A 98162-nucleotide genomic window follows, 5' to 3' on the forward strand; every position below is an offset into this window, starting at 1 on the left:
CTGGGACGAGAGCCGCCTCGCCGCCGCGACCGGCGAGCTCCTCGCGCTCGGCCTGCTCCAGCCGACGGCCGGCGGTCGGGGCGCGGGCCAGGAGGTCAGGCGGAGGGCCACGTCACGGTGGTCTCCACCGGCCGGCCGTAGTCGACGCCGGGCACGTCCCACCCGTACAGGGCCCGGACCTGCTCCAGGAACCACCGGGTCCCCGAGGTATCGGCCTCCAGTGCCGCCTCGGGGTCGGCCCACAGCGCCCGCACCCGCTGCTGGACGGCCTCGTCCATCTCCCAGCCGTCCAGCCGGATGCGCCCCTGCCCGTCCAGGACGAGCGGTTCGGCGCCGGTCAGTTGCTCCCACAGTTCGACGGCCTGCCGGTCGGTGCTGCGGAAGTCCTCGCCCAGCACGCCGCGCAGGAGCGAGGTGTAGAGGGCGATGGAGGGGATGGCGGTCGACGCCTGTGTGACGGCGGCACCGGCCACCACGGTGAACGCCCGGCCGGTGCCGCCGGCGAGCACCGTGTCGTTGAGCGTGGCCGCGGTCTGCTCCAGATGCTCCTTGGCCGCGCCGATGGTGCCCTGCCGGTACACGGGAGCGGTCAGTTCGGAACCGACGTAGGACAGGGCCACGGTGGTGAAGCCGTCCGCGAGCAGGCCGCGCCCGGCCAGGGCCTCGACCCACAGCGCCCAGTCCTCACCGCCCATCACCTTCGTGGTGGCCTCGCGCTCGTCCTCGGTGGCCGGCGGCAGCCTCACCGAGCCGACTTTCGCGATGTCGTCGGTGAACTCCAGCGACGGGGCCTCGTAGGCCTCGCCGAGCGGCTTGATGACGGAGTGGTGGACGGAACCGGTCCGCGGGTCGGTGCGGCGCGGTGCGGCCAGGCTGTAGACCAGGTGGTCGACGGGGCCGTACTGCGCGGCGACCAGGTCCAGCACCGAGGCCTTCGCGTCGGCGCCGAAGGCGTCGGCGTTGACGAAGGTGAAGTCGTTGCCGTTCTCCGCCGCGAGGGCGGCCGCGGCGGCGGTGCGGTACCAGCCGGCCGACGCGGTACGCCGCTCGGTCTCCGGGGCCTCGTAGGCGACGCCGACACCGCGGATGCCGTGCCGGCGCAGCCCGGCCAGCAGGACGGCGAGCCCGTAGCCGGCGCTGGCTCCCAGCAGCAGCACGGTGGGTGCGCTGCCGTCCTCGCGGGGCGTGATCGCCTGCCACATCCGGTCGACGACCGCCGCGCAGCCCTCGGGGTGGGAGTTGACGATCAGGTATCCGCGCCCCTTGGGGGCGACCTCTCGCATGCTCACAGGGGTGTCCGTTCCGGTTGGGGGTCGAGCCGCGCGAGGAGCGAGCGGATGTCCGTGTCGGTGGTCAGGCGGCCGAGGGCCGGGCTGTCGATCCCGAGGTCCTGCTCCAGGCGCCCGTCTCCGGGGATCGTATCCAGGTCGGTACCGGCGGCTTGTGCCAGCGCGCGACGGAGGATGTGCTCCGCGTTTGTCGGAAGCGGCATTGCTGTCAGGTCCTTCCTTCGGCTATCCGGCGGCGGTGAAGCGGCGCATCAGGTCGGTGACGAGGGCGACCGGCAGCGGCGTCGCGGAAATTCCGGACGGTTGCCCGCGGGCGGAACGAGTGCCGCGTATTCGTCTCCGGTATCTCCCCGGTCGTATTCCGGCGCATTCCCGGAAAATTCCGGTGGGCAGCCGGATCCTGACGGGCAACCGGAAGTACGGCGGCCTCGCCACCGCCACCTGCGACGCGGGTCGCGCTCCATCCGGTCCAGAAGGCACCCGGCACCGCGTAGCCGGGCCCGTCCGGGCGCGCCCGCTGGCACACCCGGACGCCGCGCCGCAGGCTGGGCCGGGTACCCGGGACAGCCGGGCAGCCGGACGGCGGAGGGTGGTCGTGGTGACGGTGGTGCGAGGGCTGCGTGTCGCGCTGGTGGGCCTGTTGACGCTGGCGCTCGGCGGGCCGGCGCCGGCGGCGGCCTCGCCGCCCGGGTGGGCGGTCGTGGTGGTGGACCAGGCGTCCCGGCGGGTCCTGGTGCTGCAGAGCGCCGAGGAGCTGATGGCCTACCAGAGGCCGGACCGCCTCCCGGTGGTGTGGTCGTGGAGCGCCGACCGGGACGCGCGGCTCGCGGACCTGGTCCCCGCCCGCAGCTGGTCGAATCCGTCCGAGGCGAAGAGCCGGGTCCGTCAGGGGCGCCGCTTCCTGCTGACCACGGCCTCCGGCGGCCTGGCGGCCGTCGTCGACACCGCGACCGGCGAGCCGTACTGGGCCACCGATACCGGTGGAGCCGCCAATCCGCACAGCGTGGAGCTGCTGCCGGACGGCAATGTCGCCGTCGCGGCCAGCACCGGCGGGTGGGTCCGCCTCTACCCCGCCTCGCAGGGCCCGCGCAGCGGTACCTGGGCGACGTACCCGCTCGGGGGAGCCCACGGCGTCCACTGGGACGCGGCCACCCGGCTGCTCTGGGCGGTGGGTGACGACGTGCTGACCGCTCTGCGGGTGGGCGGCACGTCGGCGGCACCGGTGCTCACCGCCGTCCGGACCACGCCGCTGCCCGAGCCCGGCGGACACGACCTCGCGCCCGTCCTCGCCGCGCCCGTCCGCGCGACGCCCGCACCCTCCGCGCCCGGCGGCCGCTTCTGGGTGAGCACGGCCGCGCACCTGTGGCGGTACGACCCGGCGACGGACCGGTTCGACCAGGTCCGCCTCGGCGACGAGGAGGCCGGGCGCGACCTCAAGAGCGTCGGCGACGAACCCGGCACCGGCCGACTCCTCACCGCGGCCCCCGACCACGCGGGCCCCTGCGACTGGTGCACCTCGGTGCTCACCCTGCACCGCCCGGACGGCACCCGCACGCTGCGCGGCACGCACCTCTACAAGGCGCGCTGGTGGACCGGCCGGTGACCGGCGGCTGTCGCGTGCGGGGCGCCGTCGGCCGGCGAACAGCCGTTCCACCGGGCTCTCCCCGGCCGGTGAGGACGACGGCCACCGGGTCTATATCGTCGGCCGTTATCACGACCGCTTCGTGCGTGCCGGGGACGGACACTGGCTGTTTGCCGCCCGAGAGGTCCTGACGATCGGTGAGGAGGCGGAAGTCCGGCCCGCAGAGAAGGAGTGAAGTCGCAGGTCAGAGGCGTTGCGCGGGGTGGCGGGACAGGCCGGGCCGGGCCGGTCGGCATTCGGGCGGCGGCGCGGATATTTATACCCCCGCACATACTCCGATAGAGGTCAGTTTCCCGTCGAGTTCCCCAAACGTGCGGAGCGCCGCCCGCGCTGGGATAGCGTCCTTTCCGCCGAGGGGCTTCGAACCACTCCGGCGGATTCGAACACATCCAACAATGCTGTAGTTGTTTTGGGAGAAGACTGTGCGCAATTGCCTTTCCGAGTTCCGGCCGGACACCGTCGACGATCTGCAGCTCGCTGTGGAATCGCTCGCGGCGTTCCCCGCCCGGGGCGGTGCCCGGGGGGCCGATGTCCGCGAACGCCTGGCAGCGGTCGCCGAACTCTGCCGTGCCGTTGACGGAGTGCTCGACAGCCTGGTCGTCGAAGCGGCCGCCGAGGCGGCCGAGGAGGGCTGGACGGTGGCCCGGATGGCGTCCGAACACGCTGTCTACTACGCCCGGTTGCGGCGGGCGCTGCTCCCCGTCGCGGTCGGCGGCCAGGGCGATGCCGGGCTGAGGCAGCGGTGAGCGCGCTGACCCGCACCGCGCATGTCCTGGCCTGCCCCACTCGGTGGAGCGACGTCGACGAGAACGGCCACATCAACAATGCCCGCCTGGTCGGCTATGTCCAGGAGGGGATTTACGACCTGTTCTGCCACCACCCCGTCGCCGCCCGGGAGAACCTTTTCCCGTCCGGATTCCTGATCGCCCGGCACGAGATCGACTACCTCGAACAGCTGTACCACCGGCCGGAGCCGCTGCTGGTCCGGCTGACGGTGGAGCGGCTGGGCCGCAGTTCCGCGCAGGTCGTGGTGGACGTCTGCCGCGATCCGCTGACCTACATGAGGGCGCGCACCGTGGTGGTGGCCCGGGACCGTGAGTCCGGTCGCTCCCGTGCGCTCAGCCCGTCCGAGCGGCGGTTCCTCTCGGCGTTCATGCCGGAAGGGCGGCCGGTCGAGCTGCGGCCCGCGGCTTCGCCGCAGCGGGTCCCGGTGCCCGCGGCGCGGACCGGGCCGCCCACCCAGGTTCCCCGCGCGCGCAGACGCTGCAACGCCCCGGCGCTCTAGGGTCGTTGGCCCCACCTGGGCCGGCCGGTCCGGCGTCGCGCGACCGGGGCGCCGGCGGTGGTCAGCCGACGGCGGGCCCGTCGCCGCTCCGGCCGCCGGTGGTGGCGCGGAACAGCTCCGCGCCCGGCCCGGTCAGGTGGACGGGCCCGGCGCCGGGGCGCGGATAGGCCGACCGGCCCCGCCGCAGCCGGGGGAGCCGGAACTCCTCGGCCGGTGAGGGGAATCGCTCCTCGATCCCCGCACCGGCCGGAGCCGCCGTGAGGACCTTCGGCTCGTCGGTGCGAAGGCCGGCACGGCCACCAGCCCGTCCAGGTCGACGTGCTTGGCGGTGAGGCCGCAGTGCGGCACATTGTCCGGGTTGGCCGTCAACTCGACGCCCACGCCGTGCAGATAGGCGTGCGGCACGCCGGCGTCGAGGAAGAGGGCCTGGCCGGCGCGGAACCGGACGTGATTGAGCAGCAGCGCGGCGACCAGGCCGGGGTCGCCGGGGCAGTCCTGGGCGGCCCGGGCGTACGCGGCGCAGGCCCCGGCGAACGGGCCGCCGCCGTCGGCCACCCGCCGCACCGCCCCGGTGACGGCGGCGAGGTCGGCCGGGCCGGGGCGGACGTCGTCCAGGACGTGCCGCAGCAGGGCGGGCAGCACCTCCCCGGCGGGCCGGTGGCGCAGCGCGGTGGCCCAGGGGGCGAGCAGCGGGACGGCCGGCTCGTCCAGCAGCCGGGCGGTGGACCCGGCCGGGCGGAATCCGCAGAGCGCCTCGAAGTCGCCCAGGTCGCAGATCAGTTCGGGCTTGTGCCCGTGTCCTTGAAGGTGCGGTGCGGGGCGTTCAGCGGAATGCCGCGGGCCTCCTCGGCGGCGAACCCGGTCCGGGCCTGCGCACGGGTGGGGTGGACCTGGAGGGAGAGCGCCCGCTCGGCCGCCAGGGCCTTGAAGAGGAACGGCAGTTCCAGGCCGAAGCGCTCCAGCGTCGCGGGCCCGAGTTCGGCCTCCGGGTCCTCGGCGATCAGCCGGTCCAGTGGGCGCGGGCCGTTGCCCTCGTCCAGGCAGGACGGCGCCGACGGGTGGGCGCCCATCCACGGTTCGGCCTGCGGGGCGCCGGTGGGCGCGGTGCCGGTGAGTTCGGGGATCGCGGTGACGGAGCCCCAGGCGTAGGGCTTGTCTGACACTTCGCGTCGCATCAGCGCGCGGCGGGAACTGTCAGACAAGCTCTAATCGCGGACCGGATTGGCGAGGTAGGCGAACGGGGGTCGGGTGGGTGCGGGAACGCCGTTCCCTCGTGACGATTCGTCAGATCGTGTTCAGGAGTTGTGCGGTGAATCGAGGTCGGGGTCAGGAAAGGCCGGCCGCGATCCCGGCGGCGCCGATCAGGCCGGCGTCCGTGCCGAGTTCGGCGCGGCGGACGTCGAGGCCGCGGATGTACGGCAGCGCCGCGTACCGGTCGAGATGGCGGGCGAGCGGGGCGAACAGCGCCTCTCCGGCCGCCGCGACGCCGCCGCCGACGACCACCCGGTCGAGGTCCACCAGGGCGGCGGTGGCGGTGATCCCGGCGGCCAGTGCCTGCGCCGCCCGGTCGAAGGAGGCCAGGGCGCCCGGGTCGCCGGCCAGGGCGTCCGCCGCGACGGCGCGCGCCGAGCGGTCGTCCCCCGAGGGGCGCCAGCCCCGGTCGAGGGCGTGCCGGGCGATCGCCGTTCCGCTGGCGATGCCCTCCAGGCAGCCGCGCGAGCCGCACGGGCAGGGGTCGCCGTCGAGGTCGACGCTGATGTGGCCGAGGTGGCCGGCGTTGCCGCTGGGGCCGGGCCGGACGGCGCCGTCCAGGACGAGCCCGGCGCCGACGCCGGTGGAGACCACCAGGCAGAGCGCGTTGTCGGCGCCGCGCGCCGCGCCCCGCCAGTGCTCGGCCGCCGCCATGGCGACACCGTCCCCGGCCAGCGCCACCGGCACCCCGAGTGCCGCCACGGCCGGGTGGGCGGCGGCCTCGGCGGTGAGCGGAAAGGCCCGCCAGCCGGGGATGTTGACCGGGCTGACGGTGCCGTGCACGAGGTCCACCGGGCCCGCGCTGCCGATGCCGACCGCGCTCACCCGCGCCCAGTCGCCGTCCCCGGCGAGGTGGTCCAGGACCCGGTGCACCACGGCGAGCACCTGCCCGGCGGACTCCCGGGCCGGGGTGGGCAGTTGGATCCGTCGGCGGAGCTCCCCGCGGTCGTCGACGAGTGCTCCGGCGATCTTCGTGCCGCCGATGTCGAGGGCGGCGAACAGTGCGGGGCGGGGCGGGTTGACGGTCATCGCGGGGTACTCCAGGAGGGGGTGGGACGGGGGCGGCGCCCCTGCCGCGCGGGCAGGGGCGCCGTACGACGGAACCGGGAACGCCGGACGGCGCGACGGCGTCAGGCGGCCGTGCCGCCGAGGGTGAGGCGCAGCGTGACCAGCTCGAAGGGACGCAGGCCCAGCTCGATGCCGCCGTCCGTCATGGTGACCTCGCCGCGGGTGCCGTCCCACGGCCGCTCCAGCAGGTCGCAGGGCACCGCCCCGGCCGGCGGGAACGAGGTGGTCAGCCGGCCCCGGGCGCGGCCGCCGTTCGCCTCGTGGACCCGGACGATCAGGTCGCCGCTGCGGTCGTCGGCCGGCTTGACGGCGCTGACCACCAGCGCGTCGTCCAGACGCCGACCTCCAGCGGGACGGACTCGGGGTGCACCGCCGGGCGGATGCGCCCCTCCAGGACGCGCTTGAGGCGGGACTCGACCAGGGTGCGGTCATCGTGCATGGCAGCGGGCTCCGTTGCGTTACTGAGGGTGGTGGGTCACGGGGGAGTCGGACGTCAGCGTACGTCGTCGGGGCGGACGACCTCGGTGATCCCGCGGGCGGCCAGGTGCCCCTGGCCCGCCGCGCGTTCGGCGAGGACGGTGGCCGGCCGGGCGCCCGCCTCGGTGAGGCGCATGAACGCCTCGAAGACCGGGCCGGCACTCCTCCCGGGTACTCAGCGGGTCCCGGGTGCTCAGCGGGCGAGGCGTCCGAGCAGCGCGGAGGCGGTGGCGATGCCGACGAGTGCCGCGAACGTGAGCACGCCGAAGTCCAGCCCGAGGTGCGAGGGCGTCCCGACCAGCAGGCCGCGCAGCGCGTCCACCTCGTAGCTGAGCGGGTTGACCCGGCTGACGGCCCGCAGCCAGCCGGGCATGACGGCGACGGGGTAGAGGGCGTTGGAGGCGAAGAACAGCGGCATGGTGATGGCCTGCCCGATGCCCATCAGACGGTCCCGGGTGAGCACGATCCCGGCCACCGAGACCGAGAGGCAGGCGAAGAACGCGGACCCGAGCACCACGGCGAGCGCCACCCCGGCCAGCCGCAGCGGGTTCCAGGTCATCGAGACGCCGAGCAGGGCCGCGATCACCACCACGACCACCGCCTGCACCAGCGCCTTCACCCCGGCGGCGAAGGCCTTGCCGGTGACCAGGGCGGCCCGGGGCGTGGGGGTGACCAGCAGTTTGGTGAGCACCCCGGCGTCCCGCTCCCAGATGATCATGATGCCGTAGAAGATCGCGATGAACATCGCGGACTGCGCGATGATCCCGGGCGCGAGGAAGTCGAGATAGGGGATGCCGCCGGTGGGCACGGCCCGGATCCGGGTGAAGGTCTCACCGAAGATCAGCAGCCAGAGGGCGGGCTGGACGGCCCGGGTGTACAGCTCGGTGCGGTCGTGGCGGAGCTTCTGCAGCTCCACCGCGCAGAGCGCCAGCATCCGGGCCGGCACCACCCGCCAGGCCGGCCGGGCCTGCGGCGGGGTGAGCAGCAGATGCAGCCGTCCGGTGGCCGCGTCGGTGGCCTCGGCCGGGTCAGCCGACCCGGGACGCGGTGGTGCGGGTGCGTCGGACATCGCGGAACTCGCCTCCCTCTCCGGCGGCGTCGCCCAGACCGCTGCCGGCGTAGTGACGGAACACGTCCTCCAGGGACGGCAGACGCCCGCCCGCCCGGGCCAGCCCGGCGCGCAGCTCGTCCGGGGTGCCGACGGCCCGGACCCGGCCGCGGTGCATCAGGCCGATCCGGTCGCAGTGCTCGTCGGCCTCCTCCATGTAGTGGGTGGTGACCAGGACGGTCATCCCGGCGGCGGTCCGTACCTGGTGGATGCGGTCCCAGACGCTGTCCCTGGCGATCGGGTCGAGGCCGATCGTGGGCTCGTCCAGGATGAGCAGCCGGGGCGCGCTGACCAGCGCCTGGGCCAGCTCCAGCCGGCGGACCATGCCGCCCGAGTAGGTGCCCGCCAGCCGGTCGGCCGCCTCCGTCAGGTCGACCGCGGCGAGTGCCTCGGCGACCCGGGCGGCCCGCTCGCGGCGCCGGACGTCGTAGACCCGGGCGAACAGTTCGACGTTCTCCCGGCCGGTGATCGCCGCATCGGCGGACAACTGCTGGGGTACGTAGCCGAGCTGGCGGCGGACGGCCATCGGTTCGCGGGCGCAGTCGTGCCCGAGGACACGGATCATGCCCGGCCGGACCGGCAGCAGGGTGGTGATGGCGCGGATCGCGGTGGTCTTCCCGGCGCCGTTCGGGCCGAGGAGGCCGAACACCTCGCCGGGTCCGACCTCCAGATCGAACCGGTCCAGCGCGCGGGTGGCGCCGAAGGCGTACTCCACCCCGATGCAGGAGACAGCGGCCTCGGCGGTACCCGGACCGGTGGTCATGGTGGGTCTCCTTCCGTTCACAGCCCGTTCGTCCGCAGCCCGTTCGTTCGCAGCCCGTCCGTTCGCAGGCCGTCCGTTCGCAGCCCGTCCGCGAGCCTGCGCAGCGCGGGCAGTGCCGCGTGCAGGGCCTCCCGGTCGGCCTCGGGGAGCAGCGCCACCCGCTCCTCCAGCAGCGCCCGGCGGCGGGCGTCCCAGGCGCCCAGCCGGGCGGTGGCCTCGGCGGTGACGGCGAGGTGGACCGCCCGGCCGTCCTCCGGGTCGGCCTCCCGGGTCAGCAGCCCGGCCCGGACCAGCTGGTTGACCAGGGTGGAGACCGAATTGCCCGCGAGGCAGAGCTCCCTGGCCGCCACGGACACCCTGATCCCGGGGCTGCCGGCGACCAGTCGCAGCAGCTCCACCTGTGCGCCGCGCAGCCTCGGCGTGGTCAGTCCGTGCCGCAGTCGCCGTCGCATCAGCCGTTGGACACCGGCCAGCAGATCACCGAGCTCACCGGTGAAGCCCTGCCCGTCGGCGACTCGGGAGAGTCCGGGTGGTCCGGGTGGTCCGGGTGGTCCGCTTGGTCCGGTTGATCCGGGCGGTTCCGGGTACGTCACACCCTCATTTTAGCTCTCAATGAGAGCTACCTCACAGCCCCCAGCGTGGCCGGGGTGGGCCCGTCGGGGCGGACGGTGATGCTGTAGGCCGCGCCCGTGGGCGTGTGCCGGAAGCGCGGGGTGTGCCGGGGCAGCAGGAGTTCGAGCAGCGCGGTGGTCTCGCGGAGGGCGAACTGGGCGCCCAGGCAGGCGCGGGCCCCGAGGCCGAACGGCAGATAGGCGCCCGGCCGGGCGGGGCGCCGGCCGGGGGTGGTGAAACGGCCGGGGTCGAAGTGCTCCGGGTCCGGCCAGAGACCGGGGTCGCGGTGGGTCAGGTACGGACAGACCAGGACGTCGGTGCCGGCCGCGATGCGGTGGCCCGCCAGGGTGTCGTCCTCGACGGCGTGCCGGGGGAGCAGCCAGGCCGACGGGTACAGCCTGAGCGTCTCGCTGACCAGGGCCTGGACGGCCTCCCGGCGCTCGGGCGAGCCCTCGGCGCCCGCCTCCAGCGCCCGGGCGCGGGCCTCGGGGTGCCGGTCGAGGAGGAGGAAGAGCCAGGTCAGCGTGGTGGCGGTGGTCTCGTGCCCGGCGACCAGCAGGGTGACCAGCTCGTCCCGGATCAGCCGGTCGGTGTACTCGGGGTGCTCGGCACCGACGTCGAGCAGGACGCGCAGCACGCCGGGGCCGTCGGGCCCGGCCGGCGCGCGGCGGGCGGTGTCGATGGCCTGCTGGGCGACGGCGTCGATCCTGGCGAGGTCGGCGGCGACGGCGTCCCGGGCGTCGGCGCCGTCGGCGGGCAGGGTCGGCAGCGCGGCCACCACCGTGGCCACGGAGGCGAGTTCACGCTCGGCGTGGTCGTCCAGGGGGTGGCCGGTGAGCGCGCGCCAGATGGTGTCCAGGGCGAAGCGCCGCATCTCCTCGCCCACGTCGAGAGGCCTGCCGGTGCGCGCGTACCCGGACCAGCGGTCGGCGGTGCGGCGGGCGGCGCCGGCGATCCGCTGCTCGTAGCGGCGCATCCCGGGCCCGGTGAACTGCGACTGCAGCAGCCGTCGTTGACGTTTCCAGGCGTCGCCGGTGGCGGAGAGGACGCCGTCGCCGACCAGCATCCGGGCGCGGTGGGAGCGTTTGACGTACCGGTCCGGGTGGCGGCCGAGCACGTGCTGGACCGCGTGCGGGTCGGTGACCAGGACGGTGGGCGCCGGTCCGAGCCGGAACGCCGAGACGCCGCCGAGCCGTTGCCGGGTCCGGGCCAGCAGCTCGACCAGTTCGGCCTCCTCCGCGCGCCACTGCTCGACGGCCTCGGCCGCCAGCTCGGGGACGGGCGGTGCGGCCGGGATGCGCTGCGGTTCCGTGTCCACGGGCTTCTCCTCCTCCGGCCGGCGGCCGGTCCGCCTGGCGGTCCGCCGGACCGGGCCGACCGCCGGAGTTCCGGAGAACCCCGCCTGACGGACCGTCGGTTCGGCGGACCGACTCTATGCCGGCCGGCCCCCGGCCGTGGCCCTGCGGCCCGGGGACCGGCCCGGCGGTGCCCGGCGGGTCCGGCCGCAGCGGTCTCGCGGCTACCTGTCGGCGGCCGCCGACAGCGGTGCGGGTGCGGCTTCCGGGGCGGGGTGGTTACCGGCTCCGGCCTTCGGTTCCTTGAGGAAGAAGGTGAGGACGAGGCCGACCAGGTAGATGCAGGCGAGCACCCAGACGGTGCCGCCGGCGCCGATCGGGCCGACCAGGGCCGCGACGGCCGAGCCGGCGAACTGGCTGAGCCCGGCGCCGAGGTTGAGGATGGCGACCGCGCTCGCGACGTGGCGGGGGGCGAGCATCGGCATGATCGCGGACAGCGGCACGAACGCCCCGAGGGCCAGCCCGTAGACGATCGCGATGCTGATGGTGACACCGAAGTTGGGGCCGGTCGCCTGCGGGACGTAGTAGAGCGCGAGCACTGTCACGAAGCAGCCGAGTCCGCCGCCCCAGGCGATGGTGTTGATGCCGCCGATCCAGTCCGCGACGTAGCCGGAGAGGAGGTTGGCCGCGACGTTGGCCAGCAGCATGGTGCCCCAGATGGTCTGCCACTGGGCCGTGGAGAAGCCGACGTCGCGGGTCATGTGGGTGGTCAGGAACACCACGAAGGCGTAGAAGGACAGGGTGTTGATCAGCCGGACGACACCGCCGATGCCCACCCGGGGGTGCGTCCTGACGATGGTCAGCGCGCTGAGCATCCTGGTCAGCGACTCCTTCGTCGAGGCCGCCGCCGGTGCGGCGGCGCGGGCGCGGACGAGGAAGACGACCATGGCGCCGCCGGCGCCGACGAAGGCCAGCGAGAGCCAGAGGGTGGCCATCTCGCCGATGGCGGGGATGACCGCGCCGGCGAAGTAGGAGCTGATGACGCCGAGGCCGGTGGTGGAGGCGAACCAGTACCAGCTGACGGCGCGGCTGAGCTTGTCCTCCGGCGTTTCCAGGGCGATCCACACCAGGAAGCCGTAGGCGAAGAACGGGTAGCCGAGTCCGCGGATGCCGAAGGTGAGGAGCATGAGCGGGTAGTTTCCGGCGGCCACGCCGACACTCAGGAAGAGCACTTCGAAGACGGCCCAGATGCCGAGGCCCAGCAGCATGACCTTGCGGGGCCCCCATGCCTCGGCGAGGGCGCCGGAGAGCCAGGCGGCGACGGCGACGACGAGGCCGTACACCGTCCACAGCAGGGCGACCTCGCTGCCGGAGAGCCCCCGGGACTCCAGGTAGGGGGAGAGGAAGCCGGACTCGATGCCGTCGCCGACCATGAACAGCATGACGGCGAGGTAGCCGAAGGCGAGCGGGCGGACGATCCCCTGTCTTTCGAGGAGTCCGGGGCGGGCCGCGGCGGTGTCGGCCGCGGTGTGAGAGGTGGGGGTCATGTGTCCTCCGGGGCACGTGACGAGCGCGTGAACATTTGATCAAAACTCGAACCAAAGTGCATGTAATATGAGCTCCACCCCTCCCGCTGTCAAGGCATCGGCGGGCTCTCTTTCGCTGGTCGGCGTGGTGCCCGCCCCCTGTTCGCCGCCCTCTTGACCGTCGGCCGGACTGAGGGCAGGATCTGAACGGAGGATCAATGGAGCGAACAAATGATCACAGGCAGCCACCGCTCGGCAAGATCGCGCGGTTGTACTACGAGCACGGCCTGACCCATCAGGAGATCGCCGATCTCTGCGGACTCTCCCGCATCAAGGTCACCCGGCTCCTGGCGGAGGCCCGCCGGGTGGGCATCGTCGAGATCACGGTGCACAGCGACGACCACCTGTTCGTGGGGCTGGAGTCGGCCCTGGGGCGCGCCTATCCGCTGCGCCAGGCGTGGGTGGGGCCGACCTTCGAGGACGAGGCCCGCGCCGCCCACTCCCTGGGGGCGGTGGCCGCCGAGTGCGTCAGCGCCCTCCTGGAGGACCGGGCGACCGTCGCCGTCGGACTGTCGGCGTCCGTCGCCACCATCCCCAGGCACCTGCGGCCGGGAGCGGCCCGGGACGTGAACTTCGTCCCGCTCACCGGGAGCGGCGGCGGAATCTCCCGCGCGGCCAGCTCCCACGAGCTGGCCCTCGCCTTCGCCGCCGGCGCCGGCGGGCACGCCTACCACCTGCCCGCCCCCCTGCTGGCGCGCACTCCGCAGGCGGCCCAGGTGTGGCGGGAGGACCCGGCCGTCCAGGAGACGCTGGAGCGGGCCGTCTCGGCCGATGTGCTGGTCGCGGGGATCGGCGGGAGGACCGGCCTGCTCGTGGAGAACCTGAGCGCGTCGGACCTGGCCGCCACGCGCGGCCGGGGCGCGGTGGGGGACATCTCGGGCCGGTTCTTCGACGCGAACGGCGCCGCCGTCCCGTGCGAGGTGGACGACCGGCTCATCGGTCTCAGCCTGGCGCAGCTGCGGGCGGTGCCGGTGCGGATCGGTGTGGCGCGCGGCGCCGCCAAGCTGCAGGCCCTCCGGGTCGCGCTGAGCCAGGGGCTGATCAACGTGCTGGTGACGGACAGCAGTACGGCCGAGGGCCTGCTGGCGGCCGCCGGGGCCGACGCCCCGGCCGGTGCGCCCGCCTCCGCCGAAGCGTCTTCGTGAGCACCCTCGCGAGCACCTTTGCGAGCACTTTCGTGCGGCCCCGAGCGGTCGTACGAGCGGTCATAGGAAAGGACATGATGTGAAGCCAGTTCATACCCGTGAGGACCTGTGCGAGCGGCTGGCCGAGGTCGGCCGGCTCGTCGTGGAGCGCGGGCTGGTCCTCGCCAGCGGGGGCAACCTGTCGGCGCGCCTGCCCGGCGGCGACGAGTTCGTGGTCACCGGGGCGGGGACGTGGCTGGACCGGCTGGAGGAGGCCGACTTCTCCGTCATGACCCTGGCCGGGGAGCGGACGGCGGGTGCGGCCCGGCCCTCCAGCGAGTGGAAGCTGCACCAGCGCACCTACCAGGTGCGGCCGGACGTGAACTGCGTGGTGCACCTGCACCCCCAGCACGCGGTCCTGCTGGACGCGCTCGGGGAGCCGATCCGGCTGATCAGCCTCGACCACGCCTACTACGTCCGCTCCGTCGGCACCGTGCCGTACTACCCGAACGGGTCGGACGAGCTGGCCGACGTCGCGGCCGAGCAGGCGCGGCAGCACGACTGCATGGTCCTCTCGCACCACGGCTGCTCGTCGCTCGGCGAGGACATCGGGATGGCCTTCCGGCGTGCGATGAACCTGGAGGAGGCCGCCACCGCGACGTACCGGGCACTGACCCTGGGCAACACCACCGCCGGTTTCCCGGCCGAGGAGCTGGCCGCCCTGCACCACGCGTGACCGGCTGACCTCGACGCCCCGTGGGCGGGCACCCCCTGACGCAGGAGGTGCCCGCCCACGGGGCGTTCCGCCGCCGGACCGACGCGGGCCCACCGCCGGGGCACCGACGGCACGGCGAGCCCGGTGAAGGGCACGGTGAAGGGCACGGCGAAGGCCGCCGACCGGTGGACGGTCGGCGGCCTTCGCCGGAGGGCCGGTCAGGAGGAGGCGAGTTCCCGCGCGTTCGCCACGGCGGCGGGCTGCCCGCCCGTGGCCCAGGCGCGCAGGGCCTGCTCGGCGATCCGGGAGTGCTCGGTGACGACGTCGTCGGACGCGCCGCCGATGTGCGGGGTGAGCGTGACGTTGTCGAGCCGGAAGAGCTCGCAGTCGGCGTCCGGCGGCTCGTTCCAGAACACGTCGAGGCCCGCCCCGGCGATCCGCTTCTCCCGCAGGGCCGTCATCAGCGCGGCCTCGTCCACGACGGCCGCGCGGCCGGCGTTGACGAAATAGGCGTCGGGGCGCATCAGGGCGATCTGCTCGCTGCCGATCAGGCCCACCGTCGAGGCGTTGAGGGGCACGTGCACGGTGACGACGTCGGAGCGGCTCATGAGGTCGTCGAGGGCGACCACCTCCGCGTCGTCCCCGAAGGCGCCCTGCGCCAGGAAGGGGTCGTGGACCAGGACCTTCATGCCGAAGGCCAGCGCCCGGCGCATCACCCGGCGCCCGATCGCGCCGCCGCCGAGGATGCCCAGGGTCCGCCCGCCCAGGCCGATGCCGCGGAAGCGGACGTAGGGCTCGAACAGGTCGTCGGCCTTCCAGTTGCCCTCCCGCATCCAGCGCTCGGCCTCGCCGGTGTGCCGGACGGTGGACAGGATCAGCGTGAAGGCGAGATCGGCGGTGATCTCGGCGTTGCGGGCCGGGGTCGCGGCGACCGGTATGCCGCGCCGGGTGCAGGCGGGCAGGTCGACGTTGACGGGGTTGGCCCGGCAGGAGACGACGAACTTCAACGCGGGTGCCGCCGCCAGGGCGGCCTCGTCGAGCTTGTCCACCTCGCAGACCACGGCGTCCGCCGCCGCGAGCCGCTCGGCGAGCTCCGGCCTGGCGAGGGAGTCACCCGCCATGGACGGCTCCACGGTCTCGACGTCGAACAGGTCGGTCAGCCGTTCGGCGGCCGCCGGATCGAAGGGCGCGGTGATGAGCAGCCGCATACGGGGCGACGCGTTGGTCACGAGGTCTCCATTCCGTCGGCGCGGACCGCCGACGCTGAGGGGGCAGGGGTGGCTGAGGACGTGGGCGTGGGGGAGCGCAGCTCCCGCAGCGCGGGCCAGACCGGGCGCAGGGCGTCCCGGGCGGCGGCGAACGTGCGTGCCTGGCGGTCGTACAGGTCCCGCAGCGTGGGCTCGGGCCGGAACGTGGCGGCCGGGCAGGCCAGGGCGGCGAGTGCCGCGTCGAGGTCGTCGGCGAGGCCGCCGGCCACCATGGCCAGCGCGGCCACTCCGCGTGCTCCCAGCTCGGGCTCGGTGGAACGCTCCACCGGCTGTCCGGTGACGTCGGCGAGCACCTGGCAGAACAGGTCCGACGAGGCCGACCCGCCCGCGATCCGCAGCGCCCGTCCCCGGACGGGCTCCCCGAGGCACTCGCGCAGCGTGAAGGCGATCCCCTCGTAGACGGCGCGCAGCAGCTGCCCCGGCGTGGTCCGTACGCTCATGCCCAGCCAGGAGGCGGACGCCGCCCTGTCGACGAACGGGGCGCGCTCACCGCTGGGCGAACCGTAGGGGAGGTAGAGGACACCGCCCGCGCCGGGGCCGGCCGCCCGTGCGAGACGCTCCACCTCCGCCCAGTCGCTGGTCTCCAGCCCGGTCACCGTACGGACCCAGTCGAGGTTCGGCGCGCCCGTCATGGGGGCGAGGCATTCGATGACCTGGCGGCCGAAGCCGGTCGCCAGCGTGATCCGGCCCTCGGCGCGGCAGCCGCCGCTGTCCTGGTGGATCGTCCCGGCGAAGGCCGTGGTCCCCACGATGAGGTAGGCGTCCCGGGGCCGGACGGCCCCCAGGCCGACGCCCGCGGCGGCGCTGTCGACCAGGCCGGCCGCCACGGGGACGCCGACCGGAAGGCCGGTGGCGTCGGCGGCCTCGGCGCTGACCGTGCCCGCCGCGGCCTGCGGCGGTCGGACGGGCGCGAGCAGCCTCCGGAAGCGCTGGTGGCCGAGCCCGTCGATCAGCTCGTCGGAGTACGCGCCGGTGGCCACGTCCAGATAGGTGCGCGACGCCTCGGAGGCGTCGGTGGCCACCTCACCCGTCAGCCGGAAGCGGATCCAGTCCTTGCAGTTCAGCTGGTGTGCGGCCCGTTCGACCTGCTCGGGGCGCTCCTCCGCCAGCTGTTCGAGCAGGACCGGCAGGGCGCCGGGGAACAGGGCGGAGCCGGTGCTCCGGCGCACCAGCGCGGCGCGGCCGTCCCGTTCCCACCGGGCGACCCGGCCGGCGGCCCTGCCGTCCATCCAGATCACGGCCGGCCCGCACGGGTGGCCGGCCGCGTCCACCAGCCACGCGCCGTCGCCCTGCCCGGTCACCCCCACCGCGACGATCTCCACACCCTCGCCGGCCTGCCGGACGGACTCCCGCACGGTGGTACGGACGGCGGACCACACCTCGTCCATGTCCTGCTCCACCCGGTCGCCGTGGCGCGCGACCCGCAGGGGCACGCGTGACCAGCCGAGTTGTTCGCCGCTTCGCGCCAGGACGACAGCCTTGACCGCGGTGGTGCCGGCGTCGATGCCGACCACTGCCTGCCGAGTCACTGATGGACCTCCCACAGCCGAGCCCACCATCACTGAACAATAGTTCAAGAGATGATCTAAAGTACGGTGAACTTAGGCGTCCGGGCCGCGGTAGTCAACCGGCCCCGCCCGCCCGCCGCTCGCCGGGCCACGTGCGCCGTTCCCGGACGCACCAGGGCCTGTCCGACGGTTCGCGTGCGCGTGGCGGGAATTGTCGGACAAGCCCTAGAGTGGCCGGAGGGCCACGCAGACCGGTGGTCCGGCCGCACCGGCTGGGGTGACGGATGGCCTTCGCGCTCGATGTGACCAGCGGGTCCTCGCTGCTCGCCGCCTACGGCGCGCTGGCGGTCCTGGTGGTGACCTTCGTCGAGGCGGGGGTGCCGGTGGTCGGTTTCCTCGTCCCCGGTGACACGCTGCTCTTCCCGGCCGGGGTGCTCTGCGCCTCGGCGCCCACGGCGGCCGAGCACCACGGCCCCTACCTCACCCTCTGGCAGGTGCTGCTCTGCGCGGCGGTCGGCTCGGTGGCCGGTACCCAGCTGGGGTTCGTGCTCGGGCGGCACGGGGGCCGGGCGCTCACCGCGCGCGGCCGGGGCCCCCGGCTCAGGACCGCGGTGGACCGCTCGGAGGACCTGCTGCACCGCTACGGGCGGCGCCGGGCGATCGTGCTCGGGCGGTTCCTGCCGATGGTGCGCTCCGTGCTCGGGCCGCTGGCCGGCGCGCTGCGGGTGCCGACCCGCACGTTCGTGCTCTGGCAGGTGGTGGGCGGGCTGCTCTGGACCCAGGGCACGGTCCTGGCAGGCTTCGCGCTGGGCGCGTCCTTCCCGCAGGTGGGCGACTATCTGCTGCCGGTGGTCCTGGTTCTGGTGGTGGTCTCGGCGCTGCCGCTGCTGCTGTCCCGGCGCAGGCGGGGCGGCTCCCCGGAGCCGACGGCGGGGCCCGGCCCTGGGCCGGGAACGAGGCCGGGAAAGGAACCGGAGCCGGAGTCACGGCCAGAACCGGAACCGGAGCCGCGGCCGGGTCCGGGTTCCAGGCCCCGGCCGGGGGAGTGACGGGCCCGCCGCCGACGGGCGGCCGGGCCGGTGTGAACGCGGCCGTGCCGCGGTTCGTCCCCCTCGACGAACCGCGGCACGGACCCCCTCTGTGTCAGAGACGCTGCCACAGGGCCGGGACGATGGGCGGCTCCCAGCCGACCTGGGCCTGGTGGCCCTGGAGGCATCGGTAGCTCACCCCGCCGTAGGTCACGACGTCGCCCGCCTGGTAGGTGGTGCCCGCGGCCCAGGTGCCGCCCGGGTTACCGGGATCGGTGCCGACGACCAGCGAGTAGGTGGTGCTGTGGGCGACCGAGCCGGTGCCGGTCACCGTGATGCTGTACGTGCCGGCGGCGGCCGAGGCGCCGACCGAGACCGTCATGGTCGCGGACGAGCCGGACTGCACCGAGGACGGGCTGAACGAGACCGTGACGCCGGCCGGCGCGCCCGAGGCGGTGAGGTTCACCGTCTGGGCCGAACCGGCGGTGGTGGCGGTGGACACGGTCGCGGTGGTGGAGCCGCCCGGGGTGGCGTTGCCGGTCGCCGGGTTCACCGCGACGGAGAAGTCGTTGGTCGGCACGGTGCCGCCGACCGAGGTCTTCCACACGGTGTACGCGACGCCGTCCGCGCTGCGGTTGAGGACGGTGGCGTCGATGTTGCCGGTGGTGTCGCAGGACTGGTGGTAGCAGGAGTCGTAGGCCCGGTTGGCCGTGCCGCCCCACTTCGCCGCCTGGGCCGAGGTCTTGACGGCGCTGGCGCCGGCCGCGTAGCCGGAGGTGGGGATGCCGGCCTGCTGGAACGAGTAGTCGTCCGAGCGGCCCTGGCCCTCGACGTTCTCCTCCGGCTGGAGGTTCAGCGAGTCCCAGTACGCCTTCATCGGCGCGGAGGTGGTGGAGCCGATGTTGTTGATGAAGTAGCCGGCGTTGGGCGAGCCGACCATGTCGAAGTTGTAGTAGCCCTTGATCGCGGCGCGCTGGGCCGAGCTCAGCTGGCCGACGTAGGACTGGGAGCCCTGGAGGCCCTGCTCCTCACCGGTCCACCAGGCGAACCGGACGTGCCGGGTCAGGCTCGGGTTCTGCTGCGCCAGGACCAGCGCGTTCTCCAGCAGCACGGCCGAACCGGAGCCGTTGTCGTTGATGCCGGGCCCGGCCGCCACGCTGTCCAGGTGGGCGCCGAACATGGTCACCTGGTCGGCCGGGCCGCCCGGCCAGTCGGCGATCAGGTTGTTGGAGGTGTAGGTGCAGGAGGTGCAGGTCTGCTCGCTGACGGTGTAGCCGGCCGCCTGGAGCTTGCCCTTGATGTAGGCGAGCGACTGGGAGTGCCCGGCGCTGCCGGCCCGCCGGTTGCCGCCGTTCTGCGAGGCGATGGTGTTCAGCTGGGTCAGGTGCGCCTGCACCTTGGCCACGTCGATGTCGGGCGCGTTGCCGCCGGGGTTGCCGCCGCCGACCGTCAGCGTGTACTGCGCGGTGTGGGTGGCGCTCCCGGTGCCGGTCACCGTGATGGTGTACGTGCCGGCGGGCACCGCGGCGGACGTCGAGACGGTCATCGTGGCGGACGAACCCGCCTGCACCGAGGACGGGTTGAAGGAGACGGTGACGCCGCTGGGCGCGCCCGAGGCGGTCAGGTTGACCGTCTGCGCGGTGCCCTGGGTCACGGCCGTGGTGACCGTCGAGCTGGTCGAGGCGCCGGGCTGGACGGAACCGGAGGCCGGGCCGAGGGCCAGCGAGAAGTCGTTGGTGCCGTTGGTCGTGCAGGTCGGGTCACCGGTCTGCGCGGGCACGCCGACCGCGTCCCAGGCGGCCTTGGCCCGGTTGAAGAAGGTGCAGCTCGGGTCGAGGCTCTTGGCCGCGGTCAGGGTCGCGGTGCGGTACCGCTTGTACGTCATGCCGCTGGTCTTGAGCAGCATGCCGCCGTAGAAGATCCGCCCGGCGTCCCGGATGCCGACGCCGGTCACCGAGGAGTTGTTGCAGGTCGGGCTGGTCGGCTTGCCACCGCCCGGGTTGGAGCCCTCGGCGAGCAGGTAGAACCAGTGGTTCAGCGGGCCGGCCGCGGCGTGCTCCTCGGTGTTCGGGATCGAGGAGGAGTAGCAGTTCGGGTTGTTGCCGACCAGCGAGGGGTTGTACATGTTCCGGATCGGCCCGTTGCCGACCAGGTTGATCATCTCGCCGACGGTGTAGTCCGGAGTGTCGTACGGGGCCGGCTCGTTGGCGTACGCCTCGGTGAGGGCGCCCATGATGTCGCCGGTCGCCTCGCCCAGGCCGGACTCGTTGTTGGCGCCGCCGGGCGTGTACTGGTCGAGGCCGTGGCCGAACTCGTGGCCGACCACGTCGATCGCGGCGATCCACTCGTTGGCGTTGTTGTGGCCGATCGAGACCGAGGAGCCGTCCCAGTAGGCGTTGACGTCGTTCAGGCCGACCTTGACCGGCCAGCTGCCGCCGTTGCCGTTGTGGCCGTTGCGGCCCAGCCAGTCGCGGAGCATGTCCCATTCCTTCTGCGCCGCGAACATGACGTCGGCGCAGCCGGTCTCCTTGCTGGTCGGGTTGCCGGTGCCCCAGGAGTCGCTGGACTTGCTGAACACCTGGCCGGTGCTGTAGTCGGCGCAGCTGAGCCCGGGCCGGCCGGGGTCGCGCAGCGAGTACGAGCCACCGGAGTTGGTGGTGCTGATGGTGACCGGGGCGGGGCCGTTCCACTTGCTGTTGGCGGTGCCGGCCCGGACGTCGTCGTAGCTGTCGACGACCTCGCCGGTGCGGGCGTCCACGAAGACGTGCAGCCGGCTGGGGGCGGTGGCGGTCCGGCCGGTGAGCACGGTCTCCCAGGAGAGCCGTCCGGTGCCGTCCTTGACCCGGACGACCAGACGGCGCGACTCGACGCCGTCCACGGTCGCGAGCCTGGTCCGGGCGGTCTTCTCGGCGTCGGCGGCGCTCACCACGGGAGTGGTGGAGCCGCCGACCGGCCCGGAGGCGGCCGACTGGAGGCCGCGCACCCGGCCCTGGCCGTCGGCTATGACGACGGCGTCGCCGCCGACCACCGGCAGGCCGTGGTAACTGCGCTCGTACGCGACCGAGTACAGACCGCCGAGCCACGGGGTCACCGCGGTGCGCTCGTAGGTCTCGCCCGGGCCCTTGGCCAGGGCGTCCAGGCCCGCCGCGGCGGCCTGGTCGGCGGCGGAGACGGCCGCGGCCAGTGCGCTCGGTGGAGCGGCGGCCGGACCGGGGTCGGCGGCGGCCTGCCCGGCGCTGGTGGCGGCGAGCATTCCGGCCAGAACGGTCAGGGTGGTGGCTGCGGTCAGCAGCCTCCCTGCTGTCAGTCTGTGTTGCATCGAGGCTCCTCGAACGTGGGGGTCCTCGACCGCGGACGACGTGCCAGTGCCGTACCGCAGGCCGCATCGGGGGGCGGCCGTGCGGGCCGTCCGCGCTCGGGTGACCGGAACCCTCACACACCGTCATGTTCGGGTCAACGGAAGTCGCGGCAGTTCAGAGGGGTTGGCAAGTTCTGTCAAGTCTCCGATCCCGCACAGAGGTTGAGACCACCTTAAGGAAGAGGTTGAGACCACCTCATGTACGGATCGGGCGCTCGTCGAGTACCGTCCTCAGAGTCGGAAGACCGCGAAGGGCGGGGAGGACTCGGGGGAGGAAGCCCGTGCACCGGAACCGCGCAGACGCGCCGTCCGCGGCGTCCGCCGCCGACCTCTGGCGGGCCTTCGGCGCCCGGCTGCGCCACTGGCGCCGACGCGCCGGCCTCACCCAGGCCCAGCTCGGTGCCGAGATCGGCTACGACCACACCGCCGTCAGCAAACTCGAACACGGCATCCGCAGGGTCACGCCGAGGATCGCCGACCGGATCGACGAACTGCTCGCCGCCGGAGGCGAGTTGCGCACCGCCTGCGACCGGGCCGAGGATGCCGAACAGCGGGCCGCCCAGCCCCCGCCGCCCGCCGCGGCCATCCCGTCCGGCCTCTTCCGCCCGCCGCTGCCCGGCGGCCCCCCGGCGGCGGCGCCGCTGCCGCCCCTCCCGCCCGGCCGTCCGCCGGGCCGGCTCCCCGACTACGGCCTGCTCTGCCCGCTGCACGGCGCCGCCGGCTGCGCCGTCCCCGACGCCGCCGACATCGCCGAACTGCACGCCGCCTTCTGCGCCGCCGACCCCGCCGCCCCGCCGCCCCTGGACGCCGACACCGCGCACGCCCTCACCGGGCTGCTCGCCGCCCACCTGCGCTCCGGCGAGGACCGCCCGCACCCAGGCCTCGCCGCCGCCGTCGAACGCACCCTGCACGCCGTCCTCGGCCGGCTGCCCGGCACCCCCGCCGACCGCCGCCGACCGCTCGCCCTGCTCGCCGCCGAGTACGCGCACGCGGCCGGGGCGCTGCGCATGCAGCACGGCCGCAACGCCACCGCGATGGCCTGCTTCGACCGCGCGCTCGGCTGGTCCGAACTGGCCGACGACCCCGCCACCCAGGTCGCCGCGCTCAGCGACATGAGCACCCTCGCCCGCCTGGACGGCGACGCCGCCGCCGCCCTCGGCTACGCCCGCGAGATCGGCCGTGCCGCCCCCGGCCGGCACTGGGCCGGCGCCATGTCCCAGGTCGGCCAGGCCCGCGCGCACGGCCTCGCGGGCGACGTCCGGGAGACCGTCCGGCACATCGCCCGCGCCCGGCTGCACCTCGACCACATCGGCGAGCGCGACGAGTCCGACGCGCCATGGCTCTCCATCGCCTCGATGCACCTGCGGGTGGAGTCCGGGGCCGCCGCCGCCCTGCGCGACGTCGCCGCCGCCGTCGGCGACCCGCGGCTCGCCCAGCGCGCCCTGGACGCCGCCCGGACGGCGCTGCGCCTGCTCGGACCGGCCCAACTCCCCGCCACCCGGCTGCTGTTCACCGTCCGGGTCGCCGACTGCCACCTCTGCGCCCACGACCCCCAGGCCGCCGTCTCGCTGCTCGGGCCGGCTCTGGAGGGCGCCACCCCCGGCCTGCCCGCGCTGGTCGGCCACGAACTGCGCGGCCTGCGCGGCCGGCTGGTGGCCCAGCGCCACCGCCGGCCCGAACTCGCCGACACCGCACACCGCCTGGCCGAACTCGCCGGCTGAACGGCCCACCCTGCCCCCGCCCCGGCCGGGCGGGAGGGGCATTCCTCCCGCCAGGTGCCCGACGGGTCGTCACCGATGGTGCCCGGGGGAAAGAGGGGTGCGAGCGCCGGAGCGAGGAGTGTCGGCAGCGGGCCGGAGCGCCCGGAGGCGACCCGGGGGGGGGAAGGAAGGGCCCACCCCGGCCCCGGTGACCCACCGCGACCGGCTTCCCGTACGCGGTGCCCACCTCGTCCGGGCCGGGTGTCGGCGGCCCGGGCCCGCCCTTCGGCCGGTGGTCTTCCGGTGGGCCCGGAGTACCGTGGAAGACATCGGGGACAGTGTCGCCGTCGGCTGCCGCCGCCGGTGTTCCCGAGAGTCGGAGAAGCCGGAGGTGTGGGCCTCCGGGAGGCGGTGTCGCCGCGTGACAGTGCACGGTCCGGCGCGACGGCGGCCGGAGACATTCCCGGTGCGAGGGCGTATGGACGAGATCGACGACTCCTCGCGGAGCCCGGTCGGGGCGGTCGGCAGGGTGACGGTGCCGATCCCGTCCGACGGACCGGGCGAGGTGCTGGTCGCGCTGCGGGGTGGATCGGAGGCGTTCGCGGCGTGGGCCGCACAACCGGTCGGCCGGGACGCCCGGGTGGTCGTGGTCGACATGATCTCGGCCCGTTCGGTGCTCGTCGAACTCCTGCCGTCCTGAACCGGGACGAGCCTGAACCGGGACGAGCCGGAACCCGTGCGGCCGGAACCCGCGCGGTAGGAAGCAGTACGAACCCGTGTAGTACACCAGGTGGTCAGTCATGTTGTTCTGGCACGTTCCCGCCCCCAACGAGGCGATGCTCATCTCCGGGTCCAAGCGGCAGTCGCAGGACACCCAGTTCCGGATCGTCACCGGGCACGGGAGCTTCGTGCTCCCCGTGAAGCAGAAGGCCCGGATGCTCTCCCTCGCCCTGCAGGAGGCGGAGATCGCGGAGGACTGCGTGACGCAGCAGGGGATCCGGCTCACCGTCCGCGCGGTCTGCGTGTTCAAGGTCGGCGACGACGCGGTGTCGATCGCCAACGCCGCCCGCCGCTTCCTGTCCGAGCAGAACCAGATGGAGGAGCTGGTCGGCCGGATCTTCGCCGGGCACCTGCGCTCGATCATCGGCGGGCTGACCGTGGAGCAGATCATCCGTGAGCGCAGCCGGGTCGCCCAGGAGGTCATGGCCGGCAGCCACGGCGAGATGGAGAAGCTCGGCATCGTGGTGGACGCCCTGCAGATCCAGGAGATCGAGGACGCCACCGGCTACATCGACAACCTCGCCGCGCCGCACGCCGCGGCGGTCGCCGGCCAGGCCCGGATCGCCCGGGCCAAGGCGGACCAAGAGGCCACCGAGCGCGAGCAGCAGGCCGCCGCGCTGAAGGCCGAGTACGAGCGTGACACCGCGATCAAGCGGGCGGGCTTCCTGGCGCAGACCGAGGAGTCCAACGCCCGCGCCGCCCAGGCCGGCCCGCTCGCCCAGGCCCGGGCGTCCCAGGAGGTCATCGAGCAGCAGACGGCCCTCGCCGAGCGCCAGGCCGCGCTGGCGGCCCAGCGTCTGGAGGCGGAGGTCCGCCGCCCGGCCGACGCCGAGGCGTACCGGCAGCGGACGCTCGCCGAGGCGAGCCGTGACCGGGCGAAGTTCGAGGCCGACGGCAACGCCTACACCGAGCGGACGATCGCCCAGGCCCAGGCCGATGCCAACAAGGCCCGGGCCGCCTCGCTCCGGGACGGCAACCAGGAGCTCATCGCGGCCAACCGGGTGGTGGAGAACCTGCCGGCGCTCGCCGAGGCGGCCGCCCGCGGCATGGCCGGAGCCAGCCTCACCGTGCTGAACGGCACCGACGGCGTCAACCAGCTGGCGGCCGGCATCGTCGGCGAGGGCCTGGCCATCCTGCACTCCCTCCAGCCCGGGGTGGCGGCCCCGGCCGTCAACGGAAGGCCCACTCCCCGCACGCCCGAGAAGACCTGACCGCCGGGTGCGGCCCGGCAGTCCGAATATTCCGGGCAGTTGATATTCCCGGATCTCGCGGATCTCGCGGACCTCGTGCGGGATTTTCTCGCGCGAGGTCGATCAACAGTCCTCAATTAGGAATTATTGTCATACCCGCACGGAATTAATGCGCCGTGCGAAGTATTTCCTCCGTGTAACAGCCCCGGTGGTCACATTGCCGTGATCCGGTCTGCCAGAATCCACCGTGCTCGACTGCACCGAGCAGGGACTCCTGATTCCGTGGGCCGATTCGGCACGCCCGGGCGGATGACGGGCGAATCGACGGCGGGGTTGAAGATGACGCTCTCTGAGCATGGTTCCGCTGTTCTCCCCCCATCGGGTCCGGAGGGCCGCGATCGCCGGGCGGAGCGCCGCCCGTGGACGCTCATGTACCACTCGGTGGACACCGAACCCGAGGACCCCTACCTCGTCACGGTGCATCCCGACCGGCTCCGCGGCCAGCTGCGCTGGCTCTCGCACAGCGGCCTGCGAGGGGTCTCCGTCGGCGAGCTGGAGCGCGCCCACGCCGCCGGCACCGCGGCCGGGCTCGTCGGCCTCAGCTTCGACGACGGCTACCGGGACTTCCTCGACCAGGCCGTGCCACTCCTGGCGGACCACGGCTTCACGGCGACCGTCTACGTCGTGGCGCGGAAGATGGGCGCCGACAACGACTGGGACCGCGAAGGGCCGCGCAAGCCCCTGATGACCGCCCGGCAGGTCCGCGCCGTGGTCGACGCCGGGATGGAGGTCGGCTCGCACAGCCTCACGCATGTCGCCCTGGCCGGTCTCGCCCCCGAGCGGCTGACCGCCGAGGTCGCGGAGAGCCGCAGCATCCTCCAGGACGTCACCGGCTGCGCCGTCGAGGGCTTCTGCTACCCGTACGGGTCCTTCGACCCGGCCGCCGTCGGGGCCGTCGAAGCGGCCGGCTACACCCACGCCTGCGCCGTCAGCCCCGGGGCCGCGGCCGGCCCGCACACCCTCCCGCGCAGCTATGTGGGGGACCGCGACGGCCCGCTGCGCCTGACGGCCAAGTACCTGCGCCACCGCTGGACCCGCTGACGCGACCGGGCTGCCGCGGCCGGGCTGACGCGACCGGGCGCCGGGCCGCAGCCGGCCCGGTGCCCGGCCGTGGGTCTCACTCGCCGGTCGCCGGCTCCAGGCGGAGCCAGGAGGCGTGCCACAGCAGGCCGCACTGGCGGTCGCAGCCCGTCTCCGGCAGCGGCTCGCCGCCGCACCGCAGGCTGTCCAGGACGTACCAGTCGCCGCCGACCGGCCGCTGCCACCAGGCCAGCGCCCGGTGGCCCACGTGGGTCGCGCCGTGGCGGGTGCCCGCGAACCTGGCCATGCCGGGGTGGAACGGCACCCCGTGCAGCCGGCCCGAGCCGTCCAGCGTGGCCTGGATCTCCGGGAGGCTGCGGACGGTGGCCCGGTAGTCGGACGGGATGACGTGGGCCGCCTCCGCCGTGGACGGCTCCAGCCACTCGTCCCGGAAGAGCAGGGCGCAGGCCAGCCCGCAGCCCTGCGTCCGGTCCGCGCCCAGACAGGTGGCGCCCGCCAGCGTCGTGGTGGAGGAGAGGCGGCGCATCCGGTAGTGGTCGTCGACCATCCGCCGGACGATGTGCTCGACCCGGTAGGTGCGGCCGCAGTACGACCACTGGCTGTCGGTGAACCAGAGACCGCGGTGGCGGTCCTGCTCGTCGAGGGTCGCCCGGACGGCGTCGGCGTCCTTGACCCGCACCCAGTCGCCGACCGCGAACGCCGAGGGGCGGCCGGGCGCGGGCGCCCCGGCGTGGCGCTCGCGGGCCTCCTCGCGCGCCATCCGGGCCTGGCGGACGAGGCCGAGCGGGGGGAGGTCCCGCAGCGGCAGGCTCTTGTACTGGCAGCGGGCGGCCGGCCCGGTGAATACGGGGCTGACAGAAATGGCCGGCTGGGAATCCTTGACCGTCACGTGTGAATCCCATCTTCTCGGATCGGGGGCACTGCACGCAGCAGGTTACCGCCGGGACGAGTGGCGCGCGGAAACGCCGGGCGGAGCGTGTGTCCGGAAAGGCCCGGGGAGGCGGCGCGGCGTTTTCCCGTGTGTCGGGGTGCGGGATTTCCGGAGCATTGCCCTAATGTTGCACACGTCGCCCGGTGGAGTGGCCGAGAGGCGAGGCAGCGGCTTGCAGGGCCGCGTACATGGGTTCGATTCCTATCTCCACCTCCAGCGCCCCGACCGGGGCCCGCTCACGCGGCGCCCGCCGGATCTCCTGCCGGCGGGCGCCGCCCGCCCGCGCTCCGGACGCGCCCCGCCCGGAGTGCGGGCGCGCTCAGGCCGGCGCGGCTCCGCGCAGCAGAAGCAGCGCCACGGCGGTCGCCGCCAGCCCCAGGGTCGCCAGGAACGGCAGCCGGCTGCGCGGATCCCGGCCGGCCGGCAGCACGGTGGCCGCGGCCAGCGCACCGGTGACGGCGAACGCGGCCCACCCGGCCCATCCGGCGCGTCCGGCCGGTCCGGCGGGCCCGAACGCCAGGACGGCCGACGCGGCCAGCAGCACGACGGGCGCGAGCGCCCGGACCCGGCGGCGGCCCAGCCGCTGGGGGAGTCCGCGCACGCCCGCGGCCAGGTCGGCCTCGATGTCCGGGAGCACGTTGGTGAGGTGCGCCCCGACACCCAGGAGCGCCCCCGCCGTGGCCGACCAGACGGGCGGCCACGGATGGCCGGGCAGCCCCAGCGTGACGAAGGCGGGCAGCGCGCCGAAGCCCACGGCGTAGGGCAGCCAGGAGGCGGCGGTGCGTTTGAGGCCGAGGTTGTAACCCCACGCCGCCGCGACACCGGACAGATGGGCGGCGGCGGCCCAGGGCCCGCTCGCCAGCGACAGCGGAACGCAGAGGCCCAGCGCGCCGCCCGCCGCGACGGACACCGTCGTCGGGCCGAGCGCGCCCGCGGCCAGGGGCTTGTCCCGCCGGCCCGCCGCGAGGTCACGCGCCAGGTCGACCCGGTCGTTGCACCAGCCCACCGACAGCTGACCGGTGAGCACGGCGGACGCCACCAGCAGGCAGCCGGCCGCGCTCCGCCCGGACACCGCGGCGAGCGCCGTCATCAGCACGGTGACCGCCGCCGTCGGCTCGGGGTGGCACGCCCGCAGCAGCGCGAGCGCCGACCGGCCTGCTCGACGGTGCGTCAACTCCACGGCTCCGCCGACCCGGTGGACATCGCTACGACCGCTTTCGGTGGTGGGCACACCGTGATGCTAGATCCGGCCGGGGCCGCAGGGCCGGATCGGCGCGGCCCTCGCGGCTGAGGGCGATTTGATGCTGTTCGTCCCTATGCTGGGGCAATGACGCGAATCGCAGCCGTCCACGGGGTGTTGCCGGAGCACCGGTACGAACAGCACGAGATCACGGACGCGCTGGCGGCCATGGGGGCGGTGGGGGAGGGGCGGCGCGAACTGCTCGACCGGCTGCACGCCGCGTCCACGGTGCGCGGCCGCCGACTGGCCATGCCGCTGGAGCGCTACGCGGCCCTGAGCGGGTTCGGCGAAGCCAACGACAGCTTCATCACGGTGGCCCTCGAACTGGGCGAACGGGCCCTGGCCGAGGCGCTCGACCAGGCCGGACTGCGCCCGCGCGACGTGGACCTGCTGATCTCCACCTCGGTGACCGGCATCGCCGTCCCGTCCGTCGAAGCCAGGCTCGCCACCCGCCTCGGGCTGCGCGCGGACGTGAAACGGGTACCGGTCTTCGGGCTCGGCTGCGTGGCCGGCGCCGCCGGAATCGCCCGGCTCCACGACTACCTGGAAGGCCGGCCCGCCGACGTCGCGGTCCTGCTCTCCGTCGAACTCTGCTCCCTGACGCTGCAACGGACCGACGCCTCGGCGGCGAACCTGGTGGCCGGCGCGCTGTTCGGCGACGGCGCGGCCGCCGTGGTCGCGGTCGGCCGCGACCACCCGAGCCGCCGCCCGGACGACGGGCCCGTCGTGGTGGCGACCCGCAGCCGGCTCTACCCGGACACCGAGCGCCTGCTCGGCTGGGACATCGGGGACGGCGGCTTCCGGATCCTGCTCGGCGGCGAACTGCCCGGGCTGGTCCGCCGTCACCTGGGGCCCGAGGTCCGCGCGTTCCTGGCCGACCACGACCTGAAGCTCCAGGACGTGACCGCCTGGGTCTGCCACCCCGGCGGCCCCAAGGTCCTGGACGCCCTTCGCGAGACCCTCGATCTACCCGCCCAGGCACTGGAGTTGACCTGGCGTTCGCTCGCCGAGGTGGGCAACCTCTCCTCGGCCTCCGTGCTGCACATCCTGCGCGACACCCTCGCGCTGCGCCCCCCGCTGGCCGGCACCCCGGGCCTGCTGCTCGCCATGGGGCCCGGTTTCTGCTCCGAACTCGTCCTGATCCGCTGGTAGGCCGACGATGACCCCCTACACCGCCCTCGTCCTGCTGGTGGCCGCCGAACGCCTGGCTGAGCTCCGCACCGCACGCCGCAACACCGCCTGGAGCCGGCGGCACGGCGCCACCGAGCACGGGCGCGGCCACTACCCCGTCATGGTCCTGCTCCACGCCGCCCTGCTGGCCGGCTGCCTGGCCGAGACGGCCTGGGCGGACCGGCCGTTCCTGCCCGCGCTCGGGTGGCCGGCGCTGCTGCTCGCGCTCGCGGCGCAGGCCCTGCGCTGGTGGTGCGTCGGCACCCTCGGACCACGCTGGAACACCAGGGTGCTCGTGGTCCCCGGCCTGCCCCTGGTGGCCACCGGCCCGTACCGGGTGCTGAACCACCCCAACTACCTCGCGGTCGTGGCCGAGGGCGTCGCACTGCCCCTGGTCCACACCGCCTGGCTCACCGCGGCCGGCTTCACGCTCCTCAACCTCCCCCTCCTCGCGGTCCGGCTGCGCTGCGAGAACGCCGCCCTGCGCGCGGCCCCGGCCGCCGCACCGGACCGCGCCCCGGCCCCGTCCGGTACGGCCCCGTGATCGACCTCCTGGTGGCCGGCGGCGGCCCGGCCGGACTCGCCACCGCGATCCACGCCGCCCGGGCCGGCCTGGAGGTGGTGGTCGCCGAGCCCCGCCGGACGCCGGTCGACAAGGCCTGCGGCGAGGGGCTGATGCCCGCCGGCCGGCGGGCGCTGGCCGAGCTCGGCGTCACCGTCGACGGACACGCCCTCCGGGGGATCCGCTACCTGGACGACCGCCACCAGGCCGAGGGGCTCTTCCGGGGGGACCCGGGCCTGGGCGTCCGGCGGACCGACCTGCACGCCGCGCTGGACCGCCGGGCCCGCGAACTCGGCGTGGCCGTCCTGCCGTTGCGGGTGACCGCCGTCCACCAGGGCCGCGACAGCGTCACGGCGGCCGGGATCACCGCCCGCTACCTCGCGGCCGCCGACGGCCTGCACTCACCGATCCGGCGCGGCCTGCGCCTGGAGGCCCGGTCCGGCCGGGCACCGGCCCGGTACGGGCTGCGCCGGCACTTCGCCGTACCGCCGTGGACGGACTGCGTCGAGGTGTACTGGTCGGCCCGGTCCGAGGCCTATGTCACCCCGGTCGGCCCCGGCCTGGTCGGGGTCGCCGTCCTGACCGGCGACCGCGGCCCGTTCGACGAGCAACTGGCCCGGTTCCCCCGGCTGGCCGCCCGCCTGCCGCGGGCCGCGGCGACGCCCGTCCTCGGCGCCGGACCGCTGCGCCAGCGGGCCCGCGCCCGGGTGGCCGGGCGCGTCCTGCTGGTCGGCGACGCCGCCGGCTACGTCGACGCGCTCACCGGCGAGGGCCTGTCGATCGCCCTCGGCGCGGCCGACCAACTGGTGCGCTGCGTCCGGGCCGACCGGCCGCAGGAGTACGAGTCGGCGTGGCGCCGGGTGTCCCGGCAGTACCGGCTGCTGACCGGCTCCCTGCTCTGGCTGCGTGGGCAGCCCCGGCTGGCACACCGGATCGTGCCCACCGCCGCCCGTTTCCCCGCCGCCTTCGCGGCCGCCGTCAACCGGCTCGGCTGACCGCCCCGGGAGGACCTTCCGGCCCGGGCCCTCAGCCCCAGAAGTCCCGGTGGACCTCGCGGGCACCGTCGGTGTCCACCGGGCCGACCACGGGCAGGTCCCGCTGTCCGGCGGCGAACACCCGGCGGCAGGGCAGTGCCAGGGTCGGGTTCTTCTCGTCGGCCCCGGTCATCGCGCGCAGCTCGTCCTCGCCGAGGGCGTAGACGACCCGGCCGATGCCGGACCAGTAGACGGCACCCGCGCACATCGCGCACGGCTCGGTACTCGTGTAGAGGCTGCACCGGCTCAGGAAGCCGGCGTCGTACCTCGCGGTCGACAGCCGGACCAGGTTGGTCTCGGCGTGGCCGGTGGCGTCGCGCCCGGTGACGACGGTGTTCTCCGCCTCCAGCAGCACGGCGCCGTCGGGTCCGACGAGCAGTGCGCCGAACGGGTGGTTGCCGGCCTCCCTGGCTCGGCGGGCGGCGGCCACGGCGGCCAGCAGCAGGGTCCGGTCGGCCTCGGTCGCGGCGGGGTCGGAGGGGGTTCCGGTGGCGGTCATACGGTGATCTCCTCGGTCTCGCGGGCTCAGCGGCGTCCGATGCCGGTGGACCCCACGGTAGGGCGGCACGGCCGGACACAGGGGTGGCCGGGCGCTCTCATGACGGCGCTCCGACGGGGCGGCGCCACACGGTCGGTGCGGCCGGGCGTGGGACCCTCCCGCTCCACTCGCACCCGGTTGCGCCGGGGCGCACGATGGGAGAGCACCCGCCCGCAGCCACCGGGCGCCGACACGGGAGGTCCGTCATGGACATCGGACCGGTCGAGTACGCGGTCATCGCCTTCCCGGGCAACAGGTTCCGCGGTGACATCGTCCCCGAGCTCAAGCGTCTGACCTCGGAGGGCATCGTCCGCATCATCGATCTGACCTTCATCAAGCGGGACGCGGACGGAACCGCCCGGGTGCTGGAGCTGGACGCGCTGGAGGAGGACGAGGCCGCCGCCTTCTCCGAGGTGGACGGCGAGATCCAGGGGCTGCTCAGCGAGGAGGACCTCGCCTCGGTCTGCGAGGAGATCCCGCCGGACAGCTCCGCCGCGATCATCGTCTGGGAGAACAGCTGGGCCACCCCGCTCGTCCGGGTGCTGAAGGAGGCCGGCGGGCTGCTGGTGGCCCGGGAGCAGGTCCCGCTGAGCATCGTCGAGGCCGATCTCGTCGCGATCGGCCACAAGCCCTGACCGCCCCACCCGAGGAGGAGAAGCTCATGATCGGCCGTCGTCTCTCCCGAGGCGGGCGCCCGGGGCTGATCGGCACCGCCGCCCGCACCGCCGTCGTGGCGGGCACCGCGACCGCGGTCTCCGGCCGCGTCGCCGCCCGGCACCAGCAGGCCGCCGCGCCGCCGCCACCCGCTGCCGCACCGCCGCCCGCCGCTGCCGCACCTCCGCCGCCTCCACCGCCTCCACCGCCTCCACCGCCTCCTCCGCCGGACGACCAGGTGCTGGCCGGTCTGGAACGCCTCGCCGCGCTCCGGGCGCAGGGGATGCTCAGCGAGGAGGAGTTCGCCGCTGCCAAGCAGCGCGTCCTGGCCCCGTGATGCGCCGGGCCCGTGACACGCCGGCCCCGTGATGCGCCGGGCCCTCCGTGCCGGCGGTGGCACGGAGGGCCCGGCGCATGCCCGAGGGGGCGTCCGAGGGGGGTGTCAGGCCTGCTGGATGCCGGGGTGGCCGGCCTCCGAGACGAAGGAACCGGAGGTGCTGATCGTGCCGCCCGGCGTGGTGATGTGGGAGACGGTCCGGTAGTCGGCGCGCGCGTGCCGGCGGTCGAGGGTGAGCGTGGTGTAGCCGCGCCGCCCGTCGTAGAACTTCATGTGCGGGTTGGCCGCCAGGAGGGTGCTCCAGTTGGAGGGCCGCTCCTCGCCGTCCCCGTCGCTGCTGATCGAGGTGCCGACGAACTCGACGCCCACCGTCCGGGACGCCGGGTCGTTGAAGTCCCGCTTGACGTCCAGGGCGTAGGCCACGTGGACGTCGCCGGTGAGGATCACCAGGTTCTTCACGCCCGCCCGCTCGACCCCGGTCAGGAGCCGCTCGCGCGCGGCCGGGTAGCCGTCCCAGGCGTCCATCGAGAGCTTGGACGTCGGGTTGGTGGTGTTCTTCCGCTGGCTGAACACCACCTGCTGCGGCAGCACGTTCCAGACCGCGCTGGAGCGGCGGAAGCCGTCCAGCAGCCACCGCTCCTGGGTGGCGCCGGTGAGCGTGCGCGCCGGGTCGGCGGACTCCGGGGTCGGGTACTGCCAGCCGTCGCCGTTGGCCTGGTCGGAGCGGTACTGGCGGGTGTCCAGGATGTCGAACTGCGCCAACTGGCCGTAGTGGACGCGGCGGTAGAGCTTCAGGTCGGTGCCGTCGGGCTTCGGCATGCGCAGCGGCATGTTCTCCCAGTAGGCCCGGTAGGCGGCGGCGCGGCGGGCCACGAACGCCTCGGGCGACTGGCCCTTCTCGGGGATGCCGGCCGCGTAGTTGTTCTCCACCTCGTGGTCGTCCCAGGTGACGTACCAGGGGAAGGCGGCGTGCGCGGCCTGGAGGTCCGGGTCGGTCTTGTAGAGGGAGTACCGGAGCCGGTAGTCCTCCAGCGTCGTGGTCTCGTGGTTGTAGAGCGCGGGCAGGGTGCGGTCGGTGTACTTCCGGTCGCCGCCGACCGCGTCGATCCCGTACTCGTAGATGTAGTCGCCGACGTGGAAGACGGCGTCCAGGTTCTCGTTCGCGAGGTGGCGGTACGCGGTGAAGTAGCCGTCCTCGTAGGCCTGGCAGGAGACCAGGCCGAGGCGGACCTCGTCGAGCTTCCGGCCCCGGGCGGGCGCGGTGCGGGTGCGCCCGGTCGGGCTGCTCCAGCTGCCGACGGTGAACCGGTACCAGTAGACCCGGTCGGCGTCGAGGTCGTCCACGTCGACGTGCACGCTGTAGTTGAACTCCGCGTGCGCCCTGGCCGTGCCGCGCCGGACGACCTTCCGGAAGCGCTCGTCCCGGGCGATCTCCCAGCCGACGCGCACCGTGCCGGTGGGCGGCAGCCCGTTGCCCGGCTCGTACGGGCGGGGGGCGAGCCTGGTCCACAGCACCACCGCGTCGGGGAGCGGGTCGCCGGAGGCCACGCCGAGGGTGAACGGGTTCTCGGTCAGCGAGCGGGGGGCCAGTTCGGCGTCGGCCGCCTGCGCGTCGGGCAGGTTGGTGGTGAACGCCAGCGCGGCGGCGGCCGAGGTGACGGTGAGGAACCGTCGGCGGCCGAGGCGGGTCGCCGCCTCCCTGAGCTGCTGGTCGGGCGACAGGTGATCGGCGGTACGGGCCATGGGTCCAGTGCCTTTCGAATCTCGACGGTGTGCGAAGGAATTCGAGTGGACGGCGCCGTACGCCAGGAGTCCGATTGCTGGCAAATGAGTGATCATCAGATGAGAGCAGTGTCCGAAACGGTCAATTGCCGCAGAGCCGGGCCGGGGCCGGGGCCGGGGCCCGGCGGCGCGCACGCGCCGCCGGGCGGAGCGGGGGTCAGCCGGCCCGGTGGACGACCTCGCCGCCGACCACGGTGAGGTCGACCCGGGCGTCCAGCAGGGCCTTCGGGTCCAGGGCGAAGAGGTCCTCCGAGAGCAGCACCAGGTCGCCCAGCTTGCCGGGGGTGAGCGAACCCAGGCGGTCGTCCAGGAAGTTGGCGTAGGCGCTGCCCAGGGTGTAGCCGCGCAGCGCGTCCGCCAGCGAGACGGTCTCGCCGGGCACCCAGGCCTCGCCGCCGGCCAGGCCCTGGCGGGTGACGGCGGTGTAGAGGCCGACCAGCGGATCCATCTCGGCGACGTTCCAGTCGCTGGAGAACGCCAGCACCGCACCGGCCTCCTGGAGGCTGCGCATCGGCCAGGCCTTGGACCAGCGCTGCTCGCCGACGGCCTCGGCCCAGTCCCGGCCGGGGCCGGCGATGTCGGGGGAGCAGTGCCGGGGCTGCATGCAGGCGACCACGCCGAGTTCGGCGAAGCGGGGCACGTCGGCCGGGTCGAGGCACTCGACGTGGACCACCTGGTGGCGGGCGTCCCGGGCCCCGTTGACCCGGCGGGCGTGCTCGACCGCGTCGAGCACGGTCCGGATGCCCCGGTCTCCGGTGGCGTGGACAAAGGTCTGGAAGCCGGCCGCGTCGAGGCCGGCCAGCACCTCGGCGAACTCCTCGGCGGGGTAGAAGGTCTCGCCGCGGTGGCTGTGGTGGCCCGCGTAGGGCTCCAGCAGGGCGGCGGTGTGCGGCTCCACCACGTCGTCGATGTAGAGCTTGAGCGGCCCGACCCGGAAGCGGTCGCCGCTGTGCCGGCGGGCCGCCGCCGCGAACCCGGCGAGCTCCGCCGGGGTGGTGCCGCGCGGGTGGAAGAGCGCGGCGACCAGGCGCGAGCGGAGCCGGCCCTCGGCGATGGCCCGCTCGAACAGGGCCAGGTCGTCGAGGGAGTTCTGCGGTTCGACGACGGTGGTCAGGCCGTACCGGGCCGCCAGGTCGAGGCTCGCGCAGAGCCGGCCGTACTGCCGGTCGGGGGCGGCCCACGGGACGCCGGCGGCGCGCAGCGCCCGGTGCCCGTCCCGGGAGAGGCCGCGGACCGCGAAGTCGGTGAGGAATCCGGTGGGTTCGCCGGTGGCCGGGTCGGTCCGCACGGTGCCGAAGGGGAGTTCACGGGTGGCCGCGGTGATGCCCAGGCGGCGCAGGGCGGCGGTGTTCAGCCAGACGGTGTGCACGTCGTAGCTGAGCACGAAGGCGGGCCGGTCACCGGTGTACGGGTCGAGGTCGGCGGCGGTGGGCATCCGCCCGCCGGGGACGGCCGAGTAGTCGAAGGCCTCGGCCTCGACCCAGTCGGCGGACGGGTTGCGGCGCAGCCAGTCGGCGATCCGGCGGCCGATCTCGGGCAGGTCGGCCGCGCCGGCCAGCTGGACGCAGGCCGCGTCGGAGCCGAGCCGGACGTGGTTGTGGCTGTCCACGAAGCCGGGCACCAGTAGCCGTCCGCGGGCGTCGACCACCTCGGTGCCGGGGCCGGCCAGCTCGCGCCAGCCGTCTCCGTCGCCGACCCAGGCGATCCGGCCGTCGCGGACGGCGACCGCCTCGGCCCGGGGGCGCCGCTCGTCGACGGTGTGGACATGGGCGTTGTGGACGATCAGTTCGGCGGGGCGGTTCACGAGTTCTCCGAAGCGGTGGCGGTGGCGGTGGCGGCGGTGGCGGCAGCGGTGACAGGGACGGCGGTGGCGGGCCGGGGTGCCGGGCCGGTCCCGGCGGTCTGGTCGGCGGGCAGGCTGAGCACCCAGTGCGTCGCGCTGCGCGGGCGCAGGTAGAGGAACCAGTAGAGGACCCCGACGAGCAGCACCGCGAGGGTGATCAGCAGATCGCGTCCGGCCTGCCGGGTGAGCGTGTAGCCGAGGACGACGGTGGTGAGGACGGGGGCGGCCGGCCAGAGCGGCATCCGCCAGGCGCCGGTGGCGCGGTGGCGGCCGCGCCGGGCGGCCAGGGCGGCGATGCCGAGCAGCAGGTAGATCACCGCGACGACCACGCCGGTGAAGCCGAGCAGCGCCTCGATCGGGACGGTGAGCGCCAGCACCGCGCCCGGCAGGCCGATCGCGAGGGTGGCGACCCAGGGGGAGCCCCAGCGCGGGTGCAGGGTGCCGAGGGCGCGGTTGACCCGGTCGGGCCAGGTGCGGTCGCGGGCGGAGGCGTAGAGCACCCGGCCGTTCTGGATCACCATCACGATGACGGCGTTGAGGATGGCGGCGGCGATGCAGAGGCTGACGAAGGTGCCGACCGCGCTGCCGGCCCAGGAGTCGACGATGGCGACCAGGTCGCCCGCCGCCAGCTGGTCCGGGGAGCTCACCCCCAGGCAGATCGCGATCACCGGGAGGGTGATGACGACGACCCCGGCCAGCAGCGACCAGAGGACGGTCCGGGCGACCGAGCGGCGCGGGTCGCGGAGGTCCTCGGAGAGGTAGATGCCGGTGCCGAAGCCGTTGTAGGTGAAGATCGCCACGGTCAGCCCGGAGATCAGCAGCCCGAGGGTGAAGGGGCTGGTGCCGCCCTGCCCGTCCGGCACGACCGCGTGCACCAGGGTCGAGGCCGGCTGCTGGATGTGCGTCAGGCCGAGCACGGTGACGACGGCGGCGGCGAGGACTTCGAGGCCCAGGAAGATCCCGGTGATCAGGGCGTTGGACTTGATGTCCAGGACGCCCACCGCGACGGAGAGCGCCATCACCGCGCCGCCCGCGACCGCCGGGTCCAGCGACAGCACCGAGCCGAGGTAGTCCGCGGTGCCGAGCGCGATGATCGGCGGGATCACCAGCAGCGAGACGATCGAGATCACGAACACCAGCCAGCCGGCCAGCCGGCCGAGCACCTGCCCCACGATCGAGTACTCGCCGCCGGCGCTGGGCACCAGGGTGCCGAGCTCGGCGTAGCACAGGCCCACCCCGAGCGAGAGCACGGCGGCCACCAGCAGGCTGATGACCGCGCCGCTGCCCTGGGACTGCAGCAGCGGCGGCACGACGATGAAGAGCGACGACGCGGGCGTCACGCACGACAGGGTCAGCAGGACTCCGCCGAAGACGCCCAGCGAGCGCGGCAGCGCCGCGACCGCGGGCGGAGGGGGAGGAGAAGACGTCATCGGTGACCGGACTCTCTCGCGGGGGAAGGTGTCCGGCCATTGAAGGCGAGGCGAAAAGAACGCGTCAAGAGTTCATTTATATCGTTTCGCCTATCAGAATCTGCTGGGTGGGCGGATCATACGCCTGGTGCTTTCCAGGAGAAGAAATCGCTTATCGGATGGGTAGATCGTAGGTGTAGGACTCCTTGACGATGTCCAGGTGCACCCAGGACTCCGAGCGGGCCACGCCCGGCAGGGCGCGCACCGCCTCCAGCCCGGCGAGCAGTGCCGAGCGGTCCGGGGCGTCCAGGCCGCACACCACGTCGAAGCGCCCGTAGCCGGTGGCCACGTAGTTCACCCCCGGCAGTCCGGCGGCCGCCTCGGCGACCGCCCGGACCGGCCCCCGCACGCCCAGGCCGACCCCGGCGGCCTCGCGCACGCCCAGCGCACGCGACTCCACCAGCCCGGTCACATGCACCGCGCCCAGCTCCAGCAGCCGCAGCACCCGCGCCCGGGTGGCCGGCTGGGAGAGCCCGATCCGCTCGGCCAGCGCGGCGAAGCTGGCCCGGCCGTCCAGCTGGAGCAGCCCGAGCAGCCGGCGGTCGGCCCCGTCCAGCGCGGGCGGCGGACCGGGCCGCCCGCCCGCGACCTCCGGCGCGTAGGCGTCCCGGACCAGCTCGGCGCAGCGGAACACCTCCAGCCGCCGCACCCCGGGTGTCGCCCGCAGCGCCGCGAACTCGCGCTCCAGGGCGGCCCCGTCGGCGACCCGGATCTCGGCGAGCACGCTCTGCGGCCCGGCCGTGCAGGAGACGAAGCTGGTCGCCCGCCGCGCGGCCGCCGCCGCCGCGACCGGTCCGCCCGGGCCCGACACGTCCAGCGACACATGGGCGACCGCCTCGATCCCGGCCACCGACGGGGGCACGATGCCGACGATCCGCACCTCGCCGCGCTGGAGCAGCCGCTGCACCCGCGCCCGCGCGGCCTCCCGCGAGATGCCGAGGAGTTCGGACAGCCGCTGGTAGCTGACCCGGCCGTCGCGCTGCAGTTCGCGCACCAGGGCGGCGTCGGTGGTGTCGAGCACGGGAAGCTCCTGAGGACGATGCGGGGAGTCCCGGCAATCTACCGCCCCGGCCGGCGGCCGCCGGGGGCGGAGCGCACCCGCCCGGTCAGGCCTCCGTATGGCGCGCGACGGCCGCCGCGTACCGGTGGGCGCTGCTCTTGGACGTCCGGACCACGGTGGCGTAGTCGGCAGGCTGTCCCCATCCCGCTACAGGCGGCCCTCGCCCACCGCGGAGGCCTCCCCCGCGCGGTGAAGGAAACCGTCCTGGACCAGCTGCAGCACCGCTCCCCGACCGGACTCCGGGAGCGGATCGAGCGCCGCTCAGACCACCGCCCCGTTGTGGTCGCGCGCCCGCGCCGCGCCCGCCGCGTGCGACGTCCGTGCCTCCCGGGCCTCCCGCGGCCGGTCCGGGAACCGCCCCTGGAGCAGCACGACCACCGGCATCGCGGTGAACACCGTCGACGCCGTGCCCACCACGACCCCGGCCAGCAGCGCCACCGAGAAGTCGGCGAGCGAGTCGCCGCCGAGGACCGCCAGGGCCACCAGGACGAACAGCGCCCCCATGCCGGTGTTCACCGTCCGGGGGAGGGTCTGCGCCACGGCGCGGTCCGCGAGGTCCGCCCAGCTCGCCTTCGTCCCGGTCCGGCGCAGCTCGCGCAGCCGGTCCAGGACCACCACCGTGTCGTTGACCGAGTACCCGACGATGGTGAGCAGCGCGGCGAGGAAGACGCTGTCCACCGGCTTGCCCAGCCAGGCGAAGAGGCCGAGGACGAGCAGCAGGTCCTGCGCCATCGCGATCACCGCGGCGGCCGCGAAGGTCCACCGGAAGCGGATCGTGAGGTAGAGCAGCTGGGCGGCGACCGCGAGCCCCAGCGCGGCCAGCGCGTAGCCGCGCAGCTCGCTGCCGAGGCTCGGCCCGATCAGCTCGTCGCGCTCCACGGACAGCTCGCCGGTGACGCCGGTGAGCGCCTCCCGGATGCGCTGCTGCTGGTCGTCGCCGGTCTCCTTGGTGCGGACGGACACGCCGGTGTCGCCGGTGGTCTGCACCACGGCCTGCGGGAACCCGGCGTCGACCACCGCCGTGCGGGCGGCGTCCGCGTCGACCCGCTGTGCGGCGGTGTACTGCGCGACCCGGCCGCCGGTGAACTCGACGCCGAAGTCCAGGCCGCGCCCGCCGATCCCGGCCAGGGCGAGCAGCAGCAGGCCGGCGCTGGCAACCAGCCAGCGCCGCCGGTGGCGCATCAGCCGGGGCGGCCGCCGGGTCAGCCGGGTCCGGAGCCGGCCGACGGTGGCCATGCCGGTCAGGGCGGGCCGCCGGGCGACGGCCGGCCGGCGCACCGCCCACTCGGCGAGCAGCCGGGTGATCAGCATGGCCGAGAACATCGAGGCCAGCACGCCGATCGAGAGCGTCACCCCGAAGCCCTTGACCGGGCCGGTGGCGAACACGAAGAGCAGCCCGGCGGCGAGCAGCGTTGTCACGTTGGAGTCGGCCACCGCGCTCCACGCCTTCGCGAACCCGACGCGGAGCGGGCGCCGCAGGTCGCGCTCCTTGCCGGGGCCGGCCGCCCGGGGCGCGGTGTACTCCTCCCTGGCCCGTTCGAAGACCAGCACGTTGGCGTCCACCGCCATGCCGATGGCGAGCACGAAGCCGGCCAGCCCGGGCAGGGTGAGCGTCGTGCCGAGCGCGACCACGGCGGCGTACGAGATCAGTCCGTAGAGGGCCAGCGCGACGGTGGCCAGCACCCCGAGCAGGCGGTACACCGCGATGATGAAAGCCCCGGTGCAGAGCAGGCCGATGACCGCGGCCAGGGCGCTGGCCCGGATCGCCTCGGCGCCGAGGGTGGGGCCGACGGTGCTCTGCTCGATCACCGTCACCGGGACGGGCAGCGCGCCGCCCTTCACCAGGGCCGCGAGGTCGCGGGCCTCGTCGGCCGAGAAGCCGCCGGTGATCTGCGTCGAACCGCCGGTGATCCCCTGCCCGCAGGGCACGCTCTCCTGGACGCCGGGGGCGGACAGGACGCGGTCGTCGAGCACGATGGCGACCCGGCGGGCGGGGTCGGCCGGCGCGGCGCACGCCGCCTCCCCGGTGAGCCGGGCCCAGGCGTCGCCGGCCGAGCCGCGGAAGGAGAGGTCGATGCTCCAGCCGAGGCCCGTCCGGGTGTCGAGGACGGCCGAGGCGTCCTTGACGCCGTCGCCGGTCAGCACCGGCGGGCCCAGTCGCAGGTGGCCGCCGGGGAGGCCGGGGTCGGCGAGGACCCGGGAGCCGTCCGCCGCGGGGGGCCCGGCCGGGCCGTCGGCGGTCGCGGTGACGGGATGGAAGGTGAGCTGGGCGGTGCGGCCGATGACCCCGGCGGCCTCGCGGGGGTCCTGGACGCCGGGGAGTTCGACGACGATGCGCCGCTCCCCGGCGCGGACGAGCGAGGGTTCGGCGACGCCGAGGCCGTCGACCCGGCGGCGCAGCACCTCCAGCGCCCGGTCGGTGGCGTCCGCGTCGGCGCGGACGGTGGGCGAGTTCTGGGTCTCCAGGACGATCCGGGTGCCGCCGCGCAGGTCGAGGCCGAGGCGGGGCGGGGTGGTCAGGGCGACGTAGAGCGAGACACCGACGACGGCGAGCGCGACGAGCGCGCGCCAGAACGTGGCACGGCGAGTAGGCATGGGTACTCCACGGGCGGTCCGCGGGAGCCGGGCGTCCGCGGGGGACGCCGCACCCGGGACGGGCGGACGCGAGGGGATGGCGCGTCGCCGGGAACGCTCCGGGCACGGTGGCCGGAGTCCTCCCGTCCGGGCCGCGGGCAGGCCGCGGCACCCGGGTCGGCGGGCGCGGTGGGACGTCAGCTGGACCGGGTGGAGGGGGGACCGCGGGTGTGGCGGGGGTCGTAGTGGTCGGACGGCGGCGCCCGCTCCTGGCGCGGCCCCGGGGCGTACATCCAGGCCCGGGGCCGGGGGGCGTCTGTCCGGGCGGCCGGGAGCGCGGCCGGCGGGAGCGCGGGCAGCCGGACGCCGGGCTCGGCGGCGGCCGTCCGCCGCTGGGCGACGTCGGAGTCGGGGCGGTCCGCGGTGCGCCGGACCTCCGCGCCCGCCGGGCCGAGCCGTACGGCGGCGGGGGCGGCCGGGGCGGCGACGGCGGGCGGCGCGTCGGGGGCCGGCTGCGCCGCGCCCGTCGCCGTGCCGAGGAGGACCTGGCAGACGGCCCAGGCCGCGAGGAACGCGCAGGACAGCGCGGCCGCCGCGGTCCGACGTACGCGTCGCTCCACTCCGGCCCCCTCCCCGCCCGTGCCGTCACCCGGTCCCGTCCGCAAGAAGCTCTCACTGTAGGCGACGGCGCCGCCGCGCGGGGAGGTTCGGGCGGCGGAGCGGACCGGCCGGGGCCGGAGTCACGGTCCGGCGGGGGCCGGCGCAGGTCGCGCGGCGGGCCGGACGGTGCTCAGCGGGCCGTCTCCCCGAACGCCCGCTGGAGCCGCTGGACCCCCTTGTCCACCCGGGCCGGGCTGTCCACCGCCGCGTAGCGTCTACTCCCGACCGGCGCGCACGGTGCGGCGGAGCGCGGGTCCTGGGTGCCCCGCACCCGGTGAAGGCCCTCCCTGGCCCTGTGCGGACGGCGGGCCTGCCCCAGGCGGAGGCGACCTCCACGGGCGCCGAGGCCGCCCTGCACTGGTTCCCGGCCGGGTTCAACGCCGACACCCGCACCCTGCGCATCACCTGCGACTCCCCGGCCTGGGCCACCAAGCTCCGCCTGGAACAGCGCCAGCTCCTGACCAAGCTCAACGCGGCGCGGCCCGACACCGTCCGCGCCATCGACATCCGCGTCGGCCAGGCCACCCCCGCCCCGACACCGAGCCGGTCGCCCCCGTCCGGCCGACGACGGACCCGGCCCCCGCGCCGACCGCGCCGCCGCCTGCCGACAGCGTGGCCTACCAGCAGCTCCGCCAACAGATGTGTGAGCAGACCCAGGCCCGCCGGGCCACGCTCGACGAAGAAGCCGCAGCCCGGGAGGAGATCCTGCGCCGGCACTGCAACCGCCTGCGCGAGCCCGAACGGGATCACCGCCCGCCCATCCAGGACGAGCAGGCCCTGGCCGAAGCCGCCCGCGCCCGCGAGCTCCTCGCCCGCCACCACGCCGCCGTCGCCGTCGTCCGCGGCCACACTGTCCCGCTGCGCACCGCCCGCCAGTCGCAGCCGGCCCTCACCCGCGGTGCCGCGTGACGAGGACCGCGGCTCGGCAGCCTGGATTGATTGAATGATAGGAGCTGGGTATCATTGATTCATGCTGTATCAGATGCCCCGCCTCGAGTCCGTCGACCATCAGGTCCTGGAGCAGATCAACTCCATGCGCGACCAGCTGCGGTACGCGGTTCAGCAGGCCCCCATGAAATGGACCCTCGACCTGCGCAAGGCCCTCACGGCCAGTGCCATCGCGGCCTCGAACACCATCGAGGGCTATCAGGTCGACGCGAGGGATGTCGCCGACCTGATGGATGGCGAGCACGAGGTCGAGGCCAGCGACGAGAACAAGACGGAGACCCTGGCCTACCAGCAGGCCATGACCTACATCCAGTCCCTCAACGATGCCGCTGACTTCCGCTACAGCAAGGAACTGCTCAACGCCCTGCACTGGATGCTCCAGGGCCACCACCACCCGCTCAAGACCGCCGGGCAGTGGCGCAGGACGGCCATTCGGATCACGGCCCCCGGCGACGACCTGGCCACGGACTACGAGGGACCGGACCACGAGCTGCTGCCCGGTCTGATGAGTGAGCTTGTCGACTGGCTCAACGATGACGACCTCGAAAGCCACGTCCTCGTGCGGGCCGCGATGGCGCACCTCAACCTGGTGAAGATCCACCCCTGGTCGGACGGCAACGGCCGGATGTCCCGCTCTCTGCAAACCCTCCTGATCGCCCGGGGCGGAGTCCTCGCCCCCGAGTTCTCCTCGATCGAGGAGTGGCTGGGGATGCCCGGCAACACCTGGGACTACTACAAGGTGCTGCGCGAGGTCGGCGGTCCGGTCTGGTCACCCCAGCGGGACGCACTGCCGTGGATCAAGTTCAATCTCCTCGCCTACCACCAGCAGACGCAGCGGGTCCAGCGCCGCGTCGACCGGTCCAATGACTGCTGGACACAGCTCATCGAGGTAGCCGGCAGCTACGGGATCACCGAGCGCCAGACGACCGCTCTGCACGAAGTGGCGATGGTGGGGCGGGTGCGCCGCTCGCGCTACGAGAAAGCCGAAGCGATCAACACCCAACAGGCGACGAGGGACCTGCAGGCCCTGACCAAGGCGGAACTTCTGACAGCGGTCGGGCAGACGAAGGGCCGTCACTACGTTGCCGGGCCCCGCTTTCCGCGGAAGGTCCTGGAAACCGCGCAACGGCACCACACCATCGTCAACCCGTATACCGCCGTATAGCAGGCGGTTCGCGATTGGTACGGAGGCCGGCCACCGGCTTGCTGGAGATCAACCCGAGCGTTCGTCTGCCGGTCCACGCCCCCGCCGGCACTCTGTTCCGTCGGCTTCACCAGTGCCTTGGTGGGACTTGCGCCGTTTCCCCGGTGCCCGGCACGGCGTGGTGGCACGATGAAACAGCCATGGTCAGGCCCGAGTTTGGGGGTTGTCGTTTCCGGGTGACAAGCGGCGGATTCAGACGGCGGTGTTGGGCAGCGCGGCATCGGAGGTGCCGCTGATCCTGCCGTTGGAGGCGATCGAGCTGGATGCCTTCCGCCAGGAGCACAGCGAGGACACCTTCTGGTGCGGGTTGCTGCTCGGCGGCCGCGGCGACCAGCTGACGACGAAGCTCTACACCGACCGGGTCTGCCACTTCGCGCACTTCCCCGACCCGACCGGCCAGCACGTGTGCGAGCGCCGTGCCCGGGACGTGGCCAGCGCCGACCACCTCTACGTCAAGTCCGCAGCCATCGCCTGGCTCCTCGACCAGGACCACCAGGGCGCCGTCAACCTGCGCGAGCCGCTCGGCTCCGTCGTCGACATCGCCTGGGAACACGGAACCCGCGGGCTGCGCCTGATCAGGTAGATCATGTCGCGTGACGCGAGTGCAACTGACGGATGAGGAATGGGAGTTCATCGAGCCGTACCTGCCGATCGGCGAGTACGGCCCGTACCCGGAGCGACTGCGGCAGCAGTTCGGGGGCGTGATCTGGCGGTTCAGGACCGGAGGGCAGTGGCGGGAGATGCCGGCGGAGTTCGGCGCGTGGTCAACCGTCTCCGATCGCTTCCGGCAATGGCGTGACGCGGGCGTCTTCGAAGCCCTGCTGGAGGGCGCGATCGCGGAGGCCGCGAGGCGGGGCGAGCGCCCGATCAACAAGTTGAAGGCCTGGCGGGGCATCGCCACCCGCTACGACAGGACGTCCGCCGGCTACCTCGCCGGCCTCCACCTTCGCGGCGCGATGATCTGGATCCAAAGACCTCAACAGCATCACCCCTTGATCGCGACCAAATACGCTCCTTGGGGCGGGCGGTAACTCAGGGTTAAGGCCTCGCTATGATGACAGCCTGTTCGACGGGCCTGGGCCCACTCGAAGTTGTCCAGCAGGGACCACAGGTAGTAGCCGCGGACATCGGCGCCCGCGGCGAGGGCCCGGGAGACCGCGCCCAGGTGCTGGGTCGAGGTAGCGGATGCGCCGGGGGTCGTCGACCGAGCCGTCGGGGGCGACGGTGTCCTCGAAGGCCGCCCCGTTCTCGGTGACCAGCAGGGGCAGGCCGTGGCGTCGGTGCAGGGAGACCGGCGAGTCGGACAGTCCGGTGGCGTCGATGGGCCAGCCCATCGCGGTGACGTCGTCGTTGGCGCGGTGGAAGCCGACGCCCTCGCAGCCGGGCCAGGGGCTGTGCGGGCCGTCGCCGTGGCCGTCCCCGCGGGGGCGCCGCACGCCCGGGACGGCGGCGGACACCACCGTCGGCGTGTAGTAGTTGAGGCCGAGCAGGTCGACCGGCTGGGCGATGTCGGCGAGGTCCCCGGCGCGGACGAGGGCGGCCCAGTCGATCAGGTGGCCGGTGTCGGCCAGCAGGTCGTCGGGGTACCCGCCGTCGAGCATCGGCCCGGTGAAGACCCGGTTGCCGACGGCGTCGACCCGGCGGGCCGCCTCCGTGTCGTCGGAGCCGGCGGTGAGCGGGCGGACGGCGTGCAGGTTGAGCGAGACGGCGACCTCCGCGGTGGCCGGCAGCGCCGCGCGCAGGGCCCGCACCGCTCGGCCGTGGCCCAGGTTGAGGTGGTGCGCGGCGCGGAGGGCGTCGGCGGGGCCGGTGCGTCCGGGGGCGTGGGCCCCCGATCCGTAGCCGAGGAAGGCGCTGCACCAGGGTTCGTTGAGGGTGATCCAGGTGGGGACCCGGTCGCCGAGCGCCCCGGCGGCCAGGGCGGCGTAGTCGGCGAAGTGGTTCGCCGTGTCCCGGTCGGGCCGGCCGCCGGCGTCCTCCAGCTCCTGGGGGAAGTCCCAGTGGTACAGCGTGGCGGCCGGAGTGATGCCGTGCTCCAGGAGCTCGTCGGTCAGCGCCCGGTAGGAGTCGAGGCCCCGGGGGTTCGCCGGGCCGCGGCCGGTGGGCTGGACACGGGGCCAGGAGAGGGAGAACCGGTAGGAGGTGAGGCCGAGGCGGGCCATCAGCCGGACGTCCTCGCGGAAGCGGTGGAAGTGGTCGACGGCGGTGTCGCCGGTGTCGCCGTTCGCGGTCCGTCCGGGGGTGCTGAAGGCGTCCCAGATGGAGGGGTACGGCCGGCCTCGGCGACCGCGCCCTCGATCTGGTAGGCGGCGGTGGCGGCGCCCCAGCGGAAACCCCGGGGGAACGCGGCAGCGGGGTGGCCGGGGGAGGCGGTGGCGGGGACGGCCCGGGGTGCGGTGTCGGTCACGGTCGGGTGCTCCTCGGTGGGCTCGGTCACCTGAAGAGGTGAGGTGATGCCGGCTTCGACGGCGCCGGTGGTGATGCCGCCGACACCATGCATGCCCAGGACGGCGCGGGCCAGCAGCGGAAGAGCACCGATGCGGGGGCCGAGAACGCGTCCGCACCGGGCCGCCGCCACCCGAATGCCCCCCTCCCGGGCCCCGCGCTTTACCACGTCCGGGCCCGCGAGCCGGGCGCGGCACGCGGGATCTGTCACCTGGACGGCAGATCCCCGCGGTCCTACCGGGTGCACCCCAGTGGCGGTCACCGCGTTATCGACTGACGGTGAATAAGCATTCACTGCGAGCTAGCGAACTGGCGCCCGGTCGGTTCCGCGCGGTGGCACTGAAAGGAACACACGCTCATGCGTTCTGTACGCACCGTTGTTATCGGCGCGGCGCTCGCCGCGTCCTTCATCCTGGCCGCGCCCGGCGCCGCGTTCGCCGATGACGGCCACCGGTCCGACGGCAGGGGCAATTTTTCCTCCGAGAAGGGCGGCGGCCGTGGCGAGGAGGGCCGCGGCGAGGGCCGTGGTGACGAGGGTCGCGGCGGTGAGGGCCGCGGTGACGAGGGTCGCGGCGGTGAGGGCCGTGGCGACGAGGGCCGCGGCGAGGGCCGCGGTGACGAGGGTCGCGGCGGTGAGGGCCGTGGCGACGAGGGCCGCGGCGAGGGCCGTGGTGACGAGGGTCGCGGCGGTGAGGGCCGTGGTGACGAGGGCCGTGGCGGTGAGGGCCGTGGTGACGAGGGTCGCGGCGGTGAGGGCCGTGGTGACGAGGGTCGCGGCGGTGAGGGCCGTGGTGACGAGGGTCGCGGCGGTGAGGGCCGTGGTGAGGGCGGTCGTCACGAGGGCGGTCGGGGCGGTGAGGGCCGTGGTGAGGGTGGCCGTCACGAGGGCCGGGGCGAGGGCGGTCGTCACGAGGGTGGCCGTGGGGGCGAGCGCGGTGAGCGTCCCCGTGGCGGGGTTCACGCGGGTGGCGGGTTCATGGCTTCCTTCGTGACCGCGGACCAGGGCCGGGAGGAGGGCCGTGGTGACGAGAAGGGCCGGGGCGAGGAAGGTCGCGGCGAGGGTGGCCGTGGTGAGAGTGGCCGTGGTGAGGGCGGCCGTGGCGAGGAGGGCCGGGGCGGCGAGCGCGGTGAGCGTCCGCACGGCGGTGTCCACGCGGGTGGCGGCTTCCTCGCCTCGCCCGGTTCCGACCTGCTGGGCGGCACCGCCCTGCTGCTGGGCGGAGCCGGCTTCAGCGCGTTCGCCCTGCGTCGTCGCGCGGCGAACCGCAGCGCGATCTGACCTGACCCCGCTCGGCGCTGCCGGTGCGGTCACCGTCCGCAGCGGCGACCGCACCGGCAGGCGCCGGGCCTCCGTACGATGACCGGCTTCCATGGAAGGGCATACACCCCATGAGGTCCCGTTCCGCACCACCGGACGCCAACCCCTGCCGGCGGGCACCCCGGAGCTTCGGCAGACGCTGGCTCCTCGGTCCTGGCATCGGAATGTTCGCTCTCGGCCTCTCCATGATCTATGGGGCCAACGACATCTCCCCCCGCGCCGCGTCCCTACCACCGGCCCCGGCCCCGGCCGTCGTCTCGTCGCTGGCGGTCACCACCGCTCCGGCTCCGGAACCCAGCCCCCCGGCGGCCTCTTCTCCGGCCTCTTCCCCGGCGGTCTCTTCCCCGGAGGTCTCTCCTGGGGAGACCGTGACGGCGCTGCCGTACTCGCCGCCGACCCGCCTCAGCATCCCCGCCATCGGCGTGGACGCACCGTTCGGTGAACTCACCCTGGACGCCTCGGGTGCGCTCACCGCCCCGCCGCCGGAGGAGGAGAACCTTGTCGGCTGGTACCGCGACGGTGCCGCGCCGGGCGAGAACGGCACCGCCGTGGTCGTCGGCCACGTCGACACCACGACCGGACCGGCGGTGTTCCTGCTGCTCCGCAAGCTCGCACCGGGAAGCAACGTCGACGTCACCCGCGCGGACGGCGTGGTCGCGACGTTCTCCGTAGACGCCGTCCGTCGCTACTCCAAGGACCAGTTTCCCGACCAGGACGTGTACGGGGACAGCCCTGACGCCCAGCTGCGGCTGATCACCTGCGGGGGGACCTACGACAAGGCCCGCAACGACTACACGGACAACGTGGTCGCCTTCGCGCACCTCGTCTCCTCCAAGTAGCGGCCCTGCTACCGGGCCCCGTCGGCGATGGAGTCACGGACGGACCGTGACGTCGCCGTCGGGGCCGTCGGGGTGTCCTGGACCGGTTGCCGGCCGTCCGCCCAGGTCAGAGTGGAGACCAGGGACCGGAACGCGGTGCGGTAGGTGCGGGGGCTGGTGCCCGTGTGGTGCTGGAAGTGGTGGCGCAGGTTGGCGGGGGTGCCCAGCCCGGTGCGGGCGGCGATGCGCTCCACCGGCTCGTCTCCGCGTTCCAGCAGACGCTGCGCCAGCTGGATGCGGGCGCGCAGGAGGTACTGGAGCGGGGTGAGCCCGGTCTCGGCCCGGAACCGCCGGGTCAGGCCGCGGACGGTGAGTCCCGCGTGGTCGGCGATGTCGTTCAGGGTCAGCGGGCGGTCGAGGTGGGCCTCCATCCACCGGGTGGTGGGCCCGAGGCCGCTTCCGGGCCGGGTGACCGCGTGGTACGCCGCGTCCGCCCGGGCGGCAGGGGCCGCGGCTTCCCCGGCGTCGGCGGGGCCGGCGGGCAGGTGGAGCTGCAGGAAGATCTGCCGCTCGGTCTCGACGGCGACCGGGTTGCCGTGATCCAGGGTGATCAGCCGCAGGCAGAGATCGAGACCGCCGAGCACCCCCGCCGCGCTGTAGTACGGATCCGCGTCCACGACCGAACCCTCCGGGTCGACCTCGACCAGGGGGTGGCGCCGCGCCAGCTCGGCGGCGTGCCGGCGGCTGGTGGTGGCCCGTCGGCCGTCCAGGAGACCGGTGGCGGCGAGGGTGAACGTCCCGGTGCCGATCGCGCCGATCCGGCTGCCCCGGTCCGCGGCGGCCCGCAGCGCGTCGACGACCTCGGCGGGCGGTTCGTCGCGGAACCCGTCGTGCCCGGGCAGCAGGACGGTGTCGGCGCCCTCCAGCCCCTCCAGGCCCCAGGGTGTGTCGATCCGGAACGGGGCCGGGGAGCCGGTCGCCCGAAGGCCGGGGGCGGTGCAGTACCGCAGCTCGTAGGCGACGTGGGGGTGGTGGCGCACGGCGGTGCCGAAGGAGAGCCCCGGACCGGTGAGCTGATGGCCCGGCACGCCGTCGAGCGCGAGGACAGCGATCACTGACATGTCCAGAATTTAGCCGAGGGTGACATCGGGACCGCTTTTTCCGGCCGGGCCGGCTGCGGAGGATGGGTCGTACGCGGAGCCGGAGCGAGGGGACGCCCGGCAGCCGGCTTCGTCCTTTCCGTTTCAGGTATTTCCGTTTCATCCGAACGAAGGGTTTTCCGTGTTCAAGCCCAGCTCTCTGCCGCGCCGTGCCGCGCGCGTCGCCGCCGTCGCCCTGGCCGCCGGGACGGTGTGCGCCACCGCCATGACCGGCAGCGCCGGAGCCATCGTCAAGGGGCAGGACTCCACCGAGCGTTACCCGTTCATGGTGTCGATCCCGCTGAGCGCCCCGGACATCCACGTGTACGACGCCCCGTGCGGCGGAACGCTGATCGACCCGCAGTGGGTGCTGACGGCGGCCCACTGCGTCGACCCCGATCTGGTGAAGCTGGACGGGACCGTCCGCGTCGGCTCCGCGCAGCGCAAGTCCGGGGGCACCGTCCGCGCCATCGACCGGACGGTGATCCACCCCGGCTACCGGCTGGGCAGCCCCAACCAGAACGACCTCGCGCTCGTTCGGCTGGCCCGCCCGGTCGCGGAGAAGCCGATCAGGATCGCCGGGGAGCCGGGGCGGCCCGGCACCCCGACCCGGCTGCTCGGGTTCGGCACCGTCCTCGACACGACCGATCTCACGAAGGCGGAGTTCCCGGACCGGCTCCAGGAGCTGGACACCCGCAGGGGGGCCGACGACGAGTGCTCTCCCGGGCGTGCGGGAGCGACCAGGCTCTGCACGGTCAGCCGGACGCCGGGCAGCATGGCCTGCTTCGGGGACTCCGGCGGCCCGCAGATCCAGCAGGGCAGGGGTGGCCGCTGGGAGCTGATCGGGACCACCTCGGGTGACGGGGACACCGACCCGGCCTGCTCCACCGGCCCCGGCCTCTACACCAACGTTCCCGCCTACGCGAGCTGGATCTGGAAGACGGTCCACCAGCACGGCTGACGCGGGCCGGAATGTGGTCCGGGCCCGGCTCTCGGTTAGGTTCCAGGCATGTCGGTGATCGCCGTTCTCGTACTCGACGGGGTGCCCGGACACCACCTCACCACCCCGGGGCTGGTGTTCGGTGCGGCGGCCCGCGACCGCCCGGGCGTCGCCTACGAGGTGCGGCTCTGCGCCGGTCCCGGGCTCACCGGGGTGGGGTTGCCGGCCCCGCTGCGGATCACCGTCCCCTGGGGGCTGGAGGGTCTCGCCGACGCGGACATCGTGCTGGTGCCCGGTCACGACGGCTACCACGGCGAGCCCGCGGCGGCGGTGCTCACCGCACTGCGGGCCGCCGCCGCGCGGGGGAGCCGGATCGGGGCGGTGGGGACGGGTGTGTTCACCCTGGCGGCCACCGGCCTGCTCGACGCCCGGCGCGCCACCACCGGCTGGCGCCACACCGGGGAACTGGCCCGGCGCCACCCCCGGATCGAGGTCGACCCGGTCGGTTCGGCCGTGGCCGACGGCCCCTTCCTGACCTCGGCCGGGATCTTCGGCGGCATGGACGTCTGCCTGCGCCTGCTGGCCCAGGACCACGGGGAGCGGACCGCCGGTGAGACGTCCCGGGAACTCCTCACCCCACTGCTGTCGTACGCGGACCGTGTCCAGGAGGACATCGACCGGGAGATCGCGGACAGCGTCGGCATCGAGCCGACCCTGCGGTGGCTGGAGACCCGTCTGCACCTCCCGCTGACCCCCGCGGACATCGCCGCGCACGCCGGGATCAGCGTCAGCAGCCTCGTCCGCCGCTTCCGCGCGCACGCCGGCGTCAGCCCGCCGCAGTACCTGCTGCGACGGCGGCTGGAGCGGGCGTGTGAGCTGCTGGAGGGCACCGACGAACCGGTGGAGCGGGTGGCGGCCCTCGCCGGGTTCACGTCCCCGGCGAGCCTGCGGCAGCACTTCTCCCGGCTGACGGGCACCACGCCCCGGTCCTACCGCTCCCGGCGCAGGGCGGCCCGCGCGGCGGCGGACGGTCCGGTCGGGGCCGGGCCGGGGCCGGATGTGAGGATCGGGGGATGAACCACATCATCAGGGCCGTGCGGCACGAGGACTGGAGCAGGGTCAAGGCGATCAGGCTGGAAGCACTGCGGGACCCGCTCGCGCATCTCGCCTTCCTCGAAACCCACGAGCAGGCCGCGGCGAAGCCCGACGCCTTCTGGCAGGAGCGCGCCGCCGGAGCCGCCGAGGGGAGGACGGCCCGGCAGTTCGTCGCCGAGTCGGCGGACGGGCGCTGGCTCGGCACGGTCTCGGTGCTCGTCGAGCGGGCGGGCGTCGAGACGTTCTTCGACGATGTCCCGGAGCAGGCGCAGACCCACTTCGTGGGGGTGTTCGTCCAGCCGGAGGCGCGCGGTACCGGCCTCGCGGAGGAGCTTTTCCGGGCCGCGCTCGCGTGGTCGTGGTCACTCCCCGAGCCACGGATCGAACGCGTCCGGCTCTTCGTGCACGAGGACAACCCCCGCGCGGAGGCGCTGTACGCCAAGGTCGGTTTCCGGCGCACGGGCTTCTCGGTGCCCGCCGCCGCGGACCCGGCGCGCCGGGACAACGAGCTCGTCCTGCTTCGCGGTTGAGAAAAGCGGCTTGCCTGGTCCCGGGCGGGGCGGGCGCGGTCGTCCTTCGGTGACCGCGCCCGCTCGCGCCTGGCGGCGGCGCACCGGTGGGAGACGGAGGGGGCGCCGTCGCGCTCAGCCGGTGCCGGGAATTCTCCCAGGGTTCACCCAGCGGGGTGTGGCACGCTCTTACGGTTCGCGCTCTTACGGTCCGATTTCTTTTACCCGTGCCCGGGCCGTTGCGGTGGTTTGCCCCCCCCGGGAGTCTTCGTTCCGTGTCCATTCGTCACGCCGTTCCCCATTCCGTGCGACGCCCGCTCGCCGCGCTGGCCCGCCGATGGGCTGTAGCGCGTCCCGAGACGGGCACCGCGGCCGAGCCCGAGCAGCCCGAGCAGCCCGAGCCGGGGACCGGTCCGGACGGACCGGCGGTGGACGGACGGCGGATACGGGAGGACGAGCTGCTCGCCGGTCTTCCCGGGACGGTTCGGCACGGCGACCACCTGGCGGTGGTGCGGGAGGGGCTCATGCCGGCCGCGTGCCGGGACGGGAACCTCGCCGACGTCGCCGATGTGCTGGAGGCGGCGGGCATCGCCTACGGGGTGGTGCCCGACCCGCTGCCGCGCCACCGCCTGGCGATCGCCCCCGGCGACCGGGCGGCCGTGCTGGAGGCGGTGTCCGCCGCCTTCGGCGGACAGGCCGTCTATGCCGATCTCCTCGAACACGGCCGGACCCTCGCCACCGCCCTGGCCGAGCAGCTCGTCGAGACGGTCGCGGCCGTCGAAGGCCCCGAAGCCGTTGAGGTCGCTGAAGCCGTCGAGGCCGTCGAGGCCCCCGGGTCCGAGCCCCCGGCCGAGCCGGACCCGGCCGGCCCGCCGCCGGACCGGGTCAAGGGCATCCGCGTCTACCGGCCCGCCGTGGTCGGCGACCTCCTGTACGGGGCGCAGGAGGGCTGCGACGTCGAGTTCTGGGACTCGGCCGCGCCGTCCCCGGGTGCGATCGCCTCGATCGACCAGACCTCCTTCGGATGGTGGCTGCCGTCGCTGGCCGCCACCGCCACCACCAGCGTCTCCGGCCGCGACTACCCGCTGGTCGACGCGTTCGCCACCGTGTTCCCCGACGATGTCGACTTTCCCGTCGACGCCGTCATCACCTGGGTCGACGGCGACGACCCGGACTGGCGCCGGCGCCGGGACGCGACCCGCGGGGACCACCCCGGCCGGTCGCGGGGCCTGGCCGACGACACCGAGCAGCGCTACCGGAGCCGCGACGAACTGCGCTACTGCCTGCGCTCGATAGCGGCGTACGCCCCGTGGATCCGCCAGGTCTTCCTCGTCACCGACGACCAGGTCCCCGCCTGGCTGGACGCCACCGGGCCGGGCCTGACCGTCGTCTCGCACCGTGAGCTGTTCGCCGGAACGGGCGCCGGGCCGGTGTTCAACTCCCGCGCCATCGAGAGCCGCCTGCACCTCGTCCCCGGCCTCGCCGAGCACTTCCTCTACCTCAACGACGACATGTTCCTCGCCCGCCCGCTCGCCCCGCAGCAGTTCTTCCTCGGCAACGGCCTGCCGCTCTGCTTCCCCGACAGCCGGGTGATACCGCCCGGACGGAGTCTGCCCGACGGCGGCGATCTCAGCGACACCGTCTACGCCAGCGCGCAGCACAACACCCGTGCCGTGCTGACCGAGGCCACCGGCCGTACCTACCCCCGCACGCTCAAGCACGTCCCGTACCCGCTGCGGCGCAGCGTCCTGGCGGAGGCCGGCGAACGCTTCGCCGCCGAGCTCGCGGCGACCGTCACCTCGCCCTTCCGCTCGGCCGCCGACCTCGCGCCGGTCACCCTGGGCACCTACTACGCCCACGCCACCGGCCGCGCGGTGGAGGGGCAGCTGGTCGACGGCTACTTCGTCACCGACAGCACCGAGGACCTCGCCCGCCTGCCCGAGCTGCACGGCCACCGGTGGGCCGATGTGCTGTGCCTGGCCGACGGCGTGCGCGACAACGTGCCCGCCGACGAGCAGGACCGGGCCGTCACCGCCTTCCTCCGGGCGTACTTCCCCGCCCCCTCGCCGTTCGAGCACCCCGGGGCCGGACCGGCGTAGCGGCCCCGCGGCACCCGAGGCCCGGCCCGCCGCTTCATGGGCTGCCGCGCTTCGAGCACCTCTTCGACGGAGGGAAAGGTGTAGCCGTCAGATATCCGGGCCTGGCGAAGACCGGCGGACCCTCCGGCGAGGAGGTGCGCCGGAAGGTCCGCCGCCGACCGGACCGAGGTCGTGCTCAGCCGGGCTGTGCGGAGTCGGGGGTGCGGGAGCCGGCGGACGCCAGATCCGCGACCAGGAGGGCCAGCAGTTCCCCCGGCGCCTCGATGAAGCGGTAGTGGCCTCCGTCCAGGAGCTCGAAGGCCGTTTGGCCGCAGGCCGACCAGCCGGCCATGAGCGACGGGGGAATGCCCGTGTCCCCGGTCCACCCGATGGCGGTGACGGGGCACGGCAGCCGAACCGGCTCGGCCACGTGATACCGCTTGTTCATGTCGACGTCGTTGCGCAGCACGCCGAGGTAGAGCTCCAGCAGGCTCGGCTCCAGGGTGCCGCCCAACTCCGCGACGAGCTGGCGCAGTTCGGCGGCCAGCTCGTCGTCGGTCAGGTCGAGGAAGCGGCCGTAGGGGCCGTCCTGCGGCGCCACCTCGGCGGAGACGAACACCCGGGCCGGGGCGGGGCAGCCCCGCTGGACAAGCCGTACGGCCGTCTCGTACGCGGCCAGCGCGGAGCCGCAGTGCCCGAACAGCGCGTAGGGGCGGTCCAGGTAGGGCCGCAGCGCTTCGCCGAGGTCGTCGGCCATCGCCTCGTAGGTGGAGTAGGCGGGCTCGCGCATCCGGTTCTCCCGGCCGGGCAGTTGCACGGGGCAGATCTCGACGCCGTCGACCGTCGACGGCCAGTGGCGGTACATGCTCGCTCCGCACCCGGAGTAGGGCAGGCAGAACAGTCTCGCCGGTGCCACCGGTGAGGGCTCGCGCAGGAACCACTTGTTGCGGGTACGGGCCGTTGGGGCGTCCACTGATGACCTTCCGTGAGGGGGGCTTCTTCCCGGTGCTCGCTGTGCCGGTGTCGACAGCGGTGAGCCGATAGCGGTGAGCCGATAGCGGTGAGCCGGCAGCGGTGGAGCCGGCCGGGGTTGGGGCGGCCGGGGTTGGGGCGGCGGCGCCTACCGGGCTCGCGCGGTGATCGGCAGGTGGGTGAAGCCGGCGATGATGTTCGACCGCATGCGCCGGGGCGTCCCGGCGAGTTCGAAACCGGTGAACCGGCCGAGCAGTTCGGTGAACAGGATCCGCAAGGTCACCCGTGCCACGGTGTGGCCGATGCAGTAGTGCGCGCCCACACCGAACGCGATGTGCTTGTTGGGCCGGCGCCGGATGTCGAAGGTGTCCGGGTCGGCGAACACGGTCTCGTCGCGGTTGGCCGACGCCAGCCACACGACGACCGCGTCCCCCGCCGGGATCGGCACCCCCCGGACCTCGACGTCGCGGGTGGTGTGGCGCATGAAGTGCTGGGTGGGCGAGGCCCATCGCAGTGCTTCCTCCACGCCGCCGTTGAGCAGCTCCGGGTGGGCCGCCCAGTCGTCGAGGACCGCCGTCCCGGCCAGCTCCGCCATCGCCGCGTTCGGTGGCTGGGCCGTGGTGACGGCCGCGCCGAGCAGCAGGCTGTAGCAGTTGGACACGATCTCGCCCGGCGACAGCCGCCGTCCGTCCAGCTCCATGGTCAGCAGCACGCTGATCAGATCGTCACCCGGCGAGCGCCGGCGCCGGGTGACGACGTCCTGGAAGTAGGCGAACAGCTCACGGTGGGCGGTCACAAGGGTGGCCTGTGGTCCGGCGGCGAGCTGGAACTCGGGGTCGTCCGCGGCGATGCACGCGTGGGTGAGCCGGACCAGGCGCGGCCAGTCCTGCTCCGGCAGCGCCATCATCGTGCCGATCACCGCCATCGGCATGGCGGCCATCGCGGCGGCGAAGTCGAACGGCCCGCCGTCGGCCAACGGCCGGAGCAGCTCGACGACGACGGCGCGGACGGCCTCCCGGTCGTTCTCCACCGTCCTGATCGACAGCGCCTGTTGCAGCGGGCCGCGCAGACGCGAGTGCTGCGGCGGGTCGGTCACCGCCATCTGCCTGCCGCCGGCGGGGTCACCCTTGCCGAGGAGGTTGAGCAGGGTGCCCTGTTCGGAGGTGAACGCCTCGTGGTCGCGGAGTACCCGGTTGGCCTCGGCGTATCCGACGACCGACCAGTAGCCGAGGTCGCCGGCCGCCTGCCGGCTCACCGGAGCGTCGCGGCGCAGCCGTCGCCACAACTCGTGGGCCCCGCCCCTGTGGTAGAGGCCGGGGTCGATCAGATCGACCTGCTGTGGTGCGGAGACCGGGCATCGCGTGGTCGGGGGAACCGCCGTCATCGGGACCGCTCCTCCCGCGTCGTCGTACCCGGCGTCGTATCCGGCGTCTCCATCCGGGCGACGAGGGCCGTCGCCAGCTCCGCGACGGTCGGCGACAGGTACAGGGTCTGCGCGGGGATGTCCACGCCGAACTCGCGCTGGACGGCGACCAGGAGGTCGGTGGCCAGCAGCGAGTGCCCGCCGAGGTCGAAGAAGTCGTCGTCGACCCCGACCGGCTCGACGCCGAGGAGGTCGCCCCACAGCTCGACCAGCCGCAGCTGCACCGGGGTGAGGGGTGCGACGAACTCGTTGGCCACGTTGCGCGGCACCCGGGTGGCGGTGGGCAGGGCCTGGCGGTCGATCTTGCCGTTGCGGTTCACCGGCAGCTCGGGACGGACCAGGATGGCCCAGGGAATCAGATATCCCGGCAGTCTGCCCCGCAGTTCGTGGCGGAGCCGCCGGCCGAGGTCGGCCGAACCCGGCAGCTGCGGATCGGTGGGCACGACGTACCCCAGCAGCCTGGTGCCACCCGCCGGGTCGGCCTGCGGCAGCACGACCGCGTGCCGCACCTGGGCGAGCCGCTCCAGCTCGACCTCGACGGTGCGCGGTTCGGCGCGGTAGCCCTGGACCTTGACCTGGTCGTCCGCGCGTCCGACGAACTCCAGCGTGCCGTCCGGCAGCCAGCGCACAAGGTCGCCGGTCCGGTACATCCTGGCCCCGGGCTCCGTTCCGAACGGATCGGGCAGGAACCGTTCGGCCGTCGCGGCCGGGCGGCCCAGGTAGCCGCGGGCCAGGCCCGCCCCGGCCGCGTACAGCTCGCCGCACTCGCCGGCGGGCACGGGTTCGAGGTCGCCGTCGAGCACGGCGACCCTGGTGCCGCTGACCGGGCGGCCGATCGGCACGCTCCGCAGCGCCGCGAGGGTACTGCTGGTCCAGCAGGTCGTGTACGTGGTGTTCTCGGTCGGTCCGTAGCCGTTGGTGAAGAGCAGGTCCGGGTACCTGGCCAGCAACCGCTGGACATGGCTCGGCGAGGCCACGTCACCCCCGGTGAGGACGTGACGCACACCGGCGAACGCCTCCGGGTGGGAGCTCACCATCTGGTGGAAGAAGCCGGTGGTCAGCAGAAGCACCGTCACGCGCTCGGCGCGGACGACGCGCGCCACGTGCTCCAGCGTGATCGCGACCGGGGGGAAGAGGACCAGCCGGCAGCCGTTGACCAGGGGAGCCCAGATCTCCAGCGTGGACGCGTCGAACGCGACCGGCGCGATGTGGAAGAAGACGTCGCCGGAACGGATCTCCATCCAGTCCGCGCCCCGGACGAGCCGGTCGATCGCCCGATGGGGCACGCCGACGCCCTTGGGCTCGCCGGTGGAGCCCGAGGTGTAGCTGAGGTAGGCGAGCCGGTCCGGGCTGTCCGGGCCGTCCGGGCTTTCCGGGAGGGCCGGGGCCGGGGCCGTCGGCTCGGCGGCCGGCCGTTCCGGCGCGGGGCCTTCCACCACCGCGACGACCCCGGCGGGTATCCGGTCCCGCAGCGCCTCTTCGGCGATCACCAGGCCCGCGTCGGCGTCCTTGAGCAGCAGCTCGTGGCGGCCGGGCGGGTCGTCCGGTTCGAGTCCGAGGTACGCCCCGCCCGCGATGAGGACGGCGAGCAGGGCCACGATCAGCTCCGGTGACCGTCGCACCAGCACGCCGACGACGTCCTCCGGCGCCAGGCCGGCCGCTCGCAGCCGCCCGGCGAGCCGGTTGGCACGGTCGTTGAGCTGCCGATAGGTCAGGGTCTGTCCGTCGCAGGTGACCGCGGGCGCGTGCGGAGCCCGCTCCGCCTGCTCGGCGACCAGCTCATGAATGGTCCGGGCGTCGAACGGCGGCCGTCCGCTGCCGATGAACCCGGGAGTGCCGGAGGTGAAGACCGTCCTGGTCAACTGCTTCCCACTTTCCTGTCCTGAGGTGTCCCCGTCGGGGCCGAACGCACCCAGGTCGCGACGGCGCGGCCGAGCTCCGTCCCGTCGCGACGGAAGAGTGCGGTGGTGCAGGTGAGGACCCTGCCGTCGCCGGGTACGCCGCGGCCGACCACGACGACGGCCTCACCGACACGGGGAAGGGCCGAGACGCGGGCCGTCATCCGGCCGAGCACCAGCGGGCCGCGGAGCGGGTCGAGCGTCCAGCCTCCCGGGCAGTCCAGCACGGCCCACACCGATTCCTCGGTGACGGCGCCGGTCCCGTCCCCGTCGGCGGCGTCCGGTGTCCAGACGCACGCGACCCGGTTCCCCGGGCCGGGCACCGGGCCCGGTGCCAGCCGCGGACCGTCCCGGTGGTCGGGACCGCAGACGAAGCAGGTGGGGAAGGGGTGGGAACGGTGCCCCTCGTAGCGGCGCATGGCGTGCTCCGCGACGGCCGGCGGGACGAAATCCACCGGGCCCGCGACGGCTGCCCGGGGTGACGCGGTCGCGATGAGCTCCTCGCCGTGCCAGACATGGACCCGCTTGCCGCTCCGGGCCGTCCGGAGGCCGGTGTCCAGCGGTGGCGGGGCGTGCAGCTGGACGACGAGATCGCCGCCGGTCGCCAGCATCCGGCGGGCCCGCGCCGCGACGAGACCGCACGCGTAGCCGCCGTGGGCACTGTCGGGTGGGCCGTTGTAGCGGCGGTCGATACGGATCACCTGGTTCGCGGTGCCACCGGGGGCGTCCACCGGCTCAGACCGCCGGGACGTGGAAGAAGGTGTCCCGTGCCGCGATGCGGCCCTGCGGCGTCATCCGGAAGAAGTCCGCGAACCGCAGCTCGACCTCGCCGCCGTCGTGCAGTACGCCGCGGAACAGGCCGTGCACCGCTATCTCGTCATCGGTCGCGACCACGGTGGCCAGGGTGTGCGCGCCGGTACGGATCACCCGCTGGTCGAGGTAGAAGCGCTCCAGTTCGGCATGCCCGACCATGGGCCGGTACCCGGGCCGGTGGTAGCGCGCGTCCGGGGTGAACAGGGCGACCAGCGCGGGCACGTCTCCGGCGTCGACGAGCTGGTAGTAGCGGCGGACCTGGGACACCCCCAGCGCCTGGGGCGGTGGTGTCGCCTGGGCCGCCGGGGTTCCGTCGGGGTGGGGGAGGGTGTGGACCATTACGAGGTGCTTCCTGTGATCGCTGTCGGAGCGGTGGTTCGCGGGGCGAGATCCGGTACCGCCGCGGCGTCCGGGGCGCCGTCGAGCGCTTCGACCAGCCGGGCCGGCGTGGGTGCCTGGAACAGGGCGCCCAGGGCGAGTTCACGGCCGAACCGCACCCGCACCCGGTTGATCAGCCGGGTGGCGAGCAGGGAATTGCCGCCCAGCGTGAAGAAACCGTCGTCGACGCCCACCGGGGAGAGACCGAGCACCTCGGCGAAGAGCGCGCACATCGCCTGCTCCGCCGGGTTTCCCGGCCCTCGCCCGGACGGTGCCGGTGCGAGGTCCACGGCGGGCAGCGCGGCCCGGTCGATCTTCCCCCTGGGGGTCAGGGGGAGGGCGTCGAGCGTGACGATCACCGAGGGCACCATGTAGTCGGGCAGGAGCGCGGCGGCGTGCTCCCGCAACGAGGCCGGGTCCAGCCCCGAGCCCCCGGCCGGGACGACGTAGCCGATCAGGCGCTTGTCGTCCGAACCGCTGGTGCCGGTGACCACGGTCGCCTGGGCGACCCCGGGATGCCCGGCGAGCACGGCCTCGATCTCGCCCGGCTCGATGCGGAAACCATGGAGTTTGACCTGCTCGTCCGCCCGGCCGAGGAACTCCAGTTCGCCATCGGGGTTCCAGCGGACCACGTCGCCCGTGCGGTACATCCGCCCGCCCGGTTCGCCGAACGGGCACGGCACGAACTGGCCGGCCGTCAGGCGGGGGTTGTTCAGGTACCCGCGCGCCACACCGGCACCGGCGACGTACAGCACACCGGCCACCCCCGGTGGCACCGGCGACAGCGCCTCGTCCAGGACGTACACACGCCTGTTGTCCACCGGCCGGCCGATGGGCACGACGTCGGGCACGGCCCGACCGGGGCGGAGCACCCTGCGGGTGGTGAACGTGGTGGCCTCGGTCGGGCCGTATCCGGCGACCACCACGGAGTCCGGACAGTGCTCCAGCACCCGCCGAACCGCGTCGGCCGGCACGATGTCACCGCCGGTCCACACCTGGCCGACCCGGGCCAGGGCGCCGGGGGACTCCTCGGCGAACACCCGGAACAGCCCGGCCGTCAGCCACAGCGCGCTGACCCGGTGATCGGCGATGAGCCGGTGGAGGGCCGAGAGCGCCAGTTCGCCGGGCGGGGCCACGACCACCTGGCCCCCGTTGAGCAGCGGCACCCACCACTCGAAGGTCGAGGCGTCGAAGGCGTGCGGGGAATGCGCGAGCACCCGGGGGCCGCTCCCGCCCCGCCAGGACCGTTGCGAGGTCAGGCTGACGACATTGCGGTGGCTCAGGGCCACGCCCTTCGGTGTGCCCGTGGACCCCGAGGTGTACAGGACGCACACCAGGTGGTCCGGGCGCAGCGGTACGACGGGGTCGGTGGCCGGCTCTCCGGCGAGGCCGGGGTCGGCGTCGACGACGACACCCGGTGTGCCGCGGGTCAGCTCGTGGTCCTGGGTGGCTCGATGGGTGAGCAGCACCGCCGCCCCGGTCCCGGCCATGACGTGCCGCAGGCGGGCCACCGGGGACCGGGCGTCCAGCGGTACGTAGGCGCCGCCGGCCTTGCTGATCGCCAGGACCGCCACCACCACGTCGGCGGAGCGTTCCATGAGCACGGCCACCGTGCTGTCGCAGCGGACCCCCATCGAGACCAGCCGGTGGGCCAGTCGGTTGGCCCGGGCGTTCAACTCGGCGTAGGTCAGGGTGGTTTCCCCGGACACCACGGCGGGCGCACCGGGGGTGCGCGCGACCTCGGCGGCGAAGGCCAGCGGCACCGTCGGGTGCGGCAGCGGACGCGTGGTGCGGTTGCCCGCCACGACCGTCCGGTGCCGTTCCTCGGCGGTGAGGATGTCCGGCCGGCCGACCGGCTGGTCCGGATCGGCGGTGACCGAGTCCAGGAAACGCAGGAACCGCCGCTGGTGGGCGGTGAGTTCGGCCTCGGAGTAGAGCGCGGGGTTCGCGTCGAGGTCGAACCGGGGCTCGGTGCCGTCGGACCGGTCGTAGACGGAGAACGAAAGATCCTCGACCGGCCCGTTGGACAGGTTGTGCGCGGTGGCCCGTACGCCCGCGAAGTCCAGGTGGTAGTAGAAGGACATGATGTTGGCGACGGGGCCGAACAGGACCCGCTCCGACCGCGCCGGGTCCAGCTCCCTGCGCAGGTCCTCGCTGCGGTGGCGCTGGTGCGGGCGCAGGGCGCCGATCTCCTCGGTCGCCTGTCGGACGAGCGCGGACAGGCCCTGGTCCGGGCGCACGCGCAGCCGCAGCGGTACCACGTTCGCCACCATGCCGGGGACGGCCGGCGCGGAGGATCCCGTACGCCCGGTCACCGGCATGCTGAGCACGACGTCCCGTTCGCCGCTGAGGCGGTGGAGGTACGCGGCGACCGTCGCGATGAAGGCGGTGGGCCAGCTCGCTCCGGCGGGTCGTGCGGCCCGCCGCAACGCGGCCACGGTGGGCGCGGAGAGGCTGCCGGTACGACGCAGGAAGCCGTCCGAGACCGGCGCCGACCGGCTGGCGAGGCTGACCGGGTCCGGTCGGCCGGCCAGCCGGGCCGCCCAGAACTCCCGGTCCAGTCGGGGCTGTTCCGACGAGTGGTAGGCCGCGTCGTGCGCCAGCAGCAGGCTCAGCGGTCCGAAGGCCGGTCCTGCGCCGGCCCTGCCCTCGACCAGCCTGGTGTAGGTCCTGGCGACGCGGCGCGCGATGAGCGACATGCTGAAGCCGTCGACCACGATGTGGTGGACGCGCTGGTACCAGAGGAAGCGGTCCGGCGCGATCCTGAACAGGGCCTGGCGGAACAGCGGGTCGCGGGTGAGCCCGACCGGGGTGGCCAGGTCGGTGCGCATCCACCGCTCGGCCGCCCGCAGCGGATCGGGTGCCGAGGTGAGGTCGGCCCGGTGCAGCGACCAGTCGGGCGACGGGGTGACGACCTGCCGGGGGCCCTGGGCGCCGTCGGTGAAGCGGACGCGCAGCGACTCGGTCTCGTCCACCACGCGCCGCAGCGCCGCCTCGAACAGCTCCGCGTCGACCGGCCCGGGGATGTCCAGGTACTCGCCGGTGTTGTAGGCGGGGCTGCCGGGGCGCAGATGGTGGGCGTACCAGATGCCGGACTGCGCCGACGACAACGGCAGCTCGTGTCCGTGGCTCATCCGAGTTCCTCCAGGATCGCCGAGAGCGCGCCGGCGAAGGACGCGACGTGCGGTGGCGACAGCATGTCGTGGTGGTTGCCGGGCACCTCGACCACGCTCAGCGCCCCCTGGGTGTGTTCCTGCCAGAGCGCGGGAACCACCACCGGGCTGCCGAGCGTGGGGTGGGTCTCGGCGCTCGTGAACAGGTGGATCGCCGTACGCAGCCGCGCCGTTGAGCGGTAGCGGCCGGCGGCTTCGCCGTTGGCGGTGAAGACCCGCACCATGCGCCGCAGTTGCTCGGTCCGCACCCGCGCGGGAAGCAGCTCGCGGACGTGTGCGTCGTGGAGCAGCAGCGCGATGGCGTCCCGCTCGTCGAGGTCGTCCCGTTCGTCGACGGCGTGGGCCGGCGGCCCGGAGGCGATCGTGAACCGGGTGGCCTCGCTCGTGTCACGGTCGCCGGACGGGCCCATGGAGCCGGGCGCTCCGACGTCGATGATCCCGAGGAACCCCGGTGGGTGCCCCTGCTCCTCCAGCAGACGGGCCATCTCGAAGGCGACCAGCCCGCCGAAGGACCAGCCGGCCAACAGGTACGGGCCGTCGGGCAGCACGGCCCGCAGCTCCCGCAGGTAGCGCTCGGCCTGCTCCTCGACGGTGGCCGGCGGCTGTTCGTCGGTGTTGTAGCCGACGGCCTCCAGGCCGTAGACGGGCCGCCCGGCCGTGAGGTGTCCGGCCGTGAGGTGTTCGGCCAGGTGCAGGAAGGAGCACACGTCACCGCTCTGCGGATGCACCAGGATCAGCGGCGCCCCGCGTCGGTCTCCTTCGACCAGCGGAACCACGAGCCGCCGCAGCGCCGCCGACGCGGTGGGCAGTTCCGCGCACAGGCCCTCGACGGTGGGATGACGGAACACCGTGTTCAGCGGCACGGTGACGCCCCACTCCCGCCGGATCGCCTCGACGAGCTCGACCGCCCTGAGCGAATGTCCGCCGAGCTCGAAGAAGTTGTCCCGCACGCCGACCCGCGGGGTGCTCAGCACCCGCCCCCAGATCCTGGTCATCAGCAGTTCCAGCCGGTCCCGCGGCGGCAGCACGCCCTCCTCGGGACCGCGGCGGGCGGGCGCGGGCAGGGCCGCGCGATCCACCTTTCCGTTGGTGGTCAACGGGATCCGGTCGAGGACGGTCAGCGTCGCGGGCACCATGAACTCCGGCAGGGTCTCGCGCAGCGAGCGCCGCAGGGCCGCCGGGTCGCCGGGCCGGTCCTGCCACACCACGTAGCCGGCCAGTTCGGCGTCGGTCCCGCTGCCCCGTACCGTCACCGCCGCCCTGGCGACACCGGGCCGCGCGCACAACGCGGCCTCGATCTCGCCCAGCTCGATGCGGTATCCCCGGATCTTCACCTGTTCGTCGGTCCGGCCGAGGAAGACGAGGTTGCCGTCCGGCAGATACCGGGCCAGGTCACCGGTCCGGTACAGCCGTCCGCCGTCGCCGCCGAACGGATCGGGGACGAACCGCTCGGCGGTCAGTCCCGGCCGGTTGGCGTACCCCCGGGTGACGCCGACCCCGCCGATGTGGATCTCACCCGGCACGCCGACGGGCACCGGGGCCCCGGCCCGGTCCAGCAGGTAGATCCGGAGGTTGCCGAGCGGGCGGCCGATGGGCACCGACCCGCCCGGCCGGCCCAGATCCCGTTCGGCGTCCACCCGCCGGGTGATACAGCCGACGGACGCCTCGGTGGGGCCGTAGCCGTTCCACAGCGTGGGAACCACGTCGAGCAGCCGCCGGGCGAGCCGTGGCTGGAGCGGCTCACCCACACAGATCGCCTGGAAGCGGCTGCCGCCCTTCCAGCCGCTGTCCAGCAGCAGCAGCCAGGTGGCCGGTGTGGCCATGAGCGTGGTGACGCCGAACTCGCGCATCATCTCCGTGAGGCGCGGCCCGTCGACCGCGACCTCCGACGGGGCGATCACCACGCTCGCGCCCCAGGCCAGGGGCATGAGCACCTGGGGAACGATGACGTCGAAGGAGATCGAGGCCACCGAGGCGACGACATCGGCCCCGCTGAGGTCCAGTTGCCGGCCGCGGACCACCAGGTAGTTGACCACGCCCTCGTGCGGGACCAGCACGGCCTTGGGGCGGCCGGTCGAACCGGAGGTGTAGATCGAGTACGCGAGGCCGGCCGGCGTCGCCAGTGCCGGCAGCCGGTCCTCGGGCAGGGCCGCGATGAGCCGTGCCTCGGCGTCCATCCAGACGGTCGCGGCGCTGTTCCGCGGGAGCCGGTCGCTCAGGGACCGCTGGGTGAGCAGCAGCGGCACCTCGGCGTCGGCGAGCATGAACGACATGCGTCGGGCCGGGAGATCCGGGTCCAGCGGCAGGTAGGCGGCGCCGGACTTGAGGACCGCCAGCAGGGCCACGACCAGGTCCGCCGAGCGCGGCAGGCAGACGCCGACCAGGCGTTCCGGGCCCGCGCCCCTGGCCCGTAGATGGCGGGCCAACTGGTTGGCCCGACGGTCGAGTTCCCGGTAGGTCAGGCGGTGGGCGCCACAGCGGACCGCCACCGCGTCGGGGGTCAGCCGGGCCCGCTCCTCGACCAGCTCGTGCACACAGAGGTCCGAGGGGAAGGGCTCGTCGGTGGCGTTGGCCGTCACCAGCAGCCCCTCGCGCTCGGCATCGGTGAGCAGGTCCAGGCGCGAGACGGGACGGCCGGGATCGCTCGACGCGCTGTCCAGCAGCCGCAGGTAGTGGCCGACCAGACGCTCCACGGTCGCGCGGTCGAAGAGATCGGTGTCGAAGGCCACGGTGCCGGTCGTCCCGGTCGGCCGGTCGGCCACCACCAGGCTGAGATCGACCTTGGCCGTGCCGTTGTCGACGTCGATCTGTTCGGCCTCCGCCCCCGCCAGCCGCAGGGCGGCGGCCGGGTCGGACAGGCCCGCGAACATCACCTGGAACAGCGGATTGCGGTCAAGGCCGCGCTCCGGCCGCAGCTCCTGCACCAGCCGTTCGAACGGCACGTCCTGGTGCGCGTAGGCGTCCACGGCGGTCCGGCGGACCCGGTCGAGCAGATCGGAGAAGCCGGGGTCGTCCGCGAGGTCGGTGCGGATGACCAGGGTGTTGATGAACGAGCCCACCAGCGGATCGAGTTCAGGCCTGGTCCGGCCCGCGACCGGTGTGCCGACCGCCACGTCGGACTGTCCGCTGCAGCGGGCGAGCAGGGCCTGGAACGCGGCGAGGAGCGTCATGAACATCGTCGCGCCGTGCCGCCGGCCCACCCGTCGCAACCGCTCGGCCAGCTCTTCGGGCACCGTGAAGGTGATCCGCTCGCCCCGGCCCGAGCGGACCGGCCCGCGGGGCCGGTCGGTGGGCAGGTCCAGCGGCGAAAGGCCGGTCAACTGTGTTTTCCAGTAGTCCAGTTGGCTTCGCAGGCGGTCACCGGAGAGCCGGTTCCGCTGCCAGTGGGCGAAATCCGCGTACTGGATCGGCAGGGGCGGCAGCTCGTGCTCCCGGCCTTCCAGCCGGCTCCGGTACATCGTGGACAGGTCGTCCCACAGCAGCGGCATCGACCAGCCGTCGACCGCGATGTGGTGGACCACCACCACCAGGACGTGGTCGTTCTCGTCCATCCGCAGCAGCGAGGCGCGCAGCAGCGGGGCGGCGGTCAGGTCGAACGGGCGCAGGATCTCGGTGTGAACGAGATCGAGGGCCCGCCGCGTCCGGAGTTCCGCGGGCTCGGACCGCAGGTCCGTGACGGGCAGTTCGATCGGCCGGACCGGCGAGACCGAGGGCCGGGGGCGCCCGTCCTGCTCGGGAAAGACGGTGCGCAGGACTTCGTGCCGCCGCACCAGATCGGTGAGGCCGTGGCCGAGGGCGGCCACGTCCAGCGGGCCGCGCAGCCGGAAGACCTCGTGGACGTTGTACAGCGCGGGGCCGTCGGACAGCCGCTCGACCAGCCACATGCGTTCCTGGGTGAACGACGCCACCTGGGCGCCCTCGGGGCGGGGCGGGACGGCGTCTCCCGTAACTCCCGCATCTCCCGTGGCTCCCGTGCGGCCCTCGGCGGCCCTTCTCCGGGCCGCGCGTACGCGCTGGTCGAGCAGCGCCCGTGCGGTGGCCGGCGCGGAGCCGGCCGGCTCGCCCGGCCCGGGTCGACTGTGCTGCGCCTTCACGGCCGCTGGACCTTTCCGGCGGGAAGCGGTGCCGCTTCGGCGGCGGCGCCGAGGTCCGCCAGCAGCGCCGCGTCGATGCCGTCGGCCAGCTCGGCGACGGTCGGGTGGTAGAAGAGCAGGGCGACCGGCAGTTCGAGGTCGAGCGCCCGCCCGAGGCGGGACATGATCTTCGACGCGAGCAGCGAATGCCCGCCCAGCTCGAAGAAGTCGCTGTGCACGCCCTCCGGGGTGACACCGAGCACCTCGGCCCAGGTCTCCAGCACCAGAAGCTCGGTCTCGGTGGAGGGAGCACCGGTCTGTCCGGCCTGCCCGGCATCGGGCTCCGGGGCGTCGGGTCGTGCCGCGGGACCGAACCGGCTCACGCGGACGCCGAGCGGGGGCTGCCACGCCGAAATCGGCCGCTCGGGGCTGTCGACGAGGTGGTCGAGCAGCGAACGGAAGTCCTGGGCGAGCTGCCGCATCGTCTCGGGAGCGAACAGATCAGCGGCATAGCGGACCACGCCGGTGAAGTGATCACCGCAGTCCGTCATGGCGACCTCGACATCGAACTTCACCACGGTGTTGGGGACCTGATGAGCACTCACCTCAAGCCCCGGAAGGCCGGCCGGGAGCGCGGACGGCTCGTCCAGCTGGAACATGACCGTGAACAACGGGTGCTGGCCGAGGTCGCGTTCGGGCCGTAGCTCCTCCACCAGCCGCTCGAAGGGAACGTCCTGATGGGCGTAGGCCTCCACCGCGTGTCGCCGTACGCGGGCGAGCACGTCGGTGAAGCCGGGGTCGTCCGACAGGTCGGTACGCAGGACGAGCGTGTTGACGAAGAAGCCGATCAGTGGCTCCACCTCGATCCGGGTCCGCCCGGAGATCGGTGTCCCCACCGGCACGTCGGGCTGTCCCGTGCAGCGCGCGAGCAGGACCTGGAAGGCGGCCAGCAGCGTCATGAACGGCGTCACCTCGTGGGTGCGCCCCAGCGCCCGGATCCGGTCCGTGAGCTCTGCGGGGATCTCGATCCCGACCTGGTCGCCCCGGCCCGACCAGAGCGCGGGGCGGGGCCGGTCCGTCGGGAACGCCACAGGGCTCCGGTCGGCCAGCCGCTCCCGCCAGTAGGCGAGTTGGTCGTTCAGTGCCGCGCCGGCCTGGTGGCTCCGTTGCCAGTCGGCGAAGTCCGCGTACTGGACGGGCAGTTCCGGCAAGGCGGCCGGCCGGTCGTCGAGGGCGGCCCGGTACGCGGCGGAGAACTCCTGCCACAGCACCGACAGCGACCAGCCGTCACAGGCGATGTGATGGATCACCAGCAGCAACAGGTGGTCGTCCTGGGCGGTTCGGATCAGCCGGGCCCGCAGCATCGGCGCGGCTCCGAGGTCGAACGGGACCGCCACGTCGGCGGCCACCAGCTCGTGGGCCCGTTCCCGCGCCCGCGCCGCCGGTAAGTGCGTCAGATCGGTGATCGCCGGCACGAACGTCTCGTCCGGCTCCGTGACTTGGTACGGGCTGTCGTGTACGACGACGAGTCTGCTGCGCAACACCTCGTGGCGCCGCACGACTTCGGTCAGCGCCCGCACGAGCGCCGCTTGTTCCAGCCGGCCCCGCAGGCGAACCGCGGTCGGGACGTTGTGGTCCGGCCGGCCCGGCCGCAACTGGTCGAGGAACCACAGTCGTTGCTGCGCGAACGACAGTACTGCCGGAGCGTTCACGTGCCGATCGGGGCCAGGCATGACGGGTCCACCTTTCACGGCGATCGGGGAACTTTCGACGACATGGAAATCCCCTCGCTGATTCGCCACTTTGCGAACAGTACGGCGGATGCTAGGTGACGCTCGTCCCGCTCCGCAAGATCAAGAGGGGGGAAAGGGGGCGTCAAGGGATCTTTACGCCGATCAACCAGGGAACTTATGTTGATCGAACACGCTCGACGGATAGCATCGCCCTGACGGGCAGCGCAGTCTGCCCTGACGTGCAGTCATCGACGGCTTCTGTGAACCCACTTCTGCGGGGCAGGTGCCATGTGATAGTTCTTTTGCCGCCGGGGGCCGGTCGGGCAGGGCCCTTTCGTACCGGGTCGTCATTGGGTCCGAATTATTTGAGTGAACCCGTTGCCTGGACTCGGAGAAGTCATGATGCCGCAGCAGAATCTGGTGAGTTCATTTGTCTCGCACGCCGCCGGTCACCCTGATGATCCGGCGCTGGTGTGGCACGGAGAAGAGACGACCTACCGTGAACTCCATGAGCTGGCGGACCGGGAGCGCGTCCGGATCACCCGGCTCGCCCCGGAGGCGGACGAGCCGATCGGCATCCTGGCCGCCAAGTCGCCCGCGGCGATCGCCCTGGTGCTCGCCTGCCTGATGGAAGGGCGGCGTTTCCTGCTGCTGCCGGCACCGGCGCCGCGATCGCCGCACGGGTTGTTCGAGCAGGCCGGCATCCGGCACGTGCTGTCGCCGGAGAGCCCCCCGGCCTCCGGGCCCGGGCCGGTTCCGTCGGATCCGCCGACGGGGCCGACGGGGCCGACGGGTCTGGTGGCGCCACGCCGCACGGAGCCGGCCGACGTGTCCTTCATGTTCACCACCTCCGGCTCCACCGGACAGCCGAAGATCGTGCCACTGAGCACGGGGGCGGTGGACCGCTTCACCACCTGGGCCGGCGAGCAGTTCGGTATCCGTCGGGGAACGACGGTGCTCAACTACGCCCCGCTCAACTTCGACCTGTGCCTGCTGGACATCTGGACCACGCTCAGGCACGGCGGCCGCGTCGTCCTGGTCGACCCGGCGCAGGCCCTCCAGGCGGGCCACCTGCTCGATCTCGTCTCCCGCCATGAGGTCCAGCTCGTCCAGGCGGTGCCGATGTTCTTCCGGCTGCTGATCGACGCGGCCGCGGAACGCGACCGGTCACTCGACACGGTCGAGCACGTCATCTTCACCGGTGACAGCCTGCCCGCCCGCTGCCTCGCCGAACTGCCACGGTTGTTCGCCAACGCGCGGCTCTACAACGTCTACGGCTGCACCGAGACCAACGACAGCTTCATGTACGAGGTCGACGGCACCGAGCCGACGGGCGCCCCCGTCCCGATCGGCCGCCCGCTGCCCGGGGTCCACGCGGTGATCGTCGGCGCCGACGGCACGATCCTGACCGGGCCGGGAACCGGCGAGCTCCATGTCGCGACGCCTTTTCAGACCGACGGTTACCTCGGCCGGGAACAGGACACGGACAGGTTCGCGACCCACCCCCATGGGCCGGAGACACTGCGCTACTTCCGCAGTGGCGACCTCGTGCGGCGCGACCGGGACGGCCGCATCACCCTGGAAGGCCGAAACGACCACCAGGTCAAGGTCCGCGGCGTACGGGTCAACACCCATGAGGTCGAGCAGGTGCTGCTCGACCATCCCGACGTCGTCGAGGCGGCCGTGGTGGCGGTGCCCGATCCGGTGGCCGGCCGCCTGCTGCGAAGCGTGGTCCGACGCGCCCCGGCCAGCACGCTGAACACTCTGACGCTACGTCAGCACTGTGCCCGGCGGCTTCCGCTCACCGCCGTCCCCTCGGCCCTGCGGATCGTGGACGACCCGCTGCCCAGGACGTCCACCGGAAAGATCGACCACACGCTCGTCGAGCGCGCCTGCTCCTCGGCACAGCCAAACGAAGGAACGCCCACGTGAAACACGCCGCGGTTGTCAAGCAGTTCATCATCGAGGAGTTCCTGCCGGACGTCGGCGCGAGCGAGCTGGACCCGGACTACGATCTCGTGGACGGCGGGGTCATCGACAGCCTCGGTCTGCTCAAGACGATGGCCTGGCTGGAGGACCGGTTCGACCTGTGCGTCGAGGACCTCGACCTCGACCCGGACAGCTTCCGCTCCGTCGGCTCGATCAGCAGGTTCATCGAGCACGCCCAGCTGTGCCGGCCGGACTCCCGCTAGCCGTGCACGAGGTGCTGCGTGCGCTGATCGGCCGCGACCGCCCCGTCGATCAGGAGATGTGGCGGTCCTTCTGGGACCAGTTGCGGGACGGCGCTCTCCGGCCCGGCGAGACGGTGGCCCTGCTGACCTCGCTGTCCACCCGGATGCCTGATCAGGACACGCTGATCGGGATGCTCCGCTCGCTCGACGAGCGCCGGCCGGCGGTCGCCGCCCGGCTGGACAACACGGCCAACATCGTCGGCACCGGAGGCGGGCCGGCCACGTTCAACATCTCCACGGCGGCGGCGTTCGTCGCCGCCGTCCTGGGTGTCCGCATCGTCAAGACCGGATCCCGCGCCCATGCGAGCACCTGCGGCTCCTTCGATCTGCTCGACCGTCTCGGCATCGGGCTGACCACCTCGTACGAGCAGACCGATGCCATGCTGGAGCGCTTCGGCATCGCCTTCCCGGGGCACTTCGTGTACCCGCGCGAGGTGGCGGTGCTGGCCAGGAGCATCGTGCCGATGGATCTGCGGATGATCGGCGGCTTCATCAACGCGGTCGGCCCCTTCCTGGCCGCGATGCCGGTCTCCTCCCAGCTCGTGGGCGTCTCGGACCATTCGCTGCTGCCGGCTCTGCGGCAGGTCGCCGCGACCGTTGCCGACCGGAGGATCTGGCTGTGCTCGAACGGGCTGGGAATCGACGAGCTGGTCAGCTCCGTCGACAACGTCATCCACACCAATGACGGCACCGGCGAGATCCGTCTGCGAGCCGACGCTCCCGGTCCGGCCTCCGGCGGGATCGCCGAACTGCGGCCGGCCAGTGGCAGGACAGAGGTGGTTGACCACTTCCTCGGCGTGCTGTCCGGAAGCGGTCCGGGGCTCGCGACGCGGACCGTCGCGCTGAACGCCGCCGCACTGGCCGTCGCGAGCGGGCTGATCGGCGAGTGGACGGAGGCGGTCAAGGCGGCCGAAGACGTACTGCGCGGCGGCGCCGCACGCGACCTCGTCCATCGCCTGCGCGCGCGGCCGGTGCGCAGGGCGGCGGACGGGGGAGGTGCGCGGTGAGCGGGTTCTTCGCGCGCCGACCGCCGGACCGGCCCGGCCTGGCGGTGTTCCTCAACGCCGGAGACCCGCCACTGCCCGTACTGGCCGACCTCATGCGGATGCTCGACGACCGCCGGGTGGACTGCCTGGAACTGGCGGTGCCCTTTCCCGACTCCGTCACCGACGGAGCGGTCATCCGCCGGTCGGCGCGACGGGCACTGGCAGGCGGTGCCGGACTCGACGAGGTGCTCGACTTCCTCGGCGGGATCCTGCCCCGGCTGCGCCACCTGCGGGTGGCACTGCTGGCCGACTGGAGCCACACGGTCAGACCCCTGTCCATGCCCGGCTTCGTCCGCCGGGTCGCCGACTCGGGTGCCGACGGGCTGCTGGTCCATGGCCTGCCGCCGCGGCTACGGGCGAGCTGTCTCGAAGCGGTGCGGGAGGCCGGGCTGCCCCTGGTCGCCACCTGCTACGCCACGTCGGCGGCCGAGGTGAAGGCCGAGGCCGCCGAATGCGCCTCCGCGTATCTGTATCTGGTGGCCCACTACGGCCGCAGCGGCGGCACACTCACCACCGGCCACCAGGAACTGGCCACCGCACTGGCGGTGTTGCGCCAAGCGGCCACCGTGCCGATCGCCGTCGGATTCGGGGTCCGCTCAGGGGCCGACATCGCCGTGCTGCACGGCCTCGGTGCCGACGCCGCGGTCGTGGGCAGCGCCGGGGTCGCCCGCATCGAGCACGCCCTCGCCGAACGGGCCGACGTGGTCGAGGAGTTCCAGGCCTTTCTGCACACCCTTTCACCCTGTTCAGCAAGCTGGTAGGAGGTACACCCGATGATTGTCCGACGCCTTGACGAGGTGACGACCGTGGACTGGGGCAATGGGCTCAGCCGCAGGTTCCTTCTCGAATCCGACGGCATGGGCTACTCGATGACGGACACCACCGTGCGCGCCGGGACCAAGTCGAGGCTGGAGTACCGGCGTCACCTGGAAGCCTGCTACTGCATCAAGGGAACGGGAGAGGTGGTGGATTCCGCCGGCACCTCCCACCCGATCGAACCGGGCACGTTCTACGCGCTCGACCAGCATGACGCCCACTTCCTGATCGCCGGCCAGGAGGAGGACCTCCGCCTGGTGTGCGTGTTCTCGCCCGCGCTGCGCGGAGGCGAACGGCACAGCCTGGACTCGGCCGATTTCTCCCAGTACTGACAGGGCTGACACGTGATCGGATGGAACGCCGACCAGACCGCCCTGCGCCAGGGGCTCGGCCGCTGGTGCGAAGAGCTCAGCGCGGGCCACCTCGAACGGGACGCGGAAGGCGTGTTTCCGCGGGACGAGTGGAAGCTGGTCCAGGGGTCCGGAATCCTGGGTCTGCCGTTCGACGAGCAGTGGGGCGGGCTCGGCCAGGATCTGCTCACCACCATGTACGTGCTCGAAGAGCTCGGCGCGAAGTGCCGTGACGGCGGACTGAATTTCTCGGTCGCCACCCATATGGTCAGTACGGGCGTTCCACTGCAACGGTTCGGGTCGCGGGAGCTCAAGGAGCGCTACCTGCCCGGGATCTGTTCGGGGGAAACGATCGGGGCACACGCGATCAGCGAGACCGAGAGCGGCTCCGACGCGCTGGCCATGAGGACCACGGCGACCCGCGAGAACGACGGCTTCGTGCTGCGGGGCGGCAAGTCCTTCGTCAGCAACGGCCCGGTGGCCGACGTGTTCGTGGTCTACGCCCGCACCCACCCGGACGGCGGGCCACTCGGCATCACCTCCTTCCTCGTGGAGCGGGACACCCCTGGGCTGCTCGTCGGGAGACCCGTCGGCAAGATGGGGCTGCGAACCTCGCCGCTGGGCGAGCTGCACTTCGACGACTGCAGAATCCCCGCGTCCGCCGTGATCGGCCGCGTCGGCTCCGGGTTCCTGATCCTGGACCACGTGATGAAGTGGGAGATCCTCTGCTCCTTCGTCATCACCACCGGACAGATGCGGTACCGGCTCGACCGCTGCGTCGAATACGCCAAGGAACGAGTCCAGTTCGGCCGGCCGATCGGCTCGTACCAGTCGATCTCCAACAAGATCGTGGACATGAGGATCGGCTTGGACACCGCGCGGAAATGGCTCTACGACACGGCGGTCCGGCTGACGGACGGCGAGAACGTCACGACGGACATCGCCGTCAGCAAGCTGCTCGCCAGTGAGAGCAACCTCGCCTCCGCGCTGGCGGCCGTGCAGATCTTCGGCGGCAGCGGGTACCTGACCGAGTACGGCCTGGAGAAGGACGTGCGTGACGCGGTGGCCGGCCCGATCTACTCGGGTACTTCGGAGATCCAGCGCAACCGCATCGCGGCGATGATGGGGCTGTGACGCCTGATGCTGGTCAAGATATGCGGAGCCACCTCGGCGCGGGACGTGGAGGTGCTCGACACCGCCGGAGCCGATCTCGTCGGCCTGTGGCACGGCATCCCCGGGGGCCGGGCGGAGCTGTCGGCCGCTGAGCTGTCGGTACTGGCCGCGGCCGCGCACCGCACGGCCCGGCTGCGGCCGGTACTCGTCACCTTCCTCAACGACGCCGGGGCACTGCGCGAGGCGGCGGCCGGTGCACGGGTGCGGTGCGTCCAACTGCACGGCTACCAGTCGCCGGGCATGGTCCGCGCGCTGAAGAGCGCCGCGGATCTCGACGTGATCAAGGTATTGCACGTAGGCGCGGACACCCGCGCGGAGCGGTCCCTGATCGCGGCGTACGAGCGGGCCGGAACGGACCTCTTCCTGCTGGACGCGGTCGCCGAGGACGGCCGGATCGGCAGTACCGGGCGGCAGGTGGACCGCGGGGCCGTCCTTGAGATCGCGGACCGCATCTCGCGACCGTTCCTGCTCGCCGGCGGCATCTCGGCCGGCAACCGGGAGGGCTACCGGGCCGTGGTGGAACACCCCCTGTTCCTGGGGATCGACGTGGACACCGCGGCCAGAGACCCCGCCGGACGGCTGCGGGCCGACCGGGTCACGGCGGTGCGGCGGGGCTGGCGGGCGCCGGACGACACCGGGGCGGCCCCATGACGGCCGGGTTCGCCGAAGCGCTGCTGGACGCCCGCCGACCGGTGATCATGGAACTCAAGCGGCAGGACGCCGATGGCCGCGATCTGTTCGGCGGCAGATCGGTCGCCCGCCTGGTCGCCGACTACCAGGACACCGGCGCGCCGTGCCTCTCCGTCGTGACCGGGCGATGGTTCGGCGGCACCCGGGACCTGCTGCGCGAGGTCGTGGAAGCGACGGATCTCCCCGTGCTGCAGAAGGACTTCCTGACCCGCCGGAGCCAGCTGGTCCAGGCCCGCGAGAGCGGCGCGTCCGCCGTCCTGCTCACCGCCGGGCTGCTGCCGCGGTCCACCCTGGGCCACCTGATCGACGTCAGCCTGCGGCTTTGCCTGACGCCGTTCGTCGAGGTGACCACCGAGGAGGAGATCCGCCGCCTGCCACGCGCCGAGGAGTGCGTGGTCGCGGTGAACAACAAGGACATCGCCACCCGCGAACGCGGCGCGGGCGACCTCGGGCGCAGTACGTCGCTGCTGCCCGCGGTGCTGAGCAGCGGTACCCGGTGCGCGGTGAGCGCCGGTGCCATCCAGCGCCCGGACGACGCCGCCCGGCTGCTCCGGGAGGGCTTCGCCGGTGTGCTCATCGGGACGGGCCTCCTGCGCGCCGCCAGCCTGCCGGGCTGGCTGGACGACTTCGACGCCCGCCGCGGCGCCGGCCGCGAACCGGCCCCACCGGCCCCACCGGCCCGCCGCCCGGCGGACCGTGCAACCACCGATACCTGGAGGTAACGGCATGACCAGCGAAGCACCCGAGCAGTGGAAGGTCGTCGTCAACGACGAGGAGCAGTACTCGATCTGGTCCGCCGACCGCGAGCCGCCGGCGGGCTGGCGCGAGGTCGGTGTGCGCGGTGCGAAGGACGACTGCCTCGCGCACGTCGAACGCGTCTGGACCGACATGCGCCCCCGGAGCCTGCGGACCGCTGCGGAAACCGGTGCGCGGTGAACCAGGCACCGTCCCGGCCCGGTGCGCGACGGGTGACCGGGCCCATGCTCTCCACCACGTTGAACATGCCGGGGTGCGAAGCGCGAGGATGGGTCGTCGTCGACTCCATGGTCGACGGGCTGGCCCTGGGGGGCACCAGGATGACCCCGACGGTGACCGAGCGGGAACTCGCCCACCTCGCCAGGGCGATGACCCAGAAGCTGGCGCTGGTCGGCCTCCCCATCGGTGGCGCCAAGGCCGGCATCGCGCCCGTCCCGGGGGCCGCCGTCGAGCGGCGTACGGTGATGCGGGGGTTCGGCCGCGCCGCCGCCCCGCTCCTGCACGGCGGGGTGTACCTGGGCTGTGACCAGGGCACCACCTACGCCGACCGGCAACTGGCCTTCGAGGCCGCCGGATACGACGTCGCCCGCCGGGCCGGCACCACCCGCCTCACCGTCGGCTGGGCCGAACTGTGGGACCACATGGCCGACATCACCGGGTTCGGGGTGGCGGTCGCGGTGCTCGGCGCGCTGCGTGCCTCCGGTGCGCGAACCCCGCAGCGCATCGCGATCCAGGGTTTCGGCACCGTCGGGCGCGCGGTGGCCGGCCACCTGGCCGCCCATGGCCACCGGGTGGTGGCGGTGGCCGACGTACGGGGCACCGTCGAGGATCAGCGCGGACTGCCCGTCGCCGAACTCACCGCGCTCACCAGCGGCGACGGCACGATCGACCGGACGCGGCTGCCCGCGGAGGTCAGGGTCCACGGGCCCGGGCAGGCGTGGCTGCACGTCGACGCCGACGTGCTGGTGCTGGCGGCATCCGCCTTCGCGGTCGACGAGGACGCGGTGCCCGCGGTCCGGGCCCGGATGGTGGTCGAGGGCGGAAACATGAGCTGCACCGCACCGGCCCGCCGGCTGCTGCGCGAGTCCGGTCACACCGTACTGCCGGACGTGGTCGTCAACGTCGGCGGTGCGGCGGCAACCGGCTGTGTGCTCGCCGGACTGGCCCCGTCCGACCTGCCGCTTCCGCAGCTGTCCGAGTGGCTGCGCGCGTGGGTCGCCGACCGGATCGCCAGGAACTGCGAGCTGGTGCAGGAACTGAGCACGTCGGGCAGCGCCGATCCGGTCGCACACCTCCTCGCCTCCCACGGAGCACCGGCCGGCCCCCCTGGACCAGGGGCGCCCGTCGAGCGGTGATCACCGGGAGGGGCCGCCCGCCCGGGGCGGGAACCGGGCGGCCGGCCGGGCCCTGACTCGACCGGCGCAGACCTTCGTCCACGTCCCTCGCGCCCCATTTTTCTCTTGACGGCATTTAGAAAATCTCCATATCATCCCTAGGGGCGGCGATGATTGCATCAGACGGGGAGGGGCGCCTGGCTGCGCCAAATCGCCAAGACCCAGGGGGCGGGGAGGCGTGTGATCACGCTGTTTGAAAGCATTCGTCTGTTCTGACCCTGGTTTCACGCGGGATCATGAATGGTGTTTCCCGCCCGGCGCACGAGGCGGTCGGGCAGCGGTAAAGCGCCCGAAAATCGATCCCGGGTCACACCGGCTGTTTCGGCGATGAATTCGCTCCTTTGCGGCCGCCGTGCGGTGTTCCACCCGTGCCGAGCGTGCCGACCGTCGCCGGTGCTCGCCGCAGGCGGCTTTTCCTTGTCCGGCCGCCGGATCGTCGACCGCCTCGCGACAAACCTTTGCTCACCTGTGTAACGGACCGTGAAGACGTTGACCAACAGGCAGGGGGATGCAGTAATGAGTTCGCAGAGTCCGCCCGAATCGACCGTGCCACCGCCGGAAAACGACGCGCCCACCGAACCCCGCCCACTGACGCCCTATCAACTGGACATCTGGGCCGCCGAGGCCCAGTCGCCGGGCAGCCCGCAATTCGTCACGGCCATGTACCAGAGGTTCACCGGCCGCATGGACCTCGAACTTCTCCGGCTGTGCATGGTTCGCGCGCTGGAGCGCCACGACACCTTCCGGCTGCGTTTCGACGAACGCGAGGGCGTCCCCTTACAGTGGCTGGCCGATCACCCCGGCACGGAGCCCGGGGAATCCGTCGTCCGATTGATCGACTTCGCCCGGGAACCCGATCCGGCCGCGGCGTGCCGCGCCTGGCGCGAGACCGCGAGAGCCACTCCGTTCCCGTTGTTCGACCGCCCGCTCTTCGAAGCGGCGGTGCTCCGCGAGAGCGACAGCGTCCAGTACCTCCACATCACGTTCCACCATCTCCTCGTCGACGGCTGGGCCGCCGACCGTCTCCGCAACGAGATCCTGAAGGACTACGCCCGGCGCAGCAGGGGAGAGCGGCCCCCGACCCCCGGACCGGCACCGTCCGTCCTGGCCGTGGCCCGGGAACGCGCCGCGTACTTCTCCTCCCCGGACCACGAGAAGGACCACTCCTTCCACCTCGCCGCACTCTCCGGCATGGAGCCGGCCTTCTTCCCCCGCCGACCGGATGCGACCACCCAGGCCCCGGCTCCGGCGCGCGGTGGGCCCGGAACGCCGGTCCGTCCCGGCTTCGGCCAGCACTCGTTCACCGTCGAGGCCCACCTCGTCGAGCGCATGAAGAAGCAGGGCGGCTCGCCTTTCACCTGGCTGCTGGCCGCACTCGGCGTCTACCTGGCCCGGGTCCACCGGACCGATCACGCGGTGGTCGGGGTGCCGCTGCTGAACCGCCGGACCAGGGACGAACTGGCGGTGGTCACGCTGTACGCCACCACGCACGCGCTGCGGATCGACGTACCGGAAGACAAGGCACTCGCCGACATCGTCGCCGACGTGCAGGAATCGATCGCGGCGCTGCAGGAGCACCAGCGGCTGCCGGCCGGTGAGGCCCTACGGGGGCTCACCGCCGCCACCGGGACCCGTGAGCGCAGGCTCTTCGACGTCACGTTCTCGTACCTGCCGCTGAAGCAGCTGACCCGGCTGGACGGCGTCGACATCGCGCCGGCCCGGCACTTCGCGCCGCCGCACGACCGGGAGGCGCTCTCCGTCAACGTCACGGTCTTCCCCGGTACGACGGATCTGACCATCGACCTGAACCATGCCCTGGACGTGTTCGACGCGGACCTCCCCATCGCCTCGGTGGCCGGGCATCTCACCGAACTCCTCACCCAGGGGCTCGAAAAGCCGGAACGCCCCGCCCGGGAACTGGGGGTGCTCACCGACTCCGAGCAGGAGACGATGCTGCGCCTCGCCCGTGGTCCGCGGGTGCCGTACGCCGCCGGGAAGACCCTGCACGGCCTGTTCGAGGAGCGGGCCGCGCGGGTGCCCGACCAGCCCGCGGTGTTCGCGGCGGACGGCGGCGTGCTCACCTACGCCGGGCTCGATGCCCGCGCCAACCAGGTCGCCCGCGCGCTGAGAGCCCGCGGTGTCGGCCCGGACGACCGGGTGGCCGTCCTCATGGAGCGGAGCCCCCGTCAACTGGCCGCCGTGCTGGGCGTGCTCAAGTCCGGTGGCGCCTATGTTCCCGTCGACCCCGGATACCCCGCCCAGCGGGTCGCCTTCGTGCTGGCGGACAGCGGGGCGAAGGTCGTGCTGGTCGACGCGGACGCGGACCTCCCGGCGACGGACGCCCCCGTGCTCCGGACCGACGACCTTCTGCACGGTCCGGAGGGCCCCCTGGAGCCGGTCGGCGACGGCCGCGCTCTCGCGTACGTCATCTACACCTCCGGCTCGACCGGGCAGCCGAAGGGCGTGATGGTCGAACACCACTCCGTGGTGAACCGGCTCGCCTGGATGCAGCGGGCCTACCCGATCGGGACCGGCGACGTTCTGCTGCAGAAGACACCCGCCTCCTTCGACGTATCGGTGTGGGAACTCTTCTGGTGGGGCATCGAGGGCGCGGGGGTCGCCCTCCTGCCGCCGGGCGACGAGAAGGACCCCCGGCAGATCCTGCGGAGCATCGCGGACCGCAACGTCAGCGTGCTGCACTTCGTGCCGTCCATGCTGGGCCCCTTCCTCGACCTGCTGGAGGAGAACCCCGGCCTCCGCGGCGGCGCCCGGACGCTGCGCCGGGTCTTCTGCAGCGGCGAGGCGCTGCCTCCGGCGCGGGTCGAGCAGTTCCACCGGGTCTTCGGCGCCGGCGGGGAGACGGGCGAACCGCCCGTACTCGTCAACCTGTACGGCCCGACGGAGGCCACCGTCGACGTCTCGGTGTACGAGTGCCCCGGAGGAGCGGCCGGGCCCGTCGCCAGGGTCCCGATCGGGCGCCCCATCGACAACACCGACCTGTATGTCATGGCTCCCAACGGGACGCCGCAACCGGTCGGTGTCCCGGGCGAACTGTGGATCGGCGGTGTCGGGCTCGCCCGCGGCTACCTCGGCCGCCCGGAACTGACCCGGGAGAAGTTCCGCACCGAGCCGCTCGTGCCCGGCGGCCGGCTGTACCGTACGGGCGATCTCGCCCGCCGGCTCGCCGACGGCAACCTCGAATATCTCGGCCGCGTGGACGACCAGGTCAAGATCCGTGGCAACCGGGTCGAACTCGGCGAGGTCCAGGACGCCCTCTCGCGGCTTCCGGGCGTGCGTGACGCCGTCGTCGTGCACCGCACCCGCCCGGACGGGGGGGCCTTCCTGGCCGGGTACTACGTCGCCGGCGATCCCGCCCCCGACCCGGCGGGACTCCGTGAGCAACTGGCCGGGATCCTGCCGCAGTTCATGCTCCCGGCCCGGCTCGTCCCGCTCGACCGGATTCCGCTGACCCCGAATGGCAAGGCCGACCGGAACCGGCTCCCCGACCCGGAGCCGGGCTCCGACCGGCGGGAGGACGACCCCTCCCGCCGTACCGAGGCCGAGGCCGTCCTCGCCGGGATCTGGGCCGAGGTGCTCGGCACGGGGCCCATCTCCGTCCACGACGACTACTACGCCCTCGGCGGCGACTCGATCCTGATGATCCGCATCCGGGCGCTGGCCGAGCGGCGCGGCATCCACTTCGCGCTCAACGACCTCGTCTGGCATCCGACGGTGGCGGCACTCGCCGCCCGCGCCACCACGGTCGCCGACACCGGGGCCGACACCGAACCGGCTCCGTTCGAACTCGTGTCGCGGGTGGACCGGGCGCGGCTGGAGGGCGCCGTCGACGCCTTCCCGCTCACCCGGCTGCAGCTCGGCCTCGTCTACCACAGCCGCCAGTACGAGGACTCCGCCGTCTACCACGACGTGTTCCAGTACCGCCTGGCGATGGCGTGGGACGAGGACCGCTTCCGGCAGGCCTTCGACCGTCTGGTCGCACGGCACCCCGCGCTCCGCTCCTCCTTCGACCTCGGCGGCTGCGCGGAACCGATGCAGGTCGTGCACCCGGGCATCACCGGTGGCCTGGAGACCGTCGACCTGCGGGGGCTCCGGCCCGACGAGGCCGACGCGGCCGTCCGGGAGCATGTCGAGCAACGCCGGTTCCACCGGTACCGGTTCGGGAAGGCACCGCTGTACCTCTTCCGGGCCCACGTCCGCGAGAGCGGCGTCGACCTGGTCCTCAGCTTCCACCACGCCCTGCTGGACGGCGGCAGTGTCGCGGGCCTCCTGAGCGAGCTCCTGCGGGACTACCTGCACTCCGCCGGGGCGGACATCGGCCCCGTCCCGCCCGGTCCGCACCCGAGCCCGGCCCACCACGTACGGGCCGAGCGCGCGGCGCTCGCGGACCGGGACGCGCGGGACCACTGGGCGGGCGTGCTCGCCGGCACCAAGGCCCTGCGGCTCGACGGCTTCGCCCCGGCCGAGCCGCCCCGCGGTGGCCGGGCGGTCGTGCACCACGCCGTGCTCCCGGCCGAACTGGCCGAGCGGGTACGCGCGTTCTCCCGCCGGCACGCGGTACCCGTGAAGTCGGTCCTCTTCGCCGCGTACTGCCAGTCGCTGCAGGTGTTCTCCCCACGCGACGGGGACCTCACCGTCGGGCTGATCACCCACGGCCGGCCGGAGCGGGACGGCGCGGACCGCATGAGCGGGCTCTTCCTGAACACCGTCCCCGTACGGCTGGAGGGCCGTGACCGTCCCGCCCCGGGCAGCCGGCTCGAAGCCGTGCGGGCACTGTTCCACCAGGAACGCTCCGGCCACGCCCATCAGCACTATCCGCTGAGCGCGATGCAGGAGGACCTCGGCGGCGCCACCGTGCTCCACACCGCCTTCAACTACGTCCACTTCCACGTGCTCTCCGACGTGCTGCGGCTGCCCGAGGTCCGGCTGGAGTCCTTCCTGGCCTGGGAGGAGACCAACTTCCAGCTGCTGGTCAACGCCTTCACGGACCCGGTCGACGGCCGCCTCGGGCTGCGGGTCGACGGCGACGGCCGCACGTTCACCCCGGCGCAGGCGGAGCTCTTCGCCGACACGTACGCGGACGTGCTCCACCGCATCGTCACGCATCCGGACGAGGCCCCCGGGCACGACTTCCTGCCCGCCGCGCCCTCCCGGGCGGGCCGCGGCACCGTCGCGCCGGCCGACGTGGTGGGGCTCTTCGGCCGGAAGGCCGCCGAGACCCCGGACGCCGTCGCCGTCATGGCCGGCAGCGGCGGGGAGCGCCGGCAGTGGACCTACCGGGAGCTGGACGGGGCCGCGGAGCGGGTGGCCGGGCGGCTGCTCGCGACCGGCGTCCGGCCCGGTGCCCGGATCGGGATCGCCATGGACCGGTCGCCGGAGGCGATCGCCGTGATCCTCGGTGTCGCCAGGGCCGGTGCCGCGAGCGTCCCGCTGGACACGAGCTATCCGCGGGCCCGGCTCGCCACCATGCTGGAACAGGCCCGGCCCTTCCGGGTGATCGCGGAGCACTCCCGTGCCCACCTCGTCGCCGACCCCGGCCTGGTCCTCCCGGCGGAGTCGCTCTTCTCCGACCGGCCCGCGCCCGAGCAGGAAGCGCCCGACCAGCCCGTGCCCGCCGTTCTGCCGCCGGGCCCCCTCGATCCCGACAGCCTCGCGTACATCCTGTTCACCTCCGGCTCCACGGGCCGGCCCAAGGGCGTCGCCATGCCGCACCGCTCCCTGGCGAACCTGATCGACTGGCAGACCCGGCAGGCCGGCGGTGCCGTCGGCGGCGTCACGGCGCAGTACGCGCCGCTCAGCTTCGACGTCTCCTTCCAGGAGATCTACTCCACCCTCTGTTCCGGCGGCACCCTGCGGGTGGTCTCCGAGTCCGAGCGCCGGGACATGGCCGCCCTGTCGCGGCTGCTCGACGCGGACGGGGTGGAACGGATCTTCCTGCCGTACGTCGCCCTCCAGCAACTCGCCGAGGCATCGGTCGCCCACGGGCTCGCCCCGCGCCGGCTCCGCGTGGTGATCTCCTCCGGCGAGCAGCTGAGGGTGACCGACGCGATCCGCCGGTTCCTCGGCACCCTGCCCGGAGCGCTCCTGGAGAACCAGTACGGTCCAACCGAGTCGCACGTGGTGACCAGCCACACCATGACGGGCGATCCGGCCGGGTTCCCCGCGCTCGCTCCGATCGGCAGCCCCATCGACGGCGCCGAGGTCCGGGTACTGGACGGGCGGGGGCGCCCCGTGCCGGTCGGCGTGCAGGGCGAAATCCACATCTCCGGCGTCTGTCTCGCGGACGGCTACCTCGGCGACCCGGAGCTGACCGCCGAACGCTTCGCCGCTCTCCCCCCGGACACCGACACCGGCACCGACACCGACACCGGCACCGGCACCACGCACCGGATCGCGTACCGCACCGGTGACCTGGGCTTCGTCCTCCCCGGTGGGGCCATCGTCTGCGCGGGGCGTTCCGACGCCCAGGTCAAGGTGCGCGGCTACCGCGTCGAACCCGCCGAGACCGAACTGGCCATCGGCCGCGTCGCGGCCCGGCACCCGGCCGTCAGCGTCCAGGAGGCCGCGGTGGTGGCCAGGGAGCAGGCGGCCGGGGAGATGTCGCTCGTCGCCTTCCTGGTCGGCTCCGCCGACCGGACCGACCTGCGCGGGCTGCGGGAGGAACTGCACACGACGCTGCCGCCGTACATGGTCCCGACGCACTTCGAGTGGCTGCCCCGCATGCCGCTGACCCCGAGCGGCAAACGCGACGACCAGGCGCTGCGCACCCTGCCCCTCACCCGGCCCGTACCGCGGGACACGACGCCACCCCGCGACGCGCTGGAACGCGCCCTCGCGGCCGTGATCGGCGAACTGCTCGGCGTCGGGGGGATCGGGGTCGACGATTCCATCTTCGAGCTGGGCGCCACCTCCATCACCACGATGCGGCTCGTCGTTCTGATCGAGCAGCGGTACGGGGTCACCGTCCCCATCTCCGCGTTCGTCGCCGCACCCACCGTGGCCGCCCTGGCGGAGCTGCTGCGGTCCGGTGCCACCGCACCGCGCTTCGATCCGCTCGTACCGATCCGCCCGGCCGGTACCAGGCGGCCGCTGTTCCTCGTCCACCCCATGGGCGGCAACGTGCTGTGTTACATCCCCTTCGCCCGGCACCTGCCCGAGGACCAGCCGCTGTACGCGTTCCAGGCCGCCGGCGGCGATGTGGGCACCACACCGCTGAACTCGATACCCGGCATCGCCGCCGGCTACATCGCCGCCATGCGGCGCGTCCAGCCGGAAGGCCCGTACACCCTCGGCGGCTGGTCCTTCGGCGGCTTCGTCGCCTTCGAGATGGCCCGCCAGCTCCGGGCGGCGGGGGAGGAGGTCGGCAAGGTCATCCTGCTGGACACCGTCGCGCTCGGCCCGGAATCCCGGCGCGTGGCGTACTCCGACGACGCGCTCCTCGGGTGGTTCTTCTGGGAACTGCTGCTGCTGGGGCGCGGCGGCGACGCCCCGAAGGTGGACGTCCCCGAAGAACTCACCACTCTCGAAGAGAAGTTCACGTTCATCGCCGGATTCGCCGCCGACCTGGGGGTGCTGCCCGCGGACAGCAACGGGGCCCTGGTGCGCCGGCTGTTCGAGATGTACGCGGCGCACTGGCGGTCCACGCTCACGTACCAGCCCGATGCCGCGTCCGTCGACATCACCGTGCTCCGGGCGACCGAGCCGCTGCCGCAGGTGCTCCTGCCGATGCACAGCACGGCGGGCACCCGGTACGAGGACCCGGCCAACGGCTGGCACTCCATGACCGGCGGGGTGGTGGAGGTCGTCGCGGTGCCCGGCGACCACCTCACGCTGATGGAGGAGCCGCATGTGCGCGAGGTGGCCGGGATCGTGGCCGCGCTGGCCCGGGCGGGCACCTCCGACCCCGTTCCGCCGACCTCTGCTCCGCCGGGCTCTGCTCCGTCGAGCCCCGTTCCGCCAAGCCCTTCCGTATCCGAAGGAGAGTGACATGACACAGCACACGAGACGCCGCAAGGCTCTTGTCATCGGGGCGGGGATCGGTGGCCTCACGGCCGCCGTCACCCTGCGCCGCGTCGGCATCGAGGCCGTGGTGTACGAACGCGCACACGAGATACGACCGGCCGGGTTCGGCATCTCCGTGATGACCAACGCGCTGGCCGCGCTGCGTGCCCTGGACATCGACCTCGGCCTGGAGAAACGAGGCGGGATCCTGCTGCGCAGCGATCTCCTGGACAGCCGGGGCCGGCTGCTGCGGTCCCTGCCGTTCAAGGACGCCTGTGACCGGATCGGCGCCCCGAGCGTCGCCATGTACCGGGGCGACCTGCAGGCGGCGCTGCTCGACGCGCTCGGCGACTGCCCGATCGAGGTGGGCGCGACCGCCACGGAGTACGAGGTGACCGAGGACGGCGTCCGGGTCCGCTTCGAGGACGGGCGGGAGGACACCGGGGACATCCTCATCGGGGCCGACGGCATCAACTCGGCGATCCGCCGCCAGCGCACGGGTGCCGGAGCGCCCACCGACGGCGGCTTCATCTGCTGGCTGGCGGTGACCCCGTTCGAGCACCCGAAGTTCACCCAGGGTCTCAACGCCCACTACTGGGGTCTCGGCCGCCGCTTCGGCCTCCACGACGTGGGCCACGGCCGGGTCTACTGGTGGGGAACGGCCAACATGTCCGCGGAATCCGCCCGCAGCTGGAACGGGGACAAGGAACAGATCGTCCGGGCCTTCGCCGGCTGGGCCGACGAGGTGCGCGAGGCGATCCGGGTCACCCCCGCCGAGACCATCGTCGGCGTACCGGCCCAGGACCGTCCGTTCCTGGAGCAGTGGGGCGAGGGACCGGTGACCCTGCTGGGGGACGCGGCGCACCCGATGCTGACCAGCCTCGGCCAGGGCGGCAGCAGCGCGATGGAGGACGCCGTGGTGCTGGCCCAGTGCCTGAGCGCGCTCTCCGACCCGGTGGCCGCGCTGCGCGCCTACGAGGATCTGCGGCGGGAGCGGACCCGGGAAATGGTCGAGGTCTCCCGCCGGCTCGGCGCGGTGGAGCAACTGGACAAGCCCGTGCAGCGGGCGCTGCGCGACGCCTACCTCCGCTTCGCCCCCGTGTCGGTCCTCATGGCCCCCTTCGAGCGCGCCCTCACCCCGAAGCTGTTCACGATCGGAACACAGTGACGAGCCGGCCGGCCGCCCCCGACGCGAAGAGCGTGGTCCTGCGGTACCTCCAGGCACTGCGCGAGAAGGACCTGACCGTGCTGCTGGAGACGCTCTCCCCGGAGACGGTCTTCCACATCCCCGGCACCCACCCGGTGGCGGGGGCCTGGCACGGTCCGGCCGAAGTCATCGAGAGGTTCATGGTGCCCATGGGCGAGCGCTTCGCTCCCGACGCCGACTACTCGGTCGACGTCAAACACGTGATCGCGGAGGGGGACCAGGTCGCGGTCGAGTGCGTCTCGCACTCGACGACCAGGACCGGGGCACCGTACCTCATCCACATCAGCGCGCTCTTCACGGTGGCGGACGGGCGGATCACCGTCATGCGCGAGTTCTTCGACACCCAGTACTTCGCCCGCACCCTGTTCGGCACCGACTGACACCGCGCCGCGGCCCGCCACCCCACCCATGCACGGGCTCGCGTCCCGCGAGCCCTCGGCACAGCACCGGAGAAGGCCCGGGTGGGGCGGCGGGCGGCAGCGGGAGCGGTCCGCCCGCTACCGCAGCGCCGTCGGAGCGTCCACGCTCTGCAGGCAGGCGATCAGCGTACGGGCCTCGATGTTGAGGTAGTGGCTGTGCCGGATCAGCCCGACGAGTTCCGGGACCGGGATCCAGCGGTAGTCGGGGCCGGGATCGGCGTCGCGGAGGCCGGGGTCGGCGTCGACGACGAGATAGCGGTTGCGGGCGTGGTAGAAACGCCCGCCCTCCTCCGAGAGGACCGAGTCGAAGAGCACCCGCTCGGGCGGCGCCCCGGCCACCTGGTCGAGGAGCGGCGGCCGGGCGGCGGCCGGCAGATGGGTGTAGTTCTCGGGCGTGCACTGCACGGTGGGGGCGAGCTCCAGGACGTCGGTGTATCCCGGTTCCACGCGTGCGTGCACGAGCGCCTGCAGGGTGCCGTCGACGCGTCGGGTCAGGAAGGCCGACAGGCCGGTGCCGTGCGGCTCGATCATGGGCTGGGACCAGCTGCGGACCTCGCGGCCGCCGGCCTGGACGTCCACCGCGATGACGCTGAAGAATCCGCCGGTCTCGTGGGAGATGCGGTCCGCCGAACGCTGCCAGTGGAGCACCCTGTTCAGCGGGATGCGCGCGGCGCACGGGTCGTACCGGGTGCGGGCCTCGGTGATCCAGCTGAGCAGGTCGGTGCCGACGGGTACGGCGTGCGGGCCGGCGTCGCCCACACCGCATCCGTGGAACGGGAAGGGCAGACAGGCGAGGACACTGCGCGAGTCCATGTTGACCAGGTCCTCGACGACGAGCAGTTGATGCAGTTGGCTCAGGGTCAGCCAGTGGAACCCGTCCAGGACTTCGATGTCCTCGTCCACTTCGATGATGATGTTGCGGTTGCGCTTGCGGTAGAACCAGCAGCCCTGCTCGGACTGGCGCACGTCGGCGAGGATCCGGTACCGCCCGGGCCGCTGGAAGTACTCGACGTAGGGGACGGCCGCGCCCCGGTGGATCCGGGTGTAGTTGCTGCGGGTGGCCTGCACGGTCGGCGAGAGCTGCAGCCCGTTGCAGTTGCCGGGCTCCATCTTGGCCTGCATGAGGAAGTGCAGCACACCGTCGAACTCCTTGGCTATGACGCCGAGGATGCCGATCTCCGGCTGGTTGAGGATCGGCTGGGTCCACGTCTCGACCGCGCGGCCCGGCATGCTGACGTCCAGGCCTTCGACGCTGAAGAACCGACCGCTGTCGTGGACGAGGTTGCCCGAACCCGGCTCGAAGCCCCATCCGCGCATGGCCGCGAACGGGATGCGCTCGATCCTCGACGCATCGGCCCGGCGGCGCTCGTCGAGCCAGTCGTGGAAGCCGGACAGCGTGACCGTGGAGCTGTCGGCCGCGTGCGCGGAGCGCGCGACGCGGGTCGCGAGGGCATTCACCACGCCCACGCTTCGGGGCCGGGCCCGCCGTTGCCGACGGGCGGGAACAGGGTGTCGATCTCGGCCAGCAGCTCGTCCGTCAGCTTCAGGTCCAGGGCGTTCAGGGCGCTCTCGAGCTGACCGGTGCTGCGCGGGCCGATGACCGGGGCCGTGATCCCGGGCCGGGACATGACCCAGGCCAGGCCCACCTCGGCCGGGTCGGCGTCGATGCCGGCGCACAGCTTCTCGTACGCGGCGACGGCGTCGCGGTGCTTCTCCAGCGCCTCCATCGCCCGCCCCTGCGCGGTCTTGACGGCGGTGCCCTCCTCCAGCTTGCGCAGCGCGCCGCTCAGCAGCCCCCCGTGCAGGGGCGACCAGGCGAGGACGGCCACCCCGTACCGCTGGGCGGCCGGGATGAGTTCCAGCTCCACGTAGCGGGTGACCATGTTGTAGACGGACTGCTCGGACACGATGCCGAGGAAGTTGCGGCGCGCCGCGGCCTCCTGCGCCTCGGCGATGTGCCAGCCGGCGAAGTTGGACGAGCCCACGTACCGGACCTTGCCCTGCTGGGTGAGCATCTCCATCGCCTGCCAGACCTCCTCCCAGGGGGCGTGGCGGTCGATGTGGTGCATCTGGAAGAGGTCGATCCAGTCGGTCCGCAGCCGGCGCAACGAGGCTTCGCAGGAGGCGATGATGTGGCGGGCGGACAGGCCGCCGTCGTTGGGGCGGTCGCTCATCGGGTTGAACACCTTGGTGCCGAGCACGACCTGGTCGCGGCGGCCACCGCCCTGGGCGAACCACTCGCCGAGCAGTTCCTCCGTGAAGCCCTTGTGGACCTGCCAGCCGTACTGGTTGGCGGTGTCGAAGAAGTTGATCCCGCGGGCCAGGCCGCGGTCCATGATCTCGAAACTCTCGTCCCTGGTCGCCCGGACCCCCAGGTTCAGCGTGCCCAGGCAGAGCCGGCTCACCTGGAGGGCCGTGCGGCCGAGGTAGGTGTACTCCATCAGTGATTCCTTTACCGTTACTGGTTCTCTGAGGCTGCGGCCGTCCATTGATCAGCGATCGACTGTGCGTGCGGGGGAGACCCGGGCCGGCCTCCGCCTCGCGTGCGCTGCGGAGGCCGGCCCGGGTCCTGTCCCATCTCACTGCCGGCGGGTCACTGCCAGCGGAACAGCCTGGCCGCCAGCACGCTGCACAGGGTGCCGACGACCACGAGGACGACCAGGTGCAGGGTCTGCGGCCAGTGGCCTTCCCAGGAGTCCCGCAGGGCTTGCAGGGTGGCGCCGAGGGGGGTGTAGTCCCCGATGGTGGAGACGGTGTCGGGCAGTTGCTCCTTCGGGAGGAACACCCCTCCGAAGAACAGGCTGGGGAACAGCAACGACAGGCCGATCGAGGTCGCCGCGCGGCTTCCCGGCGCCACCGCGGCGACGACCAGGCCGACCGAGAACAGTGCCCAGGCGCCGAGGAAGAACGTCAGCAGGAAGGCGGGCACCTGTTCCGGCAGCGCCGTGTCGAGCGCGAGCCGTCCGACACCGAGGACCAGCAGCGCCCCCAGGACGGCGGTCGCCAGGTTGATGACGAGCTGGGCGAGCAGCAGGTTGACGGGGTGGACGGGGCTGGCCGCCATCCGGCGCAGAATGCCCTTCTCCCGGTAGGTCGCCAGGGTGGTGGGCAGCAGGTTCAGCGACAGCATGGTGAGGCACATCGAGATCGCCATGGCCGGGACGAACGCCGCCATCGCCGCCTTCTTGGCAGGGGTGTCGTCCGAGTTGCCGGTGATGATGTGGAAGATCTGCAGCAGCACGAGCGGCAGTGCGATGACGAAGAACACCGCGGTCGGATCGCGGAGGAAGAGCTTCGTCTCGACGAGGGTGAGCTGGGAGCGCCCGGTCATGCGTGTCCTCCTGGCGGCCGGCGGCCGCCCTTCGGTCGGGGTGGCTGCCGCAGGGGCCGGCAGCAGGTCGTCTTGGGGCCGGTGCGGCCCGGCGTCGGTCGGTCGTGGCACGGCGTCAGTGGCCCGGCGCCGAACCGGTGAGCTTCACGAAGGCGTCCTCCAGCGTCGGTTGTTCCAGACGCAGTTCGCCGGGGACGATCCCGTGCCGGGCGAGGGCCGAGACCACCGCGTACACCAGGTTCTCCGTGCCGGTCACCGTCACCCGGGAGTTGGTCCGGGTCACCGACGTGACCTCGGGCAGCGCGGTCAGCAGGGTGTCGTCCAGCGGGGCGGAGGGGGTGAAGCGCAGGCGCTGTTGGGTGTCGGCGGCGGAGATCAGGCCGGCCGGGGTGTCGAGGGCCACCAGCCGTCCTTCCCTGATGACCGCGATGCGGTCGCAGAGCCGCTCGGCCTCCTCCATGAAGTGGGTGACCAGCAGGACGGTGACGCCCTGGGCGCGGACCCGCTCGATCAGCTCCCAGGTGTCCCGCCGGGCCCGGGGGTCGAGTGCGGTCGTCAGCTCGTCGAACACCGCGATCCGTGGGTTGCCGACCAGCGCGAGGGCGATGGACAGCCGCTGCTTCTGGCCCCCGGACAGCTGCCCGAACCGGCTGTCGCGTTTCTGCTCCAGCCCCCAGTCGGTGATCAGGCTCCGCCAGTCGGCCGGGTCGCGGTAGAAGGTGCTGTACATCTGCAGCGCTTCCCAGACCTTGAGCCGGGGCGGCAGTTCGCTCTCCTGGAGCTGAATGCCGATGTGCTGCCGCAGCTGCTCCTTGTCCTGGTGCGGGTCGAGCCCCATGACGGAGACCTTGCCCCCGTCGTACCTGCGCAGGCCCTCGACGCATTCCACGGTCGTCGTCTTGCCCGCGCCGTTGGGGCCGAGAATGCCGAATATCTCGCCCTCTTCGACGACGAATGAGACGTCGTCCACGGCGACGTGGTCGCCGTAGGTTTTCCGGAGTTTCTGGACCTCGATCGCCGGCATGCCTACTCTTTCTTTCTCCACCGGTATTCCTTCGTCTGTGCCGCCGGAGGCGGGCATACCCGTGCCCGACCACCCGATGCGACCATCGGAGGCCTTCCGTCCGGTGAACGGCGCCGCTCCACCGGACGGCCGCGGGAAATCAACCGGCCGGTGGAGCTGCCATGGTGGCGCCGTGTCAGTTGCGGCGTAGTTCAGCGTAGCGCGCCGAACACACGCCGTAGTCCGGCAGTGCGCCGGCCTGCCGGGCCTCCCGCAGGGTGGGCGCGTCGCGGTCCCGGTCCGACACCAGGGGCGCGATGCCGTCCGGCCAGGGGAGGCCGAGCGCGGGGTCGAAGGGATCGATCTCGTGCTCCGCGGCCGGGTTGTACTCGGTCGAGCAGAGGTACGCGGCCACGGTGTCGTCCTCAAGGGCCATGAACGCGTGCCCGAGCCCCTCGGCGAGGTAGACCCCTTCGCGCTTCCCGGAGTCCAGCACGAGGGAGTCCCACTGCCCGAAGGTCGGTGAGCCCACCCGGATGTCCACCACCACGTCGAGCAGCGAGCCGCGGGTGCAGGTGACGAACTTGCCCTGCCCGGGCGGTACATCGGCGAAGTGGATCCCGCGGACCGTGCCGCGCCGGGACACGCTGTTGTGGTACTGCCCCAGCCGCAGCGGGTGCCCGACCGCCGCCACGAAGGAGGACTCGGTGTAGCTCGCGCAGAACGTCCCCCGCTCGTCGGGGTGGACCGCCGGCGTGAACGCGTAGGCTCCGTCGACGGCCAGCTTCCGTACGGTCATGAGCGGTGCTCGGCGGTCAGCTTCTCGAGTACCGGCACGAGTTCGGCGGGGCTCGGCGTCGCCAGGATCTCCGCCCGCAGCCGGTCGGCGGACTCCTGGAAGGACTTCTCGCCGAGCAGCCGCTCGATCCCCTCGCGCACGCCCTGGGCGGTGAGTTCGCCGGCGTGCGTGTAGATGCCCGCGCCCGAGGCCTCCAGGGCGGTCGCCTTCGACCACCAGTCCGCGAACCGGATCGGGGCCATGAACTGCGGCACGCCGTTGACGAGTGCGGTCGCCCAGGAGCCGAAGCCGCCGTGATGGAGGATCACGGAGCAGCTGGGGAGCAGCGTGTGCAGCGGTACGAAGTCCACCAGGCGGGCGTTGTCCGGCACCCGCTCCAGCCCGGCGGACACCTCCGCGGGCAGCGCCGCGATGAGCTCGATGTCGAGGTCGGCGACCGCGTCCAGGATCTCCTGGATGGGCACGAAGGAACCGCCCAGCGCCCCGAAGGAGATGCCGGAGGTCAGGCAGACCCGGGGCCGCTGGGGCTTCTCGCGGACCCAGGCGGGCTCCACCGAAGGACCGTTGAACGGCACCCAGCGCACCGGGACGCGCTTCACGTCCAGCGGCAGCTGGAGGCTGTCCGGGATCTGGTCGATGGTCCACTGGCCGGTGGTGACCTCTTCGGCGAAGTCGCAGCCGTAGCGGGCCAGCAGTTCGGTCAGCCAGGCGGCCAGGGGGTCCTCGCGCTTATCCGCCGGCTGCTGCTCCATCAGTTCGAGGAAGACCGAGCGCATCTTGGAGTAGATGTCGACCGCCCACAGCATGCGCGCGTGGGCGGCGCCGACCACGCGGGCCGCCACCGGTGCCGCGTAGGTGAGCGGGTCCCAGATGACCAGGTCCGGCTGCCAGTCCCGGGCGAGCGCCACCATGTCGTCGACCATGCAGTCGTTGTAGATCCGGTAGGCGAACTGGACGCTCATCCGGTACTTGGTGAGTACCTTCTCCCAGGTCTGCTGGTCCGCGTACGGCTGCGACCAGTCGGAGATCTCGTTCTCCAGCTGGTCGTGGTGCATGGCGAACATCTCGTGCAGGTTGTGGTCCGTACCGACGGACACCGCGGTGAGGCCGGTGCGGGCGATGGCCTCGGTGAGGGCGGGGTTGCTGGCGACCCTCACCTCGTGGCCGGCTGCGGCGCACGCCCACGCCAACGGGACCATGGTGTACAGGTGGGATTTCTCGGAGACGGTGGCGAATAGCACGCGCATGAGTGTTTCTTCTTTCCTAGGGTCCCGTTACGCGGGTTCAGCAAAGCTGAATCGAAGACTGGCGACAACCCCTACCGACCCCTTACGCGGCGGGAGTTGAGTTCAGCCGGAATTCAACTGACGGGGGCTTCACTACGGCGTGGAGCGGACCGTCGTGTCTCTCGCCTGCGCATTCATCCGCCGGCGACTCGCGAAGGCAGCACCGTGATCGTGTTACGGGCCCTGAGGAAATCCCACACCGTGTTGACGACAGCGGCCTTCTGGTCGCTGAGGTAGAAGTGGCCCCCGGGGAAGACCTGCAGCTCGAAAGTCCCGGAGGTGTGGTCGCCCCAGGCCGCCACCTCCTCGACGGCGACGCGGAGGTCGCCGTCGCCGCCGAGTCCCACGATGGGACAGTGCAGCGGGGGGCCGGGCACATAGCGGTAGGTCTCCGCGGCCTTGTAGTCGCTGCGGATCGCGGGCAGCGCGAAGCGCAGCAGCTCCAGGTCGCCCAGGATGCGGGAGTCGGTGCCGCTGAGCCGCTGCAGCTCCGCCACGATGCCGTTGTCGTCGAGCAGGTGGATCTCGTGGCTGCGGTGCTGGGACGGCGCGTTCCGGCCGGAGGCGAACAGGGCGGCCGGCACGATGCCGGACTCCTGCTCCAGCAGCCGCGCCACCTCGAAGGCCACGCTGGCGCCCATGCTGTGGCCGAAGAGCGCGATGGGCAGATCCGTCCATCGGGTGAGCACGGTGAAGATCTCCCGGGCCAGCCCCTGGACGCTCTCGACGGGTTGCTCGGAGCGTCGGTCCTGCCGTCCCGGGTACTGGACGGCCATCACCTCGATCCCCGAGGACATCTCCTCCGACATCGGGAAGAAGAAGCTCGCGGATCCTCCGGCGTGCGGGAAGCAGATCAGCCGCACCGTGGCGTCGGGCTGGGGGTGGAAGCGGCGCAGCCACAGGCTGTCGTCGTTGTTCGGCGGTGCCATGGTCGTAGGTGTCCCTTTCGGTCTCTACCGGCCGTGCCGGTACTGGTCGAATGCGAACCGCGTCCCGCGCGGAGGTGCGCCGGCGAGCGCGCTCACCGGGCGTCGTCCTGCGGCGGCAGGGCCGAGATCCAGGCCTCGACGGCGGCCGCGGTGGAGGCGACGTGGTCCTCCATCACGCTGAAGTGGTTGCCCCGGACGTCGACGACGTCATGGGGCAGGTCCCAGTAGGAGCGCCACTTCTCGGGGGCGGCCTGGGTGTTGCCGCCGGCCAGCGGCTCCTCGGCCCGGACGAGCAGGGTGGGCGCGTCGACGGGCCGCGGCTCCCACTCCTTGCAGATGTCGAGGTACCAGCCCATCGCCGTCAGCCGGTCGTCGTCCATCGCGACGAAGGTGCCTTCGCGTTCCGTCATGCCGTCCATCAGGGCCAGCCCGAACTGGTTGACGAAGTTGCTCTTGGGCACGTACGTGTCCACCAGGACGACACCGGCCGGCCGGATGCCCAGGTCTTCGAGCCGGCCTGCCGCGGCCTGGGCGAACCAGCCGCCCGCCGACGTTCCGAGCAGGACGAACGGGGCACCGTCCGCGGCCTCGGCGACGGCCGCCGCCTGGGCCTGGACGACGGCGTCCATGGTCGCCGGGAGGCTCTCGTCCCGGACGAATCCGGGCAGCGGAAGCGCCGACACGTCGCGCAGTCCCCTGAAGGACGACGCGAACCGCGCGTACTGGTGCAGTCCGGCCAGGGCGAGGCACGAGGGGAGGCAGAACACCTGGGTCGGTGCCTCGCCCCGGCCGAGCCTGATCGGCGTCGGCGGCTTGTCGAGGTCGGCGGAGGAGCTGAACTGCGGCCGCAGCGCGGCGACGGCCCGCAGCAGGTCGAACGCCTCTCCCCACTTGCCACGCTGAAAGGCCCCCATGTAGAGCGAGCTCAGCGTCGCCGAACCGCCCTCGGCGGCGGCCTGGGCGGCTGCCGGCGACTCCGGTGCGCGGCCCGTGGCGGCCGGCGCCTCGGCCAGCTCGCGGCGCAGCCGCTCCGCCAGGTCGGCCGGGGTGCGGTGGTCGAAGGCCAGGGTGGCGGGCAGTCGCAGCCCGGTGGCGGCGTTCAGGCGGTTCCGCAGCTCGACCGCGGTGAGCGAGTCGAAGCCGGAATCCATGAACTGGTGGTCCTCGGGCACCGACTGCGGCCCCGAGTGGCCCAGCACGGCGGCTACCTGGACCCGCACCAGGTCGATCAGCACGCCGAGCTGTTCGGCCTCCGGCATCGCCGCCAGGCGCCCGGCCAGGGACGGTCCGCCCGTGCCGCCGTCGCCGGACACGGCCGTGGCCACGGTCCGGCGGCCCGGGGTGCGCACCAGGCCGCGGAGCACGGCGGGAAGGGCGACGCCCGAAGTACCGGTCCGCAGCGCCGCGGTGTCGATCCGGATCGGCACCAGCAGCGGGTCCTCCAGGCCGAGCGCCGTCTCGAACAGCCGCAGGCCCTCCTCGGACGACAGCCCGCCCACACCGGCGCGGGCCGCACGGGCGATGTCGCCGGCGTCGAGCGTGGCGGTCATGGTGCTGAGTTCGTCCCAGGGCCCCCAGGCGAGCGAGGTGGCGGGCAGCCCCTGGCCGCGCCGGCTGTGCGCGAACGCGTCCAGGAAGGCGTTCGCCGCCGCGTAGTTGGCCTGGCCCGCACTGCCCAGCACCCCGGCCGCCGAGGAGTACACCACGAAGGCGGCGAGGTCCTGGTCGCGCGTCAGCTCGTGCAGGTTCAGCACGGCGTCCACCTTCGGCCGCAGCACCGTGTCCAGTCGCTCCGGCGTGAGCCCGTCGACCAGACTGTCGTCGACGATGCCCGCCGTGTGCACCACGGCGGTCAGCGGATGGTCCGCGGGGATCGCGGCGAGCACCGCGGCCAGCGCCTCGCGGTCGGCGGCGTCGCAGGCGGCGACGGTGACCTGGGCGCCGAGCCCGGTGAGTTCGGCCCGCAGAGCCTCGGCACCCTCGGCGGCCGGGCCGCGCCGACTGGTCAGCACCAGCCGGCGGACGCCCCGCTGCCGGACGAGGTGCCGGGCGAGCAGGCCGCCCAGAAGGCCCGTACCGGTGATCAGAACGGTGCCGTCGGCGTTCCAGGCCGGCGCGCCGGTCTGCGGAACGGACGTCACCCTGGCCAGCCTGGGCACCGTGAGTTCGCCGCCGCGCACCGCCAGCTGAGGTTCGCCGGACAGCAGCGCCGCGCCCAGGGCCCGGCCGGACGCCTCGTCCTCGTCGACGTCGACCAGGACGAAGCGGTCGGGATGCTCCGACTGCGCCGCGCGGACCAGGCCCCAGACCGCGGCGTTGGCCAGATCGGACACACCCTCACCGGGGGCGGTGGCGACTGCCCGCCGGGTGACGAACACCATCCGGGACGACGCGAACCGCTCGTCCGCGAGCCAGGACTGCACCAGGGACAGAGCACGGCGGGTGGCGGTCCGTACCGACTCGGCGCCGTCCGGTGCGGACGGGCACGGGACGAGCACCATCGCGGGGGCCGAACTGCCCGAGGCGACGGCACCGGTGAGCGCGACCAGGTCCGTGTAGGACTCCAGGAAGAACCCGAGGTCCTCCAGGACCTCCAGGTGCTTGAGGTCGTCCGGTCCGACCAGGGCCAGCCTGGTGGGCCCCGGCAACTGCGCCGGGGCCGGCACGGACGGCCAGTCGACCCGGAACAGCGCCTCGTGCCCGGTCGGCCGGGCGGCCCCGAGCTGCGCGGCCGACATCCTGCGCAGCACCAGCGCGTCGATGGCGGCGACCGGGCTGCCGGAGGAGTCCGCGACCGCCACGGACACCGCGTCGGTGCCCGCGACGCCGATCCGTACCCGCAGTTCCGTCGCTCCGGAGGCCCGCAGGGACACGCCCGTCCAGGAGAACGGCAGCCGGCCCTCCCCCTCGCCGCTGTCGATGAGCGAGCCGAGGGCGATGCCGTGCAGCGCGGCGTCGAGCAGGGCCGGGTGCAGTCCGTACGCACCGGCGGGCGCCTGCTGTTCCTCGGGCAGCCGCACCTCGGCGTACACGGCGTCGTCGGCCACCCACACGTGCCGCAGCCCCTGGAAGGCGGGGCCGTAGCCGAAGCCGGCCTCGGCGAAGCGCTCGTACAGATCGCCGACCTCGACGGGCTCCGCACCCGCCGGGGGCCACACACCCAGGTCGGGGCCGATGGCGGGTGCGGTGCCGTCATCGATGCCCAGGGCGCCGCTGGCGTGGCGGGTCCAGGGCTGGTCGGGGTTGGTGTTCTCGGGTCGGGAGTGGATGGTGATCGGGCGGGTGCCGTTGTTCTGGGGGGCTTCCGCGGTGATCTGGAGGACGACGCCGCCGTGTTCGGGGAGTACCAGGGGTGCTTCCAGGGTGAGTTCTTCCACCCGGTCGCAGCCCACGCGGTCGGCGGCCTGGACGGCGAGTTCCAGGAACGCGGTGCCGGGGAAGAGGATCGCTCCGGAGACGGCGTGGTCCGCGAGCCATGGCTGTGACTGGACGGACAGTCGTCCGGTCAGGACGAGGCGGTCGCTGTCCACGAGGGGGAGGGCGGCGCCGAGCAGTGGGTGTCCGGCGGTTCCCAGGCCCGCCGAGGTCAGGTCGCCGGTGGCGGTCGGTGCGTCGAGCCAGTAGCGGTCGCGTTGGAAGGCGTAGGTGGGCAGGTCGACCCGGTGGGGGTTGTGTCCGGTGAAGTAGGCGTTCCAGTCGATGGTGAGGCCGAGGGTGTGCATGCGGGCCAGGGCGGTGACGGCGGTTTCCTCTT

At 73.3% G+C, this 98162-nt stretch carries 78 protein-coding genes, 1 tRNA gene and 5 pseudogenes; 39 read left to right on the forward strand and 45 right to left on the reverse strand.

Annotated elements, in window-relative coordinates; translation table 11 throughout:
• Positions 1 to 95 precede the first annotated feature (95 nt).
• Positions 96 to 1283, reverse strand: coding sequence for an enoyl-[acyl-carrier-protein] reductase FabV (locus AB0P06_RS20850; RefSeq protein ID WP_363609500.1), 1188 nt, complete (start codon positions 1281 to 1283; stop codon positions 96 to 98).
• Positions 1284 to 1285: 2 nt separating this feature from the next.
• A complete protein-coding gene (locus AB0P06_RS20855) occupies positions 1286 to 1492 on the reverse strand; it encodes a hypothetical protein (protein WP_363609352.1) in 207 nt (68 codons plus the stop codon).
• A gap of 395 nt (positions 1493 to 1887) precedes the next feature.
• Between AB0P06_RS20855 and AB0P06_RS20860 the strand changes: the two genes are divergently transcribed.
• The 3 genes from AB0P06_RS20860 to AB0P06_RS20870 all read left to right on the forward strand — a co-directional run bounded on the left by AB0P06_RS20860 (position 1888) and on the right by AB0P06_RS20870 (position 4216).
• Complete coding sequence (locus tag AB0P06_RS20860; RefSeq protein ID WP_363609354.1) at positions 1888 to 2892, forward strand: DUF6528 family protein; 1005 nt, start codon at positions 1888 to 1890, stop codon at positions 2890 to 2892.
• Between the two features lie 461 nt (positions 2893 to 3353).
• On the forward strand, positions 3354 to 3677 hold the full coding sequence (locus tag AB0P06_RS20865) for a hypothetical protein (RefSeq protein WP_363609355.1): 324 nt from the start codon (positions 3354 to 3356) through the stop codon (positions 3675 to 3677).
• Positions 3674 to 4216: a thioesterase family protein gene (locus AB0P06_RS20870; RefSeq protein WP_363609357.1), complete on the forward strand. Its 543-nt coding sequence runs from the start codon at positions 3674 to 3676 to the stop codon at positions 4214 to 4216. The genes AB0P06_RS20865 and AB0P06_RS20870 overlap by 4 nt, the downstream gene beginning before the upstream one ends.
• Before the next feature lie 132 nt (positions 4217 to 4348).
• Here AB0P06_RS20870 and AB0P06_RS20875 read toward each other — a convergent pair whose 3' ends face one another.
• The 11 genes and pseudogenes from AB0P06_RS20875 to AB0P06_RS20925 form a co-directional block, all read right to left on the reverse strand.
• Entirely contained in the window at positions 4349 to 4858 is a 510-nt protein-coding gene (locus AB0P06_RS20875) for a hypothetical protein (RefSeq protein ID WP_363609359.1), read from the reverse strand.
• Positions 4859 to 4992: 134 nt separating this feature from the next.
• Positions 4993 to 5379, reverse strand: coding sequence for a type I phosphomannose isomerase catalytic subunit (locus tag AB0P06_RS20880; protein ID WP_363609361.1), 387 nt, complete (start codon positions 5377 to 5379; stop codon positions 4993 to 4995).
• A gap of 163 nt (positions 5380 to 5542) precedes the next feature.
• Complete coding sequence (locus AB0P06_RS20885) at positions 5543 to 6496, reverse strand: ROK family protein (RefSeq protein WP_363609363.1); 954 nt, start codon at positions 6494 to 6496, stop codon at positions 5543 to 5545.
• A 101-nt stretch (positions 6497 to 6597) separates the two neighbouring features.
• A pseudogene (locus AB0P06_RS20890) lies at positions 6598 to 6867 on the reverse strand (glycosyl hydrolase-related protein); the annotation flags it as partial.
• Positions 6810 to 6974: a hypothetical protein gene (locus tag AB0P06_RS20895; protein ID WP_363609365.1), complete on the reverse strand. Its 165-nt coding sequence runs from the start codon at positions 6972 to 6974 to the stop codon at positions 6810 to 6812. The gene AB0P06_RS20895 and the pseudogene AB0P06_RS20890, both read right to left, overlap by 58 nt.
• 54 nt (positions 6975 to 7028) lie before the next feature.
• Positions 7029 to 7169, reverse strand: a pseudogene (locus AB0P06_RS20900) (glycosyl hydrolase); the annotation flags it as partial.
• Between the two features lie 36 nt (positions 7170 to 7205).
• Positions 7206 to 8081, reverse strand: coding sequence for an ABC transporter permease (locus tag AB0P06_RS20905; RefSeq protein ID WP_363609367.1), 876 nt, complete (start codon positions 8079 to 8081; stop codon positions 7206 to 7208).
• Positions 8041 to 8883, reverse strand: coding sequence for an ATP-binding cassette domain-containing protein (locus AB0P06_RS20910; RefSeq protein ID WP_363609369.1), 843 nt, complete (start codon positions 8881 to 8883; stop codon positions 8041 to 8043). The genes AB0P06_RS20905 and AB0P06_RS20910 overlap by 41 nt, the downstream gene beginning before the upstream one ends.
• A gap of 17 nt (positions 8884 to 8900) precedes the next feature.
• Positions 8901 to 9335, reverse strand: coding sequence for a MarR family transcriptional regulator (locus AB0P06_RS20915; RefSeq protein WP_363609371.1), 435 nt, complete (start codon positions 9333 to 9335; stop codon positions 8901 to 8903).
• Between the two features lie 167 nt (positions 9336 to 9502).
• Entirely contained in the window at positions 9503 to 10813 is a 1311-nt protein-coding gene (locus tag AB0P06_RS20920; protein ID WP_363609373.1) for a cytochrome P450, read from the reverse strand.
• Between the two features lie 201 nt (positions 10814 to 11014).
• Complete coding sequence (locus AB0P06_RS20925; RefSeq protein WP_363609375.1) at positions 11015 to 12337, reverse strand: MFS transporter; 1323 nt, start codon at positions 12335 to 12337, stop codon at positions 11015 to 11017.
• Between the two features lie 197 nt (positions 12338 to 12534).
• On the opposite strand from AB0P06_RS20925, the gene AB0P06_RS20930 reads away from it, so the two are divergent.
• Both AB0P06_RS20930 and AB0P06_RS20935 read left to right on the forward strand, forming a co-directional pair.
• The gene (locus AB0P06_RS20930; RefSeq protein ID WP_363609377.1) at positions 12535 to 13521 is read left to right on the forward strand and encodes a sugar-binding domain-containing protein; all 987 of its coding nucleotides are present in this window, start codon (positions 12535 to 12537) and stop codon (positions 13519 to 13521) included.
• Positions 13522 to 13600: 79 nt separating this feature from the next.
• The gene (locus AB0P06_RS20935; RefSeq protein WP_363609378.1) at positions 13601 to 14236 is read left to right on the forward strand and encodes a class II aldolase/adducin family protein; all 636 of its coding nucleotides are present in this window, start codon (positions 13601 to 13603) and stop codon (positions 14234 to 14236) included.
• A 197-nt stretch (positions 14237 to 14433) separates the two neighbouring features.
• Here AB0P06_RS20935 and AB0P06_RS20940 read toward each other — a convergent pair whose 3' ends face one another.
• Together AB0P06_RS20940 and AB0P06_RS20945 are read right to left on the reverse strand one after the other, a co-directional pair.
• On the reverse strand, positions 14434 to 15444 hold the full coding sequence (locus AB0P06_RS20940) for an NAD(P)-dependent oxidoreductase (RefSeq protein WP_363609380.1): 1011 nt from the start codon (positions 15442 to 15444) through the stop codon (positions 14434 to 14436).
• Complete coding sequence (locus tag AB0P06_RS20945) at positions 15441 to 17012, reverse strand: FGGY-family carbohydrate kinase (RefSeq protein ID WP_363609382.1); 1572 nt, start codon at positions 17010 to 17012, stop codon at positions 15441 to 15443. Before AB0P06_RS20945 ends, AB0P06_RS20940 begins: the two co-directional genes overlap by 4 nt.
• A 263-nt stretch (positions 17013 to 17275) precedes the next feature.
• On the opposite strand from AB0P06_RS20945, the gene AB0P06_RS20950 reads away from it, so the two are divergent.
• Complete coding sequence (locus tag AB0P06_RS20950; protein WP_363609384.1) at positions 17276 to 18040, forward strand: DedA family protein; 765 nt, start codon at positions 17276 to 17278, stop codon at positions 18038 to 18040.
• Between the two features lie 94 nt (positions 18041 to 18134).
• Here the strand turns inward: AB0P06_RS20950 and AB0P06_RS20955 are convergent, their stop codons facing one another.
• Complete coding sequence (locus AB0P06_RS20955; protein ID WP_363609386.1) at positions 18135 to 21338, reverse strand: M28 family peptidase; 3204 nt, start codon at positions 21336 to 21338, stop codon at positions 18135 to 18137.
• Between the two features lie 320 nt (positions 21339 to 21658).
• Between AB0P06_RS20955 and AB0P06_RS20960 the strand changes: the two genes are divergently transcribed.
• The 4 genes from AB0P06_RS20960 (at position 21659) to AB0P06_RS20975 (ending at position 26148) form a co-directional block, all read left to right on the forward strand.
• Positions 21659 to 23098, forward strand: a complete 1440-nt coding sequence (locus AB0P06_RS20960) for a helix-turn-helix transcriptional regulator (RefSeq protein ID WP_363609387.1) — start codon at positions 21659 to 21661, stop codon at positions 23096 to 23098.
• A gap of 457 nt (positions 23099 to 23555) precedes the next feature.
• Positions 23556 to 23777 (forward strand): hypothetical protein, encoded by a 222-nt coding sequence (locus tag AB0P06_RS20965; protein WP_363609389.1) that lies wholly within the window; start codon positions 23556 to 23558, stop codon positions 23775 to 23777.
• Positions 23778 to 23877: 100 nt separating this feature from the next.
• Positions 23878 to 25068 (forward strand): SPFH domain-containing protein, encoded by a 1191-nt coding sequence (locus tag AB0P06_RS20970; protein ID WP_363609391.1) that lies wholly within the window; start codon positions 23878 to 23880, stop codon positions 25066 to 25068.
• 420 nt (positions 25069 to 25488) lie between these two features.
• The gene (locus AB0P06_RS20975) at positions 25489 to 26148 is read left to right on the forward strand and encodes a polysaccharide deacetylase family protein (RefSeq protein WP_363609393.1); all 660 of its coding nucleotides are present in this window, start codon (positions 25489 to 25491) and stop codon (positions 26146 to 26148) included.
• Between the two features lie 76 nt (positions 26149 to 26224).
• On the opposite strand, the gene AB0P06_RS20980 is transcribed toward AB0P06_RS20975, so the two are convergent.
• Positions 26225 to 27037 (reverse strand): hypothetical protein, encoded by an 813-nt coding sequence (locus tag AB0P06_RS20980; protein ID WP_363609395.1) that lies wholly within the window; start codon positions 27035 to 27037, stop codon positions 26225 to 26227.
• A 184-nt stretch (positions 27038 to 27221) separates the two neighbouring features.
• On the opposite strand from AB0P06_RS20980, the gene AB0P06_RS20985 reads away from it, so the two are divergent.
• Positions 27222 to 27295, forward strand: a tRNA-Cys gene (locus AB0P06_RS20985).
• A 103-nt stretch (positions 27296 to 27398) separates the two neighbouring features.
• Here AB0P06_RS20985 and AB0P06_RS20990 read toward each other — a convergent pair.
• Complete coding sequence (locus AB0P06_RS20990) at positions 27399 to 28310, reverse strand: UbiA family prenyltransferase (protein ID WP_363609397.1); 912 nt, start codon at positions 28308 to 28310, stop codon at positions 27399 to 27401.
• A gap of 96 nt (positions 28311 to 28406) precedes the next feature.
• On the opposite strand from AB0P06_RS20990, the gene AB0P06_RS20995 reads away from it, so the two are divergent.
• The 3 genes from AB0P06_RS20995 to AB0P06_RS21005 are packed head-to-tail and all read left to right on the forward strand — an operon-like array spanning position 28407 to position 31046.
• Entirely contained in the window at positions 28407 to 29471 is a 1065-nt protein-coding gene (locus AB0P06_RS20995; RefSeq protein ID WP_363609399.1) for a 3-oxoacyl-[acyl-carrier-protein] synthase III C-terminal domain-containing protein, read from the forward strand.
• A 7-nt stretch (positions 29472 to 29478) separates the two neighbouring features.
• Entirely contained in the window at positions 29479 to 30033 is a 555-nt protein-coding gene (locus AB0P06_RS21000; protein WP_363609401.1) for an isoprenylcysteine carboxylmethyltransferase family protein, read from the forward strand.
• Positions 30030 to 31046: an NAD(P)/FAD-dependent oxidoreductase gene (locus AB0P06_RS21005; protein WP_363609403.1), complete on the forward strand. Its 1017-nt coding sequence runs from the start codon at positions 30030 to 30032 to the stop codon at positions 31044 to 31046. The genes AB0P06_RS21000 and AB0P06_RS21005 overlap by 4 nt, the downstream gene beginning before the upstream one ends.
• 31 nt (positions 31047 to 31077) lie before the next feature.
• Here AB0P06_RS21005 and AB0P06_RS21010 read toward each other — a convergent pair whose 3' ends face one another.
• Positions 31078 to 31584, reverse strand: coding sequence for a nucleoside deaminase (locus AB0P06_RS21010; protein WP_363609405.1), 507 nt, complete (start codon positions 31582 to 31584; stop codon positions 31078 to 31080).
• A gap of 245 nt (positions 31585 to 31829) precedes the next feature.
• Here AB0P06_RS21010 and AB0P06_RS21015 point away from each other — a divergent pair, with 245 nt between their 5' ends.
• A complete protein-coding gene (locus tag AB0P06_RS21015; protein ID WP_363609407.1) occupies positions 31830 to 32258 on the forward strand; it encodes a DUF6325 family protein in 429 nt (142 codons plus the stop codon).
• A 26-nt stretch (positions 32259 to 32284) separates the two neighbouring features.
• Positions 32285 to 32614 (forward strand): SHOCT domain-containing protein, encoded by a 330-nt coding sequence (locus AB0P06_RS21020; protein ID WP_363609409.1) that lies wholly within the window; start codon positions 32285 to 32287, stop codon positions 32612 to 32614.
• Between the two features lie 105 nt (positions 32615 to 32719).
• On the opposite strand, the gene AB0P06_RS21025 is transcribed toward AB0P06_RS21020, so the two are convergent.
• The 7 genes from AB0P06_RS21025 to AB0P06_RS21055 all read right to left on the reverse strand — a co-directional run bounded on the left by AB0P06_RS21025 (position 32720) and on the right by AB0P06_RS21055 (position 42273).
• Positions 32720 to 34357, reverse strand: a complete 1638-nt coding sequence (locus tag AB0P06_RS21025; protein WP_363609411.1) for an alkaline phosphatase D family protein — start codon at positions 34355 to 34357, stop codon at positions 32720 to 32722.
• Between the two features lie 196 nt (positions 34358 to 34553).
• The gene (locus tag AB0P06_RS21030) at positions 34554 to 36200 is read right to left on the reverse strand and encodes an amidohydrolase (protein ID WP_363609413.1); all 1647 of its coding nucleotides are present in this window, start codon (positions 36198 to 36200) and stop codon (positions 34554 to 34556) included.
• Positions 36197 to 37669, reverse strand: a complete 1473-nt coding sequence (locus AB0P06_RS21035) for an APC family permease (protein WP_363609415.1) — start codon at positions 37667 to 37669, stop codon at positions 36197 to 36199. The genes AB0P06_RS21030 and AB0P06_RS21035 overlap by 4 nt, the downstream gene beginning before the upstream one ends.
• A gap of 151 nt (positions 37670 to 37820) precedes the next feature.
• The gene (locus AB0P06_RS21040) at positions 37821 to 38729 is read right to left on the reverse strand and encodes an Lrp/AsnC family transcriptional regulator (protein ID WP_363609417.1); all 909 of its coding nucleotides are present in this window, start codon (positions 38727 to 38729) and stop codon (positions 37821 to 37823) included.
• Between the two features lie 300 nt (positions 38730 to 39029).
• Positions 39030 to 41363: a protein translocase subunit SecD gene (gene secD, locus AB0P06_RS21045; RefSeq protein WP_363609419.1), complete on the reverse strand. Its 2334-nt coding sequence runs from the start codon at positions 41361 to 41363 to the stop codon at positions 39030 to 39032.
• Positions 41364 to 41539: 176 nt separating this feature from the next.
• Positions 41540 to 41962 (reverse strand): hypothetical protein, encoded by a 423-nt coding sequence (locus AB0P06_RS21050; RefSeq protein ID WP_363609421.1) that lies wholly within the window; start codon positions 41960 to 41962, stop codon positions 41540 to 41542.
• Positions 41963 to 42132: 170 nt separating this feature from the next.
• Positions 42133 to 42273 (reverse strand): hypothetical protein, encoded by a 141-nt coding sequence (locus tag AB0P06_RS21055; RefSeq protein ID WP_363609423.1) that lies wholly within the window; start codon positions 42271 to 42273, stop codon positions 42133 to 42135.
• A 24-nt stretch (positions 42274 to 42297) separates the two neighbouring features.
• Between AB0P06_RS21055 and AB0P06_RS21060 the strand changes: the two are divergent.
• From AB0P06_RS21060 to AB0P06_RS21080, 5 genes and pseudogenes are all read left to right on the forward strand, one after another.
• Positions 42298 to 42498: pseudogene (locus tag AB0P06_RS21060) on the forward strand (DciA family protein); the annotation flags it as partial.
• A gap of 143 nt (positions 42499 to 42641) precedes the next feature.
• The gene (locus tag AB0P06_RS21065; RefSeq protein ID WP_363609504.1) at positions 42642 to 42911 is read left to right on the forward strand and encodes a hypothetical protein; all 270 of its coding nucleotides are present in this window, start codon (positions 42642 to 42644) and stop codon (positions 42909 to 42911) included.
• Between the two features lie 61 nt (positions 42912 to 42972).
• Complete coding sequence (locus AB0P06_RS21070) at positions 42973 to 44115, forward strand: Fic family protein (protein ID WP_363609425.1); 1143 nt, start codon at positions 42973 to 42975, stop codon at positions 44113 to 44115.
• Positions 44116 to 44359: 244 nt separating this feature from the next.
• Complete coding sequence (locus tag AB0P06_RS21075; RefSeq protein WP_363609427.1) at positions 44360 to 44737, forward strand: hypothetical protein; 378 nt, start codon at positions 44360 to 44362, stop codon at positions 44735 to 44737.
• A 10-nt stretch (positions 44738 to 44747) separates the two neighbouring features.
• Positions 44748 to 45011 (forward strand): annotated as a pseudogene (locus AB0P06_RS21080) (transposase); the annotation flags it as partial.
• 128 nt (positions 45012 to 45139) lie between these two features.
• Here the strand turns inward: AB0P06_RS21080 and AB0P06_RS21085 are convergent.
• Both AB0P06_RS21085 and AB0P06_RS21090 read right to left on the reverse strand, forming a co-directional pair.
• A pseudogene (locus tag AB0P06_RS21085) lies at positions 45140 to 46453 on the reverse strand (family 1 glycosylhydrolase).
• A gap of 447 nt (positions 46454 to 46900) precedes the next feature.
• Positions 46901 to 47752, reverse strand: a complete 852-nt coding sequence (locus tag AB0P06_RS21090; RefSeq protein ID WP_363609429.1) for a hypothetical protein — start codon at positions 47750 to 47752, stop codon at positions 46901 to 46903.
• Positions 47753 to 48285: 533 nt separating this feature from the next.
• On the opposite strand from AB0P06_RS21090, the gene AB0P06_RS21095 reads away from it, so the two are divergent.
• The gene (locus AB0P06_RS21095; protein WP_363609431.1) at positions 48286 to 48756 is read left to right on the forward strand and encodes a class F sortase; all 471 of its coding nucleotides are present in this window, start codon (positions 48286 to 48288) and stop codon (positions 48754 to 48756) included.
• Between the two features lie 8 nt (positions 48757 to 48764).
• Here AB0P06_RS21095 and AB0P06_RS21100 read toward each other — a convergent pair whose 3' ends face one another.
• Positions 48765 to 49856 carry a helix-turn-helix domain-containing protein gene (locus AB0P06_RS21100; protein WP_363609433.1) on the reverse strand — a complete coding sequence of 364 codons (1092 nt, stop codon included), beginning with the start codon at positions 49854 to 49856 and terminating at the stop codon, positions 48765 to 48767.
• Between the two features lie 244 nt (positions 49857 to 50100).
• Here AB0P06_RS21100 and AB0P06_RS21105 point away from each other — a divergent pair, with 244 nt between their 5' ends.
• From AB0P06_RS21105 to AB0P06_RS21120, 4 genes are all read left to right on the forward strand, one after another.
• Positions 50101 to 50835 carry a serine protease gene (locus AB0P06_RS21105; RefSeq protein WP_363609502.1) on the forward strand — a complete coding sequence of 245 codons (735 nt, stop codon included), beginning with the start codon at positions 50101 to 50103 and terminating at the stop codon, positions 50833 to 50835.
• Positions 50836 to 50883: 48 nt separating this feature from the next.
• The gene (locus tag AB0P06_RS21110; protein ID WP_363609435.1) at positions 50884 to 51891 is read left to right on the forward strand and encodes a helix-turn-helix domain-containing protein; all 1008 of its coding nucleotides are present in this window, start codon (positions 50884 to 50886) and stop codon (positions 51889 to 51891) included.
• Positions 51888 to 52439, forward strand: a complete 552-nt coding sequence (locus AB0P06_RS21115; protein ID WP_363609437.1) for a GNAT family protein — start codon at positions 51888 to 51890, stop codon at positions 52437 to 52439. The genes AB0P06_RS21110 and AB0P06_RS21115 overlap by 4 nt, the downstream gene beginning before the upstream one ends.
• Before the next feature lie 254 nt (positions 52440 to 52693).
• Complete coding sequence (locus tag AB0P06_RS21120) at positions 52694 to 54517, forward strand: stealth conserved region 3 domain-containing protein (RefSeq protein ID WP_363609439.1); 1824 nt, start codon at positions 52694 to 52696, stop codon at positions 54515 to 54517.
• Positions 54518 to 54692: 175 nt separating this feature from the next.
• Here the strand turns inward: AB0P06_RS21120 and AB0P06_RS21125 are convergent, their stop codons facing one another.
• The 8 genes from AB0P06_RS21125 to AB0P06_RS21160 form a co-directional block, all read right to left on the reverse strand.
• Positions 54693 to 55469 carry a thioesterase domain-containing protein gene (locus AB0P06_RS21125; RefSeq protein WP_363609441.1) on the reverse strand — a complete coding sequence of 259 codons (777 nt, stop codon included), beginning with the start codon at positions 55467 to 55469 and terminating at the stop codon, positions 54693 to 54695.
• A gap of 147 nt (positions 55470 to 55616) precedes the next feature.
• The gene (locus AB0P06_RS21130; RefSeq protein ID WP_363609443.1) at positions 55617 to 56852 is read right to left on the reverse strand and encodes a cytochrome P450; all 1236 of its coding nucleotides are present in this window, start codon (positions 56850 to 56852) and stop codon (positions 55617 to 55619) included.
• Positions 56849 to 58753, reverse strand: coding sequence for a non-ribosomal peptide synthetase (locus tag AB0P06_RS21135; protein WP_363609445.1), 1905 nt, complete (start codon positions 58751 to 58753; stop codon positions 56849 to 56851). The genes AB0P06_RS21130 and AB0P06_RS21135 overlap by 4 nt, the downstream gene beginning before the upstream one ends.
• Positions 58750 to 59490 (reverse strand): hypothetical protein, encoded by a 741-nt coding sequence (locus tag AB0P06_RS21140; protein ID WP_363609447.1) that lies wholly within the window; start codon positions 59488 to 59490, stop codon positions 58750 to 58752. The genes AB0P06_RS21135 and AB0P06_RS21140 overlap by 4 nt, the downstream gene beginning before the upstream one ends.
• A gap of 34 nt (positions 59491 to 59524) precedes the next feature.
• Positions 59525 to 59941 (reverse strand): nuclear transport factor 2 family protein, encoded by a 417-nt coding sequence (locus AB0P06_RS21145; protein WP_363609449.1) that lies wholly within the window; start codon positions 59939 to 59941, stop codon positions 59525 to 59527.
• Positions 59941 to 63114, reverse strand: coding sequence for an amino acid adenylation domain-containing protein (locus AB0P06_RS21150; RefSeq protein WP_363609451.1), 3174 nt, complete (start codon positions 63112 to 63114; stop codon positions 59941 to 59943). Before AB0P06_RS21150 ends, AB0P06_RS21145 begins: the two co-directional genes overlap by 1 nt.
• Positions 63111 to 67061: an amino acid adenylation domain-containing protein gene (locus tag AB0P06_RS21155; RefSeq protein WP_363609453.1), complete on the reverse strand. Its 3951-nt coding sequence runs from the start codon at positions 67059 to 67061 to the stop codon at positions 63111 to 63113. Before AB0P06_RS21155 ends, AB0P06_RS21150 begins: the two co-directional genes overlap by 4 nt.
• 182 nt (positions 67062 to 67243) lie before the next feature.
• Positions 67244 to 68959: a condensation domain-containing protein gene (locus AB0P06_RS21160; protein ID WP_363609455.1), complete on the reverse strand. Its 1716-nt coding sequence runs from the start codon at positions 68957 to 68959 to the stop codon at positions 67244 to 67246.
• Between the two features lie 399 nt (positions 68960 to 69358).
• Here AB0P06_RS21160 and AB0P06_RS21165 point away from each other — a divergent pair, with 399 nt between their 5' ends.
• The 13 genes from AB0P06_RS21165 to AB0P06_RS21225 all read left to right on the forward strand — a co-directional run bounded on the left by AB0P06_RS21165 (position 69359) and on the right by AB0P06_RS21225 (position 87021).
• On the forward strand, positions 69359 to 70891 hold the full coding sequence (locus AB0P06_RS21165) for an AMP-binding protein (protein ID WP_363609457.1): 1533 nt from the start codon (positions 69359 to 69361) through the stop codon (positions 70889 to 70891).
• Positions 70888 to 71151: an acyl carrier protein gene (locus tag AB0P06_RS21170; RefSeq protein WP_363609459.1), complete on the forward strand. Its 264-nt coding sequence runs from the start codon at positions 70888 to 70890 to the stop codon at positions 71149 to 71151. Before AB0P06_RS21165 ends, AB0P06_RS21170 begins: the two co-directional genes overlap by 4 nt.
• A 2-nt stretch (positions 71152 to 71153) precedes the next feature.
• On the forward strand, positions 71154 to 72197 hold the full coding sequence (locus AB0P06_RS21175; RefSeq protein WP_363609461.1) for an anthranilate phosphoribosyltransferase: 1044 nt from the start codon (positions 71154 to 71156) through the stop codon (positions 72195 to 72197).
• On the forward strand, positions 72194 to 72997 hold the full coding sequence (gene trpA / locus AB0P06_RS21180; RefSeq protein WP_363609463.1) for a tryptophan synthase subunit alpha: 804 nt from the start codon (positions 72194 to 72196) through the stop codon (positions 72995 to 72997). Before AB0P06_RS21175 ends, trpA begins: the two co-directional genes overlap by 4 nt.
• 12 nt (positions 72998 to 73009) lie before the next feature.
• On the forward strand, positions 73010 to 73384 hold the full coding sequence (locus AB0P06_RS21185; protein WP_363609465.1) for an ectoine synthase: 375 nt from the start codon (positions 73010 to 73012) through the stop codon (positions 73382 to 73384).
• A 12-nt stretch (positions 73385 to 73396) separates the two neighbouring features.
• Positions 73397 to 74536: an acyl-CoA dehydrogenase family protein gene (locus tag AB0P06_RS21190; RefSeq protein WP_363609467.1), complete on the forward strand. Its 1140-nt coding sequence runs from the start codon at positions 73397 to 73399 to the stop codon at positions 74534 to 74536.
• A gap of 6 nt (positions 74537 to 74542) precedes the next feature.
• Positions 74543 to 75226 (forward strand): N-(5'-phosphoribosyl)anthranilate isomerase, encoded by a 684-nt coding sequence (locus tag AB0P06_RS21195; RefSeq protein WP_363609469.1) that lies wholly within the window; start codon positions 74543 to 74545, stop codon positions 75224 to 75226.
• Complete coding sequence (locus AB0P06_RS21200; RefSeq protein WP_363609471.1) at positions 75223 to 75987, forward strand: indole-3-glycerol-phosphate synthase; 765 nt, start codon at positions 75223 to 75225, stop codon at positions 75985 to 75987. Before AB0P06_RS21195 ends, AB0P06_RS21200 begins: the two co-directional genes overlap by 4 nt.
• 4 nt (positions 75988 to 75991) lie before the next feature.
• Positions 75992 to 76201, forward strand: coding sequence for an MbtH family NRPS accessory protein (locus AB0P06_RS21205; protein WP_363609473.1), 210 nt, complete (start codon positions 75992 to 75994; stop codon positions 76199 to 76201).
• 44 nt (positions 76202 to 76245) lie between these two features.
• A complete protein-coding gene (locus tag AB0P06_RS21210; protein ID WP_363609475.1) occupies positions 76246 to 77376 on the forward strand; it encodes a Glu/Leu/Phe/Val dehydrogenase dimerization domain-containing protein in 1131 nt (376 codons plus the stop codon).
• A 555-nt stretch (positions 77377 to 77931) separates the two neighbouring features.
• On the forward strand, positions 77932 to 85419 hold the full coding sequence (locus AB0P06_RS21215) for an amino acid adenylation domain-containing protein (protein WP_363609477.1): 7488 nt from the start codon (positions 77932 to 77934) through the stop codon (positions 85417 to 85419).
• Between the two features lies 1 nt (position 85420).
• Complete coding sequence (locus AB0P06_RS21220; protein WP_363609479.1) at positions 85421 to 86602, forward strand: FAD-dependent monooxygenase; 1182 nt, start codon at positions 85421 to 85423, stop codon at positions 86600 to 86602.
• Complete coding sequence (locus AB0P06_RS21225) at positions 86599 to 87021, forward strand: nuclear transport factor 2 family protein (RefSeq protein WP_363609481.1); 423 nt, start codon at positions 86599 to 86601, stop codon at positions 87019 to 87021. The genes AB0P06_RS21220 and AB0P06_RS21225 overlap by 4 nt, the downstream gene beginning before the upstream one ends.
• Positions 87022 to 87138: 117 nt before the next feature.
• Here the strand turns inward: AB0P06_RS21225 and AB0P06_RS21230 are convergent, their stop codons facing one another.
• The 8 genes from AB0P06_RS21230 to AB0P06_RS21265 form a co-directional block, all read right to left on the reverse strand.
• On the reverse strand, positions 87139 to 88518 hold the full coding sequence (locus AB0P06_RS21230) for an NDP-hexose 2,3-dehydratase family protein (RefSeq protein WP_363609483.1): 1380 nt from the start codon (positions 88516 to 88518) through the stop codon (positions 87139 to 87141).
• Positions 88515 to 89501: an aldo/keto reductase gene (locus AB0P06_RS21235; protein ID WP_363609485.1), complete on the reverse strand. Its 987-nt coding sequence runs from the start codon at positions 89499 to 89501 to the stop codon at positions 88515 to 88517. The genes AB0P06_RS21230 and AB0P06_RS21235 overlap by 4 nt, the downstream gene beginning before the upstream one ends.
• A 152-nt stretch (positions 89502 to 89653) precedes the next feature.
• Entirely contained in the window at positions 89654 to 90391 is a 738-nt protein-coding gene (locus tag AB0P06_RS21240; RefSeq protein ID WP_363609487.1) for an ABC transporter permease, read from the reverse strand.
• Positions 90392 to 90506: 115 nt separating this feature from the next.
• A complete protein-coding gene (locus AB0P06_RS21245) occupies positions 90507 to 91415 on the reverse strand; it encodes an ABC transporter ATP-binding protein (protein WP_363609489.1) in 909 nt (302 codons plus the stop codon).
• A gap of 175 nt (positions 91416 to 91590) precedes the next feature.
• On the reverse strand, positions 91591 to 92193 hold the full coding sequence (gene rfbC / locus AB0P06_RS21250) for a dTDP-4-dehydrorhamnose 3,5-epimerase (protein WP_363609492.1): 603 nt from the start codon (positions 92191 to 92193) through the stop codon (positions 91591 to 91593).
• The gene (locus AB0P06_RS21255; RefSeq protein WP_363609494.1) at positions 92190 to 93440 is read right to left on the reverse strand and encodes an activator-dependent family glycosyltransferase; all 1251 of its coding nucleotides are present in this window, start codon (positions 93438 to 93440) and stop codon (positions 92190 to 92192) included. Before AB0P06_RS21255 ends, rfbC begins: the two co-directional genes overlap by 4 nt.
• 173 nt (positions 93441 to 93613) lie before the next feature.
• Positions 93614 to 94408 (reverse strand): alpha/beta fold hydrolase, encoded by a 795-nt coding sequence (locus tag AB0P06_RS21260; RefSeq protein WP_363609496.1) that lies wholly within the window; start codon positions 94406 to 94408, stop codon positions 93614 to 93616.
• Between the two features lie 92 nt (positions 94409 to 94500).
• Positions 94501 to 98162: type I polyketide synthase (locus tag AB0P06_RS21265; RefSeq protein WP_363609498.1), on the reverse strand; the 3662-nt coding region annotated here is incomplete at its 5' end.

Origin of the sequence: Kitasatospora sp. NPDC088351, assembly GCF_040685575.1 — a bacterium.
In the GTDB taxonomy this organism is placed as follows: Bacteria; Actinomycetota; Actinomycetes; order Streptomycetales; family Streptomycetaceae; genus Kitasatospora.

Bases quoted from the DNA above. Each gene is read 5' to 3' on its own strand.
- AB0P06_RS21130 (WP_363609443.1), bottom strand. From the start codon at position 56,852: ATGACGGCGGTTCCCCCGACCACGCGATGCCCGGTCTCCGCACCACAG.
- AB0P06_RS21205 (WP_363609473.1), top strand. From the start codon at position 75,992: ATGACCAGCGAAGCACCCGAGCAGTGGAAGGTCGTCGTCAACGACGAG.
- AB0P06_RS21100 (WP_363609433.1), bottom strand. From the start codon at position 49,856: ATGTCAGTGATCGCTGTCCTCGCGCTCGACGGCGTGCCGGGCCATCAG.
- AB0P06_RS21145 (WP_363609449.1), bottom strand. From the start codon at position 59,941: ATGGTCCACACCCTCCCCCACCCCGACGGAACCCCGGCGGCCCAGGCG.
- AB0P06_RS21000 (WP_363609401.1), top strand. From the start codon at position 29,479: ATGACCCCCTACACCGCCCTCGTCCTGCTGGTGGCCGCCGAACGCCTG.
- AB0P06_RS21240 (WP_363609487.1), bottom strand. From the start codon at position 90,391: ATGACCGGGCGCTCCCAGCTCACCCTCGTCGAGACGAAGCTCTTCCTC.
- AB0P06_RS21185 (WP_363609465.1), top strand. From the start codon at position 73,010: ATGATTGTCCGACGCCTTGACGAGGTGACGACCGTGGACTGGGGCAAT.
- AB0P06_RS21160 (WP_363609455.1), bottom strand. From the start codon at position 68,959: ATGCCTGGCCCCGATCGGCACGTGAACGCTCCGGCAGTACTGTCGTTC.
- AB0P06_RS21035 (WP_363609415.1), bottom strand. From the start codon at position 37,669: ATGACGTCTTCTCCTCCCCCTCCGCCCGCGGTCGCGGCGCTGCCGCGC.
- AB0P06_RS21065 (WP_363609504.1), top strand. From the start codon at position 42,642: ATGTGTGAGCAGACCCAGGCCCGCCGGGCCACGCTCGACGAAGAAGCC.
- AB0P06_RS20905 (WP_363609367.1), bottom strand. From the start codon at position 8,081: ATGTCCGACGCACCCGCACCACCGCGTCCCGGGTCGGCTGACCCGGCC.
- AB0P06_RS20925 (WP_363609375.1), bottom strand. From the start codon at position 12,337: ATGACCCCCACCTCTCACACCGCGGCCGACACCGCCGCGGCCCGCCCC.
- AB0P06_RS21010 (WP_363609405.1), bottom strand. From the start codon at position 31,584: ATGACCGCCACCGGAACCCCCTCCGACCCCGCCGCGACCGAGGCCGAC.
- AB0P06_RS20910 (WP_363609369.1), bottom strand. From the start codon at position 8,883: ATGACCACCGGTCCGGGTACCGCCGAGGCCGCTGTCTCCTGCATCGGG.
- AB0P06_RS20970 (WP_363609391.1), top strand. From the start codon at position 23,878: ATGTTGTTCTGGCACGTTCCCGCCCCCAACGAGGCGATGCTCATCTCC.
- AB0P06_RS20950 (WP_363609384.1), top strand. From the start codon at position 17,276: ATGGCCTTCGCGCTCGATGTGACCAGCGGGTCCTCGCTGCTCGCCGCC.
- AB0P06_RS20995 (WP_363609399.1), top strand. From the start codon at position 28,407: ATGACGCGAATCGCAGCCGTCCACGGGGTGTTGCCGGAGCACCGGTAC.
- secD (WP_363609419.1), bottom strand. From the start codon at position 41,363: ATGCCTACTCGCCGTGCCACGTTCTGGCGCGCGCTCGTCGCGCTCGCC.
- AB0P06_RS21115 (WP_363609437.1), top strand. From the start codon at position 51,888: ATGAACCACATCATCAGGGCCGTGCGGCACGAGGACTGGAGCAGGGTC.
- AB0P06_RS21255 (WP_363609494.1), bottom strand. From the start codon at position 93,440: ATGCGCGTGCTATTCGCCACCGTCTCCGAGAAATCCCACCTGTACACC.
- AB0P06_RS20855 (WP_363609352.1), bottom strand. From the start codon at position 1,492: ATGCCGCTTCCGACAAACGCGGAGCACATCCTCCGTCGCGCGCTGGCA.
- AB0P06_RS21260 (WP_363609496.1), bottom strand. From the start codon at position 94,408: ATGGCACCGCCGAACAACGACGACAGCCTGTGGCTGCGCCGCTTCCAC.
- AB0P06_RS21245 (WP_363609489.1), bottom strand. From the start codon at position 91,415: ATGCCGGCGATCGAGGTCCAGAAACTCCGGAAAACCTACGGCGACCAC.
- AB0P06_RS21220 (WP_363609479.1), top strand. From the start codon at position 85,421: ATGACACAGCACACGAGACGCCGCAAGGCTCTTGTCATCGGGGCGGGG.
- AB0P06_RS21105 (WP_363609502.1), top strand. From the start codon at position 50,101: ATGACCGGCAGCGCCGGAGCCATCGTCAAGGGGCAGGACTCCACCGAG.
- rfbC (WP_363609492.1), bottom strand. From the start codon at position 92,193: ATGACCGTACGGAAGCTGGCCGTCGACGGAGCCTACGCGTTCACGCCG.
- AB0P06_RS21070 (WP_363609425.1), top strand. From the start codon at position 42,973: ATGCTGTATCAGATGCCCCGCCTCGAGTCCGTCGACCATCAGGTCCTG.
- AB0P06_RS21015 (WP_363609407.1), top strand. From the start codon at position 31,830: ATGGACATCGGACCGGTCGAGTACGCGGTCATCGCCTTCCCGGGCAAC.
- AB0P06_RS21025 (WP_363609411.1), bottom strand. From the start codon at position 34,357: ATGGCCCGTACCGCCGATCACCTGTCGCCCGACCAGCAGCTCAGGGAG.
- AB0P06_RS21215 (WP_363609477.1), top strand. From the start codon at position 77,932: ATGAGTTCGCAGAGTCCGCCCGAATCGACCGTGCCACCGCCGGAAAAC.
- AB0P06_RS20885 (WP_363609363.1), bottom strand. From the start codon at position 6,496: ATGACCGTCAACCCGCCCCGCCCCGCACTGTTCGCCGCCCTCGACATC.
- AB0P06_RS21150 (WP_363609451.1), bottom strand. From the start codon at position 63,114: ATGAGCCACGGACACGAGCTGCCGTTGTCGTCGGCGCAGTCCGGCATC.
- AB0P06_RS21110 (WP_363609435.1), top strand. From the start codon at position 50,884: ATGTCGGTGATCGCCGTTCTCGTACTCGACGGGGTGCCCGGACACCAC.
- AB0P06_RS20965 (WP_363609389.1), top strand. From the start codon at position 23,556: ATGGACGAGATCGACGACTCCTCGCGGAGCCCGGTCGGGGCGGTCGGC.
- AB0P06_RS20895 (WP_363609365.1), bottom strand. From the start codon at position 6,974: ATGCACGATGACCGCACCCTGGTCGAGTCCCGCCTCAAGCGCGTCCTG.
- AB0P06_RS20850 (WP_363609500.1), bottom strand. From the start codon at position 1,283: ATGCGAGAGGTCGCCCCCAAGGGGCGCGGATACCTGATCGTCAACTCC.
- AB0P06_RS21200 (WP_363609471.1), top strand. From the start codon at position 75,223: ATGACGGCCGGGTTCGCCGAAGCGCTGCTGGACGCCCGCCGACCGGTG.
- AB0P06_RS20955 (WP_363609386.1), bottom strand. From the start codon at position 21,338: ATGCAACACAGACTGACAGCAGGGAGGCTGCTGACCGCAGCCACCACC.
- AB0P06_RS21235 (WP_363609485.1), bottom strand. From the start codon at position 89,501: ATGGAGTACACCTACCTCGGCCGCACGGCCCTCCAGGTGAGCCGGCTC.
- AB0P06_RS20930 (WP_363609377.1), top strand. From the start codon at position 12,535: ATGGAGCGAACAAATGATCACAGGCAGCCACCGCTCGGCAAGATCGCG.
- AB0P06_RS21020 (WP_363609409.1), top strand. From the start codon at position 32,285: ATGATCGGCCGTCGTCTCTCCCGAGGCGGGCGCCCGGGGCTGATCGGC.
- AB0P06_RS21195 (WP_363609469.1), top strand. From the start codon at position 74,543: ATGCTGGTCAAGATATGCGGAGCCACCTCGGCGCGGGACGTGGAGGTG.
- AB0P06_RS21165 (WP_363609457.1), top strand. From the start codon at position 69,359: ATGATGCCGCAGCAGAATCTGGTGAGTTCATTTGTCTCGCACGCCGCC.
- AB0P06_RS21210 (WP_363609475.1), top strand. From the start codon at position 76,246: ATGCTCTCCACCACGTTGAACATGCCGGGGTGCGAAGCGCGAGGATGG.
- AB0P06_RS20915 (WP_363609371.1), bottom strand. From the start codon at position 9,335: ATGCGACGGCGACTGCGGCACGGACTGACCACGCCGAGGCTGCGCGGC.